This is a genomic window from Micromonospora sp. NPDC047467 (assembly GCF_040643095.1).
In the GTDB taxonomy this organism is placed as follows: Bacteria; Actinomycetota; Actinomycetes; order Mycobacteriales; family Micromonosporaceae; genus Micromonospora.
The window spans coordinates 388,885-503,781 of sequence record NZ_JBEYTO010000002.1 but is presented as its reverse complement, the minus strand read 5'-3'; the positions used below and the strand labels follow the sequence as shown (position 1 = coordinate 503,781).

Here is a 114,897-nt window from a genome sequence, read left to right as displayed (position 1 = left end):
CTCGCCCGTCCGGCCAGATCGGCGCACTCCTCGACCAGCGTGCGGGTCTGTTGGAACGCGTCGTCGCCCTTGCACTCCGTACGCAGCTGTGTCACCGCCTCGCCCAGCCGGGCGATCGCGTCCGGCAGTTCCGGCGGGATCGGCTCGTCGTACTGCAGCGCGGTCGTCGACCAGCGGGCCAGGGCGCGGCTGTCCAACAGCAGCCGTTCGAGGTGACTCGCGCTGAGGGCGTACCGGTGGAACTGCTGGCGGCGGTGCCACCGCGCTGGCGCGATCGTCACCACCTCCTCGGCACCGCTCAGCGCGTCATGCAGTCGCCCCAGGTCGTCGTCGGCGGCGCGGAGCCGGTCGAGGACGCGCAACGTCCGGTCGCTGTCGCGTTCCCGCACCGCCTGCGCGAGTTCGCCGAGTTGCTCGCAGAGAATCGCGAAGATCGGCGCGGCCGACCGGTCCAGCACCCGCATCGGGTTGACCGGCAGCAGCAGCGCGACCACCACCAGGCCGACAACCCCACCGACCAGCGCGTCGAAGATCCGGGGCACCTCCAGGCCACTTTCCATCGGGGCCAGCGTGGTGATCAGCACGGCGGTACCGCCGGCCTGACCGACCAACGGGCCGCCCTTGCCGGACACCAGCAGGGCGGTGGCGATGGCGAGAGCGACGACCACGCCGGTCTGCCACGGTCCCGAGCCGACGACGAAGCGCAGCGTGTCACCGATGATGAGGCCCAGCGCGACACCGGCCAGCAGTTCGAAGGTCCGCCGGGCTCGCTGCCCGATGGCGGTGGCGATCGTTCCGACGGCGGCGGCGGGAGCGAAGACGTGCGATCCGGGGCCGAGGAAGTGCTGGGCGATCAGGGCGGCGAGCGCCGCGGCCAGCCCGGCCTGGGCGGCGATCACCAGGGTGATCTCCCACTGCCGGGCGCGGATCCGGCCGGCCTGCCCGCTGCGGTGCCGCACTGATTCGACCATCTGGCCGCCCTTGTCGGCAGCCACTTCGAGTCGAGATCGGTCGCGGCCGGGTGGTGGACGGTCGTCGGCCATGGCGGCGGATACCCCGGCGTCGTCACGGCAATCGTGCCCGTTCGACCCCGCCCGCGACACGGTGGGCATCGGCCCGTGCCGCCGGGTCACCGCCACGTCAGCGGCGACCCGGGGTACGTCGTCAGCGGACCTGGTCGCCCTCGCCGGTACGGGCCTGAGCCTGGTCCACACCCTTGTCGATCTGGTCGTCGTACTTTCCACCGGTACGGCGGTCGGCCGCGTCGCCGGCCTTCTCCATCCCCTGGTCGACCTGCTTGTCGTGCTTGTCCGCGAAGTCCTTGGCCTTGTCCATGAAGTCGCTCATCGCGGTCCTCCTCCACTCCGACTGACTTCCTGGTGACGTTCCCTGGTCCAGGATGCTCAAACCTGGATAATCCAGACTTAGCGCTCTGGCACGGACACACCTGGCCACGACGACCAGACCCAGGTTGGAGCAGTACGGGTGTCGGCGCGCGTCAGGCCGGGTACCGACCCTCGCGGAGATCGAGGAGGACCGACATGACGGCAGAGGAACCCGGGGCAGGCGCCGGGGAGACAACGGACGGCTCAGGGCCTCGCCAGGGGTGGACGGCGCTGCCGTGGCTCGTCCGAACCGCGGTGCTGTGGAGTGCCTGCCTGGTGGTTATCGTCACCGGCCTCTACCTGCTGGGTCGGATCGCCGTGCTGCTGGCACCACTGGCCATCGCGCTGGCCGCCACCATCTTCCTCACCGCGCTACTCGACCCGGTGCTGCTCCGACTGCGCCGGCTGCGGGTGCCCGCGGCACTGGCCGCGCTGCTCACCGTCCTGCTGCTGCTCGGCATCCTGGTGGGGGTCGGCGCGCTGGTGTGGAACCTGACCGCCAACCAGTTCGACCAGCTCAGCCAGGAGCTGACCCAGGGGCTTGACCGCAGCCGGGACTTCGTCACGTCCACCCTGCCCGTCACCGACGCCCAACTGGACCGACTGATCGACCAAGCCCGGGAGGGGTTGAGCGGCAGCTCGCCGGACCCGGTCGCCGGGGCCCGGACGGCCACCGAGGTGCTCGGCTCCGCGCTGCTCGCCCTGGTGCTGCTCTTCTTCCTGCTCAAGGACGGCCGATCGATGTGGCACTGGGTGCTGTCCCGGATGACCGGCCCAAACCGGCTCGTGGTGGCCGAGGCCGGTCGGGGCGGCTGGCAGACCCTGGGAGCGTACAGCCGGGGCACGATGTTGATCGCCGCGATCGACGCGCTCGGCATCGGCCTGGCCCTCGTGGTGCTGGGGGTGCCGTTGGCTCTGCCGCTGGCGCTGATCACCTTCCTCGGCGGCTTCGTGCCGATCATCGGGGCGACGGTGGCCGGCGCGGTGGCGGTGCTGGTGGCACTGGCGGCCAACGGGCCGACGACGGCCCTGCTCACCCTCGCCGCGGTGATCGCCGTACAACAGATCGAGGGCAACCTACTCGAACCGCTGGTCATGAAGCGGCAGGTCCGGCTGCACCCGGCGGTGATCCTGGTGGCCGTCACCGCCGGCACTCTGATCGCGGGCATCGCCGGCGCCTTCGTCAGCGTCCCGATCACCGCCGTCCTCTGGCGCGTCATCGACACCGTCCAACGCCACCACACCACCCCAACCCTGGCGGTCCCACCCACCCCATGAGGTCCGCCGACCTCATCCTCGACGGGTCGGGGCTGCCGCGCGGGCCAGGTGGTCGGTGAACCAGGTGCCGGCGTGGTCGGCGACCTGGTCCAGCGCTCCGGGCTCCTCGAAGAGGTGCGTGGCGCCGGGCACCACCCACAGCTTGCCGACCTCGCCCAGCTCGGCCAGCGCCTGCTCGTTCAGCGCGATCACTTCCTCGTCCGAACCGCCCACCAGCAACAACGTCGGGGCACGCACCCGGGCCAGCGCGCCCCCGGCCAGATCGGGTCGGCCACCCCGGGAAACCACCGCGCCCACCCGGTCGGCGCGGGACGCGGCGGCGACCAGCGCGGCGGCGGCACCCGTACTGGCCCCGAAGAGGCCGATGGGCGCGTCACCGGCGGGGCGCTCGACCGCCAGCCAGTCGACGATCCCGGCCAGCCGGCTGGCCAGCAGCCCGATGTCGAACCGCAGTTCGGCGGTGCGCGCGTCCACCTCGTCCTCGGCCGGGGTGAGCAGGTCCACGAGCACGGTGCCGAGACCACGCCGGTTGAGCGTCCGGGCCACCGCCACGTTGCGCGGGCTGTGCCGCGAGCTGCCGCTGCCGTGCGCAAAGAGCACCACGCCGAGCGGCTGAGCGGGCAGCAGCAGGTCGGCGGGGAGTTGGACGTCCCCGACCGGAATGGTCACCGTGTTGCTCTGCTCGTCCATGCCACACCTCCGCGTGCTCGCCTACGGTCCGCGTACCCCGCCCGTCGCGTCGCACGCACCCGACGCCGAGGGCATCCCGATGCCCGGCCGCGTTTGTCGAATGGGCCGCCGGGTAGGCCAACGGTGACCGCAGACCGTGTAGGCGCAACCGCGCCCCGACGGATCGCGAGGACCGCCATGGGCAAGCAGCAGACCTCCCGGCAGCAGCAGATGGACGAACGCAACCGGCGTGAACAGGACGCCGAGCGGCCCCGGAACTGGGGGGACGAGGCCTCCGAGGCCCGCCTGCCCGACGACCCGCGGGCGATGGCGCCCAGGGACGCCCTGGGACGCCCGTCGACCGGAGAGCCCATCTGACGTACGCGTGGCACGGCCGGGGCGGGATCACTCCCGCCCCGGCCGTCACTGTTCGCGCTCGGGCAACCGGAGCAGGGGTGACCGGCCCGGTGGGTGCTCCGGAGGTCCTGCCGTCGGCTCCGCCGGTGGCACCGGCACCGTCACCGGCTCGTCGCAGGTGACCCGCAGCAGTTGGTCGTGGTGGCGCAACTCCACCACGTCGTCCGGGCCACCGTGGCGCAGCGAGTACGTCGTCTGGTGCGGCCGGACGTCCACCCGCAGCGCCAGCCCGCGCCACTGCAACGAGAACTCCAGGCGGCTGAGCCGGCTGGAGAGCCGGGGCGCGAACGACAGCCGACCGTCGTGGTCCCGCAACCCGCCGAGCCCGCCCACCAGGGCGAGCCACGCGCCGGCCAGCGAGGCCATGTGTACGCCGTCGCGGGTGTTCTCGTTGAGGTCGTGCAGGTCCATCAGCGCGGCCTCGCGCAGGTAGATGTGCGCCAGTTCGGGATGGCCCACCTCGGCGGCGAGGACCGCCTGCGTACAGGCCGACAGCGAGGAGTCCCGCACCGTCCGGCGCTCGTAGTAGAGGAAGTTGCGCACCTTCTGCTCGGGGGTGAAGGCGTCCCCCCGCCAGTGCATCGCCAGGATCAGGTCGGCCTGCTTCACCACCTGCTTGCGATACAGCTCGAAGTACGGGTAGTGCAGCAGCAACGGGTACTTCTCGGCGGGGGTGTGCGCGAAGTCCCACTCCTGGAGGCGGGTGAACCCCTCCACCTGCTGGTGCACCTCCAACTCGTCGTCGTACGGGACGTGCATCGAGGCGGCGGCGTCCCGCCAACTCGCCGCCTCCTCGTCGGTGACACCCAGGCGGAACGCCTCGTCCCGGTAGCGCATCACCGTTTCGGCGGCCGTGAGCAGGTTCCGCTGCGCCATCAGATTGGTGTAGATGTTGTCGTTCTTCACCGCGGTGTACTCGTCCGGGCCGGTCACCCCGTCGATGTGGAACTGGCCCTGCCGATCGTGGTGCCCGATCGAGCGCCACAGCCGGGCGGTCTCGACCAGCAACTCCAGCCCGATCTCCCGCTCCAGCTCGGTGTCGCCGGTGACCAGCACGTACCGCCGCAGCGCGTCGGCGATGTCGGCGGCGATGTGGAACGCGGCGGTGCCGGCCGGCCAGTACCCGGAGGACTCCGGCCCTTCGATGGTCCGCCAGGGAAATGCGGCGCCCTTGAGGTTGAGCGTCTCGGCCCGCTCCCGCGCCTGGTCCAGCGTGCTGTGCCGCCACTGCAACGCGCTGCGGACCGCGCTCGGCTGGGTGTACGTGAGCACCGGCAGGACGAACATCTCGGTGTCCCAGAAGGCGTGACCGTCGTACCCGGGGCCGGTGAGCCCCTTTGCCGAGATCGGCCGCTGCTCGGCGCGGGCGCCAGCCTGGAGCACGTGGAAGAGGCCGAACCGAACCGCCTGCTGGATCTCCGGGTCGCCCTCGACCAGCACGTCCGCCGCGTCCCAGAACTTGTCGAGGTAGCTGCGCTGCTCCCGGTGGAGCCCCTCCCAGCCGTCGAGCCGGGCGCCGGCCAGCGCCGCGCCGACCTGGTCGCGCAGCGCCGGCAGTGAGCGGCGGCTCGACCAGCCGTACGTCAGGTACTTGACCACCCGCAGCTTCTCGCCGGGCTGGAGCACACAGCCGATGGTCGTGCGAACCCAGTCCTCGTACCCCTCGGACTCGATGGTGGTGTGGTCCGGGCCGTGCACCTCGTGCTCCATGGCGGCGGCCACCCGCAGCCCGGAGACCTTGGTGCGGTGGATCAGCTGCCCGCCGTCCGGGGTGGTCAGCTCCTCCTCGGCCTGCAAGGGCGACTCCAGGACGGCCGCGACCCGGGGATCCTTGCTCTGTGCCGGCAGCGACTCGTTCGCCACCAGCTCGGACTGCACGATGAGCCGCAGCGGGCCGTCGACGGCCTCCACCTCATAGCTGATCGCGGCGACCGACCGTTGGGTGAACGACACCAGCCGGGTGCTGCGGACCTTGACCTCACGGCCGGCCGGGGAGCGCCAGTGCAGCTCCCGGTGCAGGGTGCCGGCCCGCATGTCGAGGATCCGCTCGTGGGAGAGCAACTGGCCGTAGCGCACGTCGAGTGGTTCGTCGTCCACGAGCAGCCGGATCAGCTTGCCGTTGGTGACGTTGACGATGGTCTGCCCGGACTCGGGGAAGCCGTAGCCGGCCTCCGCGTACGGCAGCGGGCGAAGCTCGAAGAACGAGTTGAGGTACGTGCCGGGCAGGCCGTGCGGCTCGCCCTCGTCGAGGTTGCCGCGCAGCCCGACGTGCCCGTTGGAGAGCGCGAAGACCGATTCCGACTGGGCCAGCACGTCCATGTCCAGGCGGGTCTCGCGGATGTGCCAGGGCTCGACGGGATAGGCCCGCTCCCGGATCACGCGGCGCCCCGCTCGTCGGCAGATGTCGCAGCGGCCGGGCGCCGAGGCGCGTCGGCGTCGCCCGCGTCGAGCAGGTCGGCGAGGTCCTCGACCACGATGTCGGCGCCGTGCGCGAGCAACTCGTCGGCCTGCCCGACCCGGTCGACCCCGATCACGTAGCCGAAGCCGCCGGCACGACCGGCGGCCACGCCGGAGAGCGCGTCCTCGAAGACGGCGGCCTGGGTGGGGTCGACACCGAGCAGTGCGGCCCCGGCCAGGAAGGTGTCGGGCTCCGGCTTGCCGCGCAGCCCCTGCTGCCGAGCGACCAGCCCGTCGACCCGCGTCTCCAGCAGGTGTTCCAGCCCGGCGGCGCTGACCACCTCACGCCCGTTGGCGCTCGCGGTCACCACGGCCCGGCGCAGCCCGGCGGCGGTCGCCGCCTCCAGGTAGCGCACCGAGCCCGGGTAGACCTCGACACCGGAGCTGCGCAGGCGCTCCAGCAGCAGAACGTTCTTGCGGTTGCCGACGCCGTTGACCGTGTCGGCGTCCGGCGGGTCGTCCGGGCTGCCCTCGGGGAGCACGATGCCACGGGAGGCGAGGAACGACCGGACGCCGTCGGCGCGGGGTCGGCCGTCGACGTAGCGGTTGTAGTCCGGGCCGGGGTCGAACGGCTGGAACGGTGTTCCGGTGGTCGTCGCGTGCTGGCGCAGAAACTCGTCGAACGTCTGCGTCCAGGCGGCGTTGTGCACCCGGGCGGTCTGCGTCAGCACACCGTCCAGATCGAAGAGACAGGCGGTCACATGATCAGGTAGACCCAACACCCTACGAATCTAGCCAACGTTACGGGCGATCCCACCGTTTCGCGGAGGAACGACGCTCGGTCAGTTCGGTCGCAGCGTCCAGATCACCGTCAGCGTCGAGGTGTGCTTGCCGTCCTCGGTGCCGATCTCCACCTCGACCGGGAACTCGGGTCGCCGACCAGATTCCAGCTCGTCGGCCACCTCCTGGGCGGGTCGCCCGAGTCGCGCGGTGGCCAGGACGGGCCCGAATGCACGCTTGCGGTAGGCGATGTCGGCCCGGACGACGAGGGGCACGGCCCGGTCGAGCAGGTGTCCGAAGGCGACCAGCACGACCGCGCCGGAGGCCGTCTCACCGAGCGTGAACATCGCCCCGGCGTGTGGCCCGCCGATGTGGTTGTGGATGGCCGGAGTGTCGGGGAGCCGCACGGTGACCCGCACGCCGCCGTCCGCCTCGGGTGCCACCTCGACGAATTCGATGCCGAGTGTGCGGGCGAACGGCACCGCTTCGAGCAATCCGGCCGCCACCTGCCGTGAGTCGATGGTCATGGCCCGACGTTACTCGCCAGTAACCAAGGCGGCAACCAGGGTTTTCCCGGCCGCCGCCGAGGTCACAGGTTGGCGATCGTGCGCAGGATCTCCGCGTAGAAGTTGCCGTCGATGCTGCGGAAGAAGGCGAAATCCTGACCCGGGTCGCCGAAGAACGGTCGCAGTGTCCAGGCCAGCTGGGTCCCGACGAAGCCGAAGAGCAGGATCCAGATGTAGAGCAGCGTCATGCTGGCCGGCCGCTGCGTCGGCTCGCCGCGCCGTACCGGCGGGGTGCCCCACGGGCGCTGCGGCACCGGGTAGCCGGGCGGGAACGACCCGGCTACCGGCTGCCCGCCCCACTGGGCCGGGACCTGCGCCGGGACCTGGGGCGGGGTCTGGACGGCCGGCACCGCGTCGGGCGTGCCGCCGTTCGAGGCCGCCACCGCCGCTCCGGCCGGCACCGCGACCGGCGCGGCACTCGCACCGGCGGACGAGGCCGCACCGGCGGCCACGGCGACCGGCGCCGAGCTGGCGGGCACGGCGACCGGCACAACCTGGGCGTTGACCTGGGCCGGGGCCTCGGCGGTCGCCACCGCCGGTGCCAGCAGACCGTGGTCGTTGAGGACCTGCATCCCGCCGGTCAGGAAACGCAGCCCGACCAACGCCGACAGCGTCAGGATGGCGACGTTGAGCAGCTTGAAGAAGCCGTAGTCCGGAGCGGTGATCAGGAAGAAGAGGCTGATCGGCGCGAACGCCACCGCGAGCATCGAGGTGACCGTGATCGCCACCATCACCAGCGCCAGCGACTGGCGCACCGACAGCCGAGCGCCGAACACCAGGTTGAACAGGTAGAGCGTGGGCAGGCAGATGGCCAGCGTGACCAGGAACAGCAGCGGCAGCTTCAGCGCGGAGGTCAGCGCCATCAGCGGGCTATGGAAGGCCCCGAGCACCGCACCGTAGCAGGCGAGCGCGATGGCGGAGCTGGCCAGCATCCGACCGGTCAACGCGTTCAGATCACGCTCGGCCACGATCTGCTGCCAGATGCCCTGCCGGTCGCGCAGGATGCGCTCGATGACGAGCGGGCTGGGACGGTCACCCGACACGGGTGCACCCCTCTCGATGACTTTCACTGTGGACTGGGTGGGCAGACGGTAGGCCACCGGGCCACCGCCCCGCCACCCCGCTCCGGCGTGGCGTCACCGCCAACCCACGTCGATCCGGTCACCGCGCTCGTCGAAGAAATGCAGGGCGTCCATCCGGACCGAGACCGCGAGCGGGTGACCCGCGGTGACCGCCGGGTACGGCGCCAGCCGCACCGCCAGCTCCGCCGGGCGGCGGTGGTGCCGGCCCGGGTCGGGGAGCACGCTGGTGCGGGTGCCGCCGGTCGGCGGCGGCTCCTCGGCCTCCACCGGTTTGCCGGTGAGCCGCTGCATCACCGCGCCGAACCGGCGCAGGCCACGCTGGCCCACCGGCGGCGTGTCCAGCGGCGCGCCCATCTCGTCCACCATGATCGCGGTCGCCCCGATGTCGAGGAAGGCCAGCGACTCGTGCCCGTGGTGCTCCAGGTAGCGGATCCGGCCGCGCAGCACGTCGCCAGGGCTGTCCGGGGCTACCGGGGTGAGCGCCTCGGCCCGCATCCCGACCACGATCCGCTCGCCGTGGTAGTGCGCCACCGCCCGGCTACGGATGTCGTTCCAGGGCAGATAGAGCGACTGCTCACCGAGGTTGAGCGTGACGTACCGGTCAAGGTGGACGTAGACCGACGCCTCCAGCAGGTTCATCCGAGGGCTGCCCAGGAAGGCGGCCACGTAGAGCGTCGCCGGCCGGCCGTACACCTGGGTGGGTGTGCCCACGTCCTGGAGCACACCACGGCGCATGATCGCCACCCGGTCGGCCATGGTCAACGCCTCGGCCTGGTCGTGGGTGACGTAGACGGTGGTGACACCCAACTCCCGGGTCAGGCCCGAGATCTCCGCGCGCAGCTCGGCGCGGAGGCCGCTGTCGAGGTTGGACAGCGGCTCGTCCATCAGGAACAACCCCGGTCGGCGGACGATCGCCCGGCCCATCGCGACCCGCTGGCGCTGCCCGCCGGAGAGCTGGCCCGGCTTGCGGCCCAACACGTCGCTGATGCCCAGCGCGCTGGCCACGTCGGTGACCCGCTCACCCCGCGGTGTCGGCTCCACCCCGGCCAGCCGCAACGGGAAGGCGATGTTGTCACCGACGGTCATGTGCGGGTAGAGCGCGAAGTCCTGGAAGACCATGGCGATCTTGCGGTCCCGGGGTGGCAGGTCGTTCGCCAGCTCGCCGTCGAGCAGGACCGCACCGTGGGTCGGGTCCTCCAGACCGGCGATCATTCGCAGCACTGTGGACTTGCCGCACCCGGATGGACCGAGCAGCACCATGAACTCGCCGTCGTTCACGTCCAGGTTGACGCTGTCGACGGCCAGCGTGCCGTCCTTGAAAATCTTGCTGACATCCTTGAGCGCGACGGTGCTCACCGTCACCTCCCCCAGCTCGTCGGCCGAACCCCACAAGACTGTGACCAGGATCATTCCATCCGCACATCGGGTAAACGTCTCATGTTCGGCTGATGACGCACCTATTACGCGACACCAGGCACCGTTGGTCGGCGATCAGCACCCCGCCGACTGCTCGGGCGACTCGCCCAGGAACACGCGACGCACCACCCGTTCCGCCGCCCGACCGTCATCCAACCTGCAGAAACGGCCCCGGAAACGTTCGCGGGCCCTCATTGCCGCGTCCGAGCGCTCCGCGCCGGTGCGGAACAGGTCGAGCAAGTCCGCGAAGGTGGTGGCGACGGCGCCCGGTGGCTCGGCCGTGACGTCGAAGTAGACACCCCGGGCCAGGCGGTACGCCTCCCAGTCCGGTGCGTAGAGCACGATCGGCCGGTCCAGCACCGCGTAGTCGAACATCGCCGAGGAATAGTCGGTGACCAGCACGTCGGCCACCAGGTACAGGTCCTCGACCCGTTGGTAGCCGCTGACGTCGCGCACCCGCTCCCAGTCCACCGGCCGGCCGGGGCGGCGATCGCGGTCGTGGAAGTAGTGACTGCGCATCAGCAGCCGGCCCGAGTCACCCAGCGCCTCGACGAACCGGTCCGGGTCGAACGGTGGCCGGTAGCCGGGCAGGTGCTCGCGGTGCGTCGGGGCGTACAGCACCACCTGCTGGTCGGGGCCGAAGCCGAACTCCGCCCGCAGCCGGCGCACCTCGTCCGGGCCGGCGGTGACCAGCCGGTCGTTGCGCGGATAGCCCACCTCCAGCGTGGTGTACGCGGCCGGGTACGCCCGATCCCACATCTGGGTGGAGAAGCTGTTGGCGCTGACGCTGAAGTCCCAACGGTCCACGCGGCGCAGCAGGCCGGCGAAGTCCATCCGGCCGGCACCGATCGGGTAGCGCTGCTGGTCCAGCCCCATCACCTTGACCGGAGTGCCGTGGTGGGTCTGCACGTGCACCTGCTCCGGCCGCTTGCGGACGAAATCCGGGTAGTTGACGTTGTTGATCAGCCAGCGGGCCCGCGCCAGCACCCGGTAGTAGGCCGGGGTGCCGGCGACCACGTACTCCACCCCGGCCGGTACGGCGTCCACCCGGTCGCGGCGCACGATCCACACCCCGCGCACACCGGGGGCCAGCCGGCGGGCGACCTCGTAGATCGCCGCCGGGTTGCAGGCGTAGCCCCGGTACCAGTAGGCCGCGTACACCGCGAGGGTCGGATCAACCGGTCGGCGCAGCTCCGCCCGGTAGTACTCGCGCAGCAGGCCGTCGCGGGTCAGTCGGGCACCGCGCCGGGCGACCGGCCCGACCCGGCGGCGGGCGGTACGCACCTGTCGGCGGGCCGTGTCACGGGCCCGGCTGGCCGTCCGCAAGGCGGTGAACGTCCGCCACCGGCCGGTCGCGACCAACCGGTGCTTGACCCCCTCCACCCCCTCCGGCACGGGGTAGCCACCGTCGGGCAACCACCGCGCGTAGTCGGCGGTGATCTGCGCGAAGAAGGAGGCGCGCAGCTCCGGGGCGATCCGCTGGCCGTTGCCGAGCACGGTCAGGTAGTGCCAGATCATCCGCTCGAAGACCGCCGGCCGCAGTGCGTCCACCGCCGGCGCCCAGGCGTCCATCAGGTGGAAGACCCGGTGCCACTGCGGGAACACCTCGAAGTGCCGATCCCCCCGGGTCTTGGTGATCGCGCCCGCCCGGCGCTGCCGGTAGTTGACACAGACCCGATCCAGTACGCCGATCCGCCGCGCCGCCATCAGCACCGGATAGCTGAACGAGACGTCCTCGTACCAGCCGGCCGAGAAGCGCAGCCCCAAATCGACCAGGAACTCCCGCCGGACCAGCCGGTTCCAGGCGGTGTGCAGCAGCCGCATCGCCTCCGGCCGGTCCCGCAGCCGGAAGGTGGCCGGCCCGGGTGACTCCGGGAACACCTCGGCCATCGCGCTGCGGGTGGCGGTGTCGTTCCAGTGCGTCCGGACGTGATCGACCAGCAGCACGTCCGGTCGGGTCGCCCGCAGTCGCTCGGCGACCTCCGGCAGGCAGTCGGGCGCCAGCCAGTCGTCACCGTCGATGAACCACACGTACTCGCCGACGGCCCGGTCCAGCCCGATGTTGCGGGCCGGACCGAGGCCGACGTTCTCCGGCAACCGGACTGATCGAACCCGCTGGTCACGGGCCGCGTACTCATCGATGATCTCGCCGCTGGCGTCCGGCGAGCAGTCGTCGACGGCGATCACCTCGAGGTCGGTCTCCGGCTGACCGAGGATCGAGTCCAGACACTCACGCAGGTAGCCCTGCACCCGGAAGGCCGGAACCACGAAACTGATCAGGGTCATCCGGCCGTCCCTCCGTCAGCGCGGCGCGACACCTCCCGCGCCCAGGGGCGCGGCCGACGCCCGCGCGCTACGGGCCGGCCGGACGAACCAGGCCAGGACGGCGCTCGCCAAGAAAACCACGAGAAGGTACGCACCGAGTGTAGCCATGCCGATACCGACGATTCCGGCAATCGCCACGAGGGCCAGCAGCACCGAACGCCCCTCCCAGCCCAGCGTGGCCGCATGCAGGGGCGGTGCCGCCTGCCGCTTCTCCAGCCGGGCCGTCAGGTCGTAGTGGTGCACGGTCAGCACGAAGACGTACCCGAAGATCAACCACCCCGGCGCACCGCCGACCACCCCGACCGCGATGGCGAACAGGTACTCGGCGGCCCGCAGCGCCGCCGGCACCAGCCAGTCCAGCGGGCCGTTGTGCGCCGCCCCGGCGCCGAGGCCACCGGCAAGCAGCACCAGCAACGCCACCGGCACCGCCCAGCGCAGGTCCTCCGGCGAGTCGCCCAGCAGCGCGGCGACCAGCAGCACCACCGGGCCGAGCGCGGCGACCACCGCCAGGGTGAGCGGCCCCATCGGGCGGACCACCGGCAGCCGGCGCGCCAGCGGCCCGTCGTCACGGTGCAGCGTGGCATCGACCGTGTCCAGCACCGGCACCCACATCCAGCGGGCCCGCAACGTCCGCAGCGCCCCCGTGTACGCGAACGCCAGCGCGCCCCACACCAGCACCGCGATCAGGCTGACCAGCGGGTTGAACAGCGCCACGGTCACCGCGATCAGCGCCCACCGCTCGCCGATCGGGAACACCACGGTCCGCTTCAGCCAGTACGACAGCGAACCCGTGTCGGCCTGCACCCGGGTCGACGCGGCGTTCAGCCGGTCGCCGATCCCGCCGCTGGCACCCGTCGCCGACCGGGGCCGGCGTGCCGCCTCGTCGTGCAGCACCCCGTACCAGGTGTCGGTCATGTGCCGGACGGTCTGCAACGTCATCGCGGCGATCGCCAACGCCCAGCCGTTGCCCAACCCGGCGTGGCTCACGCCGAAGCCGAGACCGGCGTAGACCAGGTACTCCTTCGCCCGGTCGGCCATCGTGTCCAGCCAGCCACCCCAGGCGCTGAAATGCCGGGTGTAGCGGGCCAACTGGCCGTCCACGCAGTCCAGCACGAACCCGAGGTAGAGCAGCACCGCGCCGCCCACCAGCGCGGGTCGCCCGCCGACGCCGAACAGCACGGCGGCGGCCAGCGCGAACAGCACCGAGATCACGGTCACCCCGGTCGGGGTGAGCCGCAGCCGGGCCGCCAGCCGCACCACGTACGGCGACCAGGTGCTGACGAAGTACGTGGAGAAGAAGTCGTCCTTCTCCTTCACCGACAGCCGCAACTCGGCGCGGTCCTCGTCGACCGCCGTCACCGCCGCCTCCGCGGCTGCCAACCCGGCGGCGTCCTCGACCCGGTGCGCGACGAGCAGGCGTACCCGCTGGGCGAAAATCAGGGTGCCGAGCCCCGCGAGACCCGCGAAGAGCCGGTCCACGGCGGACCCGGGGCTGTTGTGGCCGGCTCCCCCGGCCACCGGCAGCGGCGACACGTCGCCGGCCGGGCCGAGCGGGGTGGCGACGGGCAGCAGGCCCGCCGTAGCGGCCCGGGCAGCGGCGGCCAGGGTCGGCAGGTCGTCCACGCCGACCCGCAGCGCTCCGCCGAACACGCCGGTGGCGTCGCCGTCGAGATCGCCCACCGCGCCGGCGTCGACGACCTGTCCGCGCTCCTCGCGCACGGCCGTCCGGCCGGGCACCGGCGGGTCGCTCAGCACCAACGCCACCGTGGGCCCGACCGGGCTGGTGGCCAGGTGCCGCAGGACGGCGGTGTGCGCCACCAGGTCAGTGCCGGTGACCAGCAGCGGGCCGGTGGCGGCGTCGGCCAGCGCGGCCAACTCGTCGAGGTTGGCGGCGAAGCGCACCTCGTCCGCCCCGGCCCGGCGCAACTGGGCGGCGAGACGGTCGGCCAGCGGCTCGCCGGTCGCGGTGGTCAGGCCCGCCGCGGGTGTCCCGGCGGCGAGCACGATCGCGAGCGTCACCGCGGGACCGCGGCGTGGTACGCGTCGAGCGCCTCGGCGATGGTGCCGTCGAGCGTCAACCGGCCCGCGTCGAGGTACAACCCCCGACGGCAGAACCGGGTCAGGTCCTTTTCGTTGTGTGACACCAACACGAGCGTGCGCCCCTCCCCGAGCAGACGATCAATCGTCGCGTAACACTTCTTGCGGAACTCCGCGTCTCCGACCGCGGTCACCTCGTCCATCAGCAGGATCGGGTGCGGCAGGTGCGAGATGATCGCGAAGCCGAGCCGCACCTTCATTCCCGACGAGTAGTGCCGCACCGACGTGTCGATGGCCCGTTCCACCTGCTCACCGGCGAACTCGACGATCTCGTCGAAGTGCCGCTTCAGGTAGCTCGCCGACAGCCCGTGCAGCCCACCGACCAGGTGCAGGTTCTCCCGCCCGGTCAGGTCGTTGGAGAATCCGGCGGACAACTCCAGCAGCGGCGCCACCGCACCGTGCACCCGGATGCTGCCCTCGTCCGGAATGAGCACCCCGGCGATCAGCCGCAGCAGGGTGCTCTTGCCGGTGCCGTTGCGGCCGATCACCCCGACGGTCTCGCCCGGCTCGACGGCGAACGACACGTCGCGCAGCGGCCAGAACTGGCCGGGCAGGGCACCGCGTCCGCCCCGGTGGATGAACAACTCCCGCAGCCGCAACTGCCGACGACGGTTGCGGACGAACCGGATGCCCAGGTGATCGGCCTCGATGATCGGCGCGGCCATCTCAGAGTTCCTTGAGCACGGCGGGTTCCAGCCGGCGGAACGACCACCAGCCGGCGACCAGCACCAGCAGGCTGCCGGCGACGGTGGTGACGAGCAGTCGGGCGTCCGGGAACTCGTCCGGGTACCAGATCGCGTGGTGCAGCTGGAAGATCCCGACCAGCGGGTTCAGCTCGTACACCACCTTCAGCCAACCGGGCAGGCTGGAATCCCGGACCAGGCTGAGCGGATAGATGATCGGCGTGGCGTAGAAGAGCAGCCGGATGATCAGCCGCATGAACCGTTCCACGTCGCGCATCAGCACGTTCCACGCCGACAGCAGCAGGGCCAGCCCGATCAGCAGGACCGCCTGGACGGCCACCGCGAGCGGCAGCGCGAGCAGCGACCAGCCGGGGTGGATCCGACCGTGCACCGCGTAGATCACCGCGATGGCGACGAGGATCGGCAGGCCGGCCGCGTACTCGGCGAACCGGCCGGTGACCCGGCCGATCGGAAAGACCTGCCGCGGCACGTTCATCGTGGTGATCAGCCGGGACTGGCCGGTTAGCGCGTTCGTCGCCTCGCTCAGCGCCGAACTGGTCCACATCCAGGCGAAGATCCCGGTGATCAGGAACAGCGGGTACGACCCGGCCGCCTCACCGAGGTGCCGCCCGGTGTCCCGGGAGTAGAGCACGCCAAAGACGAACCAGTAGATGGCGCCCATGCCGAGCGGCTCGATCAACGACCAGAAGTAGCCCAGCACCGACTGCTGGTACTTGACCGCCAGATCCCGCCTGACCAGGATGCGCAGCGAGTTGCGGTGCGACCACAACGCCGCGACGCCAGCGGTCACCGCAGCCTCCCGCCTCCTGAAACGGACGACAGGTTAGCAGTCGGTGAACGAATGCCCCGAATCGGCCGACTCAGCACTCGATCACGTTGACGGCCAGACCGCCGCGCGCCGTCTCCTTGTACTTGACCTTCATGTCGGCGCCGGTCTCCCGCATGGTCTTGATGACCTTGTCCAGCGACACCGCGTGCACCCCGTCACCGCGCAGCGCGAGCCGGGCGGCCGTGATCGCCTTGATGCTAGCCACCGCGTTCCGCTCGATGCAGGGGATCTGCACCAGGCCACCCACCGGGTCACACGTCAACCCGAGGTTGTGCTCCATCCCGATCTCGGCGGCGTTCTCCACCTGCTCGGGGGTGCCGCCGAGCGCCTCGGCCAACCCGGCGGCGGCCATCGAGCAGGCCGAGCCGACCTCACCCTGGCAGCCGACCTCCGCGCCGGAGATCGAGGCGTTCTCCTTGAACAGCACGCCGATCGCCCCGGCCGCCAGCAGGAACCGCACCACTCCATCCTCGTCGGCGTCCTCGATAAAGCGGCTGTAGTAGTGCAGCACCGCCGGGATGATCCCCGCCGCGCCGTTGGTCGGCGCGGTGACCACCCGACCGCCGGCCGCGTTCTCCTCGTTCACCGCCAGCGCGAACAGCGTCACCCAGTCCATCACGCGCAGCGGGTCGGTGCTCCCGGTGTCCGCCTCCAGGCTGCGCCGCAGCTCCGCCGCGCGCCGCCGAACCTTCAAACCACCAGGGAGTACGCCGTCCCGCTCGCAGCCTTGCCGCACGCACTCCCGCATCACCCGCCAGATGTCCAGCAGGCCGGCCCGGATCTCCGCCTCGCTGCGCCAGGAGCGCTCGTTGGCCAGCATCACCTCGCTGATCGACAGGCCGGTGGCGGTCGTGACGTCGAGGAGCTGCGCCCCGGTCAGGAACGGGTACCGCACCGCAGTGCTGTCCGGCTTGATCCGGTCCGCGCCGGCCGCCGCCTCGTCCACCACGAAACCGCCGCCGACGGAGTAGTAGGTGCGAGCACGCAGTTGAGTGCCAGCCCTGTCGTACGCCGCGAAGGTCATCCCGTTCGGGTGGTACGGCAACGACCGGCGACGATGCAGCGTCAGATCCCGATCCGGGTCGAAGTCGATCTCGTGCGCCCCCAGCAGGCTGATCCGCCGCTCGGCCTTGATCCGTTCCACCCGTGGGCCGACGGTGTCCGTGTCGACCGTCTCCGGTGCCTCGCCGGAGAGCCCCAGCAGCACCGCCGGACCGCTGCCGTGCCCATGCCCGGTAGCGCCCAGCGAACCGAACAGCTCGGCCTGCACCCGCGCCGTGTCGGTGAGCAGCCCGTCGGCCTTGAGCCCCGCCACGAACGTACGGGCGGCCCGCATCGGCCCCACCGTGTGCGAACTGGACGGCCCGATGCCGACGCTGAAGAGGTCGAAAACACTGATCATGGCTGCGCTTCCTCGCCGTCCCGTCGTACGGGATCTGGCCCGCTCGTGGTCACCGGTAGGCGGCCCCGCTCGTGGCCGCCCGGTCGGACGGCCGCTCGGACACCCGGGGTAATGGGTGCCCAACCAGCGAGCCTACCCGCCCAGCCATCCCCCGACCGACGACGGCAACGGCGCCAGCCACCCGCAACCCGCCCGCCGTCTCACCGCCACCTCCCCGGAGCCTCCGGGAGCCTCCGGGGCCTCCCCCGGACGCCCCTCGCGCCCCTCGCGCCCCTCGCCCCCTCCCGGACGCCCCTCCCGGGCCGCTCCAGCCGCTCCCGGGCCGCCGGGCAGCCCGGGTGCGAGCGCGCGAGTGCCGGATGCGGGGATGCACACGTCAAGATCACGCACGATCCTGAATGCAGTGGCCTCGTGCCGCTTGGGACCCCACTACATCCAGGATCGAGCACGATCTTGCGCGGGGCGCGGGGCGCGGGGCGCGGGGCGCGGGGCGCGGGGCGCGGGGCGCGGGGCGTTGGAGTGGGGCCGCACGGGTATGTACCTACGGGTCCACGGGCTGCCGATCATCCCCCAGACCGAGGGCGGGACGGTGACCCCTTCGTACCGTGGATTGCAGACGCGGCGCGCTGCCGCAGAGTGGGAGTACGACATGAGTCGCAAACTGGTTCGGCCCCGCCAGGGGCGCATGATCGCCGGTGTCTGCGCCGGCCTCGGTCAGCGGTTCGGTATGTCCGCCGGGATGGTGCGGCTGCTGTTCCTGCTGTCGCTGCTGCTGCCCGGCACCCAGGTGATCGTCTACCTGATCCTCTGGGTCCTCATGCCGAACGAGGACCGCTACCTCGCCTCCACCGGCCACTGACTCACACGGCAAGCGCTGCACAGCCTCCCGCCCATCCGAGAACGCCCCGCCCCCGGGCCGCCAACTTCAGGGATGTTGCTGCCTCGCGACCGGCGGAAGCACCAACATCCCTGAAGTTGCGCAGATCTTGGGTGACGGCGCGGGGGGTGTTCAGCACGAAGCGCCCGCTCCGACGTGACCGTCAGGGCGGGCGCTCGCGTGGGGAGGCGGGGCGGGGTCAGGGTGCGGTGTAGGTGACCGTGACCTGCTGGTAGCCCAGCGAGCGCAGCAGCCCCTCCAGCATCTTGCGGGTGTTCTCTTCCGCGCGGGCGGAGAGCCCGCTGTCCCGGGCGGCGGCGGTGATGCGTTCCTCGGCCAGTTGGTAGACCTGCTGCTGCCGGTTGGGGTCGTTGCCGACCAGGTCACCGAGCCGGTTGAGCAGACCGCGCTGCTCGGCGAAGACGTAGCTCTTCTCCAGGTCGAGATTGGTCTCACCGAGTTGCGGAGCGGGCAGTTTGATCTCGACCGAGGTGCCGTCGGCGGACTCGACGACCGCACCCTCACCGATCTTGGCGAAGTCGACGTACGCCTCCACGCTGCCGGCCCCGACGAAGAGGGTGCGTTCGTTGAGCAGGAAGTCGGGAACGTTGCGCCGGTCGTTCTGGGTGTCGACCACGACCTGGAAGTTGCCCTCCGCGGCCACGTAGCGGCTGAGGTCCTGAATCGACTTCAGCAGCGGCGGCTGGCTGCGGTCGGTCTGCTCCTTGGCGAACGGGTTGCGGAAATCCGGCAGGAAGCCGGTCGCCTGCACGCCGAGCAGCACCACCACGGCCAGCGCGGCAGCGCCGAGCAGCAGGAGCAGGCCACGAGCCGCCCCACCTGCCCCACCCGTGCCACCGGTCGTCGGGCCGTCGGGTGTGTCCGCGGTCGGGTCAGGTGCCGCGGTCGAGCGCTCCTTGAGATCGTCGCCGGTCGGGTAACCGGGGAACTCCCTCGTGGGCTCGTTGATGCCAGCGTCGCGAGCCATCACACTCACCGTCCTCGTCAGACACGTCGTCTGTCAATGACGGTACGGCCCCCGTACGACAGTCGCGCGGCGAGCGGCCGGAAAGAGCAAAAGGGCAGGTCAGGCGAAGGCAGAGAGCCCGGTGAGCCGCTGCCCGATGACCAACTGGTGGATCTCCGAGGTGCCCTCGTACGTCAGCACGCTCTCCAGGTTGTTCGCGTGCCGCATGACCGGGTACTCACCGGAGACGCCGTTGGCACCGAGGATGGTGCGACACTGCCGGGCGATGGCCAGGGCCTCCCGCACGTTGTTCAGTTTGCCCACGCTGACCTGCTCGGGGCGCAACCGGTCGGCGTCGGCGAGCCGGCCGAGGTGCAGGGCGAGCAGTTGGCCCTTGACCAGCTCGACGGCCATGTCGGCGAGCTTGGCCTGGGTGAGCTGGAACCCGGCCAGCGGGCGGCCGAACTGGGTGCGGGTGGTGGCGTACGTCAGGGCGGTCTCCAGGCAGTCCCGGGCGGCGCCGACCGAGCCCCAGACGATGCCGTAGCGGGCTTCGGTGAGGCAGCTCAGCGGAGCCTTGAGCCCGATCGCCTCGGGCAGTTGGGCGTCCGCCGGGAGCCGGACGTCGTCGAGCACGATCTCGCCGGTCACCGAGGCGCGCAGCGACATCTTGCGACGGATCTCGCGGGCCGTGACACCGGGCGTGTCCATGGGTACGGCGAAACCCCGCACGCCGGAGTCGGTGCGCGCCCAGATCACCCCGACGTCGGCGATCGGCGCGTTGGTGATCCACATCTTGCCGCCGGTGAGCACCCAGTCGTCGCCGTGGCGGCGTGCGCGGGTGGTCATCGACGCCGGGTCGGAGCCGTGGTCCGGCTCGGTCAGCCCGAAACAGCCGATCGCCTCGCCGGTCGCCATCGACGGCAGCCAGCGCTGCTTCTGCTCCTCGCTGCCGTAGCGCCAGATGGCGTACATGGCCAGCGAGCCCTGCACCGAGACCAGCGAGCGGACGCCGGAGTCGCCGGCCTCCAGCTCCTGGCAGGCCAGCCCGTACGCGACGGCGGAGGCGCCGGCGCAGCCGTACCCGGTCAGGTGCATGCCGAGCAGCCCGAGCTTGCCGAACTCCCGGGCCAACTCCCGGGCCGGTACGCGGCCCTGGTCGTACCAGTCGGCGACGTACGGGCGGACCTGGTCGTCGACGAGTTGGCGGACGACGTCGCGGATCTGCCGCTCCTCCTCGCTGAGCGACGGGTCCAGGTCGAGCAGGTCGAGGGCAGTCATGCCGTCACCTTAACGAAGCTTCAGGAGTGCTCGCGTCACTCGATCGACCCGGAGAGCACCAGCACCCGGGCGTGGATCTGGTTGCGCTGCTGCAGGGCCGCGCGCAGGGCGCGGTGCAGACCGTCCTCCAGGTAGAGCCCGCCGTTCCACTGCACCACGTGCGGAAAGAGGTCACCGTAGAAGGTGGAATCCTCGGCGAGGAGCTTGTCGAGCGCGAGCTCACGCTTGGTGGTGATCAACTGATCCAGGCGCAGCGGACGGGGCGGGATCTCCGCCCACTGCTTGAGCGTCAGGTTGTGCTCCGGATAGGGACGCCCGTCCCGGACCGCTCTGAAGATCACGACGGCACGCTCCCCTCCCCTGTGGCCGGACCGACCGACGGCGCCGAGCCGGCCGGGCCGCAGCGGGCACCGCATGGCGCAGCACCGATGACCGTGCCAGCCTAGCGGCCCAGCGCACGTCGCGTTCTGCTGCCTGATGTCAGTTTCGCTACCCCTCGTCCGTTCCGCACCCGGACGAACAGGATGAACACCTCAGCTCCACCGCCCGCGTCGTACCACCTCGTCCAGCCCACGACGCCCTCGGCGCAGGGACGGTGACCGATGGTCGGGCGCCCGGTAACCGATGGTGATCGCGCCGATGGGGTGGTACTCCGTCGGCACACCGAACGCGTCCCGGTACGCGGCCAGCCGCTGCGGCGGAATGCCGAAGAAACACGCCCCCAGACCCTCGTCCACGGCGGTGAGCAGCATCAGCAGCGAGGCGAAGCCGGTGTCCACGTACCAGTAGGGCACCGGCCAGCGCTCGGTGGAACGGTCCGTCCAGCCCTTGTCCGGCTCCGCGTACCGCCGCAGGTAGGCCGATTCGTTGGCGTGCGGCACGACGATCAGCGGTGCCCGACGCATCCCCGCCAGCCAGCGCTCCCGCCCCCCGCCCTCGGGCGTGGTGGCGGCCCAGAACCGCTCCCGGTCGGCCGCCTCCTCCAGCAGCAGGAAGCCCCACCCCTGGGCGAACCCGGCCGACGGGGCGCGGACCGCGTGGTCGAGCAGCCGGTCCACCACGTCGGGCGGGACCGGACGGTCCGGGTCGTAGTTGCGCACCATCCGTCGACGCCGGACGACCTCGGCGAACTCCATCCCGCGCCCCCTCGTCGGCCCGCTCAGGCCCCGGGCCGGATGCCCCAGGAGCCCCGCCAGGTGGTGCCGGGCTTGAGCGTGAGCATGTCCTTGCCGGAACGGAACGCGTCCGGCGGGCAGGTCATCGGCTCGATCGCCACCGAACGCCGGTGCCGCTCGCCGGTGAGCGCGTCGCCGGTGAAGACCTGCCACCAGCCGAACTCGGCGTCCGCCCAGATGCTCACCCCGGACGAGCCGTCCGGGGCGGCCAGGCTTACCGAGGAGCCGCCGTCGGCGTCGCGGATGACCTCACCGAAGCAGAGGTCCAGCACGGCCGCGCCGATCCGGCGCGGGCTGGTCCAGTCGTACTCGGTGCCGCTCACCGGGGTGACCCCGACCGGCAGCAGCCGACCGTCCACCAGCACCCGGCTACGCGTCGGCAGCCGCATGACCAGGTCGTCCACCGCGACACCCGGCAGTTGCAGGTACGGGTGCACGGAGAAGCCGAACGGCGCCACCTCGGCACCGATGTTGGTCACCTCGTGCTCGGCGCGCAGACCGTCCGCGTCGACGCTCCACCTGCTGACCAGCCGCAGCGGCCACGGGTAGCCGGGCTGCGGCGGCAGGTCGTACCCGACCGTCACCGTGTCCGGCGTCTGCTCCAACAGCCGCCACGGCACCCAGTTGACCAGTCCGTGGATGGCCACGTGCCGCTCCGGCTCGGTCAGCGGGAGCTGGTGCGTCCGGTCCGCGAACGGGTAGCGGCCGTCCCGGATCCGGTTCGGCCAGGGCGCCAGCACCTGCCCGGCGCAGCCGGGACAGACCTCGTCGGTCCCGTACCCGTCGAGCAGGTCGACACCGTCATGCCGGTACGTCCGCAGCCCGCCGCCCACCTCGACGATGACGGCCTCGTGGCCGGCTGCGGCGATGGTCCACTGGGCGCCGGAGAACGGGCGCTGGTCGGGGCTGTCCATGCCGGCGACCCTAACCGGTCACGGCCGGTCACCGCTCGACGGCGTCGCGGCCCGGTAGCGCAGCAGCGCCGGGAAGGCGACCGCGAGCCCCACCACGAGCACCGCCGAGGCGAGCCCGCCGGCCACCCAGGCCACCCCTCCGCCGAACCCGGCGGCCATGGTGCCGGCCCGAAGGTCGCCCAGCCGCGGCCCGCCGGCCACCACCACCGTGTTGACGCCCTGAAGTCGCCCGCGCATCCGGTCCGGCGCGTAGATCAACAGCATCGACTGACGCAGCACCGCGCTGACCAGGTCGGCGGCACCGGCCACGGCGAGCAGGACGACCATCAGCCAGAGTTGGTGGGCCAACCCTGCGGCGGCGATCGCCAGGCCCCACGCGACCACCGCGACCACCAGCCCGAGCCCCTGCCGGCGGAGTCGGCCGATCCAACCGGAGGTCAAACCGCCGATCATCGAGCCGATCGCGATGGCGGCGTAGAGCAGGCCGACCGCACCACCACCGCCGAACCGTTCGTGCGCGATCTCCGGGAAGAGCGCCCTCGGCATGGCCAGGATCATCGCGATCAGGTCCACCCCGAAGGAGAGCAGCAGCACCGGCGTGGTGGCCAGGTAGCGGAACCCGTCGACCACGCTGGCCAGGCCGGCGCGGCGGGGCTCGCCGTCGGCGGCGGGCTCGGGCGGCAGCGCGGGCAGGCGCAGCGCGGCCCAGAGCATCGCGGTGAACAGCACCGCGTCCACGCCGTACGCGACCGAGAGGACCAGCCTGGTGTCCGTGGAGGCGGCGAGGATCAGACCGGCGGCGAGCGGTCCGGCCACCGAGGCGGCGGTGAACGTCGTGTAGTTCAGGGTGCTGGCGGCCGGCACCAGGTTCTCCGGAACCAGCCGGGGCAGCATGGCGCTGCGAGCCGGCGAACTGATCGCGAACGCCACCGACTGCACCGCCATCAACGCCAGCAGCAGCACCGGGCTGCCCACGTCCAGCAGCGCCTGGACCAACAGACCGAGGGTGGACGCCCAGAGCAGCACCGACCCGCCGAGCAGCACCACGCGGCGGTCGCGGGCGTCGGCGATGGCGCCGCCCCAGAGCCCGAAGACCAGCAGCGGTACGAAGGCCGCCACGCCCAGCAGGCCGACCCACAAGGAGTCCCTGGTCAGGGCGTACATCTCCACCGGCACGGCGACGGCGGTGAACTGGAAGCCGAACATCGCCACGGTGTTGCCGAGCCAGAGCCGCCGGTACGCGGGCACGCGCAGCGGACGTACGTCGATCGTCCAGCGGCCTACCCCTCGCCGCCGAGCCTCCTGCACACCGGTCACGGCGCCAGCCGCTCGACGATCCAGCTTCCGCCGCCACCCGGGGCGCCGCCCGGCGGCCCGTCGTCGGTACGGCGGAAGCGCAACCGGTCGTGCAGGCGGCCGGCCCGGCCCTGCCAGAACTCCACCGAATCGGGCCGGACCCGCAGCCCACCCCAGTTCGGCGGGGTCGGGATGACCGCCTCGTCGGCGAACCGCTCGGCCACCTCCCGGTAGCGCTCCTGGAGCGCGGCCCGGTCCGGCACCACCTGCGACTGCGGGCTGGCCCAGGCACCCAGTTGGGAGCCGCGCGGCCGGCTGGCGAAGTACGCCTCGGTCACCGACCGGTCGACCGGGGTGATCCGGCCGGCGACGACCACCTGCCGCTGCATGGGGAACCACGGAAAGACCAGGCTGGCGTACGGGTTCGCGGACGCCTCGACACCCTTGCGCGAGAGGTGGTTGGTGAAGAAGACGAAGCCCCCGGGGTCGTACCCCTTCAGCAGTACCGTCCGGCCGCTGGGCCGGCCGTCGGCGTCGGCCGTGCCGACCACCATCGCGTTCACCTCGGGTAGCCCGAAGGCCACCGCGTCGGCGAACCAGCGGTCGAACTGGGTGTGCCAGTCGGCGGCCAGGTCAGCCTCGGTCAGGCCCAGATCCGCGGCGTACTCGTTACGCATCGCGGACGGACCAGGTGTGTCCCCCGTCACGTCCTACTCCTTTTCGGTGGCCCTGTCGGCGCACTCCCGCGCTGACCAGCCCGCACCGCCCAGTCTCACCGAGTGGCGCGGAGAATGCGCGTCCGGGGATGTCGTGTGCAGCACAGTCGCAGCGGGTCGCGTATCCAGTTACTCAGCAGGCAAGATGTTCCGAACACATCCCTGAGGGTCGCCTAAGGGCCTCGGCCGACCGGGCCGGATGAGCTGATCGGGCGCACCGAGCAGATCCAGGAGAGCGACATGGCCGATTTCAAACCCGGGCTGGAGGGCGTCGTAGCCTTCGAGACCGAGATCGCCGAACCTGACCGTGAGGGTGGCGCGCTGCGCTATCGCGGGGTCGACATCGAGGATCTGATCGGCCAGGTCTCGTTCGGCAACGTGTGGGCGCTGCTGGTCGACGGCCGCTTCGGGCCGGGCCTGCCGCCGGCGGAGCCGTTCCCGGTGCCGGTGCACTCCGGTGACATCCGGGTCGACGTGCAGTCCGCGGTCGCCATGCTGGCCCCGTACTGGGGGCTCAACCAACTGCTGGACATCTCCGACGAGCAGGCCCGTGAGGACCTCGCCCGGGTCTCGGTGACCGCGCTCTCCTTCGTCGCCCAGTCCGCCCGGGGCCTCGGCCTGCCGGCGGTGCCGCAGAAGGAGATCGACAAGGCGCAGACCATCGTCGAGCGGTTCATGAAGCGCTGGCGTGGCGAGCCCGACCCCCGCCACGTCAAGGCCGTCGACGCGTACTTCATCTCGGCCGCCGAGCACGGCCTGAACGCCTCCACCTTCACCGCCCGGATCGTCGCCTCCACCGGGGCCGACGCGGCGGCGTGCATCTCCTCCGGCATCGGCGCCCTCTCCGGCCCGCTGCACGGCGGCGCGCCGTCCCGGGTGCTCAGCATGCTGGAGGCCGTCGAGCGCAGCGGCGATGCCGAGGGGTACGTCAGGGGCGTCCTCGACCGGGGTGAGCGGCTGATGGGCTTCGGCCACCGGGTCTACCGGGCCGAGGACCCGCGCGCCCGTGTGCTGCGGCGTACCGCCAAGGAGTTGGGCGCGCCGCGCTTCGAGATCGCCGAGGCGTTGGAGAAGGCAGCCCTCGCCGAGTTGCAGGCCCGCCGCCCGGATCGGGTGCTCGCCACCAACGTCGAGTTCTGGTCGGCCGTCGTGCTGGACTTCGCCGAGGTGCCGGCGCACATGTTCACGTCGATGTTCACCTGCGCCCGGATGGGCGGCTGGAGCGCGCACATCCTGGAGCAGAAGCGCCTGCAGCGGCTGGTCCGCCCGTCCGCCCGTTACGTCGGCCCGGAGACCCGCAAGCCGTCCGACGTCGAGGGCTGGGCCGCCATCCCGCACGGCGTCTGAGGAAGGCCGCACCCGGGGGCCCGCGCCGCACCAGCGGCACGGGCCCTCGGGCATTCCCGGGTCACTTCCCGCCAGAAGCTCCAGGTCATCGACGCGCCTGTGGCGGACGCCTCACTCTCCGGGGTGGGACTGACGTCGAGGCGGGCCGGCGCAGGTGCGAGGATGGCCACGGCAGTGTCGCCTGAACAGGCTCGGACGCGCCGTAGGCGGCAAGACATCGTCCGCGCCCTGCCAGCTCACCGGGCTATTGGCCCATGCGGAAGGATCTTGAACACCGTGGCTGACGCACCCACCATCCGGATTCCCGACGAGATCAAGCCCGCTGACGGACGATTCGGCTGCGGCCCGTCCAAGGTCCGTCCGGCGGCCGTGTCCGCCCTCGCCGACGTGGCCACCAGCTACCTGGGCACCTCGCACCGGCAGAAGACGGTCCGCGATCAGGTGGCCCGCCTGCGCGCCGGCATCGCCGAGTTCTTCTCGCTGCCCGAGGGCTACGAGGTCGTGATCGGCAACGGCGGCACCACCGCGTTCTGGGAGGTCGCCACGTTCGGCCTCGTACGCGACCGGGCGCAGTTCGCCAGCTTCGGCGAGTTCGGCGCCAAGTTCGCCAAGTCGGTCAAGGACGCCCCGTTCCTGGGCGAGCCGACCGTCCGCAAGGCCGACGCGGGCAGCGCGCCGACCCTGGTCGCCGAGAGCGGCGTGGACGTCTACGCCACCCCGCAGAACGAGACCTCGACCGGCGTGGCCGTGCCGATCAGCCGGGTCGCCGGAGCGGACGAGGGCTCGTTGCTGCTGGTCGACGCCACCTCCGGCGCCGGTGGCCTGGAGGTCAACGTCGGCGAGACCGACGTCTACTACTTCGCGCCGCAGAAGTGCTTCGGCTCCGACGGTGGCCTCTGGCTGGCCCTGATGTCGCCGGCCGCACTGGACCGGGCCGCCGAGATCAAGGCGTCCGGGCGCTACATCCCGGCCTTCCTGGACCTGGTCACCGCGATCGACAACTCGCGGCTGGAGCAGACGTACAACACCCCGGCGCTGGCGACCATCTTCCTGGCCGCCGAGCAGACCGACTGGATGAACGCGCAGGGTGGTCTGAACTGGGCCGCGAAGCGCACCGCGGAGAGCGCCGCAGCGGTGTACGGCTGGGCGGAGCGGTCCACCGTGGCCACCCCGTTCGTGACCGATCCGGCGCTGCGGTCCAACGTGGTCGCGACAATCGACTTCGCCGACGGGGTGGACGCCACCGCGATCGCGAAGGCGCTGCGCGCCAACGGCATCGTCGACACCGAGCCGTACCGGAAGCTGGGTCGCAACCAGCTGCGGGTGGCGCTGTTCCCGGCCGTCGAGCCGTCCGATGTCGAGGCGCTGACCGCCTCCATCGACTACGTGGTCGAACGCCTCTGACGATCGTCACGGTCGGTGTTGGTCGGAGCCTCGACCGACACCGACCGTGATCATCGCCGCAGCTCAGTCGCGACATGCGGGGTGTCGCTTCCCCCACCCCGTGGCAGATGCGCGTACGGTGTTCGGAGACGCCTGGGTGGCCGACTCGTGGCGTGCGGCCAGCGAAGCGGGACGGAGGCAACGCAATGCGCCCAGTACGCTTCGTCGCCCTCTCCGAGGACGGCCATGCTCTTGTTCTCGCCGACGAGGTCGGGCGACTGCTCGCCCTGCCGATCGACGAGCGGATCGCCGGTGCGATGCACGCCGAGCCCGGCGCGCCGCCGCTCGCGGTGGCGCCGAGCGCCGCCGACCCGATCCCCTCACTGTCCCCCCGGGACATTCAGGCCCGGATCCGCTCCGGTGAGTCCGCGGAGGACGTCGCCCGGATCGCCGGTGTGCCGGTCGACCGGGTGCTGCGCTATGCCGGCCCGGTGCTTCAGGAGCGGGCGATGCTCGCCCAGCACGCCCGCCGCACCCGCCTCAAGGGCGCGGAGAAGCCCACGCCACTCGCCGAGGTGGTCAACGGCCGGCTGAGCCAGCACGGCATCGACACCGAGAAGATCTCCTGGGACGCATACCGGCGCGACGACGGCACCTGGCGGATCATCGCCACCTGGCCGTCCGGCAAGGCCACCGCGCAGGCCATCTGGGATCTCGACAAGACCCGGCAGGCGGTCACGCCGCACGACGACATGGCGCAGTACCTGTGCGCCGAGCGGCCCACGCCGATCCTCGGTCAGGAGCCGGCACCGGAGCGGGGCGGGCATGCCCTGCCCGGTCCGTCACGTGGTGAGCCGAGCCGTGGTGGCCACGGGTTGCCGGCGGCGTCCGAGCACCCCCGCCCCGGTCGTGACCCGATCCGGGCCGGGCGGGACGCCCTGCTCGCCTCACTGGACCGCCCGCTCGGCTCCTCGTCGGGTCGCGGCCTGGAACCGCGTACCCCGGCTGCTCTGGCCGGGTCGGACGCGCCCCGGCAGCGGCCGGTCGGCGGCGGTGCCGCCGCGCTCCTCGGTGGTGGCCAGGGGTCGGCCTTCGACGACGACGCGGACGCGCCCAAGGAGGTCCCGGCCGTGCCATCGTTGGCGGTGTTGCGGCCCCGACGGACCGGTGCCGCCGCGGCGGCCGGTGGCGAGTCCACCGACGCCAACGGCAAGCCGCGTAAGCGGCTGCCGAGCTGGGACGACGTCCTCTTCGGCAGCGGCCCGGCCGCGCGCGAGTCTTCCTGACGCTCCGCGTCGACGGGTGGCGGTTCACCCCCGGTGGCTCAGTGGTGCCGTTGCCGGTGCCCAGCCCGAGCCGCTGGCAGGGTCAGGCCGGCGGCGTGCAGCACACCCTCCACCCGCACGCGCTCGATCTCCTGGTCGACGCCTGTCAGCTCGGCGAGGTGCTCGGTGATGCCGAGGGCGCGGCAGGCCAGCCGGAGCCGGTCGTCGTACGCCTGGACCACCGTGCTGTGCCAGACCATCGACCGGCCGGTGCCGCCGAGCCGCTGGCCGCCGAGGCGACGCAGGTCGGCGGCGAGCTGTTCCAGAGGATGTCGGTCGGTGCGGTCGAACTCGCTGAGGTCGAGGTCACGGGTCAGCGAGTCGGCCTCGACGGCGCGGTCGAGTCGGGCGATCGTGCGTCGTTCCCGACGGCGCTCGCGCCACTCCGACCAGCCGCAGACCACCCGGTCGAGGATCTCGTCGGCGCAGAAGAGCAGGGCGAACACCGCCGGGAGGCTGGCCACGGCGAGGAACGCCAGGACCAGCATCAGCGCGCGTTCGGCTCCCACGTATCGACGCTAAGCCCCGTCGTGCCACCCCGCCAGCGATTTGGCCGCATCCGCGAGATCCGCCGATCAGGGCTCCCCCTGTCAGCAACGGTCCCCTCCTCCACGGAAACTGGCAGGAAGGGACCGCTGCGCTCCCGTCAGCAGTCGGGGGAGACGACGTAGAAGCGGGGCATCGGCAGCACCCGGAAGCGCACCCGGGCGCCGGAGCGGCGCAGTTGCCAGGTGAGCGCGATCAGGGCGGTGGTCAGCGAGATCAGCCCGCCCATCCAGATGCTCGCGCCGGCACCGAAGTGCTCCGCGACCCAGCCGATCAGCGGTGCGCCGACCGGGTTGGTGCCCAGGAACACCAGCACCCACAGGGCCATCACCCGACCCCGGAAGGCGGCGTCCACGCCGAGCTGGACGCGCTGGTTGGCGGCCTGGGCGAAGAAGACCATGAAGAAGCCGGTGGGCACCAGCAGCGCCACGACCAGCCAGTACGTCGACGCGAAGCCGACCATGGTGCCGAAGCTGGCGCAGGCGATGGCCGCACCGAGCACCAGCCAGACCGACGGGCGGCTGCGCCGGCCGGTGCCGCTGAGGGCGCCACCGAGCGCGCCGACCGCCAGTGCCGTGCTGAACAGGCCGAAGGAGGCGGCGCCGGTGTGGAAGACCGTCTTGGCCAGCGCGGCCAGGGTGAGCTGGAAGTTGAACAGCGACATGCCGATCACCGACATCACCGCCATCGGCAGCAGCAGGTCCGGGCGACGCCACACGTACCGCAGGCCGTCGACCACCCGGGCGGGCGCCCGTTCGTCGCGCGGTAGCAGCGCGTCTCGGTACAGCTCGGCGGTCCGCATCCGGACCACGTTGACCAGCGGCGCGATCGAGCTGAGCGCGGTGAAGAGGAACACCGGGCCCACGTCGAAGGCGGCGATGGCCAGGCCGGCGACGGCCGGGCCGACGATCCGGGCGGAGTTGAAGACGGCCGCGTTCAGCGACAGCGCGTTGGGCAGCAGCGGCGTGCCGACCAGTTCGGAGACGAACGACTGGCGGACCGGGGTCTCCACGGCGTTGGCGGTGCCGAGCAGCGCGGCGAACGCGAAGACGTGCCAGAGCTGCACCATGTCGGTGAGGACCAACACGGCCATGCCGAGCGCCAGCACGGTCCAGAAGGCGTTGGCGACGAAGAGCAGCATCCGCTTGTCGTACCGGTCGGCGAGCCGGCCGGAGAGCAGCGTGAGCAGCAGCACCGGGGTGAACTGTAGTGCGGTCACCACGCCGAGCGCGGTGGCCGAGTTGTCGGAGAGCTCGAGGACCAGCCAGTCCTGGGCGATGAACATCATCCAGACGCCGATCATTTTGATCAGCTGCCCGGATGCGAAGAGCCGGTAGTTGCGGACCTGTAGGGACTGGAACATCGTGCTCAGCTTGGCCTGCACTCTTGGTGCGCCTCCTTGGACGTACGCGTCATCGACACGTGACGGCACGGCCCGGTGGCGCGGGCGCGGGCTCAGGCGCGAGCGAGCTGCTGGAGAATCCCGGCGGCCCTGAGCAGGGTCTCCCGTTGGTCCTCGTCGAGCGCGGCCAGCCGATGGGCCAGCCACTCATCGCGGGCCCGCTCGAACTGGTCGAGCACGGCCTGCCCTCCTTCGGTCGCCGCGAGGATGACCTGCCGGCCGTCGGTCGGATGGGGGGTCCGCTGCACGAGGCCGCGCTCCTCCAACTTCGCAACGATCTTGGTCATCGTCGGTGGCTGCACCCGTTCGACCTCGGCCAGTTCCCGGGGCGTCATCGTGCCCGCCAGCCGGAGGCTGGTGAGGGCCGAGACCTGGGTGACCGTGAGGTCGCCGACCGGCCGGGCCCGTCGGACCCGCCGGTTGAGTCGGGTGATCGCATCACGCAACTGGGGAGCCAGTTGCGCCGGTGGCACGCGTTCCGCCGTCACCGTCCGCTCCGTCACGATAGTTAGCTTAACTAATGAGCCTGGCTAACGACATCCGATATGACCAGGCTCACGAGGACATTTGCGCAGTTTCGGGCGGGGAATCTGGTTCGACTCCCCGCCCGAACGTCGTCAGAGCACCAGGGACTCGATGGGCCCGCGCAGGAAATACAGCACGAACAGCGCGGCCACCCCGTACAGCAGCGGGTGGATCTCCCGGGCCTTGCCCTTGGCCAGCTTGACCACCACGAAGGTGATCAGACCGGCGCCGATCCCGTTGGAGATCGAGTAGGTGAACGGCATCAGCACGATGGTGAGGAACGCCGGAATGGCGATCTCGTAGTCGGACCAGTCGATCGTCCGCACGGCCGTCATCATCAGGAAGCCGACCACCACCAGGGCCGTCGAGGCAGCCTCGAACGGCACGATCACCACCAGCGGCGCCAGGAACATCGCCAGCAGGAAGAGCGCGCCCGTGACCAGGTTGGCCGCGCCGGTCCGGGCACCCTCCGCGACACCGGCGGCACTCTCGATGTACGACGTGTTGCTGGAAGTGCTCGCAGCACCGCCGGCCGCCGCCGCGATCGAGTCGACCAGCAGGATCTCCTTCGCCCTTGGCGGAGTGCCCTTCTCGTCGAGCAGACCGCCCTCCTGGCCGACCGCCACCATCGTGCCCATGGTGTCGAAGAAGTCCGTGATCAACAGGGTGAAGACGAACATCAACACGACCAGCCAGCCGGCCCGACCCCACGAGTCGAGCACGTTGAACTTGCCGAGCAGCGACAGGTCCGGCACGTCCACCACCGTCTTCGGCAACTCCGGCACGTTCAGCGACCAACCCTTGGGGTTGGGCTTACCGTCGACGAACGACGGGCCGATGTTGCCGACCGCCTCCACGATCACCGCCAGCACGGTGGACGCGAGGATGCCGATCAGGATCGCGCCCTTCACCCGCCGCACCACGAGCACCAGCGTGATCAGCAGACCCACCACGAAGACGAGCATCGGCCAGCTCACCAGCTTGCCGCCGATGCCCAGACCGACCGGGACGGTCGTGTTGGCGTCGTCCGGAATCCGCCGGACGAAACCGGCGTCCACCAGGCCGATAATGGTCAGGAAGAGGCCGATGCCCACGCCGATCGCGGTCTTCATCTGGGTCGGCACCGAGCGGAAAACGGCGGTCCGCAGGCCGGTCAGCACCAGCACCGCGATGATCACACCCTCGATCACCACGAGGCCCATCGCGTCGGCCCAGGTCATCTCGGGTGCGATCTCGTACGCCACCAGGGCGTTGACACCCAGGCCGGCGGCGAGCGCCAGCGGGAACCGGCCGACCACCCCCATCAGGATCGTCATCAGGCCGGCGACCAGCGCGGTCACCGCGGCGAGCGCGGGAATCGGGAGAGACTTTCCGTCACCGTCGACGGCACCGCCCAGGATCAGCGGGTTGAGCACCACGATGTACGCCATCGTGAAGAAGGTCGCCAGACCACCACGTACCTCACGGCTCACCGTCGAGCCACGGGCGGAAATCTCGAAGAAGCGGTCAAAGCCGTTACGCGGTTGAGCGGGAGCGGGTGGTGTGCCGTTCTCGGGCGGCAGAACTGCCATCAGGTCCTCGCAGGGTGATCTTCCGGTTTGACGCCGGCATCGTCCCAGATCACTGGCGGGCAGGGGAAGTAGATCGCGTACGCTTGCCGGGTGCCGAACGACCAGCAACCGCGGCCCGCGCCGCTGGACCCACCGATGGTGCCGTTCGCCGTCGCAGGGCTGATCGCCTGGGCGGTCGCCGGGCTGGTCCTGCTTGTTTTCTTCCGCGGCTGGCTGACCGAGCACGACCACCAGAACTGGCTCTGGACCTGCCTGGCCGGTTTCCTGTGGGGCTTCCCGGGCCTCGCCGTGATGATGCGGCACGACGCCAACCGACGTCGTCGCCGGGCGAGCTGACCTCAGCCGCCCGCCCCGGCACCGCCGCGAACGGTCAGGAGTGCCCGTACGGCTCCGCCGGCTCGGCGGACTCCACCGAACCAGGGGCACGGCTGACCGACATGGCCTCCACCGCGCTGTCGTCGTACACCGTCGGAAGATCGTCGACCGTGGTGTCGGCGGCCTCGATCAACGTCTCGGAGTGGGCGCCGCAACCGTGGTCGGCGCTCACCACCCGGCCGTCGTCGGGGGCGTAGAAGTTGCCGCACGCACCGAAGGCCTGCCGCAGGGCACCGGCCAGCGGCAGGTAGAAGCCGCAGGTGCCGCAGCGGGCGGCGGCCGGGGCGGCGGTGGAGATGGCCGCGGTGGGACCGTGGTCGCCGTCGTACCAGCGCTGCGCCGCGTCGGCGCGACCCTCTCGGGACAGCACCCGGGGCCGGCCGAAGCCCAACTCCCAGGCCGTCTCCTCCACCGCCGGGTCGTCGGAGAGCAGATAGCCGGGGGCCAGCCGCTCGTCCTCCGGTGAGGTCGGCAGCAGGTCGCCCGGGCCGAGGTCGCCCGGCTTGAGCCGCTCCTGCCAGGGCAGCCAGCCGGGCGCGAGCAGCGCGTCCGGGCCGGGCAGCAGCACCGTCTCGCAGATGGTCACCGTCCGGCTGCGCGGCACCCGGGTCACGGTGACCGCCCACCGCCAGCCCCGGTAACCGGCGAGACGACAGTCGAAGTAGTGGGTGACCAGCCGATCACCCTCGGCCACGACCTGCAGGTGGTCGCCGACGTCATCGGCACCCACCTCGGTGATGCCGGCACGGGCCACCTCGACGGCGGCGGCGCAGACCTGGTCGAGACGGGCGGCACGGGTGGAGGCGGGCCTGGTCACCCAACCATTGTTCCTCATGCGCCCCGCACGGGTGACAGGGACTCCCGGGGAACCTTTCGCCGCAGTGGTGCGGCGTATGGGCAGCGGATGGGCGAGGATGGTGCACATGCCGCCGTACTCCCGCTCCGGGCGATCCGTCCTCGGGCGGACCGTCGGCAATCTTATTCGGGCCATCCGCCTGCTCCTGCGTGGTTCGGTGGGCAGCGGACGCTGGGTGACCCGCCACGCCGGCCGAGCCCGGACCCGGGGGGCCGGCGGCGAGGTCGGGATGGTCCGCCTGTTCGACCTGCACGCCGTCTCCTGCGCGGGCGACACCCTGATCGCCATCGGCCTGGCCGGGACGATCTTCTTCAACGTGCCGTTGGGCGAGGCCCGCAGCAAGGTCGCGCTCTACCTGCTGGTGACGATGGTTCCGTTCGCGATGCTCGCCCCCGTGGTGGGCCCGCTGCTGGACCACTTCCGGCACGGCCGGCGGTACGCGCTGGCCGCCACCATGCTCGGCCGGGCATTCCTGGCGTGGCTGATCTCCGACTACATCCACGGCTTCGGGCTCTATCCGGCCGCCTTCGGGGTGCTCGCGCTGTCCCGGGCGTACGGCGTGGCCCGGTCCGCGGCGGTGCCCCGGCTGCTGCCGGCAGGGCTCGGCCTCTCCCAGGTGGGCGCACGAGCCAGTGTCTACGGCACGGTGGCGGGCGCACTCGTGGCGCCCATCGGGCTGGCCGCGTTCTGGTTCGGGCCGCAGTGGCCGCTGCGCGTCGCGTCGGTGATCTTCCTGGTCGGCATGGTCATCTCGCTGCGACTGCCGCCGAAGGCGGATTCGGAGCCACCGGAGCGGGTCCCTCGGCCGCTGCGGGCTCTGGGCCGGCGACGGGGCGACCGGCCGCTGGGCCGGGGCCGCCCCGCCGGCCGGCTGGTGATCGCCAGCCTGATCGGCGCCGCGACCCTGCGCGCGATGTACGGCTTCCTGCTGCTCTTCCTCGCCTTCGCGATAAAGAAGGGCGACCTGGACACCGAGGTGTTCGGCCGGGACCTGGGCGCCGAGTGGGCGCTGGGGCTGGTCGGCGCCGCGCTGGCCGTGGGCAGCTTCCTGGCCACCGCGGTCGGCACCCGTCTGCGCATCCACCGGCCGACCGCCATCCAGTCCAGCAGCATGATCATCGTGGCCGGGGTGGGGGTGCTCGCCGTCATCCAGTTCTCACTGCTGATGGTGGCCCTGCTCTGCCTGGTCACCGCGCTGGTCAGCGGTGTGGCCAAACTGGCCGTGGACGCCTCGATCCAGGAGCGCATCCCGGAGCGGCTGCGGGCCAGTTCGTTCGCCCACTCCGAGACGGTGCTGATGCTCGCCTTCGTCGTCGGCGGTGGGCTCGGGCTGGTCCCGTTCGACGGTCGCACCGGCATCGCGGTCGCCGCCGGCGTGGGCGTCCTGGCCGCCGGCCGGGGGGTGTTGGTAGCCGCCCGGCTGCGCGCCGAGAAGCTGGCCGGCCGGCCGCTGGGTGACGACGAACTGGCAGACGACGAGACGGCCGACGAGCCCACGACTCCGAACGACGCCGCCCCCACCTCGCCGGCACCCGCCCAGGCCAACTCGCCACAGTACGAAGACCCCGGGCTCGCCCCGCCGGGCTACCACATCTACCGCCCATCCTCGGCTGTTGGCGGCCCCGGAAACGGCGCCGACGACGAAACCCGCCGAGAGTCCCCCGGGCCCGTGTCGTGACCGGCCCTGCCGTGACCGACTCTGCCGTTACCTGGCCCCTCTCGTGACCGGGCTGCTGGTGGTGACCGCGGTGCCGGCCGAGGCCGACGCGGTGCGGGCGGGCCTGACGGACACCACCGTGACCGTCGCCCCGGTCGGGGTCGGCCCCGCCGTGGCCGGCGCCGCCACCGCCCGGCTGCTGGCGCTGGCCGAGGCGGCCGGGCGCCCGTACCGTGCCGTGGTCAGCGCCGGCGTGGCCGGCGGCTTCGCCGGGCGCGCCGCCGTCGGTGACACCGTGCTCGGCACCGCGAGCGTCGCCGCCGACCTCGGGGCCGAGTCACCCGAAGGCTTCATCCCGGTCGACGAACTGGGGATGCCGCCCGCGCTGCTCGGGGGCGGCAGCGTGGTGCCGGCCGACCCGCAGTTGCTGGCGGCGCTGCGGGCCGCCCTGCCGGCCGCCACGACCGGTCCGGTCCTCACGGTCAGCACGGTCACCGGCACCGCCGCCAGCACCGAGGAGCTACGCCGCCGCCATCCGACCGCCGTGGCCGAGGCCATGGAGGGGTACGGGGTGGCGGTCGCCGCCGCGCAGGCCGGCGTGCCCTTCGTCGAACTGCGCACCATCTCCAACCCGATCGGCCCTCGCGACCGTGACGCCTGGCGCCTGCACGAGGCCCTCACCGCCCTGACCGAGGCGGCTCCCGCACTGCGCTGACCCACCCGTAACGCCGCCGGCTTGGGCTCGGCTGTAAGGCCGCAGCCTTGCGCTCAGCCATAAGGCGGCAGCCTTGCGCTCAGCCGTAGGGCCGCAGCATTGCGCTCAGCCGTAGGGCGGCGGCATTGCGCTCAGCCGTAGGGCCGCCACCTGGGACTCAGCCGTAGGGCGAACGGCCGGCGGGCCTCGATCTCGAATCCGCAGGCCAGCAGCAGCTCGACGCCGAAGCCCTCGGCGATCCCCGCCGCGTCCTCGATCCCCGCCTGGCGCATCTCGGTGACCAGGGCCGTCACCAGTCGGCGCCCGAGCCCCAGCCGTCGGTACCGGGCAGCGACGAGAACTCCGTCGAGCACCATCTCCCGCTCCGGCATGCCGGGATGCCACTCCCCGTATTCGAGGTGCGGGCTCCGCTCGTGCGCCCGCAGCTCACCGACCAGTTCCCCGTCGGGTAGCTCGGCCAGAAACCGCCAGCAGGTGGCCGGCAGGTTGTCGCCGGTGATCCGCCGCACCTGAGCCGTGCGCCGAACCTCAGCGCCCCAGCGCCGGTTGTCCCGGTAGCGTCGGTTCAGCTCGTAGGCAGCCGGTGGCAGCGGAAGTGGATAACGCTCGGGCGGCAACCGGTACCACTCCGCCCACCATGCGCCCGGCCAGTCCCGGGGCTCGTGGACCTCCCAGACGTCCAGGTGAGCGGGATACCGCCGTCCGGCCTCGTCCCGCATGTCGTCGTGGGGGACAAGCGTCGGCGCGGTGATCGCGGGTGTCGGTGCTGGCACGCCGACTGCCACCTCCCCGCCTGCCGCCCGGACCAGCCGCTCCACAGTCCGGAACCGGGGATCGACCGATCGCCCCGACTCGATCCGCGCCAGCGTCGGCTGCGGCACGCCGGATTTCTCGGCCAACTCCCGCTGGCTCAGATCGGCACGACGACGCAGAGCTCGAAGCATCCTGCCGAGTTCGATGCGGTCAGTCCCGTCGGTGTGGTCAGTCCCGTCGGTGTGGTCAGTCGCCTCGCTCACAGGCCGATCGTCCCCGCTGGTCAGCGAGCTATCAACACCCTCGTCGAGCCTGTGGATAATGCTGTGGACAACTGTCCGGGGCGGTGGATGACCCACTCCACGGGCCCTTTGGAGTTGAACCGTTTGCGACATCGCCACGGCCGTCCACGCCCCCGACCAGCCGGAGCGGTTGTCGGTTGGCCGAGCCGAAAGCCAGGTGGCCTTGCGGCAAACCGCCGACGGACCGCCCGCTTCACCGCAGCCGCCGCTACCACAGTCGGCACCACAACGACCCGCGCGATTACGACCGAATTCAACCTGATTCGTTCACGACATCAGCTCCAAAGGGGCCGGCACCACCACCAACGACCCGCACCACCACGACCGAACTCAGCCTAATTCGCTGCGACGCCAACACCAGCGAGCCGTCACCCCGCCGACGACCCGCGCCATTCCGACCGAGCTGGGCCCGATTCGCTCACGACATCAGCTCCAGAGGGAGCCGAGGTGGGTAGGTGGCCGAGTCGGGAGGGGCCCACTTACGCCCACGAGGGCGAGGGCGAGGGCGAGTGCGAGCTGAGCGCAAACGGGGGCGCGCGGCACCGCCTGCTCACGGGTGCCGCGCCCCCGTCGCGGATCACAGTGGGCGGGGGAGGCGCGGACCGCGGGCCGGGTGCGGGGCTAACGTGAGGGGCGTGGCGCTCTCCCTGGCGATCTCGCCCTGCCCCAATGACACGTTCGTCTTCGACGCCCTGGTGCACGGTCGGGTGCCCGGCGCGCCGCCGGTCGAGGTGACGTACGCCGACGTGGACGTCACCAACACGGCGGCCGAGCGGGGCGCGTTCGACCTCGTGAAGGTGAGCTTCGCGGCGCTGCCGTGGCTGCTCGACGACTACCACCTGCTGCCCTGCGGCGGCGCCCTCGGCCGAGGATGTGGGCCGCTGGTGCTCACCCGGGGCGACCGCGACGGCGGGCCGGACCGCACCGACCTGACCGGTGCCACGGTGGCGGTGCCGGGTGACCGGACCACCGCGTACCTGCTGTTCCGGCTCTGGTCGGCCGGTCGGCCGCCGGCCCGGATCGAGGTGGTCCCGTTCCACGAGATCATGCCGGGCGTCGCGGCCGGCCGGTACGACGCCGGGCTGGTCATCCACGAGGCGCGGTTCACCTACCACCGGCACGGCCTGAGCGCGCTGGTCGACCTCGGCGAGTGGTGGGAGGCCGACACCGGCCTGCCCATCCCCCTCGGAGCGATCCTGGCCAAGCGTGGCGCGGTGGACCCGGAGGCCGCGGCCGGCTGGGTTCGCGAGTCGGTCCGGCAGGCGTGGGCGGACCCGGCGGCCAGCCGGGAGTACGTGCTGGCGCACGCCCAGGAGATGGAACTCGACGTGGTGGACCGGCACATCGGCCTCTACGTCAACGAGTTCACCGCAGACCTGGGCGAGGCCGGTTTCGCCGCGGTGGCGGCACTGCTCGACCGGGCCGCCACCGCCGGCCTGGTGCCTCAGACCTCCAGCTCGCGCGCGACCGCGTGGACCAGCTGAGCGATCTTCTGCGCGGCCTTCTTGTCCGGGTACCGGCCCCGGCGCAGGTCCGGCTGGACCTTCGCCTCCAGCACCTTGATCATGTCTTCGACCAGACCGTGCAGCTCCTCGGCCGGCCGACGGCGCAGCTCCGCCATCGACGGCGGCGCGTCCAGCAGCTTGACCCCCATGGCCTGCGCGCCCCGGCGGCTGTCCACCACGCTGAAGTCGACCCGCTGGCCACCCTTGAGGTCGGTGACGCCCGCCGGCAGGGCACCCTTGGGCAAAAACACGTCGCCGCCCTCGTCACTGGTGACGAAGCCGTATCCCTTGGCCGTGTCGTACCACTTCACTCGACCCGTAGGCACCTGAAAACCCCTGCTTCACTTGAGCCGCTACTGCTCCAAGGCTAGCTGGATCATGCCGTTCAGCGCGGCCGAGAATTCGGTGAGCTCGTCCAGCACCACGTTCGCCCCGGCCGCGCGCAGCTCATCGGGGGAGCACGGGCCCGTCGCGACGCCGATGCCCGGCACCCCGGCGGCCTGCGCAGCCGCCATGTCCGCGACGTGGTCACCGACGTAGTGGGTGGCGTCGTGCTCCCGCAGGGCGGTCGCCTTCTGCTCGGCGAACAGGTCGCCCGCCAACTCGTCGACCGTGAGACCGAGGTGGTCCAGGTGCAGCCGGGCCAGCCGGCCCATTTTCGCAGTGACGACCAACACACGACCGCCCTGAGCATGGACCGCGTCGATCGCCTCCCGCGCGCCGGGCAGCGGCACCGTCGGGGTGATCGCGTACGCCGGGTAGAGCTCGCGGTACACCCGCACCGCCGACTCGATCTCCTCCGGTGGGAACCAGTGCGCGATCTCGGTGCGCAGCGGCGGGCCGAGCCGGGACACCGCCAGGTCGGCGTCCACCGGCACGCCGGTCTTCGCGGTCAGCGCCCGGAAGGTCGCGGCGATGCCGGGCCGGGAGTCCACCAGGGTCATGTCGAGGTCGAATCCGACGGTCAGTGCGGGCATGTCGAGAAACGTACCCGGCGACTCCGGACCGGCCGGACGTCCGAGGGGCCGACGGCCCGGTGCCGGGCTAGCGTGGAAAGACGATGACCACCTCACTCGCCGACCACCTGCGGTCACTGCCCGACGAGTCACTGGCCGCGCTGCTCCAGCTCCGGCCGGACCTCGTCGTGCCCGTGCCAGCCGACGTCTCCGCCCTGGCCATCCGCGCCCAGTCCCGGGTCTCGGTGGCCCGCGCGCTGGACGGGCTGGACCAGTTCACCATGCAGATCCTCGACGCCGCCCGGCTCACCCGGCACCCGGACGAGGGCACCACGGCCACCGACGCCGTACTCGCCATGGCGACCGCCGGCCCTCACCCGCCGGCACCGACGGCCGTCCGGGCCGCCGTCGGCCGGCTCAGGGCGCTTTTTCTGCTGTACGGCCCGGAGCACGCCCTGCACGTGGCGGCCGCCGTCGACGAGGTCTCGCCGTACCCCGCGGGACTCGGCCGGCCGGCCGCGGACCTGGACCTGCGCGCGGCCGCGCTCTGCGCGGACCCGGCGAAGTTGCGCCGGACGCTGCTCGCCGCGCCCCCGTCGGCCCGGGCGATCCTCGATCGGCTGGCGGCCGGACCACCGGTCGGCAGCGTGCCGCCGGGCGCGTTGCAGGCACCGCCGATCGGCGCCGAGGACGCCGTGCTCGCCGATCCGACCAACGGTGGCGCGCCGACCGGCTCACCGGTGCGCTGGCTGGTCGACAACCGGCTGCTGGTCTCCGTCTCGGCCGGCTCGCCGACGGGTGGCGGCACGGTGGAGCTGCCCCGCGAGGTCGGCCTCCTGCTGCGCCGCGACACCGGCCCACTCGGACCGTTGCGCACCAGCCCGCCACCGGTGGCGGGCGCTCCGCGCGAGCCGAAGGCGGTCGACTCGGCCGGGGCCGGGCAGACCATGGAGGTCGTCCGGCACACCGAAGGGCTGCTGGAGCAGCTCGCCGCCGAACCCGCGCCGGTGCTGCGCTCAGGCGGTATCGGCGTCCGGGACCTGCGGCGGCTGGCGCGTACCGCCGGGCTGGACGAGGCGACGACCGCGCTGCTGCTGGAGGTGGCGTACGCGGCAGGCATCGCCGGCGAGCTGGAGATGCCCGGTTCGAGCGCCGGCCGGTACGGGGCGGATCAGCAGGTGTTGCCGACCGGCGGGTTCGAGGTGTGGCGGGCCGCCTCGCTGGCCCAGCGCTGGGAGCAGTTGGCCCGCGCCTGGCTGACCATGACCCGGCAGGTCGGCCTGGTCGGCCAGCGCGACGATCGGGACCGGCCGATCACGGCGCTCTCCGCCGAGGCCGAGCGGGCCGGCGCGCCCGCCACCCGGCGGGCGGTGCTCGCTGTGCTCGCCGACCTGGAACCCGCGACCTCTCCTACCCCCGAGGAGGTCCAGTCCCTGCTGGACTGGCGTGCGCCGCGGCGCAGCCGGGGCCGGGAGGCCGCCCATCGGGAGGTGCTGGGCGAGGCGGCGCAGCTCGGCGTGACCGGCCTGGGGGCGCTCACCTCGTACGGCCGGCTGCTGCTGGGCGAGCTGACGTCGGCCGACGAGCCGGGCGGCGGCGACCCGCTGGGGCTGCACGCGGACGCGGAGAGCGGTGATCCGTCCAACGCCGCCCGGGCGCTGGACGCGCTGCTGCCCGCCCCGGTCGATCACTTCCTGGTGCAGGCCGACCTGACCGTGGTGGTGCCCGGCCCGCCCGAGCCCGCGCTCGCCGCCGAGTTGGAAGCGACGACCGAACCCGAGTCGGCCGGCGGGGCCAGCGTTCACCGGGTCACCACGGCGAGCATCCGGCGGGCCCTGGACGCCGGTTACTCGGCCGACGACCTGCACGAGTTGTTCCGGCGGCGCTCGCGTACCCCGGTGCCGCAGGGGCTCAGCTATCTGGTGGACGACGTGGCCCGCAAACACGGCGGGCTGCGGGTCGGGTCGGCCGGGGCGTACCTGCGGAGCGACGACGAGACGCTGCTCACCGAGGTGCTGGCCGACCGGCGGTTGGAGTCGCTGGCCCTGCGGCGGCTCGCGCCGACGGTGCTGTGCACCACGTACCAGGTCAGTCGACTGCTGGGTGCGCTGCGCGACGCCGGGTACGCCCCGGTGCAGGAGGACGGCACCGGCAGCACCATCCTGTCCCGACCTCGGATCAGGCGGGCCCCTGCGCGGGTGCCGATGACCACCCGGGCCCTCGATCCGCTGGCCGCCCCGAAACTGCCGATGCCGCGGCTGCTCGGCGTGGTGGAGCACATCCGGCGGGGCGACGCGGCGGCGCGGGCGGCCCGGCGGGCACCGGCGGTCGTACGCGGCGGCGCGGCGGGGCTCGGCGGCGGCCCGGTGCCGGCGCACACGCACAGCGAGGCCCTCGCGGTGCTCCAACAGGCGGTCCGCGACAAGGCGCTGGTCTGGGTCGGGTACGTGGACGCGCACGGGGCGACAGCGTCACGGCTGGTCAAGCCGGTGTCGATCGGCGCCGGTTACCTACGCGCCGAGGACGAGCGGACCGAGATGCTCCATACGTTCGCGCTGCACCGGATCACTGCGGCGGTGCTGGCGGACTGACCGGAACAGCGAACGCAGCCGCTGCTGTCGATCAGCGGCGGCTGCGGCTGCGGCGTACGGTGCCGACGACCGAGATGATCAGCAGCAGCGCGAAGCCGGCGCCGGCGGACTCCCCGACCGAGTCGATGAAGCCCTGCTGCAACACCAGCCAGCCGAAGAGGAACCACCCGAGCAGGAGCGCTGCCGCGACGCCGTAGGCGACGACTGTCGCGCGGGACACCTCGTCGGGCGGCGCCTGCTCATGTTCTGCGATCACGTCACGGTCGACCGTCATGCCCAGCCTCCCCGCCCGGTCCAACCCCTGAACTCCCAAGAGTGTCACTTGTGGGACCTCTGTGACAGGGGTTAAAACCCGGAGTCGGGCAGCTCACTCAGGTGCCGGGGCGGCGCCCCACCAGCACGACGCGGGTGCCGACCTTGCCCAGCTCCCACATCCGGACGGCGTCGGCGTGCAGCAGATTGACGCAGCCGTGCGAGCCGATGGACTTGCTGTGCAGGTAGGTCGTGGTCTCGTGGAAGCCCATTCCCTGGGTGAAGTGCTGCCAGTACGGCAACCACACCTCGTACGGGTTGGACCACTCCTTGGGGTTGCGGTAGTTGACGGCGTACGTGCCGGAGGGGGTGCGATAGCCGGACATTCCGGTCCGGGTCACCGTCGGCTCCATGATCACTTTGCCGTTGCGGACCGCCCACACGGTCTGTCGGGTCAGGTCCACGCAGAACGTGGTGCCGGTGCCGGCCTTGCAGCGGGCCGGGTCGGTGGTGGCGAGCCGCTGGGCCACGTCGGAGGTGGTCGGCCCGGCGCGACCCTCGACGGGGCGAATGCCGTACCTCTTCTGGAACTTCTTGATGGCCGCGCAGTCGGCGGCGGACTGGCGGCCGTCCACGGTCACCGGCCCGAACCCGCCCAACTGGGCCAGGTAGGTCTCCACCGCGCGCTGATGCTCGCCCTGCGGGCAGCCGGCGGCCGGCGGCGTGGTGGTCGTCGCGGGGGTGGCCGGTGCCGTCGTGCCGCGGGTCGGCTTGGGTGTGGGTTTCGCCGTGGCGCTCCTGGTCGGCCCTGGCGTCGGCGCGGCCGGCGTTGGCCGGCCGCGCTGGTCCGGCCCGGACGTGCCGCTCGCCCCCGTTACCTGTTCCGCCGCACCGGCCGGGGCGGCTCCCCCGCCGCCACCCGCGCCGGACTGCGGATCGAACGCGCACGCGCCGGTGCCGACCAGCACGACCACCAGCGGGGCGACGAGTCGGGAAGTGATCCGGAAGCGTTTCATGGGACCTCCCCTGGACAGTCGTCCCATTGCTAGACGTCTGCCGGTGCCACTGCGGTTGCGCCCGGTCGGCATTTTTCTTCGCAGATCCCGCATCGTGCAACACTGGATGGTCGGCCAGCGTCGGGTAAGCGACCGCCGCGACCCGACGGCCAACCGAGGAGAGGACGCTGGCGTGAGCGGTGGACCACTGATCGTTCAGTCGGACAAGACCCTGCTGCTGGAGATCGACCACCCCGACGCGCAGGCCTGCCGGATGGCGATCGCGCCCTTCGCCGAGCTGGAGCGCTCGCCCGAACACGTGCACACCTATCGGCTGACCCCACTCGGGCTGTGGAACGCCCGCGCGGCGGGGCACGACGCCGAGGGTGTCGTCGACTCGCTGATCAAGTACTCCCGGTACCCGGTGCCGCACGCGCTGCTGGTGGACGTGGCCGAGACGATGGACCGCTACGGCCGGCTCCAGCTCGCCAACGACCCGGCGTACGGGTTGGTGCTGCGGGCACTGGACCGGCTGGTGCTGATCGAGGTGGCCAAGAGCAAGAAGCTCGCCGGCATGCTCGGCGACAAGATCGACGACGACACCATCCGGGTGCACCCGTCCGAGCGGGGCCGGCTCAAGCAGGCGCTGCTCAAGCTGGGCTGGCCGGCGGAGGACCTGGCCGGGTACGTCGACGGCGAGGCGCACCCGATCGAGCTGGCCGAGGCCGGCAAGGACGGCCGCAAGCCGTGGACGCTGCGGTCGTACCAGCGGGAAGCTGTCGAGGCGTTCTGGGCCGGCGGGTCGGGTGTGGTGGTGCTGCCCTGCGGCGCCGGCAAGACCCTGGTCGGCGCGGCGGCGATGGCCGAGGCGAAGGCGACGACGCTGATCCTGGTCACCAACACCGTGGCCGGCCGGCAGTGGAAGCGGGAGCTGATCGCCCGCACCTCGCTGACCGAGGAGGAGATCGGGGAGTACTCCGGCGAGCGCAAGGAGATCCGTCCGGTCACCATCGCGACGTACCAGGTGCTCACCTCGCGGCGCGGCGGCGCGTTCACCCACCTGGACCTGTTCGGAGCCCGCGACTGGGGCCTGGTCGTCTACGACGAGGTGCACCTGCTGCCCGCGCCGATCTTCCGGTTCACCGCGGACCTCCAGGCCCGCCGTCGGCTGGGCCTCACGGCGACGCTGGTACGCGAGGACGGCCGCGAGGGCGACGTGTTCAGCCTGATCGGGCCCAAGCGGTACGACACGCCGTGGAAGGACATCGAGTCGCAGGGCTGGATCGCCCCGGCCCAGTGCACCGAGGTCCGGGTGACGCTTACCGACGCGGAACGAATGTCGTACGCGACGGCGGAGGCGGAGGAGCGCTACCGGATGGCGGCGACCGCCCGCACCAAGCTGCCGGTGGTGAAGGCGCTTGTCGACCGGCACCCCGACGACCAGGTGCTGGTCATCGGCGCGTACATCGACCAGTTGCACCAGCTCGGCGAATACCTCGACGCGCCGATCATCCAGGGCTCGACCACGAACAAGGAGCGGGAGCGGCTCTTCGACGCGTTCCGGTCCGGCGAGTTGCGGACCCTCGTGATCTCCAAGGTCGGCAACTTCTCCATCGACCTGCCCGAGGCGGCGGTGGCGATCCAGGTGTCCGGGACGTTCGGGTCACGGCAGGAGGAGGCGCAGCGGCTGGGCCGGGTGCTCCGGCCGAAGGCCGACGGGCGGCAGGCGCACTTCTACACGGTGGTGTCCCGGGACACGATCGACACCGAGTACGCGGCGCACCGGCAGCGCTTCCTCGCCGAGCAGGGGTACGCGTACACGATCGTCGACGCCGACGACGTCCTCGGCCCGAAGCTCCCGACAATCGACTGACCGGGACGCCCTTGATCGACTCCATGTCGGGGATGTGGCGGCATCCGGACGCTTTGATGGCCCCACATCGCCGACACGGAGTCGATCAAGGCGAGGCGCGCAGGCGGGGTCAGGACGTGGGGGGTGGGCAGCGGTCCGGGAGGGTGACCTCGCCGGGGCGGTGGTCGAAGATGTCCATTGTGAACCACTCGTCCAGCTCTGGGTCGAAGAGGTTCTGCAGGCCGAACTGCAACACCTGCCACCACCGGCTCGGGTCCCGGTGGTCGACGTAGATGTCGCCGAGCGCGATCGGGAACCGGAAGAACTCCCCCGGCACGGTGGAACCGCCGACGACACCCACCCGCCAGTGGTCGACGTGCCGGTCCTTCCTGCCCTGCAGGATCTCCGGCCCCACGAAACGAGACGTCTTCAGCCTGTCGTTGAAGATCTGCCGGTTGAAGAACCCCGGGACCTTGCTGCACGCACGCGGTGGGAACAGCGGGATGTTCGGCCACTTGTAGGTGAGCGTGTAGAGCGTGTTCTCGTAGATCAGGTTCGTGAACCAGATCGGATGCTCGGGACCTCCGGCGACCATCTGGCTGTTGCCGTCCCTGCCCTGCCAGGTGAACGGCACGTCGATGCCGAGGTCGCGCACGACGTACCGGCCGGTGCCCTGGAAGTCGGCCGGGAGCTGCGGGGGGCGCGGTTCCCTCGGAGCGGGGGCCGAAGCGCCATCGGCCTGAGCCGCGCGGGGCAGCGGCGCGCCGGCCGGGCCGGGCGCGATCACCCCGAGGGCGAAGAGGCCGCCGGCCACCGCCGAAACCACAGTCCGACGTGTACGCCTCGACACCATGTCCCCTTCGCCCCGTGCGGAAACGCGACAGCGCGCGCTTTCGGCGAAGCGTAGGAGCAGGGAAAACGTGAAACCCGATGGAACGCGGCGGCTCCACCGGAAGGGTGACGGCGAGCTACAGAACCCGGGTGGCCCGCTCGGCGGCGACCACTGTATCCCGGTTCGCCGGGTCGAGGTTGGCGCTGATCACCACGGACGCGCCAGCGGAGAGCGGCGCGAGCAGCCACTTCAGCGGCTGCTCGTGCTCGGCGGCGTCAACCAGCAGCCGGTCGCCGGCGCGCAGGCCCAGCATTCCGGCGACCTCCTGGGCGAGCGCACCCCACTGCCCGTAGGTGGTGCCGTCCGCGCTGGCCGGGTCCGACGGGTGGATGGCGGTGTGGTCGGGCGTGACCTCGGGGTGCCGGAGCACCTCGGCGGACCAGTCCAACCAGCCCAACGGGACGTCGGCCAGCCGGCCCGGCCCGGTGCCGACGAGGTAGCGGTGCGGGGCGTCCGGCACGTCCTCCAGCCAGTCGTCCTGCCGCTGCGGCGTCACGAAGACCGCGTCGTACGGCCGGTCACCGCCGGGTTCGAGCACCGGCAGGCCCGCCGTGGCGCGCGGCCGGAACGACACCGCCAGGCCGCAGGCCCACGCGCCCAACAACACCGCGGCGGTACGCCAGTGCGGCGGCAACAGCACCGCTACGCGGCTGCCGGGGCCGAGCCCGCAGCCGTCCCGCAGCAAACTGGCGCTGCGCGCCGCCCAGGCACCGACCTGGTGCGCGGTCAGGTCGACGCGCTCGCCGGTCGACTCGTCGCGGTAGCTGAGCAGGGGGCGCTCGACGTCGACGGGTAGGTCGGCCGTGACGGCTGGCTGCATTTCCACGCTCCCCGATGACGACATCGACTCCACCCTACTCAACGACTTCCGTCGCTCCCGTCGTCATCACCGTGGCCCTGGTCGGCGGTGCCTGGTGGCGGCTGCGCCCCGCTTCGCCCGCTGTTCACGTCGCCGCAAGCTGATGCGAGGCGCGGCCATCGCCCCTACCCCAGACCCTTTGCTCTGCTTACCTATACGCAACGCTCACCCTCCGCGAGCACAGCTTCGGCCGCCACCCTCGGAGGCCGAGCGTGAAGCCGCAGCTCAACGCGGTGTTGCGTATAGGTAAGCAGAGCAAAGGGGTTGAGGGGTCCGGCCGGAGGCACTGACGCTTGTCGCGCTCAGTCACGGACAGCCCGCCGCGCCATCCAGAGACCCACCGTCAGAGGGGCAACTCCGGGCCGCCTTCGAGCAGTGGGCCGAGCAGGTCGCCGTACTCCTCGACCCGGGTCAGGACCTCGGCGGCGGTGAACTGGCGGACGGCCGGCTTCCGGCCGCGAGCGCCGGCCTCGACCTCGTCCCAGGTCAGCGGCGTCGACACGGACGGCACCGACTGGGCGCGCAGCGAGTACGGCGCCACGGTGGTCTTCGCCGCGTTGTTCTGACTCCAGTCGATGAAGACCTTCCCCGGGCGCAGGTTCTTGGCCATCTTCGACACGATCAGCTTCGGGTGCGCCTTCTCCAACTCCTGGGCGATCCGCTTGGCGTAGTCGGAGACCAGTTCGGAGGACTGTGTGCCGGCGATCGGGCAGCAGAGCTGCATGCCCTTCTTGCCGGACGTCTTCGGGTACGAGTCGATGCCGTCGTCGGCGAGCCGGTCGCGCATCAGCACCGCCACCGGGCAGCACTCGGCGAGCCCCGCCGGCGGCCCCGGGTCCAGGTCGACGACCATCATGTCCGGGTGCTCGCCGACCTTCCACTGCGGCGTGTGCAGCTCCAACGCGGCCAGGTTGGCCAGCCAGACCAGGGTGGGCAGGTCGTCGGCCACCACGTAGTCGATGGTCTCGCGACCCTTCGTCGAGCCGGGCGCGGGCAGGTTTTCCACGCGCACCCAGTCCGGGGTCGCGGCTGGCGTGTTCTTCTCGAAGAACGACTTGTCGTCCACCCCGTTGGGGAAGCGGATCCGGGTGACCGGCCGGTCCCGCAGATGCGGCAGCAGCACCGGGGAGATCCGGGTGTAGTAGTCGATCACCTCGCCCTTGGTGAAGCCGGCCGCCGGATAGAGCACCTTGTCCAGGTTGGACAACTCCAGTGGGCGGCCCTCGACGTCCACCCGTAGCCGTTCACCCGGCATCGTCGACCTCCTCGGGAGGCTTGTCCGGGCGCAACCGCAGCACCCGGGGGAAGCGCAGCCGGCCGTCGGGGGTGCGCTGGCCGTACTTCACCTCCACCACCACGCTGGGTGTTACCCAGATGGCACCTCGGGCATCCTCGCGCGGCACGCCCGGCGCGAACGGTGACACGCCGGAGCGCAGCGGCTCCAGCTCGGCGAGGAGCTGCCGTTCGATGGCGGCGCCGATCCCGCCGCCGACCCGCCCCCGGTAGATCAGCCGGCCGTCCGGGCCGGGCACCCCGACCAGCAGCCCGCCGATCCGACGCGCGCCCGGTCGCCAGCCGCCGATGACGAAGTCACCGGTCACCTCCAGCTTGACCTTCACCCAGTCCGGTGAGCGCACCCCGGGGCGGTAGACGGCGCCGACCCGCTTGGCCATCACGCCCTCCAGGCCATGCTCGCCGGCCGCCTCGTAGGTGGCTTGGCCGTCGGCGAAGACCGGCGGCACCGCCCACCGGGCGCCACCGAGCGCGAGCGCGTCCAGTGCCTCGCGGCGGCGCTCGTACGGCCAGCCGGTCAGGTCGTCGCCGTTCAACCGGAGAAGGTCGAAGATCATGTACGTCACCGGCATGACCGCGGCCAACCGGGCCGCCTTGTTCCGGTCCCGTACGTGCATCCGCTCGGCGAGCGCGGTGAACGAGGGCTGCCCGCCCTCCCCCAACAGCACCACCTCGCCGTCGAGCAGCACGTTGTCGACCTGCTCGGGCAGAGTGGCCAGCTCCGGGTACGCGGCGGTGATCTCGACGCCGGAGCGGGCGTACAGGTGCTGGACGCCTCCGGAGATGTCGGCGAGCGCGCGGACGCCGTCCCACTTGAACTCGTACGCCCAGCCGTCACCCGCCGGGAGCGGCCCGGTCATCGCGAGCATCGGCTTGAGCGGCGCGCCAGGCACGACCCGACTGTAGTAGCAGGCCGAACACCTCGCGTCAGGTTCTTTCGGATGCGAGCATGGTCGATACCGGGGAAGGGAGCGCAGGATGCGTGCCATCTGGAAGGGAGCCGTGTCGTTCGGGCTCGTCTCGATCGGGGTGAAGCTCTACTCCGCGACCGAGGAGAAGGACATTCGGTTCCACCAGGTGCACCGCGAGGACGGCGGCCGGATCCGCTACAAGCGCACCTGCTCGGTCTGCGGCGAGGAGGTCACCTACGACGACATCGCCAAGGGCTACGACATCGGCGGTGGCGAGATGGTGATCCTCACCGACGCGGACTTCGCCGACCTGCCGCTGACCAGCTCACGCGCGATCGACGTGCTGGAGTTCGTACCGGCCGAGCAGGTCGACCCGATCCTCTACAACAAGGCGTACTTCCTGGAGCCGGAGGGCACGGCCACCAAGCCGTACGTGCTGCTGCGCGACGCGCTCGTCGACTCGGAGCGGGTGGCAATCGTCAAGGTGGCGCTGCGCCAGCGGGAGCAGCTCGCCACGCTGCGCGTACGCGAGGGCGTGCTGCTGCTCAACACGATGCTCTGGCCGGACGAGATCCGTACCCCCGACTTCGGTTTCCTCGACGAGGACCTCAAGGTCCGTCCGCCGGAGCTGGCGATGGCCAGCTCCCTGATCGACTCGATGACCGGCGAGTTCGAGCCGGACGTCTTCACCGACGACTACCGGGCGGCGTTGCAGGAGGTCATCGACGCCAAGGTGGAGGGTCGGGAGGTCGTCCAGCCGGAGGAGGTCGAGGAGGCCCCGGCCGCCGCGGTGGACCTGATGGCCGCGCTGAAGGCATCGGTGGACCGGGCCCGCGCGGCGCGCGGCGAGCAACCCGCCCGTGGCGGTGGCGGCGGCGAGCCGACGCCCATCTCGTCGGCCCGCTCGGCGCAGAAGGCCGCCGAGAAGAAGGCGACCAAGGCACCGGCGAAGAAGGCCGCAGCGAAGAAGACGGCCGAGAAGAAGGCGGCCGAACCGGCGAAGAAGACCGCCGCCAAGAAGACCCCCGCGAAGAAGGCGGAGCCGGCGAAGAAGACGGCCGCCCGCAAGACCGCATCCCGCAAGACCGCCTGACCGGTACGGCAGCGCCGAAGGGTGTCCGCCGGCCGGGTACGCTCCGCCGGCCGCTGGCAACCGGAGGAGCCCTCATGCCGTACACCCCTGACCTGGACCGGTTGTTGACGCCCGGCGCCCGCTTCACCGACGAGCACGGCGCGTACCTGATCGAGGTTCACCCGGTGGGCGACATCGTGCTGCCGACCGGCCAGGTGGTCGGGTGCGACCCGCTGGTCTGCCCCGAGGCCGAGCCGTTCACGGTCACCGTGCCCCCGGGGCGTCATCCCGCCCGAGCCTGGGTGGCCGCCGTGCTGCGGGAGGACGCCGAGGTGGACCGGCGGGTGGCGGCGCTGGAGCTGGTGATCTCCGAGGCGTCGACGGTCCGCTGGGAACCGGCCGTCGCGGGCGACCAGGACGTCGCCGCCCTCGGCCCCGACGACTACTTCGGGTACGGGGTGGACGCCGGCGCCGGCACCCTCGCCGATCCCACCGCGCTCGCCGTCCTGGAAACCTGGGACGAGGAGCAGGTCGAGGAGGTCTTCATCCCGGCGGAACTGCCCTCGTCGCCGGTCCCGGGCCTGATCACCGCCGTGCTGGACGAGACCACCGGCGCCAACGTCGTCACCGTCGCCACGGGTTGGGGCGATGGCTGCTACGGAACCTGGATCGGGCGCGCCGCCGACGGGGGCGTGACTTCGTTCGTGACCGACTTCATGGTGGTGCCGGAATAACGTCCCGCGACGGCGTCCCTGGGCGATCCGAGACGTCCGGGACGGGCACGGGAGGCCGCAGGGCGGGTACCGTGTGCGTCGGCTTTCCCCCCGGCACCGGGTGCCGGCCACACCTTTGCAGCAGGGAGTCGACGACGTGAGCGAGCGCACGCAGCAGAACCGGTCGGAGGGTCAGAGCCCGGCGACCAAGGCAGGACGGCGTCTGGCCGCCCAGCTGGCGGCGCAGAAGGCCGCCGAGGCCAAGCGCCGCCGCAACGCGTGGATCGGTGGGATCGCCGGCGTGGCCGCGATGGCGCTGCTGATCGCCGGTTTCGTCTGGGTCGACCGGAACCGGGACGACAAGCCCGCCACCCAGGCCGGCGCCACCCCGTCCGCCTCCGCTCCGGCCCCGGACGAGGCCGCCGCGCCTCCCGCCCCGCAGCTGCCCGAGGGCGCCGACCCGGCGCTGGGCACCAAGCCGGCGGTGCAGGCGGGCACGGGCGAGCTGACCAAGCTCACGGTCACCCCCGTCATCAAGGGCAACGGCCCGGCGGTGAAGCAGGGCCAGACCATCACCACCAACTACGTGGGCGTGTTCTACAAGGACGGCAAGGAGTTCGACTCGTCCTGGAACGCCGGCCAGCCGGCCACCTTCGCCATCGGTGTGGGTCAGGTCATTCCCGGCTGGGACCAGGGCCTCGTGGGCGTGACCGTGGGCAGCCGGGTGCAGCTCGACATCCCGGGCGAGCTGGCGTACGGCAACGACGAGGCCGCCGCCGGTGGCCGTCCGACCGGCCCGCTGCGCTTCGTGGTGGACGTGCTCGGCGCCCAGTGACCTGTCCGCTTCGCCCCGGTTGTCGTCCGGCCGCGATGGAGTTGTTCACATGGGGCTTCCGGCCCGTTACCCACCGGCAGTAAGTTCGGCGTCACCCCGGGCGGCTCGCCGCCCGGGGTGAGCATCCGGGGACGGGGACGCGGAGGTGCACGTGACGCTGGACGAGTCTGGGCGGAGCGCCCGGCTGATGTGGACGCACTTCGAGGCTGTGCACGCGGTCACTTACTTCCACCCCCGGGCCCGTGCCGCATACGAGGCGGTCGGCCTGCGCGGTTACTGGCGGGGCTACTTCGCGGGCCGGTCCGCGCCGCTGGGCGCCACCGAGGCGGCTCCGGTGATCGCCGCCTTCTTCACCTTCGCGCCACCGATGGTGAGCCGGGCCCTGCCGGCGGTCTGGCGGTTGGCCACCCCACAGGAGGCGCTGCGGGCACGGCTGACCGGTGCCGTGCAGGCGCTCGCCGAGCTGACCTACGAGTTGCCCGAGGCGCACCTGGTGGAGACCGCCGACCTGCTGGAGGAGGCCGCCAAGGCGGCGCAGACGGCGGGCCGGGTGCTCGGCGCGGCCAACGCGGCGCTGCCGATCGGGGAGTACCCGCTGGCCCGAATCTGGCAGGCCGCGACGACGCTGCGCGAGCATCGCGGCGACGGGCACGTGGCGGCGCTGGTGGCCGCCGGTCTGGACCCGGTGGAGACGCTGGCCTTCAAGGTCGCGGTGGACATGTCACCGGTGAACCTGCTGGGCCGGGGCTGGACGGAGGAGCAGTGGCACGCCGCCCGCGAGCGGCTGGCGCAGCGCGGCTGGCTGACCGGGGACGGCGAGGCCACCGACGTCGGCCATGCCGGCTTCCAGGCGGTCGAGGACGCCACCGACCGGGCCGCCGAGCACCCGTGGCTGGCCCTCGGCGCGGATCGCACGGACCGACTGCGTGAGCTGCTGGACCCGATCGCCCGGTCCGGTCACGAGCTGATCCCGCCGGGCAGCCCGATCGGGCTGCCCGCGCTGCCCGCCTGACCCTGAGCCCGTTGGTCGGGCAGGATGGGCCCGTGGTGGATGCGGTGGTCTTCGACCTGGACGGCGTGATCGTGGATTCTGAACCGGTGTGGGAGGAGGTTCGGCGGGCGTACGTGGCGGAGCACGGCGGCGCCTGGCAGCCGGACACCCAGCGCCGGCTGATGGGCATGAGCACCGGCGAGTGGGCCGACTATCTCAGTGGCGAGTTGGGCGTGGAGCGCACCGCCGAGCAGGTCGCCGACGAGGTGGTGCGGGAGATGGCCCGGCGCTACCGGGAGCACGTACCGCTGATCGACGGCGCCGACGAGGTGGTGCGTCGGCTGGCCGCGCGATGGCCGCTGGGGTTGGCGAGCTCGTCACCGACCCGGCTGATCGCGGCGGCGTTGGAGGCCACCGGCCTGACCGACGCGTTCGTCGCCACTCTCTCCACCGAGGAGACCGAGCGGGGCAAGCCGGCACCGGACGTGTACCTGGCCGTCGCACAGCGCCTCGGCGTCGACGCGACCCGCTGTGCGGCGGTGGAGGACTCGTCCAACGGGGTCCGGTCGGCCGCGGCGGCGGGGATGCGGGTGGTGGCGGTGCCGCACGGCTCGTACCCCCTGGATCCGGACGCGGCCGGGCTGGCGGCGGTGACGCTGGGCTCGGTCGGTGAGCTGACCCCGGAGCTGGTGGCCGGGCTGCCGGGCTGACGTGCGCCGCGTCACGGCCGTCCGGTCCGTGCCACCGTGTGCCCGGTTGTCTTCGCGGGCCGCGTCGGTCGGCATGACGGGGACTGTGCGGGGTACCGCAGGCGGCGGTGCTCGACCCGGGTGCCGCGCGCCGGACAGCTGAGGAGTCGACGGATGAAGGCCATCGTGTACGAGCGCACCGGCGACCCCTCGGTGCTCCAGTTGGTCGACCGGCCGGTGCCGGAGCCGGAGGCGGGCGAGGTCCTGGTCCGGATGGCGGTGTCGGGGGTGAACCCGACGGACTGGAAGTCCCGGCGGTCCTCTGCGCCGAAGAAGTGGCAGATCCCCGGGCAGGACGGCGCGGGGGTGGTGGAGGCGGTCGGCACGGGAGTCGACGCTGAGCTGATCGGCGAGCGGGTTTGGATCTGGGAGGCGGCCTGGCAGCGGCCGTGGGGCACCGCCGCCGAGTACACGCTGGTCCCGGTGCGGCAGGCGGTCCGCCTCGGTGACGCCTCGTTCGAGGTGGGGGCGAGCCTGGGCATTCCGTTCCTGACCGCGCACCGTTGCCTGACGGCCGGCGAGCTGATGCCGGACGCGCTGCGCGCCGGTGCGCTGGCCGACCACACCGTGCTGGTGCAGGGCGGGGCGGGCGCGGTCGGCAACGCGGCGATCCAGCTGGCCCGGTGGGCCGACGCCACGGTGATCGCCACGGTGAGCAGCCCGGAGAAGGCGCAGCTCGCGGCGGCGGCCGGCGCCTCCTTCGTGATCAACTATCGGGAGCAGGACGTGGTCCAGGAGGTCCGCAAGATCGCGCCCGACGGGGTCCACACGATCGTCGAGGTCTCCCCTGCCCGCAACGCCGCGACGGACGCGCAGGTGCTGCGGCAGGGCGGCTCGGTCTGCGTGTACGCCGACGACGGTGGCGCCGAGATGACGGTGCCGGTCCGTCCGCTGTTCGCGCTGAACAGTCGCTGGCAGTTCGTGCTGGTCTACACCGAGCCGAAGGCGGCCAAGGCACAGGGCGTGGTCGACGTGGCGGCGGCGGCCAACCAGGGTGGCATCCGGGTGGGCGCGGACGCCGGCCTGCCGCTGCATTCCTACCCGCTGGCCGACGCGGCCGCCGCGCACCAGGCGGTGGAGGACTCGGTGGTGGGCAAGGTGCAGATCACCACCAGCGACGTCTGATCGGGTCGTCGGCCACCGATTTCCCCGTCATCAGGACAGAGCCGAACAATTTTCGCAACAATGGCGGTGCGGGTTACCCGCATGGAAAGGGCGGCCCCGGCGCGGTGCGAACGCCGGGGCCGCCCCCTGGGGAGGAATGATCAGGAGAACTCCTCATCCCAACAGGCGACGGTGCCCGCCAAAACGTTACGGGGCTGTCAGCTCTCGGACAGTCAGCTCGCCTCCGGCGTACCGCGATCGGACGACCTTCTTGTCGAACTTGCCCACGCTGGTCTTCGGCACGGTGTCGATGAACGCCCACCGCTCGGGCAGCTGCCAGCGCGCCACCGAGCCGGCCAGGAAGTCGTGCAGCTCCTCGGCGGTCACCGTGGCGCCCTCCCGGACCACGACGGTCGCCAACGGCCGCTCGCCCCACCGCTCGTCGGGCACCCCCACCACGCAGGCCTCCAGCACCGCCGGGTGGGCCATCAGCGCATTTTCCAGCTCCACCGACGAAATCCACTCACCACCGGACTTGATCACGTCCTTGGCGCGGTCGGACAACGTCAGGTACCCGTCCGGGGAGAGCGTGCCCACGTCACCGGTGCGCAGCCAGCCGTCGCGGAACTTCTCCTCGTCGGGCGCGTCGTCACCGACGTACCGGCCGGTCACCCACGGCCCACGGACCTCCAACTCGCCCACGGACGTGCCGTCGGCGGGCAGCGGCTCGCCCGCCGGGCCGACGATGCGCGCCTGCACCCCGGCCGGCACCCGGCCCTGCGTGTAGCGGTAGCGCCACGCCAGCTCACCCGTCGCACCGGCCGGCGGGCGGGAGACCGAGCCCAGCGGGGACATCTCCGTCATCCCCCAGGCATGGATCACGTCGATCCCGTGCCGCTCGTCGAACGCGTGCATCAGGGCGGGCGGGCAGGCCGACCCACCCACGATCACCTCGGTGAGCGACGAGGTGTCCACGTCGTGGGTGTCGAGGTGGGCCAGCAGGTCGGTCCAGATCGTCGGCACCGCACCGGCCAGGGTCGGCCGCTCGGCCGCGATCATCTCGGCGATCGGCGCGGCCTGGAGGAACCGGTCCGGCATGATCAGCGACGCGCCGGACAGGAACGCCGCGTACGGCAGGCCCCACGACATGGCGTGGAACATCGGCACGATGGCCAGCTCCCGGTCGGTCGGCCCGAGACCGAAACCCTCCGGCATGCAGACCTGCAACGAGTGCAGGTAGATCGAGCGGTGCGAGTAGGCGACGCCCTTGGGGTTGCCCGTGGTGCCCGAGGTGTAGCAGAGCGCGGCGGCGTCACGCTCGTCCACCTCCGGCCAGTCGTACACCTCGGGCCGGTCGGCGAGCAGCGCGTCCCAGTGGTGCACGGTGATCCGGTCCCCGGCCGCCGCCACCAGCGGCGCCGGGTCACCGCCGCCGACCACCACCACGTGTCGCACGGTGACCAGCTCGCCGATCACCCGGGCCAGCAGCGGGATGAGCGTGCTGTCGACCAGCACCACCCGGTCCTCGGCGTGGTTGGCGATGTAGACGACCTGGTCGGGAAAGAGCCGGATGTTGAGGGTGTGCAGCACCGCGCCCATGCTCGGCACCGCGAAGTAGGCCACCAGGTGCTCGTTGTTGTTCCACATGAAGGTGGCGACCCGCTCGTCGCCGGTCACCCCGCACTCGTCGCGCAGCGCATGTGCCAGCTGGGCGGCCGCACGGCCCACCTCGGCGTACGTCATCCGGCGGGGTTCGCCGCCGGTCCAGGTGACCACCTCCGCCGCGCCGTGCACTCCTGCGCCGTGGTCGAGAATCCGGGAGACCTGCAGAGGGGCGTCCATCATCGTGCTACGCATGGGTAACAAGTTAGTGTCGCCGGTCACACGTTGGGAACCCCCGTAAATTGTCGCAGGTGAGCATTTCCTGGGCCGATTCGTACGTGGGGCAGCTACGCGCGCTCGCCGGGGACCGGACGCTGATGTTCGTCGGCGCCCGGGCCGTGGTCAGCGACAACGCCAAGCGCATCCTGCTGATCCAACGCTCGGACAACGGCCAGTGGGCCATGCCCGCCGGGGCGATGGAGTTGGGCGAGTCGATCGCCGACTGCGCCGTGCGGGAGGTCCGCGAGGAGACCGGGCTGCGGGCGCTGCGGGTCTGCGCGTTCGCCCTCTACACCGGCCCGGACCGGACCAGCACCAACATGTACGGGCACACGTACCAGGTCTTCACGACCGCCTTCAAGGTCGAGGAGTGGGACGGGCAGTTGGCCCGGACCACCGACGAGACCACCGACGCGGGCTTCTTCCCCCGCGACCGGTTCCCCGCCCCACTCTCCGCCTCGGTCAACGAAACCCTGGCCGACCTGGACGTCTTCGAGCAGACCAACCGGCTGATCCTCAAGTAGGCCGCGCCCGGCCCGGCGGGTGAGCGCCGGACCTACTGCGGGTAGCGAACGCCGGCGAACGCCTCCTGGATCCAGTTCGGGTACGCGACGGGCAGCGTGGTGATCTCGTCGAGTTCGGTGAGATCCCGCGCGGTCAGCGTGAGGTCCGTGGCGGCGATGTTGTCCACCAACTGCTCCTGCTTGCGGGCACCGACGATCACACTGGTCACGGCCGGCCGGGAGAGCAGCCAGGCGACCGCCACCCGGGCCGGGCTGACCCCGTGCCGGTCGGCGACGCCCTTGAGCACGTCGACCACTCCGAAGGCGTGCTCGGCGTCGAACGGCGTGAAGCTGGCGTACCCGGGCTGGGCGCTACGCGAGCCGCTGTCGGCGACCGCGTTGTCCCGGCCGATCTTGCCGGAGAGGAAGCCGCCGGCCAGCGGGCTCCACACGGTCAATCCGACCCCCTCGTCGAGCGCCATCGGCACCACGTCGCGCTCCACGTCCCGGCCCAGCAGCGAGTAGTAGGACTGCACCGAGACGAAGCCGGCCAGCTTCTCCCGGGCGGAGATGCCCAGCGCCTTGGAGATCTGCCAGGCCGCGAAGTTCGCGCAACCGATGTAGCGGACCTTGCCCTGCTGCACCGCGTCGTCCAGCGCGCGCAGCATCTCCTCCATCGGGGTGACCTGGTCGAAGTTGTGGATCTGGTAAAGGTCGATGTGATCGGTGCCAAGCCGGCGCAGGCTGTCCTCCAGCGCCTGCATGATGTGCAACCGCGAGGTGCCGACGTCGTTCGGGCCGGGGCCCGTCCGGGCGTGCACCTTGGTCGCGAGCACCACGTCGCGTCGCCGCTTGCCGAGCGCCTGGCCGAGCAGTTCCTCGCTCTCGCCATCGCTGTACATGTCCGCGGTGTCGACGAAGTTGACGCCCGCGTCCAGCGCGGTGTCCACCAGCCGCTGGGCGTCGGGCAGCGGCAGCGCGCCCAGGCCGCCCCAGAGCGGGTGGCCGCTCCCGCCGAAGGTCATCGTGCCGAGGGAGATCTCGGAGACGTACACGCCGGTGTTCCCCAGCAGTCGGTACTTCACGTGCGTTGCTCCTCGTGGTGGGTCGGAGGCCGAGGTCAGGCACCTCGTGGTCACTATGTCGGACACTGTGTCCGGCAATTCAGCGTACGTCGCCGATCCCGCACCCAGCCACCTAGGATTCCGACCATGCCCTCGATCACCCGACGCCGCCCGCGCAACCCCGACGGTCGGGCCGCCGTCGAAGCACGGGTGCTGGCCGCCACCGAGCGGCTGCTCCAGCAGGGGGTCCGCTTCACCGACCTCGGCGTCCAGCGGATCGCGGCCGAGGCGGGGGTGGCACGGTCGACGTTCTACACCCACTTCCGGGACAAGAGCGAGCTGCTCATGCGCCTCGCGGGCACCATGCGCGAGACCTCCTTCGACCGGATCCGCGAGTGGGACCCTTCCGGGCCCGGTGACCAACTCGAATCACTCACCGAGGTCTTCGCCGACGTGATCCGGATCTACCGGACGTACGCCCCGGTGCTCGCCGCCATCAGCGAGGTCGCCGCGTACGACGAGGTGGTCCGGGAGTACTGGGCGGCCGGGCTGGGGCAGTTCGTGGCACGTACCGCCGAGGTCCTCGTGGCCGAGCAGCGGGCCGGGCGTATCCCCGCGAGCCTGGACACGGCGGCGGCGAGCCAGCTGATCGTGCTCGGCGGCGACCGGTTCCTCGCCCACCACGTCGCCACGGCCCCGGCCGAGCGCGAGGCGGACGCGGCGGCAGCCCGGGAACTGGCCAGGATCTGGTGGTACGGCGCCTACCGCCGTCCCGCCTGAGGCCCGCCACCGTCGGCCGCCCCGACCTGGGCCGGGGCGGCCGACGGGTCAGATCATCGTCTGCGACTTGGCCTCCATGTCGGCGGCCGCCTCCTCCTTCGACTCGCGGGTGAGCGGCTTGCCGCCCGGTGCCGCAGCCTTACCGCCCAGCGGGTCGGCACCACCGGTGGCGCCCTCGGGACCCGCACCCCGCAGGGTGCTGTTGGGCATCACCACGGTGACCAGCACCGCCACGATGGCGACCAGACCCGCGGTCAGGAAGACCAGGTGCAGCGAGTCGACGAACGACTCCTGGATGGCGGACCGCACCGCACCGGGCAGCGCCATGATCGTCCCCGGGTCGTTGATCGAGATGTTCGTGCCGCCGCTCGCCGCGACCGCCGCCTGCTGCTCCGGCGGAAGCTGGGCGATCGCCCCCGGCAGCCGGTCGGCCAACTGCGTGTTGAGCCGCGAGGAGAGCAGCGTGCCGAGAATCGCCACGCCGAACGAACCACCCAAGGATCGGAAGAACGTCGCCGAGGACGTACCGGCGCCCAGGTCGCGGACGGAGACCGCGTTCTGCACCGCCAGGACCAGCGACTGCATGCACAGCCCCAGGCCGACGCCGATCACGACCATGAAGCCGAACGCCACCCAGAGCGAGGTGTCCACGTGCAGCCGGGTGAACAGCAACATGCCCAGCACGAGGGTCGCCGACCCGGCGACCGGGAACCACTTGTACCGGCCGATCCGGCTCATCGCCCGCCCGGTGAGGATCGACGTGACGATGATGCCGGCCATCATCGGCAGCATCAGCAGACCGCTGCGGGTCGGTGAGGCGCCCTTGACGATCTGCAGGTACAGCGGGATGAAGATGATCGACCCGAACATCACCAGACCGAGCACGAAGCCAGCCGAGTTGGCGAGGGCGAACGTGGCGCTGCGGAACAGCCGCAGCGGCAGGATCGGCTCGGCGACCCGGGCCTCCTGGAGCACGAAGAGCACGGCGAGCACCGCGCCCGCCACCAGCAGACCGATGATCACCCCGGAGCCCCACGGGTACTCGGTGCCGCCCCAACTCAACGCGAGCAGCAGGCAGCTCACCCCGGCGACCAGCAGAGCCGCGCCCAGCCAGTCGATCGCGTGGTTCCGGCGCTCGAACGGGATCAGCCGCATCACGTGATAGCAGACCACGATGGCCAGGATCGCCAGCGGCACGTTGATGTAGAAGATCCACCGCCAGTCGGTCTCCGCGAAGTAACCGCCGACCAGCGGGCCGGCCACCGACGAGATGCCGAAGACAGCGCCGAACAATCCCTGGTAGCGGCCACGCTCCCGGGGTGACACGACGTCCGAGATGATGGTGAACGCCAACGTCAGCAGACCACCCGCGCCGAGGCCCTGGATGCCCCGGGTGACGATCAGCTGGGTCATGTTCTGCGACAACCCCGCCAGCAACGACCCGACCAGGAACGTGCCGATCGAGAAGAGGAACACCGGACGGCGGCCGTACAGGTCGGCCATCTTGCCGTACAGCGGAGTCGACGCCGTCGAGGCGAGCAGGTACGCGGTGACCACCCACGAGTAGTGGTTGATCCCGCCCAACTCACCGACGATGGTCGGCAGGGCCGTACCGACGATGGTCTGATCGAGTGCGGCCAGCAGCATGCCGGTCATCAGGCCGAGCATGAGCAGCCGGATCTGCCGACGATTCAACACCGGCGCGGCGGAGGCTTCGGTCATCCCGCCTTCTATCCCGCGAGCAGCAGAACATGCCCCCGACCAGCAAACCCTTCTTGCTGATCAAGAGGTTCGCGTCAGATCAGGCGCGTGTCGTGACGCAAACCTCTTGATCAACGGGGGTCAGGCCGTTGCGCAGGCCGCAGGGCCGCAGGTTTGTCGCGGGGGGCGTTGGGGACCCGGGGAGGCATGGCAGGAGCAGCAGCGGAACAGCGCCGGCTCGCCACCGTCGTGGAGAGCTGGCTCGGGCGCCCGGTCCTGATCGTCGGTGACGCCATGCTCGACGAGTGGCGGTTCGCCGACTCCGACCGGCTCTGCCGGGAGGCGCCCGCCCCGGTCCTCACCCTGCGCCGGCGGATCTCCGCTGCCGGCGGGGCGGCGAACACCGCGGTCAACGTCGCCACCCTCGGCGGACGGGCGGTCCTGGTGGCCCCGGTCGGCGCCGACGTGGCAGGCGACGAACTGCACGACTGTCTGGACCGCGCCGGCGTCTGGGACCGTACGGTCAGCCAACCCGGCCGGCCCACCCCGGTGAAGCGGCGGATGCTCGCCGGCAACCAGATCCTGCTCCGGGAGGACTCCGGCGACCCGGACGACGCCCTCGACCCGGACGGGGTGTCCCGGCTGCTCACGGCGTTGGACTGCGCCACCGAGGAGCTGCGGGCCGCCGCCGGCGGGGAGGCACCGACCCTGGTGGTCTGCGACTACGGCCTGGGTGCCCTGCCCGCGCCGGTCCGCGCCTGGCTGGTCGAGCAGCGGGAGCGGTACGCCACGGTCGCGCTGGACGCCCACGACCTCGCCGACTGGCGGGGCCTCGCACCGACCGTGGTCACCCCCAGCTTCGCGGAGGCGACGAGGCTGCTGGCCCGTGCCGGCGGCGCGTCTCGCCCGGCGAACGGCACCGACCTGCACCTGGAACACCCCGGCAGTGACCCCGCCGACGGGCCGTCGGAGCTGACCGTCGGCGCCGCGCCGGGTGGGACCCGCGCGGACGGCGTCGCGGTGGTCGGTGCGGACGCCAACGGCGACCGGCCCGGGCCGGTGGGCGAACCCACCGCCAGCGAGGGTCGGGTGGCGCTCACCGGCGACGGACTCAGCGTCACCGGCACCGGCGTCACAGTGAACACCGAGGCCGGTGCGGGCGTGGACCGGGCCGTGCTGGCCGAGTCGCGCCTGGCCGAGCTGCGCGCACACACCGGCGCCGACGTGGTCGCGGTGACCCTGGACACCGAGGGCGCGGTGGTGGGCGGCGCCGACGGCGAGCGGCGGCGCAGCCACAGCACCCCGGTCCCGGCGAGCCACGCCGTGGGGGCCGGCGACGCGTACCTGGCGGCGATGACGCTGGCCCTGGCCGCCGACGCGCCGCTGCCCACCGCCGCCCAACTCGCCCAGCTCGCGGCCACCATCACCGTGTCCGACACCGGCACCTGCGTGTGCCTGCGCGACGACCTGCTCGCCGCCCTCGACATGCCACCGGAGACCAGCGGGCATCCGGCTGTGGTCGGCACCGACGAACTGGACGCGATCGTCGCCGGGCATCGTGACGCGGGACGGTCGGTGGTGTTCACCAACGGCTGCTTCGACGTGCTGCACCGAGGCCACGTGCGCTACCTGGAACAGGCCCGCGCCCTCGGCGACCTGCTCATCGTGGCGGTCAACTCGGACGGCAGCGTACGCCGGCTAAAGGGGCCGGACCGGCCGGTCAACCCGGTCGAGGACCGGGGTGCCCTGCTCGCCGCGCTGTCCTGCGTGGACCACGTGGTGGTCTTCGAGGAGGACTCGCCCGCCGCGCTGATCGAGGCGGTCCGGCCGGACGTGTACGTCAAGGGTGGGGACTATCCGCCGGAGCTGGTGCCGGAGGCCCCGCTGGTACGCCGGCTCGGCGGCCAGGTACGCACCCTGGGGTACGTGCCGGATCGGTCCACCTCGGCGATCATCGAGCGGATCCGGTCACACAGCCAGGATGCGTCGCCGCACGACACCGGCCGGGAGCCCGACCCGTCGCTGAGCACCCGCACCCAACCGTCGTGAACCGGCCCCTCGACCTCGGCACCGCCGCGTCGTTCCGGACTGAACGGCTGGTCGACGTGCTGATCCCGACGCGTAACCGGCCCGCCGAGCTGGCGGTCACGCTCGCCGGGCTCGCCGCCCAGAACGGCGTACCCGGCTTCGGTGTGGTGGTCAGCGACCAGTCCGACGGGGAACCGGCGTACGCCCACCCCGCGGCGGCCACCATGGTGCGGGCGCTGCGGCACGGGGGTCACCCGGTGCTGCTGACCCGCCGCCTGCCCCGGCGTGGGCTGGCCGAACACCGCGCGTACCTGCTCGCCGCGTCGGCCGCCAGGTACGTGCTCAGCCTCGACGACGACGTCTGGCTGGAGCCGGGAGCGCTGCACCGGCTCGTCACCGCCATCGAGGAGTTGGGCTGCGGGTTCGTCGGCAACGGGGTGCACGGGCTGTCGTACACCGATGACGTGCGGCCGGACACGCACGGGCACTACCAGGAGTGGACGGGCCCACCGGCACCGGAGCGGATCCGGCCGGGCACCGCCGAGTGGGACCGGGCCCGGATCCACTCGGCGGCCAACCTGCTGCACATCACCGCCCAGTTGGCGCTGCCGCCCGGCGCGTGGCGGGCGTACAAGGTCTCCTGGGTCGGCGGGTGCGTGCTCTACGACCGGGCCAAGCTCGTCGACTCCGGGGGCTTCGACTTCTGGCGACGGGTGCAGGAGAACCACCAGGGCGAGGACGTGGCCGCCCAACTCGCGGTGCTGGCCCGGCACGGCGGCGCGGGTGTCCTGCCCAGCGGCGCGTACCACCTGGAGTCCCCCACCACTGTCACCGAGCGGGACGTGGAGGCGTGGGAGGTCGTGCTCGCCGACGAGGACACCCCGCAGCCGGCGTGACTACGGCGTGAGCAGTTCGCGGGCCGCTTCCAGCACCTCGGCCACCGGCACGTCGGTAACGAACGAGTCCCGGTGCGGGCACTCGCCGTCGCCGGGCCGGTGCGGGTAGATGCCCGGCGTGCAGTCCACACCGCAGACCGGGCAGTGCACCGTCCAGGAGCAGATCGGCCGGTGCCGCCCGCGCAACGGGTTCGCTGTGTTGATCAGGTTGCCGACCCAGAAGATCCCCACCGTGGGAGCGCCCACCGAGGCGGCCAGGTGCAGCGGGCCGGTGTCGTTGGAGACGACCAGCGCGCAACCGGCATAGCAGCCGGCCAGCCCGCCGAGGCTCAACGTGCCAACCTGCGGCCGGACCGGCACCCCCGCCGCCGCGACCACCCGATCCACCACCTCCCGCTCGGAGGGCGTGCCGGTGACCAGCACCTCGTAGCCGTCGCGGTGCAGCTCACCGGCCACCTCGGCGAAGCGCTCGGCTGGCCAGCGGCGACGGGTGTCGGTGGCGCCGGGGTGCAGCGCCACCCGGGGGCGGTCCGCCGGGCCGAGCACCCGGGCCGCCTCGGCCCGGTCGGCGTCGGTGACCGTCAGCGTCGGCACGATGGTGGTCGCCTCCGCGCCCACCAGGGCCACCACCTCCAGGTAGCGGATCACCTCGTGCTGGTAGTAGACGTAGCGGACCCACCGGTCCAGCGGCGGGGCGTCCTCGGCGCGCAGCCCGACGGTGACCCGGGCTCCGAGGCGGCTCATCAGCGGGTTGGAGTTGGCGCCACCCCCGTGGATCTGCACCGCCAGGTCGAAGCCCTCACCACGGGCCGCCGCCACGAACTCGTCGACCGTCGACGCCGGCTCACCCGCCTCCGCGTCGCGGATCCCGCGCGCCGGCGGCACCACCAGCACCCGGTCCACCGGGCCGGGCCGGTCACACCAGAGCTTCGCGTGCCACGGCGCGCCGAGCAGCACGATCTCCGCCGAGGGGTACGCGGCGCGCAGCGCGTCCAACGCCGGCAGGGCGAAGATGAAGTCGCCGAGCGCGTTGGCCCGCAGCACCGCGATCCGCCGCACGTCGGGGACCAGCCCCGCCGTCAGGCCGAGCAGGGACGGGGTGACCACGCTGACCGCTACGGCCGGTCGATCTCGCCGACGGTGTCCGGGTGGTGCAGCTCCCGGTCCGCGGCGGGATCGCCCGGCATCGGCGTGCCACCGGACAGGACGGTGGAGCGCGGCCCGGTGCGGCCGACGGTGATGGTGCGCGGCGTGGGCCGGGCCGCCCGAGGCAGGCGGACCCGCAGCAACCCGTGATCCATCACCGCGTCGATGCCGTCCGGGTCGACCCGGGACGGCAGGTCGACGCGGTACTCGAAGCCACGCGTCTCGAAACCGCCCGGGATGCCCTGGTCGGCGTTGACCTCCGCCTCGGAGCGGGCTCGCACGCACAGCTCCCGGTCGTCCAACTCGACCGCCACCTCCTCCGGCGCCACCCCGGGCAACCGGACAACGACCTCCCAGCCGTCGGAGGTCTCGGTCAGCTCGACGTCGGACGCCCCAGCCCGACCGCCGACCAGCCGACTCAGCTCGGCGCGCAGCGACTGCAGCTCACCCATCGGGTCCCAGCCCTGCTGCCGGCTCCGCCATCCACGGCTGAAACCGCCGGGCTGCTCACTCATCGCCCCTCACCGACCCGATGGGAGGTCGTCGAAGGCCGCAGTGAGCTGGGCGCGTCCAGATTCGCGTCACGGTCGACGCCCACACCGAGCCGGTCGACCAGTTCCCCGCCGAGCCAGGCGCTGCACCCGAGGATCGCCACAGCGACCACCTCGATGGCGATCAGCGCGCCACCGGCCGCCCGGGAATCGGCGTTGAGCCGCACCGCCCAGACGGCCGCGAAGAGCAGGATCACCGCGAGGTTGGCGCCGGCGTGCAGCAGGCCCACCCGCTTGGCGCGGGTGCCCGTCGGAATCGCCAGCAGGTCAAACGAGCCGGCCGCCGCGGCGAGCAGGCCGCCGATGAGGCCGACGGTGATGTTCCAGTACGCGACCTCGCCGAGGAAGTCGGGCCCACCGACCGCGTCGATCACGTCGAAGAGCACCGCGGTGACCAGCAGCGCGACCGGGAACATGACCAGCATCGGATGGACTGGGTGACCCAGCACCTTGAGTCGGCTCTCCATATCCCGGCCTCCACTGGTCGGCGTGCTGCGGACGGTGCGTGCGGCGGGCGCGTCGGGTGAGGCCCTACCCCGCGCGAGCGGGGACAAACCTCGCGCTGGTCACGCGGCCTAGGCTTGGCGATGGTGGCGTCCGTCACCCAGGTAAACGGTTGGGAGAGGATCACGTGACGGTGGAGATCACGTCGCACGAGGAGTTACGCGAGCTGCTCGGGGAGCCGCACCCCCGGGCCGCCAACAAGGATCGCGCCCGCCTGCACGAACGGGACCGGCAGTGGCTCGCCGCCGCGCCGTTCTGCCTGATCGCCACGGCCGGCGCGGACGGCAGCTGCGATGTGTCGCCCAAGGGCGACCCGGCCGGCTTCGCGCTGGTGTTGGACGACACCACCATCGCGCTGCCGGAGCGGCCGGGCAACAAGCGCGCGGACGGCTACCGCAACATCCTGGACAACCCGCACGTCGGGCTGATCTTCATGATCCCCGGGCGGACCGACACGCTGCGGATCAACGGTCGGGCCCGGCTGGTGCGGGACGCACCCTGGTTCGACGACATGGTGGTCAAGGGGCACCGGCCGGTGCTCGCGGTGGTGGTGGAGGTCGAGCAGATCTTCTACCACTGCGCGAAGGCGTTCCTGCGGTCGTCGCTGTGGCAGCCGGAGACCTGGCAGCCCGACGTGTTGCCGGCCCGGGCGCGCCTCATCAAAGAGGTCGAGGCACCCGTGGAGAGCCTGGAAGAGCTGGAACAACACTACGGCCCGGAGTACGCCAAGACGATCTACTCCTGACGCGGGCGCCCGGGGTGGCACCCGCGCTGCCCTGGGCAGCCCCCGCGTCTTGACAGCCGTCGTGCCGTCAGGTCGACCAGCCGGTGGGGTTGCCGAACGACTCCCGGGAGATGCCGGAGCCGGTCTGCGGCCAACCGCCGAACCGGTCGTTGTGCAGGTGGGCGAAGAAATAGCACATGTCCTCGCAGTCGGCGTCCTCCAGAGCGAGAGCAGGGTTGGCGCGGACGGCCTCGTAGTAGGCCCGGCCGAGGGCGACGATGAAGCCCCGGCAGTAGAGGAAGCCGTCGTCCGAGCCGTCGGTCACCTCGTGGATGTCCTCCCGGTCGATGTCGTAGAGCTTGCGCTCCACCACCCGGTCGAGGTCGGTCAACTCCTGCGCGGACAACTCGTCGCTGAGCGCGCCGAGGCGGGCGATGAACGGGGCCAGCCAGTCGTCGATCGCGTAGAACCGCGCATCGTCATCGTCGCTGTCGGGATCACGCTCGACGAGGGCCCGGCGCAGCGCCAGCGCCTCCGCGTCGAGCCCGGCCCACGCCGACTCGATGAGCGCCCACAGTCGGGCCTCGTCGGCGGCGGTGGGCAACATGCCGGTGGCATCGGTGGTCACTGTCACGACCGGACCGTATCCGGCACCACCGACAGTCCTGCCGGGTCTGGCCGCTACTCAGCGGACACCATCCACAGGTGACCGTCCGGGTCGGCGAACGCCCCCGCGTACCCCCAGGGCTGTGCTGTTGGCTCGGTGAGCACCTCGGCGCCGGCGGCGCGGGCCCGCTCGACGATCGCGTCCGCGTCAGCGGGAGAGGCGACGCCGAGGCTGAGCACGCACTCACTCTGACCCCGCGTGGCGACCTCGTGTGGGCCGATCACCCAGCCGAAGCCGCCGGTCGGGATGAGCATCAGCCGCAACCCGTCGTTGACCACGAACTGCAATGGCTCCGGCAGACCGTCGTCGGCCAACTCCCCCACCGCCTCCAGGCCGAGGCCGTCGGAGTAGAAGCGGTGTGCGGTCACACGATCGGCGATGGGCAGGCTGACGGTCACGGGGGCGTACGTCATGGAATCGGCTCCAGGATCTCCGGTGGATGGTCTCTCCAGGATGGACGTTGTCGGAGACACGAACTCATCGGCGCGGGCCCGGGTCGGACCGGACGCCGCGCCACCGGTCGTCGGTCTAGCGTGGCCGTCGGTCTAGCGTGGCCGTCATGAGCGAGGACGGCTGGCTGGCGGACACCCGCACCTCCTACGACACGGTCGCCGACAGTTACGCGGACCTGCTGCGCGGCCTCCTGGCCGAAGCGCCCTACGAACGGGCGGCCTTCGCCCTGTTCGCTGACCTCGTCCGGGCAGCCGGTGACGGAGCGGTCGCGGACGTCGGCTGCGGATCGGGGCGCATCACCGCGCACCTGCACGGGCTCGGCATCGACGCCTTCGGCATCGACCTCTCACCGGCGATGATCGACGTGGCCCGGCGCGATCATCCCGGCCTGCGGTTCGAGGTGGGCTCCATGACCGACCTCCCGCTGGCCGAGGGCTCGGTCGCCGGCCTGCTGGCCTGGTATTCGCTGATCCACATCCCCGACGACCAGATCGGCGCGGTCCTGGCGCACTTCCGGCGGGCGCTGCGTCCCGGCGGCCCGCTGCTGCTCGGCTTCCACGTGGGCGACGAGACCACCCTCAAGACGCAGGGGTACGGCGGCCACCCGATGAACGTCCACGTGCACCGCCGTCAGCCAGCCCAGATGGCGGCCTGGCTGCACGGCGGCGGCTTCACGGTCGAGGCGCAGACGACCCTCGTCTCGCCCGAGAGCCGGCTCGGCGGGATCGTGTTCGCGCGCCGCGACCCGTGACGGACCGCCCGCCTCCGGCAGGTCCCGAAAGGCCAGGCCGAACGCGCGCGACGGGGTACGCGTGCGGCTGCTGCCGCCCGACGTGATGCGGGGCATCGGGGGTAGCGAGTTCTCCCTAGACTGAGCGGCCACCAGCGTGGCGCGGTCGCCCTCGACCGGTGCACGGCCGGGTCGCCGAGCACCGGGGGCCTGCGCCGTGCCGCACTTTCACAGGGGGTGGGTCGGTGGGTCCTCGGCTGCGGGGCGTCGCGGTACTACTGCTCGGCGCGGTGCTGCTGGGCACGGTCGGCCTGAGCGCCGGCTCCTGGTACGGCGGACGCGGCGCCATACCACTCAGCCATGACCAGACGGAGAGCATCGCGGCCGAACTGCTCCCTGACGCGGAGGTGACCGGCGGGGTGATGATCGCACGCGGCTATCGGTACGGCACCTTCCTGGCGGATGACGACTTCGGCTCCATTCACGCGGAGTTCCAGTACGGCGACCGCGCCAACTGCCCGCTCTCCGACCAACTGCGGCACAACGCGGCGGCGCGGGGATGGCAGGGCCTCAGTCGTTTACCGAACGCCCCGTGTGACGGCTTGCGAATCACACGGGACGGATTGACGGCCACGCTGACCCACGGGACCAACGGGTCGAGGCTGAGCATCGCACCGTCCGCGCCGGACGGGTACCTCGCCACCACGGTCGCTGGCACACTCCTCGGCGCCGCCGCCGGCGCCGCCCTGTTCTGGCTGGGGGTGCGGCGACGGCGGCCCGTACCCATCCTGGTCGTCGCGCTCGTGGCAGTCGGCCTCTTCCCGGGCGTCGCCCTCACCTGGTCGGACCTCACGGACGGCCTCGCCGAGCCGGTGTGGCCCATCTGGCCGGCACTGGCTCCCGTGCTGGTGCCGATGTGGCTCGTAGTCCTGCTGGCGGGGTTCATCGTGTTCGCGAGGCGACGGAACGCGGCGTCGGCCCGCGATGCGAACGAGGTGCGGACCACCGAAACGGTGTGATCGACCAGCGGAACCGGCGAGGGCGCGTCCGCGTGGAGCCGGGCCGCCGCTCCCGGCCTACGAGGAGGAGGGCCCGGCGGATCCGCGCGCAGCAACAGCCTGTCGGTGGGCCGCGCTGCCCTCGCGATAGAACAGGTAGCCGCCGTGGTGCAGGACATCGCCCTCGAAACGGCCGTCGGCGGTGAAACCGGTGTCATCCCAATAGTCGATGTGGTCGCCGGTCACCTCGTACCGGCCGGTGTAGGCGCTGTCCCGCTGACCACGTGCCTCGTTGTATCGCCCGTTGGCCAGCAACTCCTGCCGGATCTGGTTGTCGGCGGTGACCCACATCCCGACGTACCCGTGGGTGGTGGTTTCGGTGGTCGAGGGCCGCGCCGTTGCCTGCGCGGGTAGTGGCGCGGACGGTGTCTCCGTCCCGCAGGCGGTGAGCGCCGCCGTAGCGAAGAAGGTGGCAACCGCCTTGCGTTGATCGATACCGGACATGTCAGCCTCGCTGCCGGGTCGGACGGATGATGATCTCGTTGACGTCGACGTCCGCCGGCTGTTCGATGGCGAACGAGATGGCCCGCGCGATGGCATCCGGCGGAATCGAGTTCTTGCGGTACTCCTTCATGGCCGCACGGGCGACCGGATCGGTGATCGACTCGGCCAACTCGGACTCGACGACGCCGGGCGTGATCGTGGTGACCCGCAGGCTCGGGTCAGCCTCCAGACGTAGACCCTCGGTGATCGCCCACGCCGCGAACTTCGTCGCCGAGTACACCGCGGAGGTCGGCACCACCTCGTGGGCGCCGACGGAGGCGACGGTGATCAGGTGACCGCTGCCCTGCCGCTGGAAGACCGGTAGGACGGCGGCGATGCCGTGCAGCAGGCCCCGCACGTTGACATCCAGCATCTGGTCCCACTCATCCACCAGCAAGGCATCGAGCCGGGACAACGGCATCAGACCCGCGTTGTTGACAATCACGTCGACCCGCCCGAACTCGGCGACCGCACTGTCGACGAACGCCGCGACGTCGCCACGGTCGGTCACGTCGAGCCGTCGTACCCGGATGTTGTCGTGGTGTTCGGCGAGCGCGGCAAGCCGATCTCGCCGCCGGGCGCCCGCGACCACGTGATGTCCCTCGCGGGCCAGGCGCAGCGCGACCGCCTCGCCGATTCCGCTGCTCGCGCCGGTCACCAGCACGACCTTGTTTGTGGATTCCATGAATCCACCTTCCAAGGTCCGGCGGCCGTCAACCAGGGTGTGTCACACCCCGGCAGACCGCCCTGCCGGCCGGCCGTACGTGGCAATGTCGCGGCCGTGGATGGCGCCGATCCGCTCGACGACTATCGCGTGCGCGGCGTGAGATAACGATGCCGGAGTTTGTGGCATCCGGTCAGCGCCGGAGCCCGGGAAACGGCGAAGCCCAGGTCTATGACCTGGGCTTCTGTACCGAGCCGCCTGACGGAATCGAACCGTCGACCTACGCATTACGAGTCGGTTGCCTGGCGCTGGTCCACCGCCTGGTACTCCTGCGCACCTTGGCGTCCCGGTCCACGATCGTCCGCTCATGTTCGCTGGTTTGGCTGCTCGCTTGGCTGCTTAACGGGATCCACCCGCGCCTGCCGCCTCCTACACGGCTGCTCGCTCGGGGCGCGATATCACCAATGCAGCGATGTCTCGTCTGGAGAAGCGTCCCGGGACGTTCAGCCCGGCCCGAGCCGCGGAGTGGAAGTTGTTCAGGGCAGTTACCCACTTGTCGGCCTGGCCCTGCCAAACCTGTTCATCCAGCTTCATGCCTTGCCGGGCGGTTTGCGCAAGCTGCCACGTAGCGCGGTTCAGCTCGTGGGCGGCTTCGATGGTGTCGCCGTCTGCGAGCAGGGGTAACGCCTCGAACGCCTCGGCTCGGCGCCCCTCAGCCTCTCCTAGCTGCTGAAGCAATCCGGCAAGATCGGTCTCGGGCGCACCATCGATGCGGGGTTGATGAACCTGGATGGCGACGGTACCCGCCAGCTTCGCTGCCAAGACGTAGGACAGACAGGCATCAAGCCGGCGCTGATCCCAGCGAACCCTAAGCTCTCTGGCAAACCTGTCTCGATCCGCTAGCCTGCCAACGAGGTACGTAGCCGCTGATCCTGCAAGCACCGCGACGACAGTCGTTAGTGCGGTAACTACTTGAGTCATCGCCACCTGGCCCTTCGCTCCCTCGGCTAGGAAGGTAGCGATGCTTGTCAAACCCATGTGCAGGCAGACAGGTCGACTGCGACGCCTCGCTTACAAGCTCTGTGCATCACGTCCGCGCACGTCCGGAAGCGGCTGCACGCTCGGCGCTTCGTCCATGCCGGCACCCGTTAGGGTGCAGCCGTCCGACGCGGTTGCTGTCAGCGTTGCTGTCGACAGCCGTTCCTCGTAGAGAGCCAGGCCGCCCCGCTGGGGGAACCTGCTCTCCTCAGCTGGTGAATGTCAGCAGGTACCGTCCTGTTCGCTCAAGCACCGCCCAACTGCCACTAAACAACGCAACCAACCCTCATCACGTCGGTTGTCGACGGCTATATCGACATCCACTAATTCAGTGTGTGCGGATCATCGAATAGGGCGTCATCATCAAGGGGAACTTCGCCTGCCCGGAGGCTGACACCGGAAGCCTCTACCCTTTCTAGGAAGTCTCGGTGCGCGCGCTTCGTGAAGTCTAGGAGTTCGTGCCAGGTCCGGTGAGACACGCGAGGATCCGAATTTAGAGACGAAAGCGATACTGGACTGAGTCTATCAATGTAGTCCGAGACAAACGTCAGCCGTCGGATGGGGAACTGGTCGCCAAGCTCCTTGTTATCGTCAAGGAATTTCGTTAGCGCAGCAAGGTAGCCGAATCCGCGTTGATACTCTTCGTCCGTTAAGTGGTACTCAAGGCGCTTGATCTCAACGATCCAGAGAACTCCGGCGTCGTTGAGCATAACGAAGTCAGGCTCTTTCCGCTCATTGTCGATGGCAGACGTAACGACCGACTTTCGGAATACCTTCTCATACCAAATCTCAAAGCTCGCCCGCACTCGCTTCAGCGACTCATTCATCCCGAGGGGCGTCCACTCTGGGGCCAACAACCAAGGTGCCTGCTCGATCAGCTCTTGCAGCGGCCTCTCAAGCGTTCTGCCGTTGGCAACCAATTCTTCCAACTTCGTAATCACGTCGAGTCGCTCCTCAGCCACCTGGCCGAGGGAGTACATCTCAACTAGACGAGCCCTTTGGAAAAGCGCCATGACCGCGTCAACCGTCGTTGCTGTTGTTTCGGAAACTTCCCTAAGGGTTCCAAGGAGCGTCTGGTGTGGGCCAATCGAGAAGGCAAGGTCAGTTAGCCGGTCGACATGGTCTTGGTCTTGCAGAGCTTCCGGATCGATATCCTTCACGAGCAGCTTTGCCGCCTCGGTCACGGAGTGTTTCAGCTCCGGTTCGTTCGGCGCTGCTTGGTCAAGCCGCTTCTTCAGATCAGATTTCTTTTCAAATTCGGCCCACCGTTCTTTCTTCATCGCTTCAGCGCCACGCTTAGCGAGAGTCTTAATCACCTTCTGTCCCCAGATCCGCAGCGCCTCGCCTTGATCCGAATGCCAGATGATGTCCTGCCGGTCAGACCGCACTAGGTCGTCTTCTTGGTCCAGCCATTCGGCATGAATTTCACCTACAAGGTATGACCTAAGGGTGTATTCGCCAGTGAAGCCCGCGCCGATATCGAAATCGCGCGTCTGCGCGACGATCTTCCCTCGGGCATAAATACGAACGCCCGCCATTGCCGGGTCCTTATACGGCTTTTTCGAGTAAGCCACAAAGCCCGTGACGGGAAGGAAGTTTTCTTCATACTTCACCGGCAGATCAGAGACGTCCGTATAGGTATCGTCCATAAAATCAATCTTCAACGTGCCTAGCTCGAAGGATTGCTCCTCCTGGAGCGAGTTGACGACTCTGACCATCCAGTCAGTGCGGCTGAGGCCGAAGCGAGCCGAAAGCTGCCTATCAAGCTCGTCGCGACTGGGAACACGCTTCCTGAAGAAATCTCTAAGCTTAACGGTCGTACCCGGATCCTTAAAGAAGGTTCCATCAAGTCCACCCGGTTCCGGGTTGTATTCGTCATCCGTGTCGGCAAGCATTTCCGACAAACGCATAACGATATGTGACACCCTATAGCCTTGAGGGGTTTTATCGCCTCCGGCGGTGATCACCTCAACAGTCTCGCAAATTCCAAACGGAGCAAGCTTGCCAATACCCTTGCGGCCCATCACGGGCCGATGACGGTCGCGGGACTTGTCGCTACCCGTTCGCTTCCTCCGGTCTGCGCCAACTGAGAGATAGTGCCTATTCAGCTCCTCCGAAGTCATCCCATGGCCGTCATCCACAATTAGGATTTCGTGCCCTTGCCCGTGCCCATCGACTCCACCGGCCTCATCGCTGCTGAGCAGCGAGCCTTGCGGGTCTGCTACTTCGGTCGCCCTCTGCGGCCCGTCGCCGTCTTCGGCGGGTTTGATGTGATCACCCGGACCGGACTTGCCAGAACGGGCAAGTAGCGTTCCCCAAGGCAGGGTGATGGTTACCGTTTCTGCATCCGCGTCGTAGGAGTTCGCGATGAGTTCAGCAAGAACCGCCGTGACTCGGTCGTAGAGCTTGATGCCAAGCTTATCGATCGTAAGCCGGCTGATCTTCATGGTGTACTTGGGTGCTGCGGGTGCCTGGTCAGCCGCCGAGCGCGCAGCTGGCACCTGCCGGCCACCTTGAGCTCCCATGGCATCGCCCGGTTGCAGAGGTCCGCCTGCGCGGTCGTGTCCCCCAGGTTGATAGGTCTCGTCCACTGGACCTCCTCGCCGTTAGAACCTGCATCCTGTCCGATCAGGAGCGAGCCCGCTACCCCGCTGTGCACTGTCCACTACGGCGCGTGGGGTACACGGCACTCCCTTGATCAGGTAGCATCCCGGCCGTGACCCGCCTAACATGCGTCGACTTGTTCGCCGGCGCCGGGGGCGCCACTGAGGGACTTCGGGTGGCAGGGTTTGACGTCATCGGGGCTGTGGAGATTGACTCCGATGCCGCTGCTTCTTATAGAGCCAATCATCCTGATGTCAAGCTTTGGGACCGCGATATTCGGTTGCTCACCGCCGCCGGCATGCTCCGAGAGTTGGGTCTAGATGCGGGGGAGCTGACGCTTCTGAAAGCTTGTCCGCCCTGTCAAGGATTCTCGTCGCTGGGTCCCGGCGGCGATTCGGCTGAAGCGAGCGACCGCAACGACCTAGTCCTCGATGTGATTCGCTTCGTCCGAGCCTTTAAGCCTTCCGCAGTGCTACTTGAGAACGTGCCAGGGCTTGAGAAAGACGCGCGTTTCAGTCGCGTTCAGATGGCCCTACGCAAGCTTGGTTATCAGATCAAGACCTTCCGTCTTGATGCTGCTTGGGTCGGAGTGCCCCAGCGGAGACGGCGATTGATTATGCTGGCGATTCGGGGCCGACGTAAGCCTCTCCCCGACGCGCTCTCTGATCTGCTCGGAGAGTGGTTCGTGGAGAAGCCCACGACGGTCCGGACCGCCTTAGAGCAGCTTTCCGCCACGCTGCAAGCAGGCGGCGACCTTGACAGGCACCGCGTTCACTCGGCAAAGGTCCTCGCCCGCATCAAAGCCGTCCCTGTTGGAGGCAATCGTTTCGATCTGCCGCCGGAACATCGGTTGGCTTGCCATGAAAACCTACGCGTTAGGAACGCAACGGCCTCCTATGGTCGGGTACGTATGGACGAGCCCGCGCCGACAATGACTACCAGGTGCGCGACTCCGGCATGTGGCTCATTCATTCATCCAACCGAGCATCGGGGCCTCACGCTCCGCGAGGCGGCAGCTTTTCAAACGTTTCCGCCGACCTACACGTTCAAGGGCAACTTTGGCTCGATCGAACGGCAAATAGGAAATGCAGTCCCGGTTCGTATGGCTGCGGCTCTAGGGGCGACTGTTCGCCGCCTACTTCACGATAGTCCTGGTCGCTAGTCGAATGACGGATAGGCCAACACACCTTGGCCATCTTTCATCCCGTCTGCCATCGACCCGCCCTCTTGGGGAGCGGGCCGCCGCCCGGCCCGCCACGTCAAGCGGACCTTGACGGTTCGTACGGACGCTGGCGGGTCGGGCGGTGGTCTGCTCGGCTCGCCCGGGTTGATGGCAGGCGGGATGGCCTACCGCAACCACCCACGGACCGCAACTCGCCGACGCAGCTTCGGCCATCCTGGAGCCGGAGCGCCCCCGCCGGAGGCGCACTAACCGCAGCCCCGTCACCCGCCGCCAGCTCGCCGACGCGGCTGGCGTGCGCTCTCCTACGCCGCGCGGGTTGGCCGCGCGGCCCGGCCGGCTGCCGGCCCACCACGCACCGGTCAAAATCCTGTCCCTTCTGCGGCGGCCCTCAGGGTTTTCCGCTCTCCGCGCCAGCCGCCGGGCATCAGGCGTGACGGCCGCAGAGCGACAGCGGCAGCGGCCGGCGCGCGCCCAGGCGGCGGCGCGTGCGGCCCGTTCAGGGCCGCCTTGAAGACGTACAGAAAGGCCTCCGCCCTGGAAGCTCGCTGGCTCATCGGGATCGCGCTCGGGCTCCGCCAAGGCGAGGTCTTGGGACTGCGGTGGGATGACATCGACCTCACCGCTGGAACGCTCCGCGTGCGAGGACAGCTACAGCGTGACCCTGACACGGGCGCTCTGGTCTTCGTGGAAACCAAGACTGCCCGGTCTCGCCGAACTCTTCCGCTGCCACCCACGGTGCTCACGGCACTTCGCCGCCACCAGGAACACCAGGCAGCGGAACGGTTCGACGTCGACAACTGGGCTGACCCAGGTTTGGTCTTTGCCACGTCCGTCGGCACACCCATCCACCCGCGTAACGACTACCGGTCGTTCCGGGAAATCATCCGGCGGGCCGGCCTACGGCAGGTTCGTCTTCACGACCTGCGGCACACGGCAGCCAGCGTCCTTCTCGCCCAGGGCGTGCCCGCCCGCGTGGTCATGGAGATCCTCGGTCACTCTCAGATCAGCGTCACTCTCAACATCTACGCCCACGTGGCCCCTGAGGTGGCTCGGGAAGCTGCGGCACGGCTGGAGGGCGCGCTGTGGTCCGGTGAGTAGGTTGGCTGCTCGCTTGGCTGCTCGACCTCGCGACGGTAAGCAAAAGGCCCAGGTCATGATCGGCGATCAAGCCGGTGACCTGGGCCTTTCAGTGGAGCCGCCTGACGGAATCGAACCGTCGACCTACGCATTACGAGTGCGTCGCTCTAGCCGACTGAGCTAAGGCGGCAACGATCAGCAAGTGTACGGCACCCCCGGCCGTGGACCGAACGGGATACCCCCGCTCCGCTCACTGCCACTAACCGGACAACGGATGCCATCTAGACGTTTACCGGACAGCGGATCATCGGGAGCGGCACTAGGCTGCGGCGGGTGAGCGACGATCACACCCCTCGCACCCCCGATCCGACGGACGCCCGCCCCGATGCCGTACCGGCCAAGGAGCGGGTCGCCCACCGGCCGCGCTCCACCGACCCGCTTGAACTGGGCTTCACCCCGCGCAAGCCGGTGCCGTGGCTGGCCCCGTTCCTGCTGATCAGCACGGGCCTCCGGACGCTGCTGGCGATGCTGTTCGGGGCGTACCTGGACAAGCGTGAGTTGCAGAACGCGTTCGACGACGGCATCTTCCGCCAGGTCGGGCCGGATGGCGGGCTCTGGCTCGACTACGTGGCCGACCTGGGCGACGGCTTCAACGCCACCTACTCCGTGGCGTACCTGCTGGCACAACCGGAACTGACCGTGGACGGGCATCGGCTGCCCCGGGCGCAGACCCTGGTGATGGGCGGCGACCAGGTGTACCCGTCGGCGGCCTATGCGGAGTACGAGAACCGGTGCAAAGGCCCCTACCAGGCGGCGCTGCCGGGCACTCCGTCGGAGCGGCCGACGCTCTTCGCGGTGCCCGGCAACCACGACTGGTACGACGGGCTGACGGCGTTCCTGCGGTTGTTCGTCCGGTCCCGGGACCGGAACTTCGGCGGTTGGGGCACCGGGCAGTCGCGGTCGTACTTCGCGGTGGAGTTGCCGGCGGGCTGGTGGCTGCTCGGCGTGGACGACCAGTCCGGCTCGTACCTGGACGACCCGCAGCTTACGTACTTCGACGAGGTGGCCCGGCGGCTCGGCCCGGAGTCGAAGGTGATCATCGCGGCGCCGGCGCCGACCTGGGTCAAGGCCGCCGACCATCCGACGGCGTACGACTCGATCGACTACTTCATCCGGACGATCATCGACCCGACCGGGGCGAAGGTCCGGTTGCTGCTCTCCGGCGACCTGCACCACTACGCCCGCTACACGGGGACGGATCGGCAGCTGATCACCTGCGGCGGCGGCGGGGCGTACCTGTACCCCACCCACAAGTTGCCGGAGCGCATCGAGGTGCCGCCGCGCGACACGTTGGCGCGAAAGGCCAGCCGCGCCCGCCGGTACGACCTGGTGGCCCGCTATCCGGACGCGGCCCGCTCCCGCCGCTACGGCTGGGGCATCTTCGCCCGGCTGCCGTTCCGCAATCCGGGTTTCACCACCCTGCTCGGCACCCTGCACACGTTGCTGATGCTGGCCATGGCCGGCGCTGCCGCGAACTGGGCCGACGCCACCGGGCAGCGGCTGTTCAGCGTTCCGCTGGTGGCGATGGTGCTGGTCACTGTGGTGGCGGCGGTCCTGTTCGCCCAGCCACCCAACGCGAGCGGCAAGCGGCACGTACGGCACTGGATCCTCGGCGTCAGCCACGGCGTGGCGCACGTGGCGCTGGCCGCGGCCGGCACCTGGGCCTGGCTGGCGCTGCCGTTCTACGACTGGCCGTGGCCTCTGCCGGCGGTCGCCGCGGTGGTGCTGTACGGCCCGGTGATCGGCCTGCTGTCCAGTCAACTGGTGGCGGCGTACCTGCTGGTGGCGGGGTCGTTCGGGGTGAACGTCAACGAACTGTTCGCCGGGCAGGGCATCGAGGACTCCAAGTCGTTCCTCCGGCTGCGCATCGACCCGGACGGCACGCTGACCATCTACCCGATCGGGGTGGACCGGGTTTCCCGCGACTGGCAGGTAAACCCCGACCAGTCCCCCACGGCCAGCTGGCTGACCCCAAAAACCCCCCTGACCCCCCGCCTGGCCGAACCCCCCATCACCCTCGTCGATCATGAAGTTATTGCTACGACCCGCCGAGGCGACGGGCAATAACTTCATGATCAACCCCGCGTGGGGGGCGGGGCGGCCCGGGGGGGGTTAGGGGGTGTAGTGCTCGTCGTGGGCTTGGCGGGGGGCGCAGACGGAGGCGCGGGAGCAGGAGCAGCGGGAGCCGTCGGCGTCCAGGCGCACGGTCACCGAGTCCTTCGGGACGCTGTGTCCTACCACTCGGCCATCACCCTCGGGCGTCGTCACCCGACTGCCGATGGCCGGCGCAGACTCGGCAAATCGGGCGTACAGGGGGTGCTCGTATTTCAGGCAGCACATCAACCGGCCGCACGCGCCCGAGATGCGCAGCGGGTTCAGCGGCAGGTCCTGGTCCTTGGCCATCCGGATGGTCACCGGCTCGAAGTCGTTGAGGAACGTGGCGCAGCACAGGTCCCGCCCACACGAGCCGATGCCGCCCTGCACCCGAGCGGAATCCCGAGCGGAGAGCTGCCGCAGCTCGACCCGGCAGTGCAGGGTGGCGCCCAGGTCCCGGACCAGCGATCGGAAGTCCACCCGGTGCGGGGCAGTGAAGTAGACGGTGCTGCGTTCGCCGCCGCCGTCGGCGGAGGTGAGCACATGGTCGACGGCCACCACCTTCATCGGCAGGCCGTGCGCCCGGATCAACCGCTTCGCCGCAACCTTGGCCTCGGCCTTACGCCGACGCAGCGCCTCGTCCCGGCTCAGGTCGTCGTCACCGGCCAGCCCCACCAGCCGGGGGAAGCCGTCGGTCTCCTCGGTCACCCACTGCGCGGCCCAGACGCACTCGGCCACCTCGGGCCCGTCGTCGGTCGGCACCAGCACCTTGTCGCCCACCTGTGGGCGCAACTCACCCGGGTCGAGGTAGTAGAGGCGCCCGTACCGGTTGAAGCTGACCGCGCAGAGCATGCCCATCCCCCCACCCTACGACGGACCACGGCAGTGCCGCGCTCCGGCCGTCGCCGGACGACTACGCCGTGCTTCCATCCATGGCCGTCGACCTGCGGGGGTGCAGGGAAAAGACCAGGCGTCGCCGGCTCGCGCCGGGCGCCCGTGGTCTGTCCGGGGTAACGGCGACCGACTACCAGCCGACCCGGGTGGGCTCGTCGTAGCGAGGGCGGCCGTCCACCGCCGGCCGCCAGGTGGACTCGGCCAGGCTCGGCGCCCACTGGCGCAGCAACGTCTCGACACCGTCGTACGCGACGCAGAGCACCGCCAGCACCCGCGCGGCGATCTCGGCCGCGTCGGCCACGCCCGGCCCGACCGGCTCGAACCGATGCGGTGGACCAGCCGCGGTGGCGGCCACCACGGCGACCGCCTCGGCCGAGCGCAGCACATCGGCCAACGTGCGGGCCAGGGCGAGGCGGCTGCCCTCCACCCAGTCGGCGAGCGCGTCGGCGTATCCGGCGGTGGACTCCAGTCGCCCGACCAGGCTCTCCGGGCCTTCGTCGAGGTGGCGCAGCAGCGCCGCGCGTTCCTGCCCGTACGCCGAGGCGGCCGGGCCGGACCAGAGCACCGGGTCGGTGAGCGCGGCGCTGACGTCGTCGTACCCCCGGACCAGCCGGCGCACCGCGTGCCCGGCGCCGGTGAGCGGCGCCGGGTGGAGGTCGAGGAAGCCGCAGACGGCGTCGCCCGGCAGCACCTGCATCCGGCGCAGCAGCGGCCAGACCCGGTGCCCCTCAGGAACACCGGCGGCGAGCAACGCGTCCACTCGGCGCAGCAGGTCGAGGCCGGGGTCGGCGAGCCGGTCCAGCGGGTCCATCACCGCTCCCCGGTGATGCGGCGTCGGGCGGCCCGGTCGACGTCGCCGTAACGGTCGGCGGCCTCGCGGACCGCCGAGGCGGCGGCGGCCAGCCGGTGGGCCGCAGCCCGCGCCTCGCGAGCCCGGTCGTCGGTGGCGGCGGCCCACTGCCGGTGCAGCGCACGGCCGATCTCGCCGGGTCGGCCGGGGGCGTCCACGCCGAAGGCCGCCTGGGCCGGGTCGCTGGCGGTGACCCGGTGGGACAGGGCGGTCAGCGTGGCGCTCGCCTCGTCCAGGCGTGCGGAGAGAGCGCGCAGTGCCTCCATCTCAGGCCCCCGCGAGCGGTCGGTAGGCGGCGAACGTCTCGTTGTGCAGCTTCTCGCGGGCCCACTCGGCGGCATCGGCCGCCGCGGTGACCGCGGCCTGCACGGAGCCGGCCACGTCCCGTGGGCTGCGGGCGTGCAGTGGCCCGAGGAATCGGACGTCGGTGATGCGACCGCCGGCGGTGACCACCACCTCGACCAGCCCGTCCGGCGAGCGGACGGTGACCTCGACGGTCGACACCGCCTGGTCGAACTCGGCCTGGAGCGATTCGATGCGGCGGTAGCGCCGCACCGCCTCCTCGATCCAGGCTTCGTCGATCTCCCGCGGCATCGGCGACTCCTCCCGGGTGGTCCTCACTGAGCGTGCTGCGACCGTCACCACGGCACACCGGACCGTACCGCACAGCAATCGCGCGTGTCGATGCCCTGTGGATGACGATCCACCGAGGCGGGACCACGGCCGGAGGGCTGCGGTTTCAGCCCTTCCAGAGGGCGAGCATCATGGCCTCGACCGCGATCCGTGGCTTGACGTTCGCCTCGATCGCCGCCCGGCAGGCGAGCACGGCCTCCAGCCGGCGCAGCGACCCCTCGGCGTCCCACTTCTGGGCCCCCGCGCCGGCCAGCGCGGCGGTGTCGGTGTGCACGGGGTCGACCGGCGCGCGCAGCGCCATGGTGAGCGCGTCCCGGTAGAAGCCGGCCAGGTCGACCAACGCCCGGTCCAGTGCGTCCCGCTGGGCCCGGGTGGCTCGCGACTTCTGCCGCTTCTCCAACTCCTTGAGCTGCCCGGCTGCGCCGCGCATCGCCCCGGCAGCGCCCCGGCCGGTGCCGCCCGCGCCGAGCGCCCGCTCCAACGCGCTGCGTTCGGTCGTGTCGGCCTCGGACACCGACGCCTCGGCCTCCGCCTCGGCCGCCTCGATCAGCGCGGACGCCGCGTCGAACGCCGCGCCGACGCCGGTCAGCCGACGCGGTACGGCGAGCACCGCCTCACGACGCTTGCGGGCCTCCGGATCGCGGGCCAGCCGGCGGGCCCGACCCACATGACCCTGCGCGGCTGCCGCCGCCCACTGCGCCACGTCGGGCGCGATGCCGTCCCGACGGACCAGAACCTCGGCCACCGCCGTGGCCGGCGGCTGCCGCAGGGGTACGACCCGGCAGCGCGACCGGATGGTCACCGAGATGTCGTCCGGGTGGGTGGACGGGGCGCAGAGCAGGAAGACCGTACGCGGCGGAGGCTCCTCGATCGCCTTGAGCAGCGCGTTGCCGGCGGCCTCGGTGAGCCGGTCGGCGTCCTCGATGACCACCACCTGCCAGCGCCCGCCGGACGGGGTGCTGGCCGCGCGGAGCACCAGCGCACGCATCTCGCCGACGCCGATGGAGAGCCCTTCCGGCACCACCAGCCGGACGTCGGCGTGGGTGCCGCCCAGCGTGGTGCGGCAGCCGGGGCAGTCGCCGCAGCCGGTGCCGTACACGCACTGCAGGGCGGCGGCGAAGGCCCGCGCGGCGACGGAGCGGCCGGAACCGGGCGGGCCGGTGAAGATCCAGGCGTGCGTCATCCCGGCGGACGGGTCCACCGCGCCGGGCGCGGCACCGTCGGCCGCGAGCGCGGACTCGGCACCGCTGGCCGGGCCGGCGGCGAGCAGCGCGGGTGCCCGGTCGGCCGCGCCGGCACGCAGCACGGCGGCGGCAGCGGCGGCTGCCCGGCGCAGCTCGGTCACCGCCTCGTCCTGGCCGACCAGGTCGGCGAAGACGTCCGGCATCAGGTCTTGTGCTCCATCGTCACCAGCTCCGCGTCGGATAACTCAGGCTGCACCGAGGTGTCCGGACCCTGCGCCGGGCGGGGGTGCACGATGCCGCCCGGCTTGCCGAGCAGCTCCTCCACACGCCGGACCACCAGCCCGGTGATCTCGTCGGCCGGCCGGGACGCGTCGAGCACCAGATAGCGCTTCGGGTCGGCGGCGGCGAGGTCGAGGAAGGCGTACCGGACCCGCTCGTGGAAGGCGACCGACTCGGCCTCCAGCCGGTCGGTGCCCGCGTTGCGGGAGACGACCCGGGACAGGCCGGTACGCGGCTCGACGTCCAGCAGCACCACCAGGTCGGGCTTGAGCCCACCGGTGGCCCAGGAGGAGAGCCAGGAGACCTCGTCGACCGGGAGCGTCCGCCCCGCACCCTGGTACGCCAGGGACGAGTCGACGTACCGGTCACTGATCACCACGCCGCCCCGGACCAGCGCGGGCCGGACCACGGCGGCCACGTGGTGCGCCCGGTCGGCGGCGTACAGGAGTGCCTCGGCACGCGGGGAGGGCGCGTCGTCGCCGGACGTGTCGAGCACCAGCGACCGGATCCGCTGGCCGACCGCGGTCGCCCCCGGCTCACGGGTGACCACGACGTCGTGCCCCTGGCCGCGCAGCCGCTCGGCGAGCGCGGCGAGCTGGGTGGACTTGCCGGCACCCTCGCCGCCTTCGAACACCACGAACAGCCCGGCGGAGACGAACGGCTCGGCGGGCATCAGCGGGCGGCCCCGGATCGAGCCCCAGAGGTCAGCCAGGACGGGGACGCCCTTCTTGTCGTCCATCTGGCCGAACGCGCTGATCCCGGCGAAGATGCCGGCGGCACCGGCGGCGAGCAGCAGCAGTCGGGTCGACGAGATGGAGATGCCCAGGTCGGCGATCTCCAGCTTGCGCGAGCCACCGACACCGGCGAGCAGGCTGCTCAGCGCGATGGCCAGGATCAGCACCAGTCGGGTGCCGATCTGCACCACGGCGAAGACCCGGCCGCGCACCTCGTCCTTGATCTCGCCGCCGAGCAGGGTGGTGCCGGCCAGGAAGGCCATGCCGGCGCCGGCGCCGACCAGCACCGCGCCGACGATCGCCATGGACAGGTGGATGGCGAAGGCGAGGGTCATCACGGCGGCGCTGGCCAGCACGATGCTCATGCCGAACCAACGGCGCCGGGACATCTCCTTGACGATCATCGGGCCGAGGCCGATGCCGAGCGCCAGGCCGACGAAGATCGCACCGAAGAGCAGCGAGAACGCGGCGTCGCCGGCGCCGAGCGAACTGGCGAAGAACTTCGCCGTACCGATGACGATGCCGCCGCCGGCGAACGCGCCGAGGATGCCGAGGACCAGCCCGCGCACCAGCGGGGTCTGGCCGATGAACTGCCAGCCCTCCTTGAACTGGCGCAGCATGCTCTGCTCGTGGCGGTCGCCCTCTGCGGTCTGCCCCTGGCTGATCTCCTTGATGCCGAACGCGACGACCAGGGCGGTGGCCAGCCGGGACAGGGAGTTGAACCAGAGCGCCAACTGCGCCGGCTCGGCCCAGTCCGGGAAGTTGCCGCCGGTCACGCCCCGGACGCTGCGGTCCAGGCCAGCGCTGATCGCTGCGGCGAGCACCGGGGTCAGGCCGTAGGTGGTGATCAGCGTGAGCTGGTTGGCCGCTTCCAACCGGGCGCGCGGGATCAGGTTGGGGACCGCGGCCTCCTTGGCCGGAATCCAGATCAGCGTGATCGACTCGATCAGGAAGGTGGCGATGGTCGCCCACAGGACCACTATCCCGCCGCTGGCACCGGCCAGCGCCACCATCGGGATCGAGGCGAAGAGCACGAACCGGAGCAGGTCGCAGATGACCATCGTCCAGCGGCGGTCGAACCGGTCGGCGAGCACGCCGGCCACCGGGCCGAGCACCAGGGCGGGGAGCAGTCGGATGGCGATCACACCACCGAAGACCGCACCCTGCGCGGTGCTGCCCTGCACCTGGGAGGCGGCGAAGACGGAGGTGGCCAGCAGGCCGAGCCAGTCACCGAAGGAGGCCGCGCCGAGCACGATCCAAAGCCGCCGGAATGGCCGAATGCGCAGCACCGAGCGGATCGCGGCGTAACCGGACAGATCGACCTGGCCACCGCTGGGCTGGTTGGCGGCGTTGCTCGACTGATCGCCCGAGCGCGACACGCCGCGCGACTCGCCGCTGTTCTGGCTTTCGATGGCCGTACCTCCACGTGCCGGCCCATCGCTGGGCTCCTCCGGTGGAACACTCTAGACCCGGTGGGGGCCGCCCCACCGGCGACATTCTCCTGCTCGCTGAGCCTAGGCCGCCGGAGGCACCGACCGCAGCCCGGACGTACGCGAGGGTATTTCGCATTCACCGTCGGACAGTTAGCGTGCACACGTGGCCATCGAGAGCGACAAACTCCGCGAGCGCCTGGAACGGGCGACCGAGCACCTCGACCCGCCCTACGCCGTGGTGGATCTCACCGCATTCGACGCGAATTCGGCCGCACTGGCCGACCGCGCCGCCGGCAAACCACTCCGACTGGCCAGCAAGTCGGTCCGCAGTCGGGAGCTGATCGGCCGAGCCCTCGGCCGACCCGGCTGGCGCGGCGTGATGGCTTTCACCTTGCCCGAGGCGATCTGGCTGGTGCGCGCCGGGGTGAGCGACGACGTGCTCGTCGCCTACCCGAGCGTGGATCGGGCGGCGCTCGCCGAGTTGGCGGCCGACCCGACACTCGCCGCCGCGATCACCCTCATGATCGACAGCACCGGGCAGCTCGACCTCGTCGACGCCGTCCGAGCCCCCGGGCAGCGCGCCGAGCTGCGGCTCTGCCTTGACCTGGACGCCTCCTGGCGACCGCTGCGCGGGCGGGTCCACGTCGGTGTCCGCCGCTCACCGGTGCACAGCGCCCGGGCGGCCGGCGCGCTCGCCGCCGCCGTGGCCGGTCGCGCCGGCTTCCGGCTGGTCGGATTGATGTCGTACGAGGCGCAGATCGCCGGCCTGGGCGACGCGCCGCCGGGGCAGACGCTGCTGGCCGGAGCGATCAGGCTGGCCCAACGCGGGTCGTACCGCGAGTTGCTGGCCCGCCGGGGCGCGGCGGTGGCTGCGGTACGCGAGCACGCCGACCTGGAGTTCGTCAACGGCGGCGGCACCGGCAGCGTGGCCGCGACCAGCGCCGATCCCGCGGTCACCGAGGTCACCGCGGGATCGGGCCTGTACGGGCCGACGCTGTTCGACGCGTACCGCGCCTGGCGGCCCACCCCGGCGGCGTTCTTCGCCTGCGCGGTGGTCCGCCGGCCGACGCCGGAGCTGGCGACCGTGCTCGGCGGCGGTTGGATCGCCTCCGGGCCGGCCGCCGACAGCCGACTCCCCCAACCGTGGTTGCCGGCCGGCCTGAAGCTGGTCGGCACCGAAGGTGCCGGTGAGGTGCAGACCCCGCTGTCCGGCGCGGCGGCGACCACCCTGCGCGTGGGCGACCGGGTGTGGTTCCGGCACGCCAAGGCGGGTGAGCTGTGCGAGCGGGTCAACGAGCTGCACCTGGTCGAGGCGGATGCGGTCGTGGCGACCGTGCCCACCTACCGGGGCGAGGGCCACGCCTTCCTCTGACGAGCCAGGGCCGGGCCGCGAACGGGTGGCGGTCGGGCCGGCACCCGCGGCCCGACGCGAAGCCGGCCCCGGGCTGGCCCGCAGTGCCGCTCAGGCACCGGACCGGGCAGGCCCGGGGCGCGGGGCCACGGGTCGGCTCAGGCGGGTTGGGCCGCCTCGGTCTGCTCGGGGAGGGAACGGTCACTCTCGGAGCCGTCGACCTGGCGGTGCAGGTACTCCCGGATCAGCGCCTTCGCCTCGAGCAGCACCCGCTCGTCGCCGTCGGACTTCCGCCGGAACGCGAGCTTGATCAGCGCGTCGGCCGCCTCCACCGCGATCTCCAGGACGAAACGCAGCTTCGGCACGTCGGTCAGACCGAAGCGCTCGGTGAGCACCCGAGCCAACTGGTCGGCGATCACGCCGTTGTTGTCGCGCTGCTCATCGAGCAGGTGCAGGTCGACCACGTCGCCGAAGTGCAGAGTACGGAACCCGGGGACGGTGCGGTGCATCGTGATGTACTCGTCGATCCCCGCGTCGACGCCGTCCCACCAGTGGGTCATCTCGTCGGAGGCGAAGCGCTCGTCGAGCCGCTGCAGGTAGGACTCCATCGTGCGCAGGGTCAACGCCTGCACGATCGCCCGCTTGTCCGGAAAGAACTGGTAGACCGACCCGATCGCCACTTCGGCGCGCTCGGCGAGCAGGGTCGTGGTCAGCCCCTCGTACCCCACCTCGTCGACGAGCTCGGCGCAGGCATCCAACATGCGCTGGACTCGCGCGACACTTCGACCCTGCACCGGTACGCGGCGCAGCGGCCCGGTCGTGGCGGCTGGTGTGGACACTCGGCGCCACCCCCCTTCGACGGATGAACATATCTTCACGTCACGATGCCGTGACTATCGGTACAACGATCGGACCGCAATTGCGGTATTTACCAGGTACAACGTTCCTGATATGAAGTCACTTCATATTCATGATGAGGAGCGCGCATGGCCGGCACCGCACCGCTCACCGCCCGCTGGTCCAACTGGGCCGGCAACCAGCGTGGCAGCGCCACCGCGATCCTGCGCCCCGGCTCGCCGAGCGACGTCGCCGAAGCCGTCCGGGCCACCGCCGCCGCCGGAGGCCGGATCCGCGTCGCCGGCAGCGGCCACTCGTTCACCGCCATCGCCCTGGCCGACGATCGGCGGATGGAGCTGTCCGAGCTGGACACCATTGTCAGCGTCGACGTCGAGCGGCGACTGGTCACCGTGCCGGCGGGAATGACCCTGCGAACGCTCAACGGGCTGCTCGCCCGGCACCGCCTCGCACTGCCCAACCTCGGCGACATCGACGCGCAGACGGTGGCCGGGGCGATCTCCACGGGCACCCACGGCACCGGCGCCGCCTACGGCTGCCTCTCCACCTTCGTCGAGGCGCTCACCCTGGTCACCGGCACCGGCGAGGTGCTGCACTGCTCCGCCGACGAACACCCCGACGTCTTCGCCGCCGCCCGGGTGTCACTCGGCGCGCTCGGCGTCCTGGTCGACGTGACGCTGCGCTGCGTGGACGCCTTCATCCTGTGCGCCCACGAACGCCCGGCCGAACTCGCCGACGTGCTCGGCGAACTGCCGGCACTCGTCGGCAGGCACGACCACGTCGAGTTCTACTGGTTCCCCTACACCACACGCGTCCAGGTCAAGGCCAACGACCGGGTACCCGCCAACGACCAACCCCTGCCCCGGTGGCGCGGCTGGCTGGACGACGATTTCCTGTCCAACACCGTCTTCGCCGGCGCCTGCCGCGTCGGCCGGGCCGTGCCGGCCCTGGCACCGAGCATCAGCGCCGTCTCCGCTCGCGCGCTCACCGAACGGCGGTACACCGGCCGCTCCGACCGCGTGTTCTGCACACCGCGCCGGGTCCGCTTCGTGGAGATGGAGTACGGCCTGCCCCGCGAGGCGCTCCCCGAGGCGCTGACCGCGCTCCGGCGCATCGTCGACGGGCTGCCGTTCAAGGTGCTCTTCCCGGTGGAGGTGCGGTTCACCGCCGCCGACGACATCTGGCTGTCGCACGGCTACGGCCGGGACTCCGCGTACATCGCCGTGCACCAGTACGTCGGTATGCCGTACGAGCCCTACTTCCAGGCCTTCGAGAAGGTCGCCGCCGAACTGGGCGGCCGCCCACACTGGGGCAAGCTGCACTACCGCGACGCCGACTCGCTGAGCACGGCCTATCCGCGCTTCGCCGACTTCCAGGCCCAACGCGACCGGCTGGACCCCAACCGCGTCTTCGCCAACCCCCACCTGACCCACATCCTCGGCGCCTGACGGCTAGAGCGCGCCCGGGAGGGCTTGACCGCCCGGCGAGGGTTGGGCGCGCCTGCGAGGGCTTGATCGACTCCGTTTCGCCGATGTGGCGGTGTCCCTGGGAACGGATGCCCCCATATCGGCGAAACGGAGTGGATCAAAACTGCCCACGGCTTACTCGGTGGTCGTTGCGGCCTTGCGGGGAGCGGCCTTCTTGGCCGGTGCCTTCTTGGCCGCTGTGGTGGCCTTCGCCGTTGTGGTCTTCTTCGCGGCGGTGGACTTGCTGGCGGCGGCCGTCTTCTTGGTGGCCGTGGCCTTCTTCGCCGGAGCCTTCTTAGCCGGAGCCTTCTTCGCTGCCGCCTTCTTCGGCGCCGGACCCTTGGCCCGCTTCTCGGCGAGCATCTCCGAGGCTTCCTCGATGCTCAACGCCTCCGGGGTCTGCCCGCGGCGCAGCGACGCGTTGAACTCCCCGTCGGTGACGTACGGGCCGAACCGGCCGTCCTTGATCACCAGCGGCTTCTCGGTCAGCGGGTCGACGCCCATCTCCCGCAGCGGCGGCGCGGCGGCCCGCCGTCCACGGGTCTTCGGAGCCGCCAGCAGGGCCAGCGCCTCGTCCAGGCTGACCGTGAACATCTGCTCTTCGGACTCCAGCGAGCGGAACTCCTCGCCCTGCTTCACGTACGGGCCGTAGCGGCCATTGTTGGCGAACACCTCGACGCCGTCCGGCGCGACGCCCACCAACCGGGGCAGGCTGAGCAGCTTCAGCGCCTGCTCCAGGGTGAGCGAGTCGGGCGTCTGCGAGCGCAGCAGCGACGACTTCCGCTCACCACTGGACACGTACGGGCCGAAGCGGCCGGCCTTGAGCACGATCGGCTCGCCGGTGGCCGGGTCGTCGCCGAGCTTGCGCTCGCCGCTGCCGCCGAGGAACAGCTCGTGCACCTTCTCCGGGGTCAGCTCGTCCGGGGCCAGGCCCTCGGGGATCGGCGCCCGGTCACCCTGGGCGCCGCCCTCCTCGCCGTCACCCGAGGCGGCCGGCGCCGGCTGCGCGCCGTCGGGCAGCTCCCGCTGGAGATACGGCCCGTACCGGCCGACCCGCACGACGACCTCGCGGCCATCGTCGTCGGTGAAGAGCGGGATGGAGTTGACGCTGCGGGCGTCGATGTCGCTGAGGTTCTCGGTGACCAGCTTCTTGAGGCCGCCGGAACGGGCGATGTCCTGGTCACCGGCACCGTTGGAGCTGCCGAAGTAGAACGCGGTGAGGAAGTCGACCGCGGCGTGGTCACCGCCGGCGATCTCGTCCAGCTCATTTTCCATGCTGGCCGTGAAGTCGTAGTCGATCAGGCGGGGGTAGTGCTGCTCCATCAGCCCGATCACCGCGAACGCCAGGAACGTCGGGATCATCGCCTGGCCGCGCTTGGTGACGTACCCCCGGTCCTGGATCGTCTGCATGATCGACGCGTAGGTGGACGGGCGGCCGATGCCCAGCTCCTCCAGTGCCTTGACCAGCGACGCTTCCGTGTAGCGCGACGGCGGCTGGGTGTGGTGACCCTGCGCCGCCAGCTCGTCGGCGGTCAGCGGCTGGTCCTTGACCAGGGTCGGCAGCCGACGCTCGGCGTCCTCGGCCTCGGCGTTCTCGTCGTCGCTGGACTCGACGTACGCGCGCAGGAAGCCCGGGTCGGTGATGGTCTTGCCGGTCGCGCCGAAGTCGGCCTCCTCCTGGGAGGTGGAGACCGCGCGGATACGCACCGAGACGCTGGAGCCGACCGCGTCGGTCATCTGCGAGGCGATGGTGCGGCGCCAGATCAGCTCGTAGAGCTTGAACTCCTCGGCGGAGAGCTCCTTGGCCACCTCGCCCGGGGTGCGGAAGTTGTCCCCCGCCGGGCGGATCGCCTCGTGCGCCTCCTGGGCGTTCTTCACCTTGCCGGTGTAGCGGCGCGGCTCCGGCGGCACGCTGCGCTCGCCGTACAGCTCGACGATCTGCCGGCGGGCCGCCGAGATGGCGGTCTCCGACAGGTTCACCGAGTCGGTACGCATATAGGTGATGTAGCCGTTCTCGTAGAGCCGCTGCGCGGTACGCATCGTCTGCTGCGAGGACAGGCGCAGCTTGCGGGCCGCCTCCTGCTGGAGCGTGGAGGTGATGAACGGCGCGTACGGGCGGCGGCGGTAGGGCTTCTCCTCGACGCGAGTGACGGTGAACGGCCGCCCCTCCAACCGGGCCGCGAGCCCGCGGGCGCCGCCCTCGTCCAGGTGCACGACGCCCGCGCCGGGCTTCACCTTGCCGGTTGTCGCCTCGAAGTCCTTGCCGGTGGCGATCCGGTCGCCGTTCAGCGCGATCAGGGTGGCGTTGAACGCGCGCGGCCCCTCGCCAGCGTTCGCCACGGCGAGAGTCGCCAGGATGTCCCAGTATTCGGCGGTGCGGAATGCCATCCGCTGCCGCTCCCGCTCGACCACGATGCGGGTCGCCACGGACTGCACCCGGCCGGCCGAGAGCTTCGGCATGACCTTCTTCCACAGCACCGGGGAGACCTCGTAGCCGTAGAGCCGGTCGAGGATCCGCCGCGCCTCCTGGGCGTCGACCAGATCGCGGTCGATCTCCCGGGGGTTCGCCACCGCCGCCTGGATCGCCGGCTTGGTGATCTCGTGGAAGACCATCCGCTTGACCGGCACCTTGGGCTTGAGCGTCTCAACCAGGTGCCAGGCGATCGCCTCGCCCTCGCGGTCCTCATCCGTCGCCAGGAAGATCTCGTCGACTTCCTTCGACAGCTTCACCAGCTTGCTGATCTGCTGGCGGCGGTCGGCGGAGACGACGTAGAGGGCCTGGAAGCCGTTGTCGACGTCCACCCCGAGGCGAGCCCACGGCTCACCCTTGTACTTGGCCGGCACGTCGGCGGCGTTGCGCGGCAGGTCGCGGACGTGACCGAAGCTGGCCTCCACGACGTACCCCGGGCCGAGGTAGCCCGAGATCGTCTTGGCCTTCGCCGGTGACTCGACGATGACCAGACGGGTGGTTCCAGCGTTGCTCGGCACGTCTCTGTCGACCTCACTCCTGCTCGTGGCCTGCCGGCGCTCGAAAAGCGACAGCTCTCGACCCCGCCGTGGCACCGGCGGTCCGGATGTCCAACGTAACGCGCCGTCCGCGTTTCAGGTTTCGCGGGCGGCAAACCGCTGCGGCGCGGCGCTCAGCACTGCCGGACGGCGCCACCGTACACCGTGGGTAGGGCTCAAAGCGGGTCACTGTGACGATGGCGGACCCTCGACCGAGGCCCGAACCACCCGTTCTCCTCGGCGGAGACCCGCCGCCTGTCCGGCACCGGACACCTCTAAATTGCGGCCCAACCACGTCGATCATGGACTAGTGGTGGGCGTTTTCACACCGGAAGAGCACTACGTCCCCCACCACAACTCCATGATCGACTCGGTGGGGGTGGGGTTAGGGGTTTGGGGGCCAGGTGTTGGGGGGTGTTGAGGGTGGTGGGCGGCCTATCAGTTCGGCTAGCCGGGTCAGGCGGCGGCGGCCGGTGATCCGGTACGCCGGGCCGCCCTCGTCCGGGCCGAGCAGCGGGCCGGACAGGCCGGCGGCGGCGAGCGCGGCACCGATCGCGTCCCAGGAGTCCTGGTCGCCGTCGCCGAGCCGCAGCAGGTAGCCGCCGGGCGGCTCCGGCGTCCCGGCCGCGGCGACCCAGAGCCGCAGCCGCCGGCCGGTGAGGTGGAACACCGCCGGCGCGCGTTTGACCGTGCCGTGCAGCCAGGCGACCGCGAGCGGCTTCAACACCCGGGTGTACGACGTACGGACGGTGTGTCGCTCGTCCTCGGTCGGCTCCCAGCTCGCGGCGAGGCCCCGCAGCGCCAGTTCGGCGACGAGCACGTGCACCCGCCAGGCGGCGTCCACCCGCACCGAGAGGCGCGCGGTGCCGCCCATCCGGACGACCTCACCCGGCCCCGCGAGCAACCCGGCCAGGTCGGCGACCGTCGGTTCGGCGGCCTCCGCGCCGAAGAAGACCAGTTGCCGCCCCGCGTCATCCGCGTTGGACGGCCCGGGGAGGGCTGGCCCGGGACGGTTCGGGCCGCCGCGCCGTCGTCCCATGGCGGACGTCGGCGGGTCGGGCTCGGGTGCGGGAAACAGGGCCGGCGGTGGCTGCGCCGCCCCGGTGCCGTCGAGCCCGCTCAGCGACACTCCGGCACCTCGTCGAAGGCCTGTTTCAGCTCCTCGGAGTTGAGCTGACTGGTGTCCAGCGCGCTGGCGTCGTACTCCTTGTTGAGCGTCGCCACGGCGGCCCGCACGCCGTCGTAGAAGACAGTGGGCTCGCCGGTGCCCAGCCCGTCGATGGTGTCCCGCGCGCGGCCGTAGGCGTCGCGCATCTTCCCCAGGGAGGTACGGAAGCCGACGGAGACGGCCTCGCCGTTCTCGGTCTCCGGGATGCCGGCCTGCTCCACCTTGCGCCGCGCGGTCTCGCTGGCCTGCTCCGCTCCGCCGAAGAGCCGCACCAGGTTCTCCTTGGCCTGCGCCGGGGTGGTCTGCGCGGTCATCTGCTCGTCGGTGCTGCTGGTCAACTTGCTGATCTCGGAGCGCCACGGGGTGAGCGCGCCGCAGACCGAGGCCGCCCAGGCCCGTGGGCTGGGTCCACCGCCGCAGCCGGCGAGAACGACGACGAACGTGGCCAGGACCACCGTGAACTTTCCGGCGGCAGACGCCCGGCACGTACGCATGCGTTGCAGCGTACGACGTTTGGGCAGGTGTGGCACTGGTCAGATGGATCGGACCGGACACTGACGGTCCCCGATCGGCCTGTCGCGCCGACCGGGGACCGGGTGTCGGTTCAGGTCAGGCGTTGACCGTCTCCGGGCGGTGGTCGGTGCTGCCCGCGCCGGTGTTGCCACCGGTGTCGGAGTCGTCCATCGCGATGCCCTTGCGCTTGCTGAACACGACGGACGCCACGATGATCGCCGTCGCGACCAGCGCGATGGTCACCCGCAGCCCGACATTGCGATCGTCACCGACGCTCCACGCCACCACGGCGGGGGCGATCAGCAGCGAGACCAGGTTCATCACCTTGATCAGCGGGTTGATCGCCGGGCCGGCGGTGTCCTTGAACGGGTCACCGACGGTGTCGCCGATGACCGTGGCGGCGTGCGCCTCGGATCCCTTGCCGCCGTACGCGCCGTCCTCGACCATCTTCTTGGCGTTGTCCCAGGCGCCACCGGAGTTGGCCAGGAAGACCGCCATCAGGGTGCCGGCCCCGATCGCTCCGGCCAGGTACGCCGCCAGCGCGCCCGGCCCGAGGCCGAAGCCGACCGCGATCGGCGCGAGGATGGCGAGCAGGCCGGGGGTCACCAGCTCGCGCTGCGCGTCCCGGGTGCAGATGTCGACGACCTTGCCGTACTCCGGGCGCTGGGTGCGGTCCATGATGCCGGGCAGCTCACGGAACTGCCGGCGGACCTCCATCACCACGGCGCCGGCCGAGCGGGACACCGCGTTGATGGCCAGCCCGGAGAAGAGGAAGACGACGGCCGCACCGATGATCAGGCCGACCAGGTTGCGCGGGTTCGCCACGTTCAGCGAGTTGAGGATCTCGTTGCCGACGTCGCCCACACCGGCGTCCGCGTACGCGGTGCGCAGCGAGTCGGTGTACGAGCCGAACAGCGCGGTCGCCGCGAGCACCGCGGTGGCGATCGCGATGCCCTTGGTGATCGCCTTGGTGGTGTTGCCGACCGCGTCCAGCTCGGTGAGCGTCCGTGCGCCGTGCTCGTCGATGTCACCGGACATCTCGGCGATGCCCTGGGCGTTGTCGGAGATCGGCCCGAAGGTGTCCATCGCCACGATCACGCCGACGGTGGTGAGCAGGCCGGTGCCGGCCAGCGCCACCGCGAACAGCGACAGCGTGATGGAGCTGCCGCCGAGCAGGAACGCGCCGAAGACACCAGCGCCGATGAGCAGCGCCGAGTAGACCGCCGACTCCAGGCCGACGCTGATGCCGGCCAGGATGACGGTGGCCGCACCGGTCTGCGAGCTCTTGCCGATGTCCTGCACCGGACGGCGGTTGGTTTCGGTGAAGTAGCCGGTCAGCGCCTGGATCGCGCCGGCCAGCACGATGCCGATCACGACCGCGCCGATGGCCACGAGCCGCGGGTTGCCGGTCGCGTCGGTCAGCCCGCTGCTGAACTCGCCGAAGGTCGCCGGCAGGTACGCGTAGGCGGCGATCGCCACGAGCACGGCGGAGAGCACGGCCGAGATGTAGAAGGCCCGGTTGATCGCGGTCAGGGCGTTGCGGTCGGACGCGCGCAGCCGGGTGATGAAGACCCCGAAGATCGCGACCAGCACGCCGATGGTGGAGATGATCAGCGGGAAGACCAGGCCCTCCTCGCCGAACGCGGCGCGGCCGAGGATCAGCGCGGCGACAAGCGTCACCGCGTACGACTCGAAGAGGTCGGCGGCCATGCCGGCGCAGTCACCGACGTTGTCGCCCACGTTGTCGGCGATGGTGGCGGCGTTACGCGGGTCGTCCTCGGGGATGCCCTGCTCGACCTTGCCGACGAGGTCGGCGCCGACGTCGGCGGCCTTGGTGAAGATGCCACCGCCGACCCGCATGAACATCGCCAGCAGCGCGGCGCCGAAGCCGAAGCCCTCCAGCACGGTCGGCGCGTCACCCCGGTAGACCAGGACGACAAGCGCGGCGCCGAAGAGGCCGAGGCCGACGGTGAGGAAGCCGACCACGCCACCGGTCCGGAAGGCGATCTTCATGGCCGCCTCGCGGCCACCCTGTCGCTCCCGGGCGGCGGCGGCCACGCGCAGGTTCGCGCGGGTTGCCAGCCACATGCCGGCGCCACCGATGGACGCGCTGAACAGGGCGCCCACCACGAAGAAGAGCGAGCGGCCAAACTTCACCGCGAACTCACTGCCATTGGTGTCGTGCACCGGCAGCAGGAAGAGCAGAACCACGGCGATGACGACGAAGATCGCCAGGGTACGGAACTGACGGAGCAGGTAGGCCGAGGCGCCCTCCTGGACCGCCTCCGAGATCTCCTGCATGTTGGTGGTGCCCTTGCCGGCTGCCAGCACCGCCTTTGTCAGGGCGGCGGCGAAGACGAGCGCCACCAGCGCGATGACCGCGGCGATGACGACGTACGTGACATTGCTTCCGGTAAGGGAAAGCCCGCCGCCATCGGCGGCCAAGGTCTCGGACATCTGTGTCCTCCTGTTACCGAACACTCGCGCCGGTGGGTGGAGACGCACCGACCAGCGCCTGGATGCGGACTCGCAAGCGCGCCATCCCATCCCAGCGGACCAGCGATGACCACCCATAACCGCTGGCTGCGGGATGGGTCACTTGCTGACAACCCGGGTACTGTAGCCCTCCGCCGTGTCGGAGGTCACACGCAGGTGGCACCGTGTCTCGATGATCTTCGTCGCTGTGTTATGAAACGAAATCTGATATAGGGCCTGGTCCATGACAAAAGGCCGCACCCCCGGTGGGGATGCGGCCTACCAATCGGGATCTGTCAGCGGCTGACCGGCCACACCATCCGTACCTCGGTGCCGATGCCCTCGTCGACCGGGCGCACCTGCAGGTCCTCGACGAAGCCGGCGAGCAGCGCGAAGCCGACGCCCGTGGTCAACGCCTCATCGGTCAGCGACTCGTTGGCCAACTCGTCCGGCGGCAGCGCCGTCAACCCGATGCCGGCCTCGATCGGTGCCCGATCCACCACGCGCACCGCGTACGTGCCGCCGTCGGACATCTCCACCAGCACCGGATCGGCCAGGCCGTACTGCCGGTGCAGGGCAACCGCCCGGGTGCACGCCTCGCCGATGGCCAGGCGGACCTCGTCCAGCAGGTCCTCACGGACGCCGGCACGCCGGGCGACGGCGACGCCGACCAGGCGGGCGGTACGCACGTGCACCGGCGCCGGAGAGAAGGAGAGGCGGACCGTCGCCATCACGCGCTGGCGCCGGTCGGGCCCGCGCCGACCGCTGCATCGACCGTAGGGTGCAGCGGGAACACCTGGTCCAGTGCCGTGATCCGGAAGATCTTGAGCAGCGGCTCCTTGTCGCAGACCAGGGCGAACGAGCCGCCGGCCGTCCGCAGCCGCTTGTGCGCGCCCACCAGCACGCCGAGCCCGGTGGAGTCGAGGAAGTCCACCCGACCGAGGTCCACCACCACGTGCCGGACACCACCGTCGATCAGCTCGAGGAGTCGTTCGCGGAGCCGGGGCGCGGTGTAGACGTCCACCTCACCGCCGACCTCAAGCACCGTGTGCTCGCCCACGGTGCGCGTCGCCAACGACAGCTCCATCGGTCCTCCTCGCCAGAGCCGTAAACTCTCCTGGGCATCTAACCACTACCGCCGGGGCACCCTGCGGTCACCGGCGGAGGCTTCCCCTTACCCCCGGGCCTGACTTTTCATCTCCGAACACCAGTGCGAGAGTGCAGGACGTGACTTCCGACGACTTCAGCTCGGCGCGTCCGTCGCCGGTCAGCGACCTGAAGCCGTCGCCCGCAGCCAGCGCGCCCGCAGGTCACGGCCCTGCATCAGCGCCGGTCGACCTACTGCGCCGGCTGCGCGCCCGGGGTGCCGGCGACCCGGTCACCCACGTCGAGCGGGTGCCGGCCCGCGCCGGGGTGCCCGCACCGTGGCCGCCGTGGGCGCCGACGGAGCTGCGCGCGGCGTTCGCCCGCCGCGGCGTGGTCGCCCCCTGGCGACACCAGGCCGAGGCGGCCACCCTGGCGTACGAGGGCGGGCACGTGGTGGTCGCCACCGGCACCGCGTCCGGCAAGTCGCTGGCGTACCAGCTTCCGGCGCTGGCCACCCTGCTCGCCGACCCCCGGGCCACAGTGCTCTACCTGGCGCCGACCAAGGCGCTCGCCGCCGACCAGCTGCGGGCCGTCGCCGAGCTGGAGCTGGATGGGGTACGCCCCGCCTGCTACGACGGGGACACTCCGCGCGCCGAGCGGGAGTGGATCCGCCGGCACTCCCGCTTCGTGCTCACCAACCCCGACATGCTGCACCACGGCATCCTGCCCGGGCACGCCCAGTGGTCCGGCTTCCTGCGCCGACTGGCGTACGTGGTGATTGACGAGTGCCACACCTACCGGGGGGTGTTCGGCTCGCACGTGGCGCACGTGCTGCGCAGGTTGCGCCGGCAGTGTGCGCGTTTCGGGGCCACACCGGTGTTCGTCCTCGCCTCGGCGACCTCCGGCGACCCGGCGACGGCCGCCGGCCGGCTGACCGGCCTGCCGGTGACGGCGGTCACCGAGGACGCGTCACCGCGCGGCGGGGTGACCTTCGCGCTCTGGGAGCCGCCGCTGCTCCCACCCGACTCGGGCTCCTCTTCCCCGGTGCCCCCGCAGGCGACGGGCGACCATGATGACCTCCACCAGGTCCGCCGGTCGGCGCTGCGGGAGACCGCGGACCTGCTCGCCGACACGGTCTCCGAGGGGGTACGCACGCTCGCGTTCGTCCGGTCCCGCAAGGGCGCCGAGGTGGTGGCGGCCAACGCGCGCCGGGCACTGGACGACGCGGTCCCAGGGCTCGGCGACCGGGTGGCCGCCTACCGGGGCGGCTACCTGCGCGAGGAGCGACGCGAGCTGGAGCGCGCACTGCTGCACGGCGACCTGCTCGGCCTGGCCTCCACCAACGCCCTGGAACTGGGCGTGGACCTGGTCGGGCTGGACGCGGTGCTGATTTGCGGCTACCCGGGCACCCGGGCGTCGCTGTGGCAGCAGGCGGGCCGCGCCGGGCGCTCCGGGCAGGAGGCCCTCGCGGTGCTGGTAGCCCGGGACGACCCGCTCGACACCTACCTCGTGCACCACCCGGAGGCGATCTTCGGTGCGCCGGTGGAGGCCACGGTGCTCGACCCTGCCAACCCGTACGTGCTGACCCCACAGCTGGCCTGCGCGGCGGCCGAGGCGCCGCTCACCCCGGCCGACCTGGCGCTCTTCGGCGACGGGGCGAAGGAGGCGGTCGACGAGCTGGTGGCGGCCGGGGCGCTGCGGCAGCGGCCCACCGGCTGGTACTGGCGGCACCGGGAACGCCCCGACGTGGACCTGCGCGGCGAGGGCGGCGCCCCGGTCTGCGTGGTGGAGTCGTCGACCGGCCGCCTGCTCGGCACGGTCGACGGCGGCTCCTCGCACTTCCTGCTCCACCCCGGCGCGGTCTACCTGCACCAGGGCGTCTCGTACGTGGTCGACGAACTCGACCTGGCCGACGGCTGCGCGCTTGTGCACGCCGAGGAGCCCGACTGGTCCACCCACGCCCGCGACGTCACCGACCTGTCCGTGGTGTCCGTGCGCTCCTACGTGGACGCAGGGCCGGTCGGGATGTTCCTCGGCGAGGTGGACGTGACCAGTCAGGTGGTGTCGTACCAGCGGCGCCGGATCGCCACCGGCGAGGTGATCGACACCCGGCCCCTGGACCTGCCCACCCGGGAGCTGCGCACGGTGGCGGTCTGGTTCACGCTGTCTCCGCAGTCGCTGACGGCCGCCGGGGTGCAGACCTCGGATGTGCCGGGTGCGCTGCACGCCGCCGAACACGCCGCGATCGGCCTGCTTCCGTTGATGGCCACCTGCGACCGGTGGGACATCGGTGGGCTCTCCACCGCCCTGCACCCGGACACCGAGGCGCCGACGGTCTTCGTCTACGACGGTCACCCGGGTGGGGCGGGTTTCGCCGAGCGGGCGTACGGGACGGCCTCGGCGTGGCTGCGGGCGACCCGGGACGCGATCGCGGAGTGTGGCTGCGAGACCGGGTGCCCGTCCTGCGTGCAGTCGCCGAAGTGCGGTAACGGCAACAACCCGCTCTCCAAGCCGGACGCGATCCGGGTGCTCGACGTGGTGCTGGCGAATCTGCCCACCTGAGTCGTCTTGCATGAATCCCCGTGGCCCTGGGCACAATAGCCTGGGAGCGCTTCCATCGATGTCTATTTCGTTGTTCGTCCCCCGCGCCTGAGGAGGAGCTGTGGCCGACACCATCGCCGAGACCGTCGACCTGCTCTACACCATCGACCAGGAACATCTCACCCTCGACCAGCAGATCGCGCTCGCGTCCGCGCTGGCCGCCCTGGCCCAGGCGGAACGACTGGATCAGATCAACGAACGGCTGCGCGGCATTCACCAGGTTCTCAACGGTTGGGCGCTGCGCGTCACCGTCGACGGCCGCTGAACTCCCAAGCGACGGGCCGGACGGGACGGGCCGACCAGGGGTGGGAGCGCCGGAGGCGGCGGGCCGGCGGCAGTTGCCGGCCTGTGCGAGACTCCGGCGCATCAGCCCCTCTGAGGAGAAACCCATGCAGCTCGACAACTTGCAGACCCTGCAGCAGTTCCACATCCGCCAGCGGCTGCGGATGATGGTCAACCAGTACGAGGTCCGGGCGGTCGCGCCGGACGGCACCGAGGGTGAGCTGCTGGCCTTCGCGCAGCAGAAGCGGCTCGCCTTCAAGGAGCAGGTGACGATCTACACCGACGACTCCAAGCAGCAGCCCCTGCTGGGCTTCAAGGCCCGCCAGCGCCTCGACCTCGGCGCCACGTACGACGTCACCGACGCGGCCGGCAACCCGATCGGCCTGTTCCGCAAGGACTTCGCCCAGTCGCTGCTCCGCTCCACCTGGCACGTCGAGCAGGCCGGCCTGCCGCAGGTGACGGGCCAGGAGCGCAGCATGCCGGTGGCGCTGCTGCGCCGGTTCGTCGACTCGCTGTCCTGGCTGCCGTACCACTTCGACTTCACCGCCAGCGGCCAGCCGGTCTTCTCGGTGATCAAGAAGTGGGGCCTGCGCGACAAGTACGTCGTCGAGGTGCAGAACCCGCAGATCGACCGCCGCCTCGTCATCGCGATGGCCGTCGCCCTCGACGCGCTTCAGTCCCGCTGACCTACCCACCCCGCTCAGCCACCCCGCTCAGGCACTCCCGCTCGACCACCCCCTGCTCGACCACCTCCCGCTCGACCACCTCCGTCGGCCGCCGGCCGGGGTCGGGGCCTCCGCCCCGATCCCGGCCGGCGGGCTGCCGCGCCAACTCGGCGACCGACGACTCCAGAGCCCGCGCCAGCGTCAACCGCGCACCGGGCCAGCCCGCGCGGTTGACGCTGCGACCCTGTTCAGCCCGGGAAGTGGCGTGAACACCACTTCGACGGTCACCAGCACGTCCAGCCCGTCAAGGCGACAGCCGACCAGTCGGCCACCGTTGCGGCCCGCGATGTCCCCGGCGGCGGCGCAGGCCACCGCGTCGCCGTCGAGCGCCCTGGCAGCCCCGGCGAGGGCACCGAGGTCGGCCGCCACCGCCGCCCGCTGAGCCGCCATTCCGGCCACGGCGACGGCAGCGCCGAATGTCCCCACCAGCACGAAGACCAGCCCCACCGCCAACAGCAGGACGGTCGCCCCGCCTCGCTCACCGCCCGCCGGTTCGATGCCCGGCCGCTCACCCCATGGCTGCTCGCACACCGAATCTCCTGCCCGGTCGTTCACCGGGTCTCCTGCCCGGCCCCGGGTTCGAGTGCGGCGACGGCGGTGGCGACCACGGTGATCCGCGGCAGCCGCCCGCCCAACGCGCGCACGGGTGCCCGTACCGTCGCCTGCGCCCGGTCCCCGGCGATCGACACCGACACGTCCGCACCTGGCGGGGCGCCAGGGCCAAGATTCCCGGCCTCGCCCCGCGCGGCGGCCAGCGCCGCCTCCCGAGCGGCGTGCAGGCAACCGGCCCGGATGCTGACGGCGTTGACCGTGGTCAGCCCGGCGAGCAGGAGCAGGAGCAGCGCCGGCAGGCCAGCCGCCAGTTCGGCGGTGAAGGATCCCCGATCCCCCTCGGCAGCCCGTCCGACAGCGCGCCGTCGTCGCCCGCCGCCGGCCACCCACCCCCGAGTGCCGGACCGCGCATCGCGGCCAGCCTGCCGGCGCCCGATCACTTGAGCGCCCGGTCGATGACGGCGGTCAGCGCCGACTGGACGTTGCCGGAGGTCAGCACCTTCAACAGGATCCCGGCGAAGGCGACTGCGGCGAGCGTGCCGACGGCGTACTCGGCGGTGTTCATCCCGGCGTCGCCGCGCAGGCGGGCGATGAGCTTACGCATGGTTTTCCCCTTCTCGATGGGTCAGAGCACGTCGCCGAGGACGGCGACGATCACCGGCACCAGGCCGGCGAGAATGAACGCGGGCAGGAAGCAGAGCCCCAGCGGCAGCACGATGAACACACCCGCCCGACGGGCCGACGCCTCGGCGGCGGTAGCCCGGTCGGCACGCAGGTCATCGGCGAGCCGCGTCAGCGCACCGGCCAGGGCTGCGCCGCTGTTGGCCGAGCGGAACGCCGCCGCGGCCAGCCGCTCCGCACCGGGCACCCCGTCCAGGGCCGACCACGCCTCCGCCGGGCCACCGCCGAGCAGAAGAGTGCGGCCGACCCGGGCCAGTCGGTCGGCGAGCGGACCGTCCAGCGCCTCGGCCACGGCGAGCACCGAGCGGTCGACCGGGGCGCCCGCCCGCATCGCCGCCGCCAACAGGTCGGCAGCGAGCGGCAGGTCGACGACCTCGCGGAGCCTCCGGTTGCGTGCCGCAGGGGATTCGATCCGCCGCAACAGCACGTCCAACAGGACCGCCGTCGGGATCGCGCCGAGCAGCCCGAGCCAACCTCCGACGACCACAGCCACGGCAAGCCCGGCAATCCCGGCGGCGAGCCGGATCGCGTCCGGTCGTCGTCGGCCGGCTGGTCCGGGTGGTCGGGAGGTTGCCGGCGGGTCGGCTCGGCGAGCCGGGCGGCCCAGCCGTAGCGGCGCGACGAGCAGCGCCGCCACCACCAGAGCGGCGGCCACGAGAGCCGTCCGGGACATCAGGCGGCCCGCCCCGGGGTGGCGCCCAGCCGCTCAGCCCAGAACAGGCCGATGACCTGCAGAGCCACGGCGAGGACCGCGCAGACCCCGCCGACCGTGCTGTGCAGGAGCACCGCCAGAGGGTCGACCCCGATCCCGTAGCCGAGCCCGATCCCTCCGACTGGCAGGGCCGCCAGCAACCAGGCCGTGGCCCGGGCACCGGCCGCCTGTGCCGCGGCGGCGGCCAGCCCTCGGTCGGTCGCCCGGGCATCCGCCTCGATTCGCTCGACCAACTCCGCAAGCGGCGCGCCAGTCCGGTCAGCCAGCCGCACTGCGGCCGAGGTCAGCTGGCGAAGCCGGTCCGACCCGCCCGGCCCGCTGACGGCGGCGATCTCGAGTGCCGGCGGGACGGGTAGGCCCGCCCGGAGGTCCGCCGCCAGACCGCAGAGCAGGTCCAACCCGCGCCGTCGAACCCGCTCGGCGAGCCGGTTGGCCCGCCAGCGCAGCAGTGCGCGCACGGCCAGCGTGCCGTAGCCGGCCACCGCGACGGCGGCCACCGGCCCGGCGGCCACGGCACCGGCACCGGCGCCCACCAGGCCAACCAGCAGCAACAGACGCGTTGGCGGCTGTGCGACGCGGATCGCGAGTCGCGCCGTCGGCCTGCCCGCCGCCGGGTCCGCAGGATCAGTGCGCGCCGGGTCGGATCGGTCGACGTCCGGGCCGTCGTGTGGCCCGCTGTCGACCGCCGGTACGCCCCAACTGTCGCCGGGCCAGTCCAGCTCCAGATCTATGCCGTCGATCGTCGGCGCGGCCACGGACGTACCGGCACGCCGTCCGGTGTCCAGGGTCTCGTCCTCCAGACGGGCTGCGGCAGCCGGGCGCCGGGGATCCCGACGCGTCGGCGGACGTCCCGGGCCCGCCGGTCGGGTGGACCCCAGCGGCCCGCCCGATGCTCTCGGCTGGCTCGTGCTGTCGTCGCGGTCCCGCGTGGACCAGTTGACCGCCGTCCGCCCACCACTCGAATCCGGCGCTCCCGTCGGGTAAGAGACAGCGGCCGGACGGGCCGAGGTCAGCGCCGCACCGGCCCCGTCCACAGACCCATCGAGTACGCGACCGAGGCTCCTGACCCACTCCACCAGGGCGTCGTCGGCGCCACTCCGCGACGCCAGTACGCGACGGCGGCGGGCACGGATGCTCCGCACGGGCCAGGCCACCAGGGCCGCAGCAGCCAACAGGAGCACCGCCACCAGCATCGTCGCGGCGCTCATGCCGGACCCGCCGATCCGGGCCACGGCTCGCTGAGGATCGGCGGCACCGCTACGCCACGGTCCCGCAGCAGCGCGCCGAGGGCACGGGCGGCCATCCCCAGCCCGCGACCGCGTACCCAGGCTGGCACCACGGTGACCAACCGCTCCGGCCCTTCCGGAAGCAGCAGGCAGATCGACTCCAGGACTCGTCCCCGATCACCCCGGCGCACCTGGAACAGCACCTGCAACGCGGCGACCACCTGGGCGTGCAGCGCGGCGCGCGGCAGCCCACCCAGCATGCCGAGCGCCTCCAGCCGGGCCGGCACGTCGGACGGGGTGTTGGCGTGCAGCGTGCCGGCACCGCCGTCGTGGCCGGTGTTCAGAGCGGCCAGCAGGTCGACCACCTCGCCGCCCCGGCACTCCCCGACCACCAACCGGTCGGGGCGCATCCGCAACGCCTGCCGAACCAGGTCGGCGAGGCTGACCACGCCCGTTCCCTCCACGTTGGCCGTACGGGCCTGTAGCCCCACCACGTGCGGGTGCCCCGGTTGCAGTTCGGCGGCGTCCTCCACCAGAACGATCCGCTCGGTGCCCGGCACCAACCCGAGCAACGTGTTGAGCAGGGTCGTCTTGCCCGACCCCGTGCCGCCGGTGACCAGGTACGCCAGCCGGGCCGCGACGATGGCGGCGAGCAGTGGTGCTACCGGTCGCGGCACCGTTCCCTGCCGTACCAACTCGTCGAGGGTGAACGGCCGGTGCCGGAACGTCCGCAGGGACAGGTAGGGACCCTCGGTGGCAACCGGCGGCAGCACGGCGTGCAGGCGGGTGCCGTCGGGTAGCCGGGCGTCCGCGTACGGGGAGCCGTCGTCGAGCCGCCGTCCGGCGCTGGCGACCAGCCGCTGCGCCAACCGGCGGACGTCCTCCACCGAACCCATCGGGATCGCCACCTGGTGCAGCCCTGATCCTCGGTCGACCCAGACGCGGGCGCCGTTGACCAGGACGTCGGTCACCTCCGGATCGGCCAGCAGCGGTGCCAGCGGCCCGGCACCGACGAGGTCGTCGTGCACGCGGTCGGCGATCCGCAGCACGGCGGTGTCGCCCAACACCGCAGCGGCCGGCTCGGCTCGTACGGCGGCGACGATCGCCGCGGGGGTGACCGGGGTGGTGGCGCCGGCGATCCGCTGCCGCACCCGGACCGCGAGGTCGCCGTCCTCCGGCCGGCCCGTCATGCCGCACCCGGCACAGGCACGCCGGTGAGGTCCGCGACGATCCGCTGGCAGAGCACGGCCAGCGGACCCTTGCCGGCGGCCGCTGGCGCCTCGCCCCTTTCCAGGCCACGACAGAGCCCGGGCTCGGGCCGTAGCGTGCCGGCGAGGGGAAGCCCGAGCGCCCGCGCCACCTCGGTCGCGCGCAGCCGACCCGGGGCCGGCCCGCGCACCACCACCGAGAGCGCGGCGCAGTGCGGGGTGGCGGCGGCCACCACCCGGGCGGCGGCCGCGGTGGCCCGCAGTTCCGCCGGGACGACGACGAACGCGTGGTCGGCCGCCTGCAACGCGATCACGGCGGCGTCGTCCAGTTGTCGGGGCAGATCGATCACGACGAAGTCCCGACCGCGCTGGGCGGCGTCGACGGTCGCCGCCATCGCGGCGGCGGGCAGCGCAAGCATCTCCCCGCGGTCCCAGGAGAGCACCACCAGGTCACCCCGACTGGGTAACGCCTGGACCAGCGCGGGCGCGTCCACCCGCCCGTCCGCGCTGGTGAGCGACGGCCAGCGCAGCCCCTCCAACTGCTCCCAACCCAGCACGAGATCGAGGCCGCCGCCGAGCGGATCGGCGTCGACCAGCAGGGTGCGCAGTCGCGCCCGGGCAGCGGTCACCGCGAGCCCGCCGGCAAGGACGCTCGCCCCGGCGCCGCCCCGCCCGCCGAACACCGCGACGACCCGGGCAGCGGACCCGCCCGGATGGTCGGGGCCCTGGTCGACGAACCGGTCCAACAACCAAGGCTCAGCGGCGGGCAGTACGGCGACATGCTCGGCGCCGATCAGCTCGGCGATCTGCCAGCCGGGATCGAGCTGGCCGGCTCGACCGACCAGCACCAGCCGGGGCCGCTTCGGCAGTCGAGCCCGCAGGCACGGCTGGGCTTGGTCAGCCCCGAGCAAGACCAACGGCGCGGGCAGCCAGCGGGTACGGGCAGCAGCCGGATCGCCGGCGAGCTCCACCTCGGTCCCGCCAGCGGCGGCGAGCCGGAGCAGGTCATCGAGCAGGTCGTCGTCCCCCGTGATGACCAGCGGGAGCCGGCGGATCGGCGGAACGGAGGTACGGGGTGCCATCGCGGCCTCCAGCGGTCGGGGCTCTGTGCCGCCGACCCTGCTCGCCATCGGCCCTGCCCGGCGCCCCCGAGTGCCTCGCCTGTGGACAACTCGACGCCCTGTGGACAACGCCCGTCGGGACGGTTGATCTGCTATGCGTGAGGGCTGCGCCGCAGCTACCGCGGCCGGAGGAAACGCAGCAGGCCGCCGGACTGACACATCCTCGTCAGCGAATCGGCGCGGGCCGCACCGCATGATCTCCGCGCGCGATAAACGGATCGGCAGGCGGGACCGGGCCTCCTAGGGTCGTCAGGATGGGTAACGACGACGAGCGAGACCTGGTCCGACGCGGGTACGACGAACTCTCCTACCACTACCGCGCGGACGATGCCGAGGCCGGCCACTACGGTCCCTGGCTCGACGACTTGCAGGGCCGCCTGCCCGCCTCGGCAGCGGTCCTGGACCTCGGATGCGGCTGTGGCCTGCCGGTCGCCCGTTACCTCGCCAACGCCGGGCACCACGTGACCGGCATCGACATCAGCGATGTGCAGATCGAACGGGCACGGCGCCTGTTACCCAACGGCACCTTCCTACGCGCCGACGCCATCCAACTCGATCTGCCGTCGGCCTCGTTCGATGCGGTGGTCTGCCTCTATGCCCTGATCCACATGCCCCTGGCCGACCAACCGCAGCTCATCACGAAAATCGCCACCTGGCTTCGACCTGGCGGCTGGCTGCTGACCACCGTCGGCGACAACGCGTGGACCGGCACCGAGGACAACTGGCTCGGTGGCCCGGCCGCCATGTGGTGGAGCCACGCCGACGCCCCCACCTACCGCTCCTGGCTGCAACAGGCGGGGCTGGAGATCACCTCGGAGGAATTCGTCCCGGAAGGCACCAGCGGGCACACCCTGTTCTGGGCGCACCGGCCACCGAACGCATCCTCCCACCCGTGAGCTGCTGCGGAGCACTCCCAGAACAAGGGACGACCCCCGTCGGGGGGAGACGGGGGTCGTCGAAGGTTCGGCTCCGGGGGGGTCGAGCCGAACCACTCGGCGATCACGGGGGGTGCAACCGCCGAGGGTCTGTCTGTTACCAGGATGTGAAAGCTCGTCTTGCGGACAAGTCTGCCTGAGCAGGCTCGTCACGTCGAGTGGTGTGCACTCCACTCAGTGCGAAAATCTCCTCGCGGAGTGTGAGCGCAATCACGCTGAGCGGTGTTGGTGGCGCCGGCCCGCAGGTCCGAGGGGTGGCGTGACCCCGGGCACCCGCCGACGATAGACCATCCGGCTAGACTTTCACGCCGTGGGCCGAAGTGCCGCTTTCTTCGATCTGGACAAGACCGTCATCGCCAAGTCGAGCGCTCTCGCGTTCGGTCGGCCGTTCTACCGGGACGGGCTGATCACTCGGCGTGACGTGGTCAAGTCGGCGTACGCGCAGCTGATGTTCCGGCTGGGCGGCACCGACGAGCAGACTATGGCCCGAACACGGGACTACCTGGCCGCGCTCTGCAAGGGCTGGCAGGTGGAACAGGTCCGCCAGATCGTCGCGGAGACACTCCACGAGCTGATCAACCCCTACGTGTACGCCGAGGCCGCCGCCCTGATCGAGGAACATCAGGCGGCCGGTCGGGATGTGGTGCTGGTGTCCGCCTCCGGCGAGGAGATGGTCCGGCCGATCGGTGCCCTGCTCGGGGTGACCGACGTGATCGCCACCCGGATGGCGGTGCAGGACGGCCGGTACAGCGGCGAGGTCGAGTTCTACGCGGCCGGCCCGAGCAAGGTCGAGGCGGTCGGCGAGCTGGCCGCCGCTCGGGGCTACGACCTGGCCGACTCGTACGCCTACTCCGACTCGTACAGTGACCGCCCTTTGCTGGAGTGCGTGGGCCACCCGAGCGTGGTCAACCCGGATCGGCAGCTGCGCAAGCTGGCCTCGGAGAACGCCTGGCCGGTGCTGGAGTTCCGGCACCCGATCCCGCTGGGCCGCCGGTGGCGGGAGCGACCGGCTGTCCCGGTCGCCGCGGCGGCGCTGGGGGTCGGGGTGGGCGTGGCTATCGGCATCGCCTGGTACGGCCGGCATCGCCGGACCCGCGCCGCCGCCAGCGCCTGACCAGATCAGGCATCGCTAGACCTTCCGACAGTTCGGGTGCCCGTCGCCGTAGCGACGGAGAGTGCCGCCCACGTCACCACCACCGTGCCCGTTCCCGCTCGAACGCCCTCTTGAGCGCTCGCTCAAATAGTCGTACCCTCCGTTTGAGCGAACGCTCAAACGGGGAGGTCAACATGATTCAGGTCGATGAACCGACAGCGCCAACAGCACCCACACCACAACGGACCACCGCCCACTGGACCTTGGCCGGCCTGATCACGCTCTTCGGACTGGTCCTCTTCATCGCAGTGGTCCGTCAGGGCCGCGCCGACAGCGCCGTGCTCTTCGTGGCACTCCCGGTGCTTCTGGCCGCCGCCCTCGCACTCACCCCTCGCCGGACGGCCCACGGCAAGGTCTTCGCGGCCACCACGATGGCCCTGTTGCTGGCGGCGGTGGCGCTGCACGAGGGAGCGATCTGCGTCATCCTGGCCGCCCCGCTCGTCTACGCCGTGGCCCACGGCACCACCGCGCTGATCCGCGCCCTGCAGGACGCCAACCGGGCGTACGCGATCGTTGCCGTGCCACTGCTGCTCCTGCCCGGCATGGAGGGCAGTGGCATCGCTCCCCGCCTCGACCCGGAGCAGAGGGTCGAGGTGACCCGGGTCGTCGAGGTTCCCGTCGACCGGGTGGCAGAGCGCCTCGCCGCCGGCCCGCGCCCGACCGCCGTCCGGTCCGCGCCGCTGCGACTGCTGGGCGTGCCCACACCCGGGCAGGTCAGCGGCGACGGCCTCGACCCTGGCGACCGGTGGATGTTCGGCTACCACGGCAGCGCGCACGGCCCGGGCGGCCACCTGCTCGCCGAGGTCGAGGATGTCGCGCCGGGACGGGTGGGCTTCCGCTTCGTCGAGGACAGCTCCATCACCGCGCGCTGGTTCACCTGGCAGCACGCGGAGCTGACCTGGCGGGCGATCGATCCCGGGCACACCGAGATCACGGTCCGGGTCGACTACACGCGGGGCCTCGACCCGTCCTGGTACTTCGGCCCGATCCAGCAGGTGCTGCTCGGTGCCGGGGTCGGGCACCTGCTCGACATGCTGGCGTTGGAGTGACCGTCGCCCGCTGGTTGAGCCTGGCGCTGCCGCTTCTCGCGGTGCTCGCCGTCGGCGCCCGAGATCGGGACCGCGCCTCCCGTGCTGCGGCGCTGTTGGCGTTCGTGACCGCCGGGATCGGCATCGCCGCGCTGCACGAGGTCGCCCGCCTGGCCGGCTGGTACACCTTCACTCCGGTCGACGGCGCCTACCGGGGGATGCCCGTGGACCTGTGGATCGGCTGGGCCGCCCTCTGGGGCCCTCTGCCGGTGCTGTTGCGCCGGGTGCTGCCCCTGCCGCTCGCCCTGGGTCTGCTGCTCTGGGTCGACACGGTGGCGATGCCGGCGCTGCACCCGCTGGTCCACCTCGGCCCACACTGGCTCGTCGGAGAGGTGGTCGGGCTGCTCCTGGTGGCCCTACCCGCCCAACTGCTCGGCCGGTTCTGCGCCGACCGCCGGCACCTGGGCGCGCGGACGCTGCTCCAGGTAGGCGTCTTCGCCATACTGCTGCTCTGGTTCCTGCCCACCCTGGCCTTCGAACTCGGCGGCGGATCATGGGCCGGGCTGACCGGGCTGAACCGCACCGGGCTGCTGGTGGTGGCGCAGTTGGCCCTGCTGGCGGCCACGCCAGCGCTGGCCGCCGTCGCGGAGTTCGCCGTCCGGGGCGGTGGCACGCCGTACCCGTGGGATCCGCCGCGTCGACTGGTCACCACCGGCCCGTACGCCTACCTGGCCAACCCGATGCAACTCGCCGGCGTGGCGTTGCTGCTGCTCACCGCCGCGGTGACCCGGAGCGTCACCCTGGTACTGGCTGCGGTGTCGACAGCAGCGTTCGGTGCGGCGGTGGCCGGGCCGCACGAACAGAGCGACCTACGTGCCCGGTACGGGGACTCCTGGCGGTCGTACCGGCGGCAGGTCCGCGACTGGTGGCCCCGCTGGCGGCCGTACGTCTCCGGAACGCCCGCGGTGCTCTGGCTGGACGACGACTGCGGGGCCTGCGCGGCCACCTGGCGGATGTTGGCCCGGCGGCACCCGGTGGGGCTGCGGATCCGGCCGGCCCGGGAACACCAGAACGTGCTGTGGCGGGCGGAGTACGTAGGCGGCGACGGTCATACGGAACGGGGGGTGGCCGCCGTCGCCCGCGGACTCGAACACGTCCATCTCGGCTGGGCCGTGGTCGGTTGGACCCTACGGCTTCCCGGTGCCACCTGGCTGGCCCAACTGGTCACCGATGCGATGATCGCACCGCCGCACCCGGCCCGCCCGCAAGGAGAGCCATGTCCGACACCAAGCAACGTCTCCTTGACGGCGCCATCACCGCCATCCGCGAACACGGCATCGCCGGCGTCTCCGCCCGCACCATCGCCGCCGCCGCCGGAGTGAACCAGGCCCTGGTCTTCTACCACTACGGCACGGTGGACGACCTGCTCGCGGCGGCCTGCCGGGACGCCACCGCCAAGCGGGTCGAGCACTGGTCGGCACGTCTGGCCTCGGCCGGGTCGCTGCGCGATCTGCTCGCTGTCGGGCGTGCGTTGCACGAGGAGGAGCGTCAACTCGGCAACGTCAGCTTCCTGGCCCAGATGTTGGCGGGGGCGCAGGCGGACCAACGGATGGCCGCCCCCACGGCCGGTGCGCTCCAGCTCTGGGTGGACGAGATCGAGGCCGTGCTGCGCAGGCTGCTCGCCGGGTCCCCGTTCGCCGAGGTCGCCGACGTGCCCGGCCTGGCCCGTGCGGTCTCGGCCGCGTTCATCGGGCTGGAACTCTACGACGGGGTGGACCGGGCCGGCGCCGACCAGGCGATGGCCGCGCTCGACCAGCTCGCGCTGCTCCTCGAGATCGTCGACGACCTCGGGCCGATCGCTCGCCGGGCGCTCCAGGCAAAGGTCAGCCGGGCGACGCGGCGGACCTGATCCGCGCTCAGGCGGCGGCGAGGATCTCGTCGCCGATGGCGGTGAGCTGGTCGGCGCCGACCTCGACGGCCGCCATGTAGTGGCGTAGCCACGAGCGCAGCCCGTCCGGAGTGCCGGTGGCGAAGGCGCCGGCCGAGCCGACGTACTCGGGTTCCCGCTTGCGGTGGCCGACGTCGACGGCGAGCAGGCCGCGCGGGTCGAAACCGCTGGCGAGCAGCACCAGCCGGGCGGCCCCGCGGGCCACCACCCCGGACGGCCCGGCGAACGGACGCAGGTTCAGCAACTCCCCGTGTACGACGGCAGCCAGCACCAGTGGGGAGACCTTCGTGCCGCCAGCGACCAGCCCAGCCAGCCCGTCCAGCCGGGTGGCGACCACCGGATCGGGCACCGGGCGACCCAGTTCGGCCTCGGGCACGATGTCCCGGGCGGCGAGTACGTGCAGCTTCGCGAGAGCCTGCCGGGGCGCCTTCGGCCAGAGTTCGCTCAGGCCGGGCAGGGACCCGGCGACCCGCAACGCCCCTTGGAGCACCGGGTCGGTGACGGTCCCGGCCCGGACCTCCTCACGCTCGTGGACAACTCCCTCGAGGGCGGCGCTGGCCACCGCGGAGCGGAGGCTGACCTCGGCGGCGACCTGCCCACCGTGCCGACGTAGCGCACGGTGGCCGAGCGCCTGGTCGAACCGCTCGCGGGCACGCTCGACGGCGGCGGTGATGTCGGCGAGCGCGAGCAGGGGTGCGAGCGGGTCGGTGGTCACCCCGCCACGCTAGCGACCCGGCCCGGCCGTCCGAGCCGCACCCGCCCGCAACGCGACCTGTGCCATCCGACCCGGCCGCACACAACCCGCCGCGCCGTCCATGCCCGCCCGCCACGCCACGCACGACCCGTACCGCCGGGCTGGCCACACCACGCCCCGCCACCGAGGCGATCGGAGCAAGGTCAACACGAGATCGCCGATGTCGCGGCATCCGACCCAGCCGGACACCGCAATGTCGCCGATCTCGTGTTGATCACGCCACCCGGGCCGGGCGCGGGCGGGCGGGACACCGGGTGCGGCCGCCGTCGGGCGCGCGGCAGAGGCCGCTCGGCGCGACGGAACGGGTAGCGCTCGCCGGTCGAGGGCCCCGCGACTACCCTCGTGCCCATCGAGACGCAGGTCACCCCGAGGACGAGGAGTCACGGCATGAGCGAGGCATTGGCAAATCTGCTGAACGAGACGCGCCAGTTTCCTCCGCCGGCCGAACTCGCCGCGCACGCCAACGTCACCGTCGACGCGTACGCCGAGGCGGAGAGCGACCGGCTCGCCTTCTGGGCGAAGCAGGCCGACCGTCTGGCCTGGTCGAAGAAGTGGGACGAGGTGCTCGACTGGTCGAACCCGCCGTTCGCGAAGTGGTTCGTCGGCGGGCAGCTCAACGTCGCGTACAACTGCCTGGACCGGCATGTCGAGGCGGGCCGGGGCGACAAGGTGGCGATCCACTGGGAGGGCGAGCCGGGCGACACTCGGACCCTCACCTACGCCGACCTGCACGAGCTGACCTGTCAGGCGGCGAACGCGCTCACCGACCTGGGGGTCACCGCCGGTGACCGGGTGGCGATCTACCTGCCGATGATTCCGGAGGCGGCGGTCGCCATGCTGGCCTGCGCCCGGATCGGCGCGGCGCACAGCGTGGTCTTCGGCGGCTTCTCCGCCGACTCGCTGAGCAACCGGATCCAGGACGCCAGCGCCAAGGTGGTGATCACCGCGGACGGTGGTTACCGGCGGGGCAAGCCGTCGGCGTTGAAGCCGACCGTGGACGAGGCGGTGGAGAACTGCCCGTCGATCGAGCACGTGCTGGTGGTCCGCCGTACGGGTGAGGACGTGGCCTGGACGGCGAAGGACCACTGGTGGCACGAGACGGTGGAGACGGCGTCGGCCGAGCACACCGCGCAGCCGTTCGACGCCGAGCACCCGCTGTTCATCCTCTACACCAGCGGCACCACGGCCCGGCCGAAGGGCATCCTGCACACCACCGGCGGCTACCTCACGCAGGCGTCGTACACCACGCACGCGGTCTTCGACCTGAAGCCGGAGACGGACGTCTACTGGTGCACCGCCGACATCGGCTGGGTGACCGGCCACTCCTACATCGTGTACGGCCCGCTCTCCAACGGCGCCACCCAGGTGATGTACGAGGGCACCCCCGACACCCCGCACAAGGGCCGGTTCTGGGAGATCGTCGACAAGTACGGGGTGAGCATCCTCTACACCGCTCCGACCCTGATCCGGACGATGATGAAGTGGGGCGAGGACATCCCGGCCGGCTTCGACCTGTCGTCGCTGCGGGTACTGGGCAGCGTCGGCGAGCCGATCAACCCCGAGGCCTGGATGTGGTACAGGCAGCACGTCGGTCGGGGTGAGCTGCCCGTCGTGGACACCTGGTGGCAGACCGAGACGGGCGCCATCATGATCTCCCCGCTGCCGGGGGTGACCGCGGCCAAGCCGGGCTCGGCGATGACCCCTCTGCCGGGCATCGTGGCCGACGTGGTGGACGACCAGGGCCAGTCGGTGCCGAACGGCGGTGGTGGCTACCTGGTGCTGCGTGAGCCGTGGCCGTCGATGCTGCGCACCATCTGGGGTGACGACAACCGGTTCATCGAGACGTACTGGTCGCGGTTCGAGGGCATGTACTTCGCCGGGGACGGGGCGAAGAAGGACGACGACGGGCACATCTGGCTGCTCGGCCGGGTGGACGACGTGATGCTGGTGTCCGGGCACAACATCTCCACCACCGAGGTGGAGTCGGCGCTGGTGTCGCACCCGTCGGTGGCCGAGGCGGCGGTGGTGGGCGCGACCGACCCGACGACCGGCCAGGCGATCGTCGCGTTCGCCATCCCGCGCGGCAGCACCGACATCGCTGGCGAGGCCGGTGAGCAGCTCATCACGGACCTGCGCAACCACGTGGCGAAGACCCTCGGCCCGATCGCCAAGCCGCGCCAGATCATGTTGGTGCCGGAGCTGCCGAAGACCCGCTCGGGCAAGATCATGCGCCGGTTGCTGCGGGACGTGGCGGAGAACCGGTCGCTGGGCGACGTGACCACGCTGCAGGACTCGTCGGTGATGGACCTGATCTCCTCGGGGATGAGCGGCGCGAAGTCCGACGAGGACTGACGGCAGGCGTACACCTCGGAGGGTGGCGGTCCGGACGGACCGCCACCCTCCGTCATTTCTTACGGGTACGGCGCGCGGCGTCTCACCAGCGTCACATCGGTCGGTCGGCTGAGCCCGGAAAGGCTGAACGGACACAGGCGGCGGGTCACCTCTGTCCTTTCGGCCAGTTGTGCCTTAGGTTCACGCGGGTTGGGACAGTTCGACATTCATCACATCGATGATCGGTGACGCCAACGTCCTCCTCCCCATGCCCGAGAAACGGAGCGGCATGAACCACAAACCGCAGTCCGGGGCGCGACGACGACTACTCGTCGCGCTACCCGCCATCGCCCTCGTGGCCTCGTCACTGACCGTGACCGGCAGCGCGGCGGCCCAGTCGTCCCCCGCCACCCCCGAGGCGGTGATCGGGGCCGACGAGCACTACATCAACTACGCCGAGCCCGAGGTGCAGACGGACACCACCGGCCGCGAGGTCAAGGGCAAGGGTGGTGTCTACACCCCCGGCGTCGACGCCGCGCGAGCGTTCGACCAGAAGCACGCCCGGGGCAACCCGGTGACGGCCCGCCAGTTGGCCAAGATCGAGGCCAAGTCGCTCAAGACGGGCAAGAACCCCCGGAAGATCAAGAAGGCGCCCACCACCCAGACGGCGAAGCTGCTGACGCTGCTGGTGGAGTTCAACGACCAGGCGAACGACGACTTCACCGGCGTGATGGTCCCCAAGACGGTGTTCGAGGACCGCACCTGCGTTCCCGGCACCGTCCAGAACGGCCCGAAGCACAACAACATCGCGAACCCGGCGACCCTGTCCCACGAGGACAACAACTCGATGTGGGTGCCGGACTTCTCGCCGTCGCACTACGACAAGATGCTGTACAGCAAGAAGGGCATCACCGAGCGGGTCCG

The 114,897-nt window shown here is 71.4% G+C and carries 108 protein-coding genes and 1 tRNA gene (2 of these 109 cut by a window edge); 40 read left to right on the top strand and 69 right to left on the bottom strand.

The features are described 5' to 3' along the window. Both ABZ780_RS06560 and ABZ780_RS06555 read right to left on the bottom strand, forming a co-directional pair. On the bottom strand, positions 1-971 hold the 5' portion of the coding sequence (locus ABZ780_RS06560) for an FUSC family protein (protein WP_357004302.1). The gene continues 283 nt to the left of window position 1, outside the view; the window shows 971 of its 1,254 coding nt (coding positions 1-971); it begins with the start codon at positions 969-971; its stop codon lies off the left edge, out of view. 193 nt (positions 972-1,164) lie between these two features. After that, the gene (locus ABZ780_RS06555) at positions 1,165-1,347 is read right to left on the bottom strand and encodes an antitoxin (protein ID WP_053658884.1); all 183 of its coding nucleotides are present in this window, start codon (positions 1,345-1,347) and stop codon (positions 1,165-1,167) included. 194 nt (positions 1,348-1,541) lie between these two features. Between ABZ780_RS06555 and ABZ780_RS06550 the strand changes: the two genes are divergently transcribed. Then, entirely contained in the window at positions 1,542-2,663 is a 1,122-nt protein-coding gene (locus ABZ780_RS06550) for an AI-2E family transporter (protein WP_357004300.1), read from the top strand. A 12-nt stretch (positions 2,664-2,675) separates the two neighbouring features. Here the strand turns inward: ABZ780_RS06550 and ABZ780_RS06545 are convergent, their stop codons facing one another. Further along, positions 2,676-3,353 carry an alpha/beta fold hydrolase gene (locus tag ABZ780_RS06545; RefSeq protein WP_357004297.1) on the bottom strand — a complete coding sequence of 226 codons (678 nt, stop codon included), beginning with the start codon at positions 3,351-3,353 and terminating at the stop codon, positions 2,676-2,678. A 177-nt stretch (positions 3,354-3,530) separates the two neighbouring features. Between ABZ780_RS06545 and ABZ780_RS06540 the strand changes: the two genes are divergently transcribed. Continuing rightward, positions 3,531-3,710 carry a hypothetical protein gene (locus tag ABZ780_RS06540; RefSeq protein WP_357004294.1) on the top strand — a complete coding sequence of 60 codons (180 nt, stop codon included), beginning with the start codon at positions 3,531-3,533 and terminating at the stop codon, positions 3,708-3,710. Between the two features lie 45 nt (positions 3,711-3,755). On the opposite strand, the gene ABZ780_RS06535 is transcribed toward ABZ780_RS06540, so the two are convergent. From ABZ780_RS06535 to ABZ780_RS06490, 10 genes are all read right to left on the bottom strand, one after another. Next, positions 3,756-6,128 carry a glycosyl hydrolase family 65 protein gene (locus tag ABZ780_RS06535; protein ID WP_357004291.1) on the bottom strand — a complete coding sequence of 791 codons (2,373 nt, stop codon included), beginning with the start codon at positions 6,126-6,128 and terminating at the stop codon, positions 3,756-3,758. Next, positions 6,125-6,928, bottom strand: coding sequence for a beta-phosphoglucomutase family hydrolase (locus ABZ780_RS06530; RefSeq protein ID WP_357004288.1), 804 nt, complete (start codon positions 6,926-6,928; stop codon positions 6,125-6,127). Before ABZ780_RS06530 ends, ABZ780_RS06535 begins: the two co-directional genes overlap by 4 nt. A 60-nt stretch (positions 6,929-6,988) precedes the next feature. Next, positions 6,989-7,453, bottom strand: coding sequence for a DUF4442 domain-containing protein (locus ABZ780_RS06525; protein ID WP_357004285.1), 465 nt, complete (start codon positions 7,451-7,453; stop codon positions 6,989-6,991). 62 nt (positions 7,454-7,515) lie between these two features. Continuing rightward, positions 7,516-8,535 (bottom strand): hypothetical protein, encoded by a 1,020-nt coding sequence (locus tag ABZ780_RS06520; RefSeq protein ID WP_357004283.1) that lies wholly within the window; start codon positions 8,533-8,535, stop codon positions 7,516-7,518. A gap of 93 nt (positions 8,536-8,628) precedes the next feature. Continuing rightward, complete coding sequence (locus ABZ780_RS06515) at positions 8,629-9,930, bottom strand: ABC transporter ATP-binding protein (RefSeq protein WP_357004280.1); 1,302 nt, start codon at positions 9,928-9,930, stop codon at positions 8,629-8,631. A gap of 135 nt (positions 9,931-10,065) precedes the next feature. Further along, positions 10,066-12,276, bottom strand: a complete 2,211-nt coding sequence (locus ABZ780_RS06510) for a bifunctional glycosyltransferase family 2 protein/CDP-glycerol:glycerophosphate glycerophosphotransferase (RefSeq protein ID WP_357484756.1) — start codon at positions 12,274-12,276, stop codon at positions 10,066-10,068. 15 nt (positions 12,277-12,291) lie between these two features. Further along, the gene (locus ABZ780_RS06505; protein ID WP_357004857.1) at positions 12,292-14,289 is read right to left on the bottom strand and encodes a DUF5941 domain-containing protein; all 1,998 of its coding nucleotides are present in this window, start codon (positions 14,287-14,289) and stop codon (positions 12,292-12,294) included. 41 nt (positions 14,290-14,330) lie between these two features. Then, the gene (locus ABZ780_RS06500) at positions 14,331-15,077 is read right to left on the bottom strand and encodes an ABC transporter ATP-binding protein (RefSeq protein ID WP_357004274.1); all 747 of its coding nucleotides are present in this window, start codon (positions 15,075-15,077) and stop codon (positions 14,331-14,333) included. Position 15,078: 1 nt separating this feature from the next. Next, positions 15,079-15,906 (bottom strand): ABC transporter permease, encoded by an 828-nt coding sequence (locus tag ABZ780_RS06495; protein WP_357004272.1) that lies wholly within the window; start codon positions 15,904-15,906, stop codon positions 15,079-15,081. Between the two features lie 70 nt (positions 15,907-15,976). Then, a complete protein-coding gene (locus tag ABZ780_RS06490) occupies positions 15,977-17,347 on the bottom strand; it encodes an L-serine ammonia-lyase (protein ID WP_357004270.1) in 1,371 nt (456 codons plus the stop codon). 649 nt (positions 17,348-17,996) lie between these two features. Here ABZ780_RS06490 and ABZ780_RS06485 point away from each other — a divergent pair. Continuing rightward, on the top strand, positions 17,997-18,206 hold the full coding sequence (locus ABZ780_RS06485) for a PspC domain-containing protein (RefSeq protein WP_354816434.1): 210 nt from the start codon (positions 17,997-17,999) through the stop codon (positions 18,204-18,206). A gap of 217 nt (positions 18,207-18,423) precedes the next feature. On the opposite strand, the gene ABZ780_RS06480 is transcribed toward ABZ780_RS06485, so the two are convergent. The 7 genes from ABZ780_RS06480 to pdxH form a co-directional block, all read right to left on the bottom strand. Next, positions 18,424-19,212: a DUF4230 domain-containing protein gene (locus tag ABZ780_RS06480; protein WP_357484753.1), complete on the bottom strand. Its 789-nt coding sequence runs from the start codon at positions 19,210-19,212 to the stop codon at positions 18,424-18,426. 99 nt (positions 19,213-19,311) lie between these two features. Further along, a complete protein-coding gene (locus tag ABZ780_RS06475; protein ID WP_357484750.1) occupies positions 19,312-20,472 on the bottom strand; it encodes an acyl-CoA dehydrogenase family protein in 1,161 nt (386 codons plus the stop codon). 35 nt (positions 20,473-20,507) lie between these two features. Continuing rightward, on the bottom strand, positions 20,508-20,813 hold the full coding sequence (locus ABZ780_RS06470) for a type II toxin-antitoxin system VapB family antitoxin (protein WP_357004262.1): 306 nt from the start codon (positions 20,811-20,813) through the stop codon (positions 20,508-20,510). Between the two features lie 192 nt (positions 20,814-21,005). Continuing rightward, positions 21,006-21,608: a nitroreductase family protein gene (locus ABZ780_RS06465; protein ID WP_357484747.1), complete on the bottom strand. Its 603-nt coding sequence runs from the start codon at positions 21,606-21,608 to the stop codon at positions 21,006-21,008. A 23-nt stretch (positions 21,609-21,631) separates the two neighbouring features. Then, positions 21,632-22,561, bottom strand: coding sequence for an aldose 1-epimerase family protein (locus ABZ780_RS06460; protein ID WP_357484745.1), 930 nt, complete (start codon positions 22,559-22,561; stop codon positions 21,632-21,634). Positions 22,562-22,579: 18 nt separating this feature from the next. After that, positions 22,580-23,878 carry an MFS transporter gene (locus ABZ780_RS06455; RefSeq protein WP_357484742.1) on the bottom strand — a complete coding sequence of 433 codons (1,299 nt, stop codon included), beginning with the start codon at positions 23,876-23,878 and terminating at the stop codon, positions 22,580-22,582. Continuing rightward, positions 23,875-24,534 (bottom strand): pyridoxamine 5'-phosphate oxidase, encoded by a 660-nt coding sequence (gene pdxH / locus ABZ780_RS06450; RefSeq protein WP_357485320.1) that lies wholly within the window; start codon positions 24,532-24,534, stop codon positions 23,875-23,877. The genes ABZ780_RS06455 and pdxH overlap by 4 nt, the downstream gene beginning before the upstream one ends. A gap of 279 nt (positions 24,535-24,813) precedes the next feature. Here pdxH and ABZ780_RS06445 point away from each other — a divergent pair, with 279 nt between their 5' ends. The 3 genes from ABZ780_RS06445 (at position 24,814) to sepH (ending at position 28,589) form a co-directional block, all read left to right on the top strand. Next, entirely contained in the window at positions 24,814-25,920 is a 1,107-nt protein-coding gene (locus ABZ780_RS06445) for a citrate synthase 2 (RefSeq protein WP_357004249.1), read from the top strand. 276 nt (positions 25,921-26,196) lie between these two features. Further along, positions 26,197-27,324, top strand: coding sequence for a phosphoserine transaminase (serC, locus tag ABZ780_RS06440; protein ID WP_357484739.1), 1,128 nt, complete (start codon positions 26,197-26,199; stop codon positions 27,322-27,324). A gap of 185 nt (positions 27,325-27,509) precedes the next feature. Then, positions 27,510-28,589 carry a septation protein SepH gene (sepH, locus tag ABZ780_RS06435; protein WP_357004243.1) on the top strand — a complete coding sequence of 360 codons (1,080 nt, stop codon included), beginning with the start codon at positions 27,510-27,512 and terminating at the stop codon, positions 28,587-28,589. A gap of 38 nt (positions 28,590-28,627) precedes the next feature. On the opposite strand, the gene ABZ780_RS06430 is transcribed toward sepH, so the two are convergent. The 4 genes from ABZ780_RS06430 to ABZ780_RS06415 form a co-directional block, all read right to left on the bottom strand. Beyond that, positions 28,628-29,137, bottom strand: coding sequence for a hypothetical protein (locus ABZ780_RS06430; RefSeq protein WP_357484736.1), 510 nt, complete (start codon positions 29,135-29,137; stop codon positions 28,628-28,630). 137 nt (positions 29,138-29,274) lie between these two features. Next, positions 29,275-30,558 (bottom strand): MFS transporter, encoded by a 1,284-nt coding sequence (locus tag ABZ780_RS06425; RefSeq protein ID WP_357004237.1) that lies wholly within the window; start codon positions 30,556-30,558, stop codon positions 29,275-29,277. Positions 30,559-30,629: 71 nt separating this feature from the next. Next, a complete protein-coding gene (locus ABZ780_RS06420) occupies positions 30,630-31,079 on the bottom strand; it encodes a MarR family transcriptional regulator (protein ID WP_357004234.1) in 450 nt (149 codons plus the stop codon). 114 nt (positions 31,080-31,193) lie between these two features. Beyond that, positions 31,194-32,672, bottom strand: coding sequence for an NCS2 family permease (locus ABZ780_RS06415; protein WP_357004232.1), 1,479 nt, complete (start codon positions 32,670-32,672; stop codon positions 31,194-31,196). A gap of 90 nt (positions 32,673-32,762) precedes the next feature. Between ABZ780_RS06415 and ABZ780_RS06410 the strand changes: the two genes are divergently transcribed. Then, positions 32,763-33,008 carry a DUF2530 domain-containing protein gene (locus ABZ780_RS06410; RefSeq protein WP_357484733.1) on the top strand — a complete coding sequence of 82 codons (246 nt, stop codon included), beginning with the start codon at positions 32,763-32,765 and terminating at the stop codon, positions 33,006-33,008. A gap of 34 nt (positions 33,009-33,042) precedes the next feature. Here the strand turns inward: ABZ780_RS06410 and ABZ780_RS06405 are convergent, their stop codons facing one another. Beyond that, entirely contained in the window at positions 33,043-33,972 is a 930-nt protein-coding gene (locus ABZ780_RS06405) for a DUF3027 domain-containing protein (RefSeq protein ID WP_357484731.1), read from the bottom strand. Between ABZ780_RS06405 and ABZ780_RS06400 the strand changes: the two genes are divergently transcribed. Both ABZ780_RS06400 and ABZ780_RS06395 read left to right on the top strand, forming a co-directional pair. Continuing rightward, entirely contained in the window at positions 33,971-35,581 is a 1,611-nt protein-coding gene (locus ABZ780_RS06400; protein ID WP_357004223.1) for an MFS transporter, read from the top strand. The two genes, ABZ780_RS06405 and ABZ780_RS06400, sit on opposite strands and share 2 nt — an antisense overlap. Positions 35,582-35,624: 43 nt before the next feature. Continuing rightward, positions 35,625-36,275: a futalosine hydrolase gene (locus tag ABZ780_RS06395; protein ID WP_357004220.1), complete on the top strand. Its 651-nt coding sequence runs from the start codon at positions 35,625-35,627 to the stop codon at positions 36,273-36,275. Positions 36,276-36,406: 131 nt separating this feature from the next. Here ABZ780_RS06395 and ABZ780_RS06390 read toward each other — a convergent pair whose 3' ends face one another. Continuing rightward, entirely contained in the window at positions 36,407-37,291 is an 885-nt protein-coding gene (locus tag ABZ780_RS06390; protein ID WP_357004216.1) for a GNAT family N-acetyltransferase, read from the bottom strand. A 674-nt stretch (positions 37,292-37,965) separates the two neighbouring features. Here ABZ780_RS06390 and ABZ780_RS06385 point away from each other — a divergent pair. Then, positions 37,966-38,814, top strand: a complete 849-nt coding sequence (locus ABZ780_RS06385) for a 1,4-dihydroxy-6-naphthoate synthase (protein WP_357004213.1) — start codon at positions 37,966-37,968, stop codon at positions 38,812-38,814. On the opposite strand, the gene ABZ780_RS06380 is transcribed toward ABZ780_RS06385, so the two are convergent. Together ABZ780_RS06380 and ABZ780_RS06375 are read right to left on the bottom strand one after the other, a co-directional pair. After that, positions 38,775-39,161: a cold shock domain-containing protein gene (locus ABZ780_RS06380; protein ID WP_074316242.1), complete on the bottom strand. Its 387-nt coding sequence runs from the start codon at positions 39,159-39,161 to the stop codon at positions 38,775-38,777. The genes ABZ780_RS06385 and ABZ780_RS06380 overlap by 40 nt on opposite strands. A 27-nt stretch (positions 39,162-39,188) precedes the next feature. Then, positions 39,189-39,812, bottom strand: coding sequence for an HAD hydrolase-like protein (locus ABZ780_RS06375; protein ID WP_357004210.1), 624 nt, complete (start codon positions 39,810-39,812; stop codon positions 39,189-39,191). Between the two features lie 83 nt (positions 39,813-39,895). On the opposite strand from ABZ780_RS06375, the gene ABZ780_RS06370 reads away from it, so the two are divergent. Next, the gene (locus ABZ780_RS06370; protein WP_357004207.1) at positions 39,896-42,382 is read left to right on the top strand and encodes a helicase-associated domain-containing protein; all 2,487 of its coding nucleotides are present in this window, start codon (positions 39,896-39,898) and stop codon (positions 42,380-42,382) included. 31 nt (positions 42,383-42,413) lie between these two features. On the opposite strand, the gene ABZ780_RS06365 is transcribed toward ABZ780_RS06370, so the two are convergent. After that, positions 42,414-42,656, bottom strand: a complete 243-nt coding sequence (locus tag ABZ780_RS06365; RefSeq protein ID WP_357004204.1) for a hypothetical protein — start codon at positions 42,654-42,656, stop codon at positions 42,414-42,416. A 97-nt stretch (positions 42,657-42,753) separates the two neighbouring features. Further along, the gene (locus ABZ780_RS06360; RefSeq protein ID WP_357484728.1) at positions 42,754-43,650 is read right to left on the bottom strand and encodes a L,D-transpeptidase family protein; all 897 of its coding nucleotides are present in this window, start codon (positions 43,648-43,650) and stop codon (positions 42,754-42,756) included. 172 nt (positions 43,651-43,822) lie between these two features. On the opposite strand from ABZ780_RS06360, the gene ABZ780_RS06355 reads away from it, so the two are divergent. Further along, positions 43,823-45,502: a DNA repair helicase XPB gene (locus tag ABZ780_RS06355; protein ID WP_357484725.1), complete on the top strand. Its 1,680-nt coding sequence runs from the start codon at positions 43,823-43,825 to the stop codon at positions 45,500-45,502. Between the two features lie 109 nt (positions 45,503-45,611). On the opposite strand, the gene ABZ780_RS06350 is transcribed toward ABZ780_RS06355, so the two are convergent. The 4 genes from ABZ780_RS06350 to ligD (ABZ780_RS06335) form a co-directional block, all read right to left on the bottom strand. Continuing rightward, on the bottom strand, positions 45,612-46,307 hold the full coding sequence (locus tag ABZ780_RS06350; protein WP_357484721.1) for a hypothetical protein: 696 nt from the start codon (positions 46,305-46,307) through the stop codon (positions 45,612-45,614). 142 nt (positions 46,308-46,449) lie between these two features. Then, positions 46,450-47,193 (bottom strand): TIGR03089 family protein, encoded by a 744-nt coding sequence (locus ABZ780_RS06345; protein ID WP_357484718.1) that lies wholly within the window; start codon positions 47,191-47,193, stop codon positions 46,450-46,452. A gap of 382 nt (positions 47,194-47,575) precedes the next feature. Next, on the bottom strand, positions 47,576-48,487 hold the full coding sequence (gene ligD, locus ABZ780_RS06340; RefSeq protein ID WP_357484715.1) for a non-homologous end-joining DNA ligase: 912 nt from the start codon (positions 48,485-48,487) through the stop codon (positions 47,576-47,578). Then, complete coding sequence (gene ligD, locus ABZ780_RS06335; protein WP_357484712.1) at positions 48,477-49,418, bottom strand: non-homologous end-joining DNA ligase; 942 nt, start codon at positions 49,416-49,418, stop codon at positions 48,477-48,479. Before ligD (ABZ780_RS06335) ends, ligD (ABZ780_RS06340) begins: the two co-directional genes overlap by 11 nt. Positions 49,419-49,503: 85 nt before the next feature. Here ligD (ABZ780_RS06335) and ABZ780_RS06330 point away from each other — a divergent pair, with 85 nt between their 5' ends. The 6 genes from ABZ780_RS06330 (at position 49,504) to ABZ780_RS06305 (ending at position 54,921) form a co-directional block, all read left to right on the top strand. After that, a complete protein-coding gene (locus ABZ780_RS06330; RefSeq protein WP_357484709.1) occupies positions 49,504-50,529 on the top strand; it encodes a Ku protein in 1,026 nt (341 codons plus the stop codon). 74 nt (positions 50,530-50,603) lie between these two features. Then, positions 50,604-51,242 carry a DUF4241 domain-containing protein gene (locus tag ABZ780_RS06325; RefSeq protein WP_357004185.1) on the top strand — a complete coding sequence of 213 codons (639 nt, stop codon included), beginning with the start codon at positions 50,604-50,606 and terminating at the stop codon, positions 51,240-51,242. Positions 51,243-51,342: 100 nt separating this feature from the next. Next, positions 51,343-52,056, top strand: a complete 714-nt coding sequence (locus tag ABZ780_RS06320; RefSeq protein WP_357004182.1) for an FKBP-type peptidyl-prolyl cis-trans isomerase — start codon at positions 51,343-51,345, stop codon at positions 52,054-52,056. 187 nt (positions 52,057-52,243) lie between these two features. Further along, on the top strand, positions 52,244-53,068 hold the full coding sequence (locus tag ABZ780_RS06315; RefSeq protein ID WP_357485318.1) for a hypothetical protein: 825 nt from the start codon (positions 52,244-52,246) through the stop codon (positions 53,066-53,068). A 32-nt stretch (positions 53,069-53,100) separates the two neighbouring features. After that, positions 53,101-53,757, top strand: coding sequence for an HAD family phosphatase (locus tag ABZ780_RS06310; protein ID WP_357004179.1), 657 nt, complete (start codon positions 53,101-53,103; stop codon positions 53,755-53,757). Positions 53,758-53,910: 153 nt separating this feature from the next. Beyond that, positions 53,911-54,921, top strand: coding sequence for an NADPH:quinone reductase (locus ABZ780_RS06305; RefSeq protein ID WP_357004176.1), 1,011 nt, complete (start codon positions 53,911-53,913; stop codon positions 54,919-54,921). Positions 54,922-55,107: 186 nt separating this feature from the next. Here the strand turns inward: ABZ780_RS06305 and ABZ780_RS06300 are convergent, their stop codons facing one another. After that, positions 55,108-56,757, bottom strand: a complete 1,650-nt coding sequence (locus ABZ780_RS06300) for a fatty acid--CoA ligase (RefSeq protein WP_357484706.1) — start codon at positions 56,755-56,757, stop codon at positions 55,108-55,110. Positions 56,758-56,813: 56 nt separating this feature from the next. On the opposite strand from ABZ780_RS06300, the gene ABZ780_RS06295 reads away from it, so the two are divergent. Then, positions 56,814-57,305, top strand: a complete 492-nt coding sequence (locus ABZ780_RS06295; RefSeq protein ID WP_357004170.1) for an NUDIX domain-containing protein — start codon at positions 56,814-56,816, stop codon at positions 57,303-57,305. A 32-nt stretch (positions 57,306-57,337) separates the two neighbouring features. On the opposite strand, the gene ABZ780_RS06290 is transcribed toward ABZ780_RS06295, so the two are convergent. Continuing rightward, positions 57,338-58,369 carry an aldo/keto reductase gene (locus ABZ780_RS06290; protein ID WP_357004167.1) on the bottom strand — a complete coding sequence of 344 codons (1,032 nt, stop codon included), beginning with the start codon at positions 58,367-58,369 and terminating at the stop codon, positions 57,338-57,340. Between the two features lie 126 nt (positions 58,370-58,495). On the opposite strand from ABZ780_RS06290, the gene ABZ780_RS06285 reads away from it, so the two are divergent. After that, a complete protein-coding gene (locus tag ABZ780_RS06285; protein WP_357484703.1) occupies positions 58,496-59,128 on the top strand; it encodes a TetR/AcrR family transcriptional regulator in 633 nt (210 codons plus the stop codon). 48 nt (positions 59,129-59,176) lie between these two features. On the opposite strand, the gene ABZ780_RS06280 is transcribed toward ABZ780_RS06285, so the two are convergent. Then, positions 59,177-60,850, bottom strand: a complete 1,674-nt coding sequence (locus ABZ780_RS06280) for an MDR family MFS transporter (protein ID WP_357004161.1) — start codon at positions 60,848-60,850, stop codon at positions 59,177-59,179. Positions 60,851-61,036: 186 nt separating this feature from the next. Between ABZ780_RS06280 and rfaE2 the strand changes: the two genes are divergently transcribed. Both rfaE2 and ABZ780_RS06270 read left to right on the top strand, forming a co-directional pair. Beyond that, positions 61,037-62,878, top strand: coding sequence for a D-glycero-beta-D-manno-heptose 1-phosphate adenylyltransferase (rfaE2, locus tag ABZ780_RS06275; protein WP_357484700.1), 1,842 nt, complete (start codon positions 61,037-61,039; stop codon positions 62,876-62,878). Further along, positions 62,875-63,753 carry a glycosyltransferase gene (locus tag ABZ780_RS06270; protein WP_357484697.1) on the top strand — a complete coding sequence of 293 codons (879 nt, stop codon included), beginning with the start codon at positions 62,875-62,877 and terminating at the stop codon, positions 63,751-63,753. The genes rfaE2 and ABZ780_RS06270 overlap by 4 nt, the downstream gene beginning before the upstream one ends. Here the strand turns inward: ABZ780_RS06270 and ABZ780_RS06265 are convergent, their stop codons facing one another. From ABZ780_RS06265 to ABZ780_RS06255, 3 genes are read right to left on the bottom strand one after another with little or no spacing between them, the layout of a single operon-like run. After that, positions 63,754-64,860, bottom strand: a complete 1,107-nt coding sequence (locus ABZ780_RS06265; RefSeq protein WP_357484694.1) for a glycosyltransferase family 9 protein — start codon at positions 64,858-64,860, stop codon at positions 63,754-63,756. 8 nt (positions 64,861-64,868) lie between these two features. Next, positions 64,869-65,414: an Hsp20/alpha crystallin family protein gene (locus tag ABZ780_RS06260; protein WP_357004147.1), complete on the bottom strand. Its 546-nt coding sequence runs from the start codon at positions 65,412-65,414 to the stop codon at positions 64,869-64,871. Next, positions 65,411-65,917, bottom strand: coding sequence for a DUF2231 domain-containing protein (locus ABZ780_RS06255; RefSeq protein ID WP_357484692.1), 507 nt, complete (start codon positions 65,915-65,917; stop codon positions 65,411-65,413). Before ABZ780_RS06255 ends, ABZ780_RS06260 begins: the two co-directional genes overlap by 4 nt. Positions 65,918-66,081: 164 nt before the next feature. On the opposite strand from ABZ780_RS06255, the gene ABZ780_RS06250 reads away from it, so the two are divergent. Next, positions 66,082-66,699: a pyridoxamine 5'-phosphate oxidase family protein gene (locus tag ABZ780_RS06250; RefSeq protein ID WP_357484689.1), complete on the top strand. Its 618-nt coding sequence runs from the start codon at positions 66,082-66,084 to the stop codon at positions 66,697-66,699. Between the two features lie 67 nt (positions 66,700-66,766). Here the strand turns inward: ABZ780_RS06250 and ABZ780_RS06245 are convergent, their stop codons facing one another. Continuing rightward, complete coding sequence (locus tag ABZ780_RS06245; RefSeq protein WP_357004138.1) at positions 66,767-67,312, bottom strand: DUF4240 domain-containing protein; 546 nt, start codon at positions 67,310-67,312, stop codon at positions 66,767-66,769. Between the two features lie 47 nt (positions 67,313-67,359). Then, positions 67,360-67,758 carry a VOC family protein gene (locus ABZ780_RS06240; protein WP_357484686.1) on the bottom strand — a complete coding sequence of 133 codons (399 nt, stop codon included), beginning with the start codon at positions 67,756-67,758 and terminating at the stop codon, positions 67,360-67,362. Positions 67,759-67,904: 146 nt separating this feature from the next. Here ABZ780_RS06240 and ABZ780_RS06235 point away from each other — a divergent pair, with 146 nt between their 5' ends. Continuing rightward, entirely contained in the window at positions 67,905-68,549 is a 645-nt protein-coding gene (locus ABZ780_RS06235; protein ID WP_357484683.1) for a class I SAM-dependent methyltransferase, read from the top strand. Positions 68,550-68,818: 269 nt separating this feature from the next. Then, positions 68,819-69,547, top strand: coding sequence for a hypothetical protein (locus ABZ780_RS06230; protein ID WP_357484680.1), 729 nt, complete (start codon positions 68,819-68,821; stop codon positions 69,545-69,547). A 57-nt stretch (positions 69,548-69,604) separates the two neighbouring features. Here ABZ780_RS06230 and ABZ780_RS06225 read toward each other — a convergent pair whose 3' ends face one another. The 4 genes from ABZ780_RS06225 to ABZ780_RS06210 all read right to left on the bottom strand — a co-directional run bounded on the left by ABZ780_RS06225 (position 69,605) and on the right by ABZ780_RS06210 (position 74,362). Further along, positions 69,605-70,030 carry an Atu4866 domain-containing protein gene (locus ABZ780_RS06225; protein ID WP_357484678.1) on the bottom strand — a complete coding sequence of 142 codons (426 nt, stop codon included), beginning with the start codon at positions 70,028-70,030 and terminating at the stop codon, positions 69,605-69,607. 1 nt (position 70,031) lies between these two features. After that, on the bottom strand, positions 70,032-70,754 hold the full coding sequence (locus ABZ780_RS06220; protein ID WP_357484675.1) for an SDR family oxidoreductase: 723 nt from the start codon (positions 70,752-70,754) through the stop codon (positions 70,032-70,034). A 408-nt stretch (positions 70,755-71,162) separates the two neighbouring features. Next, on the bottom strand, positions 71,163-71,555 hold the full coding sequence (locus tag ABZ780_RS06215; RefSeq protein WP_357004123.1) for a hypothetical protein: 393 nt from the start codon (positions 71,553-71,555) through the stop codon (positions 71,163-71,165). Positions 71,556-72,094: 539 nt separating this feature from the next. Further along, the gene (locus ABZ780_RS06210) at positions 72,095-74,362 is read right to left on the bottom strand and encodes an ATP-binding protein (protein WP_357484673.1); all 2,268 of its coding nucleotides are present in this window, start codon (positions 74,360-74,362) and stop codon (positions 72,095-72,097) included. A gap of 125 nt (positions 74,363-74,487) precedes the next feature. Between ABZ780_RS06210 and ABZ780_RS06205 the strand changes: the two genes are divergently transcribed. Next, positions 74,488-75,537, top strand: a complete 1,050-nt coding sequence (locus tag ABZ780_RS06205; RefSeq protein ID WP_357004119.1) for a DNA cytosine methyltransferase — start codon at positions 74,488-74,490, stop codon at positions 75,535-75,537. Positions 75,538-76,065: 528 nt separating this feature from the next. Continuing rightward, positions 76,066-76,656 carry a site-specific integrase gene (locus tag ABZ780_RS06200; RefSeq protein ID WP_357004116.1) on the top strand — a complete coding sequence of 197 codons (591 nt, stop codon included), beginning with the start codon at positions 76,066-76,068 and terminating at the stop codon, positions 76,654-76,656. Between the two features lie 92 nt (positions 76,657-76,748). Here ABZ780_RS06200 and ABZ780_RS06195 read toward each other — a convergent pair. Next, positions 76,749-76,825, bottom strand: a tRNA-Thr gene (locus ABZ780_RS06195). Positions 76,826-76,968: 143 nt separating this feature from the next. Between ABZ780_RS06195 and ABZ780_RS06190 the strand changes: the two genes are divergently transcribed. Further along, complete coding sequence (locus tag ABZ780_RS06190) at positions 76,969-78,762, top strand: metallophosphoesterase (RefSeq protein WP_357484670.1); 1,794 nt, start codon at positions 76,969-76,971, stop codon at positions 78,760-78,762. Between the two features lie 45 nt (positions 78,763-78,807). Here ABZ780_RS06190 and ricT read toward each other — a convergent pair whose 3' ends face one another. The 6 genes from ricT to tmk form a co-directional block, all read right to left on the bottom strand. Beyond that, on the bottom strand, positions 78,808-79,647 hold the full coding sequence (ricT, locus tag ABZ780_RS06185; protein WP_357004110.1) for a regulatory iron-sulfur-containing complex subunit RicT: 840 nt from the start codon (positions 79,645-79,647) through the stop codon (positions 78,808-78,810). A gap of 166 nt (positions 79,648-79,813) precedes the next feature. Beyond that, positions 79,814-80,494, bottom strand: a complete 681-nt coding sequence (locus ABZ780_RS06180; protein WP_357484668.1) for a hypothetical protein — start codon at positions 80,492-80,494, stop codon at positions 79,814-79,816. After that, positions 80,494-80,799 (bottom strand): hypothetical protein, encoded by a 306-nt coding sequence (locus tag ABZ780_RS06175; protein WP_357004104.1) that lies wholly within the window; start codon positions 80,797-80,799, stop codon positions 80,494-80,496. Before ABZ780_RS06175 ends, ABZ780_RS06180 begins: the two co-directional genes overlap by 1 nt. Position 80,800: 1 nt before the next feature. Further along, positions 80,801-81,127: a YbaB/EbfC family nucleoid-associated protein gene (locus ABZ780_RS06170; protein ID WP_357004101.1), complete on the bottom strand. Its 327-nt coding sequence runs from the start codon at positions 81,125-81,127 to the stop codon at positions 80,801-80,803. 145 nt (positions 81,128-81,272) lie between these two features. Continuing rightward, entirely contained in the window at positions 81,273-82,553 is a 1,281-nt protein-coding gene (locus ABZ780_RS06165; protein ID WP_357484666.1) for a DNA polymerase III subunit delta', read from the bottom strand. Next, positions 82,553-84,652 (bottom strand): dTMP kinase, encoded by a 2,100-nt coding sequence (gene tmk / locus ABZ780_RS06160; RefSeq protein ID WP_357485316.1) that lies wholly within the window; start codon positions 84,650-84,652, stop codon positions 82,553-82,555. Before tmk ends, ABZ780_RS06165 begins: the two co-directional genes overlap by 1 nt. A gap of 307 nt (positions 84,653-84,959) precedes the next feature. Between tmk and ABZ780_RS06155 the strand changes: the two genes are divergently transcribed. Further along, positions 84,960-86,168, top strand: coding sequence for an amino acid deaminase/aldolase (locus ABZ780_RS06155; RefSeq protein WP_357004095.1), 1,209 nt, complete (start codon positions 84,960-84,962; stop codon positions 86,166-86,168). A 137-nt stretch (positions 86,169-86,305) separates the two neighbouring features. On the opposite strand, the gene ABZ780_RS06150 is transcribed toward ABZ780_RS06155, so the two are convergent. Next, positions 86,306-86,908 (bottom strand): TetR family transcriptional regulator, encoded by a 603-nt coding sequence (locus ABZ780_RS06150; RefSeq protein WP_357004845.1) that lies wholly within the window; start codon positions 86,906-86,908, stop codon positions 86,306-86,308. Positions 86,909-87,133: 225 nt separating this feature from the next. Here ABZ780_RS06150 and ABZ780_RS06145 point away from each other — a divergent pair, with 225 nt between their 5' ends. After that, positions 87,134-88,450, top strand: coding sequence for a D-arabinono-1,4-lactone oxidase (locus tag ABZ780_RS06145; protein ID WP_357484663.1), 1,317 nt, complete (start codon positions 87,134-87,136; stop codon positions 88,448-88,450). A 153-nt stretch (positions 88,451-88,603) separates the two neighbouring features. Here ABZ780_RS06145 and topA read toward each other — a convergent pair whose 3' ends face one another. The 6 genes from topA to ABZ780_RS06115 all read right to left on the bottom strand — a co-directional run bounded on the left by topA (position 88,604) and on the right by ABZ780_RS06115 (position 96,717). After that, on the bottom strand, positions 88,604-91,456 hold the full coding sequence (topA, locus tag ABZ780_RS06140) for a type I DNA topoisomerase (protein ID WP_357004089.1): 2,853 nt from the start codon (positions 91,454-91,456) through the stop codon (positions 88,604-88,606). Between the two features lie 403 nt (positions 91,457-91,859). Then, complete coding sequence (locus ABZ780_RS06135) at positions 91,860-92,603, bottom strand: hypothetical protein (RefSeq protein ID WP_357484660.1); 744 nt, start codon at positions 92,601-92,603, stop codon at positions 91,860-91,862. Continuing rightward, a complete protein-coding gene (locus ABZ780_RS06130; protein WP_357484657.1) occupies positions 92,594-93,136 on the bottom strand; it encodes a hypothetical protein in 543 nt (180 codons plus the stop codon). The genes ABZ780_RS06135 and ABZ780_RS06130 overlap by 10 nt, the downstream gene beginning before the upstream one ends. A gap of 115 nt (positions 93,137-93,251) precedes the next feature. After that, positions 93,252-95,612: a sodium-translocating pyrophosphatase gene (locus ABZ780_RS06125; protein WP_357484655.1), complete on the bottom strand. Its 2,361-nt coding sequence runs from the start codon at positions 95,610-95,612 to the stop codon at positions 93,252-93,254. A gap of 314 nt (positions 95,613-95,926) precedes the next feature. Next, the gene (locus ABZ780_RS06120) at positions 95,927-96,364 is read right to left on the bottom strand and encodes an ATP-binding protein (protein ID WP_357004079.1); all 438 of its coding nucleotides are present in this window, start codon (positions 96,362-96,364) and stop codon (positions 95,927-95,929) included. Next, positions 96,361-96,717: an STAS domain-containing protein gene (locus tag ABZ780_RS06115; RefSeq protein ID WP_357484653.1), complete on the bottom strand. Its 357-nt coding sequence runs from the start codon at positions 96,715-96,717 to the stop codon at positions 96,361-96,363. Before ABZ780_RS06115 ends, ABZ780_RS06120 begins: the two co-directional genes overlap by 4 nt. Before the next feature lie 188 nt (positions 96,718-96,905). Between ABZ780_RS06115 and ABZ780_RS06110 the strand changes: the two genes are divergently transcribed. From ABZ780_RS06110 to ABZ780_RS06100, 3 genes are all read left to right on the top strand, one after another. Further along, complete coding sequence (locus ABZ780_RS06110) at positions 96,906-99,278, top strand: DEAD/DEAH box helicase (RefSeq protein ID WP_357485315.1); 2,373 nt, start codon at positions 96,906-96,908, stop codon at positions 99,276-99,278. A 100-nt stretch (positions 99,279-99,378) separates the two neighbouring features. Then, on the top strand, positions 99,379-99,582 hold the full coding sequence (locus ABZ780_RS06105) for a hypothetical protein (RefSeq protein WP_357484651.1): 204 nt from the start codon (positions 99,379-99,381) through the stop codon (positions 99,580-99,582). Between the two features lie 124 nt (positions 99,583-99,706). Beyond that, complete coding sequence (locus ABZ780_RS06100; RefSeq protein WP_357484648.1) at positions 99,707-100,285, top strand: hypothetical protein; 579 nt, start codon at positions 99,707-99,709, stop codon at positions 100,283-100,285. A 1-nt stretch (position 100,286) separates the two neighbouring features. On the opposite strand, the gene ABZ780_RS06095 is transcribed toward ABZ780_RS06100, so the two are convergent. Genes ABZ780_RS06095 through ssd form a run of 8 tightly spaced genes read right to left on the bottom strand, consistent with a single transcriptional unit; the run spans position 100,287 to position 105,737 of the window. Next, a complete protein-coding gene (locus ABZ780_RS06095) occupies positions 100,287-100,469 on the bottom strand; it encodes a hypothetical protein (RefSeq protein WP_357004067.1) in 183 nt (60 codons plus the stop codon). Next, entirely contained in the window at positions 100,466-100,855 is a 390-nt protein-coding gene (locus ABZ780_RS06090; protein ID WP_357484645.1) for an Rv3654c family TadE-like protein, read from the bottom strand. Before ABZ780_RS06090 ends, ABZ780_RS06095 begins: the two co-directional genes overlap by 4 nt. 20 nt (positions 100,856-100,875) lie before the next feature. Beyond that, positions 100,876-101,262: a TadE family type IV pilus minor pilin gene (locus ABZ780_RS06085; RefSeq protein ID WP_357484642.1), complete on the bottom strand. Its 387-nt coding sequence runs from the start codon at positions 101,260-101,262 to the stop codon at positions 100,876-100,878. Positions 101,263-101,312: 50 nt separating this feature from the next. Continuing rightward, complete coding sequence (locus ABZ780_RS06080; RefSeq protein ID WP_081883916.1) at positions 101,313-101,480, bottom strand: DUF4244 domain-containing protein; 168 nt, start codon at positions 101,478-101,480, stop codon at positions 101,313-101,315. A 21-nt stretch (positions 101,481-101,501) separates the two neighbouring features. Next, the gene (locus ABZ780_RS06075; RefSeq protein ID WP_357484639.1) at positions 101,502-102,230 is read right to left on the bottom strand and encodes a type II secretion system F family protein; all 729 of its coding nucleotides are present in this window, start codon (positions 102,228-102,230) and stop codon (positions 101,502-101,504) included. Next, positions 102,230-103,477, bottom strand: a complete 1,248-nt coding sequence (locus tag ABZ780_RS06070) for a hypothetical protein (protein WP_357484636.1) — start codon at positions 103,475-103,477, stop codon at positions 102,230-102,232. The genes ABZ780_RS06075 and ABZ780_RS06070 overlap by 1 nt, the downstream gene beginning before the upstream one ends. Continuing rightward, complete coding sequence (locus ABZ780_RS06065; protein ID WP_357484633.1) at positions 103,474-104,685, bottom strand: TadA family conjugal transfer-associated ATPase; 1,212 nt, start codon at positions 104,683-104,685, stop codon at positions 103,474-103,476. Before ABZ780_RS06065 ends, ABZ780_RS06070 begins: the two co-directional genes overlap by 4 nt. Next, a complete protein-coding gene (ssd, locus tag ABZ780_RS06060; RefSeq protein ID WP_357004836.1) occupies positions 104,682-105,737 on the bottom strand; it encodes a septum site-determining protein Ssd in 1,056 nt (351 codons plus the stop codon). Before ssd ends, ABZ780_RS06065 begins: the two co-directional genes overlap by 4 nt. Before the next feature lie 341 nt (positions 105,738-106,078). Here ssd and ABZ780_RS06055 point away from each other — a divergent pair, with 341 nt between their 5' ends. The 5 genes from ABZ780_RS06055 to ABZ780_RS06035 all read left to right on the top strand — a co-directional run bounded on the left by ABZ780_RS06055 (position 106,079) and on the right by ABZ780_RS06035 (position 110,849). Then, positions 106,079-106,720, top strand: coding sequence for a class I SAM-dependent methyltransferase (locus ABZ780_RS06055; RefSeq protein WP_357484630.1), 642 nt, complete (start codon positions 106,079-106,081; stop codon positions 106,718-106,720). A gap of 349 nt (positions 106,721-107,069) precedes the next feature. Further along, on the top strand, positions 107,070-107,873 hold the full coding sequence (locus ABZ780_RS06050; RefSeq protein ID WP_357004048.1) for an HAD-IB family hydrolase: 804 nt from the start codon (positions 107,070-107,072) through the stop codon (positions 107,871-107,873). A gap of 173 nt (positions 107,874-108,046) precedes the next feature. After that, positions 108,047-108,961, top strand: a complete 915-nt coding sequence (locus ABZ780_RS06045; RefSeq protein ID WP_357484628.1) for a hypothetical protein — start codon at positions 108,047-108,049, stop codon at positions 108,959-108,961. Then, positions 108,958-110,322 carry a methyltransferase gene (locus tag ABZ780_RS06040; RefSeq protein WP_357484625.1) on the top strand — a complete coding sequence of 455 codons (1,365 nt, stop codon included), beginning with the start codon at positions 108,958-108,960 and terminating at the stop codon, positions 110,320-110,322. Before ABZ780_RS06045 ends, ABZ780_RS06040 begins: the two co-directional genes overlap by 4 nt. Beyond that, the gene (locus ABZ780_RS06035) at positions 110,217-110,849 is read left to right on the top strand and encodes a TetR/AcrR family transcriptional regulator (protein WP_357004039.1); all 633 of its coding nucleotides are present in this window, start codon (positions 110,217-110,219) and stop codon (positions 110,847-110,849) included. The genes ABZ780_RS06040 and ABZ780_RS06035 overlap by 106 nt, the downstream gene beginning before the upstream one ends. A gap of 7 nt (positions 110,850-110,856) precedes the next feature. Here ABZ780_RS06035 and ABZ780_RS06030 read toward each other — a convergent pair whose 3' ends face one another. Then, positions 110,857-111,603 (bottom strand): oxidoreductase, encoded by a 747-nt coding sequence (locus tag ABZ780_RS06030; protein ID WP_357484622.1) that lies wholly within the window; start codon positions 111,601-111,603, stop codon positions 110,857-110,859. 426 nt (positions 111,604-112,029) lie between these two features. On the opposite strand from ABZ780_RS06030, the gene acs reads away from it, so the two are divergent. Both acs and ABZ780_RS06020 read left to right on the top strand, forming a co-directional pair. After that, positions 112,030-113,994 (top strand): acetate--CoA ligase, encoded by a 1,965-nt coding sequence (gene acs, locus ABZ780_RS06025; RefSeq protein WP_357484620.1) that lies wholly within the window; start codon positions 112,030-112,032, stop codon positions 113,992-113,994. A 268-nt stretch (positions 113,995-114,262) separates the two neighbouring features. Continuing rightward, positions 114,263-114,897, top strand: the 5' portion of a protein-coding gene (locus tag ABZ780_RS06020) for an immune inhibitor A domain-containing protein (protein WP_357484617.1). It continues 2,161 nt past the right edge of the window; the window shows 635 of its 2,796 coding nt (coding positions 1-635); it begins with the start codon at positions 114,263-114,265; its stop codon lies beyond the right edge, outside the window.

Bases quoted from the DNA above. Each gene is read 5' to 3' on its own strand.
- ABZ780_RS06465 (WP_357484747.1), bottom strand. From the start codon at position 21,608: ATGGAGTTCGCCGAGGTCGTCCGGCGTCGACGGATGGTGCGCAACTAC.
- ABZ780_RS06315 (WP_357485318.1), top strand. From the start codon at position 52,244: ATGTGGACGCACTTCGAGGCTGTGCACGCGGTCACTTACTTCCACCCC.
- ABZ780_RS06175 (WP_357004104.1), bottom strand. From the start codon at position 80,799: ATGGAGGCACTGCGCGCTCTCTCCGCACGCCTGGACGAGGCGAGCGCC.
- ABZ780_RS06305 (WP_357004176.1), top strand. From the start codon at position 53,911: ATGAAGGCCATCGTGTACGAGCGCACCGGCGACCCCTCGGTGCTCCAG.
- ABZ780_RS06255 (WP_357484692.1), bottom strand. From the start codon at position 65,917: ATGGAGAGCCGACTCAAGGTGCTGGGTCACCCAGTCCATCCGATGCTG.
- ABZ780_RS06145 (WP_357484663.1), top strand. From the start codon at position 87,134: ATGGCCGGCACCGCACCGCTCACCGCCCGCTGGTCCAACTGGGCCGGC.
- ABZ780_RS06115 (WP_357484653.1), bottom strand. From the start codon at position 96,717: ATGGAGCTGTCGTTGGCGACGCGCACCGTGGGCGAGCACACGGTGCTT.
- ABZ780_RS06475 (WP_357484750.1), bottom strand. From the start codon at position 20,472: ATGACTGCCCTCGACCTGCTCGACCTGGACCCGTCGCTCAGCGAGGAG.
- ABZ780_RS06180 (WP_357484668.1), bottom strand. From the start codon at position 80,494: ATGGACCCGCTGGACCGGCTCGCCGACCCCGGCCTCGACCTGCTGCGC.
- ABZ780_RS06500 (WP_357004274.1), bottom strand. From the start codon at position 15,077: ATGGCCGCGCCGATCATCGAGGCCGATCACCTGGGCATCCGGTTCGTC.
- ABZ780_RS06375 (WP_357004210.1), bottom strand. From the start codon at position 39,812: ATGCCCGCACTGACCGTCGGATTCGACCTCGACATGACCCTGGTGGAC.
- ABZ780_RS06260 (WP_357004147.1), bottom strand. From the start codon at position 65,414: ATGAGTGAGCAGCCCGGCGGTTTCAGCCGTGGATGGCGGAGCCGGCAG.
- ABZ780_RS06075 (WP_357484639.1), bottom strand. From the start codon at position 102,230: ATGTCCCGGACGGCTCTCGTGGCCGCCGCTCTGGTGGTGGCGGCGCTG.
- ABZ780_RS06510 (WP_357484756.1), bottom strand. From the start codon at position 12,276: ATGACCCTGATCAGTTTCGTGGTTCCGGCCTTCCGGGTGCAGGGCTAC.
- rfaE2 (WP_357484700.1), top strand. From the start codon at position 61,037: ATGGCAGGAGCAGCAGCGGAACAGCGCCGGCTCGCCACCGTCGTGGAG.
- ABZ780_RS06400 (WP_357004223.1), top strand. From the start codon at position 33,971: ATGCCGCCGTACTCCCGCTCCGGGCGATCCGTCCTCGGGCGGACCGTC.
- ABZ780_RS06130 (WP_357484657.1), bottom strand. From the start codon at position 93,136: ATGCGTACGTGCCGGGCGTCTGCCGCCGGAAAGTTCACGGTGGTCCTG.
- ABZ780_RS06225 (WP_357484678.1), bottom strand. From the start codon at position 70,030: ATGTCCGGTATCGATCAACGCAAGGCGGTTGCCACCTTCTTCGCTACG.
- acs (WP_357484620.1), top strand. From the start codon at position 112,030: ATGAGCGAGGCATTGGCAAATCTGCTGAACGAGACGCGCCAGTTTCCT.
- ABZ780_RS06070 (WP_357484636.1), bottom strand. From the start codon at position 103,477: ATGAGCGCCGCGACGATGCTGGTGGCGGTGCTCCTGTTGGCTGCTGCG.
- ABZ780_RS06165 (WP_357484666.1), bottom strand. From the start codon at position 82,553: ATGCCGGACGTCTTCGCCGACCTGGTCGGCCAGGACGAGGCGGTGACC.
- ABZ780_RS06525 (WP_357004285.1), bottom strand. From the start codon at position 7,453: ATGACCATCGACTCACGGCAGGTGGCGGCCGGATTGCTCGAAGCGGTG.
- ABZ780_RS06405 (WP_357484731.1), bottom strand. From the start codon at position 33,972: ATGTGCACCATCCTCGCCCATCCGCTGCCCATACGCCGCACCACTGCG.
- ricT (WP_357004110.1), bottom strand. From the start codon at position 79,647: ATGGGCATGCTCTGCGCGGTCAGCTTCAACCGGTACGGGCGCCTCTAC.
- ABZ780_RS06125 (WP_357484655.1), bottom strand. From the start codon at position 95,612: ATGTCCGAGACCTTGGCCGCCGATGGCGGCGGGCTTTCCCTTACCGGA.
- ABZ780_RS06555 (WP_053658884.1), bottom strand. From the start codon at position 1,347: ATGAGCGACTTCATGGACAAGGCCAAGGACTTCGCGGACAAGCACGAC.
- ligD (WP_357484715.1), bottom strand. From the start codon at position 48,487: ATGCCGGGTGAACGGCTACGGGTGGACGTCGAGGGCCGCCCACTGGAG.
- ABZ780_RS06365 (WP_357004204.1), bottom strand. From the start codon at position 42,656: ATGACGGTCGACCGTGACGTGATCGCAGAACATGAGCAGGCGCCGCCC.
- ABZ780_RS06150 (WP_357004845.1), bottom strand. From the start codon at position 86,908: ATGTTGGATGCCTGCGCCGAGCTCGTCGACGAGGTGGGGTACGAGGGG.
- ABZ780_RS06445 (WP_357004249.1), top strand. From the start codon at position 24,814: ATGGCCGATTTCAAACCCGGGCTGGAGGGCGTCGTAGCCTTCGAGACC.
- ABZ780_RS06485 (WP_354816434.1), top strand. From the start codon at position 17,997: ATGAGTCGCAAACTGGTTCGGCCCCGCCAGGGGCGCATGATCGCCGGT.
- ABZ780_RS06280 (WP_357004161.1), bottom strand. From the start codon at position 60,850: ATGACCGAAGCCTCCGCCGCGCCGGTGTTGAATCGTCGGCAGATCCGG.
- ABZ780_RS06325 (WP_357004185.1), top strand. From the start codon at position 50,604: ATGCCGTACACCCCTGACCTGGACCGGTTGTTGACGCCCGGCGCCCGC.
- ABZ780_RS06545 (WP_357004297.1), bottom strand. From the start codon at position 3,353: ATGGACGAGCAGAGCAACACGGTGACCATTCCGGTCGGGGACGTCCAA.
- ABZ780_RS06345 (WP_357484718.1), bottom strand. From the start codon at position 47,193: ATGCAGCCAGCCGTCACGGCCGACCTACCCGTCGACGTCGAGCGCCCC.
- ABZ780_RS06415 (WP_357004232.1), bottom strand. From the start codon at position 32,672: ATGGCAGTTCTGCCGCCCGAGAACGGCACACCACCCGCTCCCGCTCAA.
- ABZ780_RS06220 (WP_357484675.1), bottom strand. From the start codon at position 70,754: ATGGAATCCACAAACAAGGTCGTGCTGGTGACCGGCGCGAGCAGCGGA.
- ABZ780_RS06330 (WP_357484709.1), top strand. From the start codon at position 49,504: ATGCGTGCCATCTGGAAGGGAGCCGTGTCGTTCGGGCTCGTCTCGATC.
- ABZ780_RS06480 (WP_357484753.1), bottom strand. From the start codon at position 19,212: ATGGCTCGCGACGCTGGCATCAACGAGCCCACGAGGGAGTTCCCCGGT.
- ABZ780_RS06490 (WP_357004270.1), bottom strand. From the start codon at position 17,347: ATGATCAGTGTTTTCGACCTCTTCAGCGTCGGCATCGGGCCGTCCAGT.
- ABZ780_RS06235 (WP_357484683.1), top strand. From the start codon at position 67,905: ATGAGCGAGGACGGCTGGCTGGCGGACACCCGCACCTCCTACGACACG.
- ABZ780_RS06240 (WP_357484686.1), bottom strand. From the start codon at position 67,758: ATGACGTACGCCCCCGTGACCGTCAGCCTGCCCATCGCCGATCGTGTG.
- ABZ780_RS06065 (WP_357484633.1), bottom strand. From the start codon at position 104,685: ATGACGGGCCGGCCGGAGGACGGCGACCTCGCGGTCCGGGTGCGGCAG.
- ABZ780_RS06460 (WP_357484745.1), bottom strand. From the start codon at position 22,561: ATGGACAGCCCCGACCAGCGCCCGTTCTCCGGCGCCCAGTGGACCATC.
- ABZ780_RS06360 (WP_357484728.1), bottom strand. From the start codon at position 43,650: ATGAAACGCTTCCGGATCACTTCCCGACTCGTCGCCCCGCTGGTGGTC.
- ABZ780_RS06170 (WP_357004101.1), bottom strand. From the start codon at position 81,127: ATGCCGCGGGAGATCGACGAAGCCTGGATCGAGGAGGCGGTGCGGCGC.
- ABZ780_RS06080 (WP_081883916.1), bottom strand. From the start codon at position 101,480: ATGCGTAAGCTCATCGCCCGCCTGCGCGGCGACGCCGGGATGAACACC.
- ABZ780_RS06285 (WP_357484703.1), top strand. From the start codon at position 58,496: ATGCCCTCGATCACCCGACGCCGCCCGCGCAACCCCGACGGTCGGGCC.
- ABZ780_RS06540 (WP_357004294.1), top strand. From the start codon at position 3,531: ATGGGCAAGCAGCAGACCTCCCGGCAGCAGCAGATGGACGAACGCAAC.
- ABZ780_RS06550 (WP_357004300.1), top strand. From the start codon at position 1,542: ATGACGGCAGAGGAACCCGGGGCAGGCGCCGGGGAGACAACGGACGGC.
- ABZ780_RS06035 (WP_357004039.1), top strand. From the start codon at position 110,217: ATGTCCGACACCAAGCAACGTCTCCTTGACGGCGCCATCACCGCCATC.
- sepH (WP_357004243.1), top strand. From the start codon at position 27,510: ATGCGCCCAGTACGCTTCGTCGCCCTCTCCGAGGACGGCCATGCTCTT.
- ABZ780_RS06100 (WP_357484648.1), top strand. From the start codon at position 99,707: ATGCAGCTCGACAACTTGCAGACCCTGCAGCAGTTCCACATCCGCCAG.
- ABZ780_RS06300 (WP_357484706.1), bottom strand. From the start codon at position 56,757: ATGCGTAGCACGATGATGGACGCCCCTCTGCAGGTCTCCCGGATTCTC.
- ABZ780_RS06055 (WP_357484630.1), top strand. From the start codon at position 106,079: ATGGGTAACGACGACGAGCGAGACCTGGTCCGACGCGGGTACGACGAA.
- pdxH (WP_357485320.1), bottom strand. From the start codon at position 24,534: ATGCGTAACGAGTACGCCGCGGATCTGGGCCTGACCGAGGCTGACCTG.
- ABZ780_RS06370 (WP_357004207.1), top strand. From the start codon at position 39,896: ATGACCACCTCACTCGCCGACCACCTGCGGTCACTGCCCGACGAGTCA.
- ABZ780_RS06045 (WP_357484628.1), top strand. From the start codon at position 108,047: ATGATTCAGGTCGATGAACCGACAGCGCCAACAGCACCCACACCACAA.